This window comes from uncultured Roseibium sp., assembly GCF_947494555.1.
Lineage (GTDB): Bacteria > Pseudomonadota > Alphaproteobacteria > Rhizobiales > Stappiaceae > Roseibium.
The window spans coordinates 1-115,343 of record NZ_CANLVF010000002.1; the positions used below are offsets into that span (position 1 = coordinate 1).

Here is a 115,343-nt window from a genome sequence, read left to right on the forward strand (position 1 = left end):
GTCGATCCACTGGCGGTGCCGGATGTGTATTGAGAATTGATCCTGATGCTGTCGGAACCGACCTGGACAATCAGGTCTCGGGCGTCGGAGGGATCGCGAAAGAGCCGGACATCATTGGGACCAATCCCTGCGCCGAAGCGGATGATGCCACCATTTGCACCGGATGACTCGTTTATGGTGTCGTTGCCGAAACCGGGATCGAACATATAAACATCGAGGCCGGATCCGCCGTTGAGCGTATCATCCCCTGCAAGGCCCGTAATCGTTTCGTCGCCGGAAGTGCCGTTGAGTGTTTCGGATGAATTCGTTCCAATAATATTCATTGAAAAACCTGTAATTAATGTCGCAATCAAGAATAATTACTTTGGTTTTTGTATTTTTGAGCAATATTTCAGAACGCGAATTGAACTCTGACTTAGGGCCAGGGATGACCGAAAAGTGCCTCAGAGCTGACGTTAACAAGCTGTTAAGTTTTGGGTAACCTGACAATGTTGAGAGGGTGCAATCGGAACAGAAGATCGAGCCAATCTTTGCCAGAGACGAAGCGCAGATTAAACGGCGGCACCGTTCAATCGACCAAATCGGCGCTTTGTGACTATGGACAAGTGGGTAAAACCGCGAGGCTCGGACGCGCGAGAAGCAGTGACGCTGCGGCACGAGCCGTTAGCGTGTCGGTATCGTCCAACTGTTCCATGGCAAGCCAGGTGGAAGGCAAGCATTCCAGTGAAACCGACTTGACTGGTCCGGCAGCGAGCCAACTCAGGTAGGCACGCGCTGTTGCCAAAGGTGTCGAAACATTTCCAAGAATTGACAATCCGTCCAGTCGCACTTGCGAAAGCACCTCAACGGCGAACTCAGGATTCTCTGAAACGGCAGACGCGGCAAGAAGATGGCTTACAACACTTGTGTTGGCATTTATCGCCATCTGACCGATTTGCCTGTCTTCTCCCTGATGGTCCGCATAATCGAAACCCGTTAGCACCGTCCGCGAGACAACAAGGTCCCTGACCTCATCCACGGACACTTTTGGGTTCAGAGGAGGCAATTCCTGGGCGATACCAACCCATGTGAAGGGGTCGGCACGGCCAAGCCACTCAACAAATGATTGTTTCGCGACCAACTGCCACGCGCGTTCGGGGGAAACGCCGGCAAAATACCTCAGTCCCTCCGCTGCCCTGCCGCTCGCAGGGTTTTGCATAAGCGTCTCCGCCGCTTGTTCGAACAGATCGTCCCGGTAGGTTTCTTCAGCTGCCAGATCCAGAAACCGGCCAGCTTCGGCGGGTACTTTTTCAACAACACCGGCGAGTAGCTTTTGGCGTTCTGTCGCCGGAAGTTCCAAGGCGCTTTCAGAGAGGTAGTCAAGGTTTTCTGCGGTCACCTGTCCTGATGCTACTTCGTCAAGATATGCGAGCAGCCTGTCGGTATCACGAAGCCGGACGAGCACTTCAATCGCTGAACGATCGCCCTCGTCCAGCTTCCTGCGCGCAAACGATCTCGTAGTTTCAGGCCCGATATTCGCCGCCCAGTAGATCAGCTGCGCCTTTAAGGCTTCGTTTTCCGGCAGCGATCTCAAGACATTGTTTGATACGACGTCCATTGCAAGACCAGGCGAAGCAGCGAGTGCGGCGAGGACGATTTGCCTCTTCGCCCACGCCACCTCCCAATTCGGATCAATGAGCGGTGGCGGCGGAAAATCAAGCGTTGAGACGATCCAGTCTTCCGGCTGACCGCGCAATGCGGCGCCAAGCGGTTGCAAGTCCGGATTTTCTAAGGGTGTCGACATGCCCGCTGAGCCGAGCACAGCTGCTAATGGACCCGTTGGTACCTGCAGGGCTTTCCGGTCAACGATCCTTGCAATCGCCGCACGGTCGTCATCGGTCGCAAGTGTTGCATCCAACGCGAGAATTTCGAGATAAGCACTTTCCACCCCATCGGCTAGCGAGAAGCCTATGCTTTGCGACTGTGGCATATCGATCAGATTTCTGTCCGCTTCGGTCTGCTCGAACAATCGACGCGCCATCGCCAACCGCTGATCTTTGGGAGCGTAGCGCCGGATGTGCTCCATCAAAGCCTTTCGATGTGCAAAGCCGAAAGTTGTGCGTCCGGAAAGATGCTCTTCCAATTCCGCATTGACCGCATCGTATCCACCCCTTGTGTCCAAACGCGATAATGCATCAATCACCACGGGTGGCAGGTCTTGGCCGGAATGTCGGAGCAGCAGATCCGTCAATCCTTCTCGTTCGGATCCAGAAAGACGCGCAACTTCCAGATTGGGCAACAGTAACTCCAAGGATGCCAGATGAATTTGCGGATCGTTGATGCGCTCGACCAAAAAAGCCGTCACATCTCTCTCAAGGTTGTCCCCGACCAGGGATACATCGGACAACAATGCTGCGCCTGGATCTGGAAACCTGCCGCGCGAAGCCAAGTCGTGCATCAACAGCAAAGCACTCGGCTGCTCGCGTGCCTGCACGGCTTCAATGATCTTGTAAACGATGTGTGATTGTATTTCAGGCGTTATGGTACTTTCGAGCCACGCCCTCAGGTCATCCAGACCGGCAAGAGAGACAAATGCGCTAATTTCGGGTTGATCAGACGTATCCAGATTTTGTGCTGCAAATTCCGACATAGTGCCTAGGACGTCCATTCGGTCCGCCATCACAGCCAAGGCTGTGCGTATCGCCCGGTTTGGCCAATCGGCGAGCGAGGGGTCATTTGACACGATCTTCTTTGCGATCTGGTGAACGCGTTCGAGTTGAAAGGGGGACATCAGTTTGTCTTGCCATGTTTCCGGTGCCGTACCCGTTCCGGACAAGGCTTCGATCATCCGAAGCGCGGCTATGTCTGACACAAGATTTTCCGCGCGGTCCGGATAATGCTCCCAAATCTTGAGCCTTTGCGCTTCGCGCCACAAAACTATTGCGTGCGTGGATTTGTTTTCGAGCAGGCTTTGATCAATTTCCTCGTTAATCAGTTTGGCGATATGGGCGCGCATCGTTGTAAGAGAATGCGGAAGCAACACGGCTTCCGTTTGCCAGCGCTCCAAAATCGAAAGGGCCTCGAGAGAGTTGGGGGATCTTTCAATCGCGCCTTCAATTTCCTTGCTGATCTTGTGTTGAACGGACGTGCCGCTGAACACCATCAGCGGTTGGCGTTGATTCCAAATCGAGTTTGCACGTTCCAGGTTATCTGCAGTGAGTGCTGCATTTACATTATGCCGTGCAACGAGATCGAACGCGCCGATTGATAGTAACGCGAACAGGAAAACAGCGGCCGCAGTGTTCCTGACCGGGCGCCAGATCCTTCGAAATACCGCGCGCCATTTGTACCATGATACGGCGAGGTCTAGCAGGTTCTGTTCCAGCCGCTCGGCAAACTCATCGGTTGCCAGTGTTGCATGCAAAAGACCGCGTTTTCCGGTCTCGTCTTTGAATTTCAGAACTTGCGGATCTGGCTCAGACCCATCAGTGATGAAATAAAACAGGATTTCGGCCGGCATTCCGAGCCTGTTGCGTCGCTTGAGGCTTTCTTCGAATTCCTCAACAGTACCGCTGCCATAACGCGGCGTCGGTGTGCCAAGCCGGTTTTTCATCATGCCGACATAGACGCCGTAGCCTCCATAGCCGCCTGTTTTGATGAGCGTGTTAATGCGTTTTTGAAAGTCTCCCTCTTCAGCCATGCCCGGCGGAAGATCTTCCCAAAGCAATGGCTTGAAGCGCAGTCGTTGCGAAACGAGTTCGGGCCGCGCGTTCAGGCTCTCGATCACGCGACGAGCAGTATCGCGTTCAACCAAGCAATCGCCCGGCGAAGAGATGAACACGGCTATTTCGCGGAATTTCAGAACCATGCCTGCGGGTCAAGCTCTTAGAATACTGAGTCTTGTTCAAATTTCATGTCGATTTCCAATAAACGTGCTTCACCATTAGCCAGGCCCCGATCTTATTTGTCTGCAAATTGGCGTGCGCGCAGTATAAGTACGTGATGAATTGACCTTCTGACACGCATTCAGGAATACATCGCGAGCAAAGGTCACTGTTTCCGATTTAGCGAACTATTTTTGCTCTCGTTCCCTTAATGCCCGGCGCATGGTTTCAATCCACAGTCCTTCGTTTGCCGCGTAGACGCCGTCCTTGCCATTCAGTTTTTGAATTATCCGTCCGCCGGCATGATGAATGCCGATGATGCGCCAATTCTGGTCGAAGATCGGGCTGCCCGAACTCCCCGGCTCCGTAGGCGTACGGTAGTGGATACGACAGGGCGCTATGCTGTTTTCAGCGCTGGCCGCTTCGAGTTCATAATCGAGCAGTTCATTGTCCTGGAACGAGAAGCTGATTTCACGGCCGCTCGGGTGTCCGATAATGTAGACTCGTTTCTTTTTTTCGTCCGTTAAGGCCGGCAACTCTTCATAGAGGCTTCGCGGCTCTAAGTCGTCAGGTATGGAGGGCGACAGGCGAAGTACGGCGACATCATGTTCCTTGGGCGAGGATTGCCAAACGATCTCCTTGACGCTGAAATCGATGTCGTCGTCTGCCCCTTTTGAATACAGTTCGAACTCTACCGTCGCTTCAGCCTTTGTGGCTGCGTTGTGATAAACCGGTTCGCTCACAACATGTGAATTGGTAACCAGAAGGATTTCGTCACCGAAAGCTTCGTCCAGGTCACGACCTCTGACGGCAAATCCTGTCCCATGCGGTTGGCCGTCTTTGAAAATGATTGCAACGGATTTTGCGGCGGTCAGACCTTTCTGCAGCCAGCGGTGGGTCATCGCGCCAATGTCACCCAGGATGGCCTCGTGTCGCGCCTTGGGAATGTCTGCCAAACTCTGCAGTGTGCCCGGAGACACCGAAAAACCAGCTCCCGGTTCCAACCCGAGTTTTCCGATTATGAGCGCAAGGATGTTCTTGCCCCAATCCTCTTTGTCGGCACGCCAAAGCTGCTGCAATTGTCTTGCTGAGCCGGCAAGTGCAAATGCAGACTCTTCACGCTTCGCATAAGCCCCATACCAATTGAGCGCCTCGTCTTGATCCCCGACACCGAGCAAAGCCTCGCCAATGGTTGCATAGTCCCAATTCTCCTGTGCATAGCAGGGTCGGCTGGTAAGAATTTCGACGATATCTTTGGCGGCGGTATCAGCTTCATCGTGCTGTTGATCCGATAAAGCCTGGAACGCTCTCCCATCACACCTGTCCCAGTTGGCAACGGCAACCATGTTGATGCCCTGGTAGGTGAACGTTTCGTTGTCTGCAATCCACGCTTCGCGATAGTGCCGAAAGGCCTCCTGCACGGCGTTTTTTGCAAGATCGGGGCGCGTTCCACGCGATTGTATGGCAAGGTCCTTCCATGCGCGGCCCAATGCTCCTCTCAACTCGCCTCGATCTCCTTCGTCGAGATTTGGTTCCAGCACAGCCTTCTCAAGCAAATGTATGGCCGGAAAGACTTCACCCAGTTCGATCATTCCCTGGGCAAGGAAATGAAGAACGCCAACGTCAACACATCCATCAACGAGACACGCGTTCGCGACACGCCGCATCTGATCGAAGCGCCTGTGTGATCTGAGCGATTTCAGCACTTTACGAGCCTGTTCGGGTTCGATGGCTCCCGCTTCACTCGGAAGGTGCGCGATCAAGTTGGCACAGGCTTCATTCAACTCGTTCAGATCGTCTGCTTCCGCAGCCTCGGTGACTTTGGTAATCAACTCGTCCAGCATGGATTTTGCGTCCCGTGCGCAGCCTTTTTCAGAACAGCGAAATCAGATCGCTCTGCAAGTCGATGGCTAGGAGGTCATGAGCCATGTTGCGCGCAAACGTCTTGCCGCCGAAATGCAGTCCACACGGTACGATCTCTGCACCAAGAGTACAAACGACTGAACCCGAGCTTCCGCCCATGGACGTTGCATCATGACTGAAGGCCCAGTTCCGGATGTCTCCGTCAAGATTGCCTGGGCGCCTAAGGATCTCACCCGGGCTAAGATATTTCGTGCTGAAATCCTGCTGGTAGAGTTCTCTGATCCGCCGCCAGTAATTAATGGCCGCATTTTGCTGCTGCGGCGCGGCGGAGTGGCCTGGTTTTGCCGGATATCCGACGATGATGATGTTTTCGAGCGACGGATCTGAAGTTGATCTCCTCTCTTGGTGATAGGAGGCAGGATGCGAGCCTTGGCCGTTGTCTGTCTCGATTTCCAGAATCGCCATGTCAAGTTTCGAAAGGTCAACAAACCTGCCGATGCGCTCGCTACCGGCCGAAATCACGCTTTTGATCTTGTATCTCGTATTTTCGCTCGAGGCATCCGGATCAAAGTTAATCGAGGCATCGCCGACAAGCCGCATCTCGTATTTTCCCGGCCCAACCGGATATTGTTCTGCCAGCGCATCCAGAACATGCCGGTTCGTCATTACCTGTCCTTTGCCGATTACAAAGCCGGTGCCAATGTGCTGCCAGCCATTTGACATCAGGATATCAATCCGGCCGACCGAGTCCGACAACCGGCGAATGTCATCGATTGATGGGATCAGATCTTCTGCCCATTGACCTATTGCAGGGTTATCAATGTCAAACGGGACGTCGCCGTTTCTAATTCGCAATGCCGGCCGGCCAACCATTTCAACAAGGGCTTCGTAATAGACCTCGTGTTGAGGGTCGGATGCTGACTCCAATCCTCCACCGGTTCTCATCGCCTCATTCACCGAGCGATCGATGCCCACAAGAAACTCGTTCCTCAAAGAGGTGTCGACGGCGTGTGAAGCCGCATTCTCGTTGTAGCTGAGGACAGCTTCCACCTTATCCAGGATCGTGTTCGAGTTTCCAACTGACTCCAATACCGCCCCGCTGCGCAGCACGCGTTGTCCCATGCGATCCGAAGCTTCGCTTGGCGGTGTGGCTGGGCCGGTAACGGTGGGTGTTTGCAAGGACGCATGTTTTGAAGTTTGGTCAAGCAATTTCGCCAGGCCAGTTGACGGTCTTGGCTCGTCCAAATTTTCAAGCAGAGCCGTTGATGCGTTTTGACGAATCAGATGATCGCTAGCAAGATATGTTGCTTCCGCTTCGAACCGACCTAAGGCAAGGCCGCTAAAGACACGGTTGCTTGGGGGGCTTGAACGAACGGGCTTAACGGCCGGGATCTCATTGAGCGGAGTGGATAGCAACTTCAGAGCATCAACAAGACCTTCACCCATTTCCGCCTTGTTCCAATTGCCGTCGGACCAGGCGGTGGCTTTTAGCGCGGATCGAAACAATTCCTGAACATTCGTGCTCCGTTTTCGTGCCTCCGCTATCACTTCCGATGCACCGAACCTTTCGATCCACAATGCAGCGCATCCGGCCGTCAGGGCCACTGCAAATGAAGTGCCCTGTCCTTCGCGATTGATATCATTTGTGTCGTTTAAGTCTGGTTTTCGCCTTGCGACCGTTACATTTTCACCCGGCGCAGCAACATCCACCTTTTCGCCGTGGCACGACCCCCTCCACCGCTTCTTGTGCTCATCGACTGCTGCAATCGCGATCACGTTTTCGTCCCAAGCCGGATAAACGACGAAACCGACGCAGTTGCCAGCCGCCGCGAGGACAATCATGTCCGCTTTCACAGCGCGCCTTATCGCACGTCTGAGCGCGATACCCTGGTATGGCCCGCCAAGACTCATCGTGACGATCTGGCAACCTTTCTTGCGCGCATGGTCAATGGCCTTGGCGACATTCCCGCCGGACCCGATGACAACGCCGTTGATGCAACGTATCGGAACGAGTGTCGCTCCGGTTGCGGTGCCCGTTACCTGGCCGCTTTTGCGACTTATGACGAGGCTTGAAGTGCTGGTGCCATGACCTGGTGACGACATGCTGGGGAGAAGCGGATCTGTCGGGTCTTCATTCCCGTCGACAAAGTTGTAACCAAGCGATTTGTCGATACCAGTTTCCAACTCGAAGTGCTTTGCAACACCGGTATCGGGCTGAGCGACAAGGACACCTTCACCAGTTACTGAAAACGTCTCGCTTGCCTTGTCAGCATTGATAAGTTTACGCGCCCAATCGTGGTCGCTCGGAGCCTTTGCCTTTGACCTGCATGCGGCAGAAACGATATCTCCGACCGCCTCAGGCTGATCCGACACGGTTTCAATCTCAACCCATGCCGGACCTACTTCAGGAGCAGCGGAATTCAAGTCGAGCGCAGAAACCAGTTCGTCAGCAACTTTAAACAGGAAGCTAGGCGACTGCCTCCTTTCGACACCAGAAAATTGCAGAATGAGCAAATCGGGGTCGGTTTCGGCAGAGAATGCAAAAAGATCGAAGCCATCACCACCAAGAAGTTGTTCGAGGCGCTGGCGTTCTGCCTCGACATCCACCGGACTATCGTATTCGAGCGTAAAGCGCAGAAACTCCTCTGGGAGTGTTTCGCTATTGGTGCGGGTGCCGGCACGTGCTGCGGCCTTGAGAAAATCCATCATGACAACACTCTTTGAAATTAAATAGCAATAAGTGAAGAGTACAACCTATACGGAACAATTGCTACGAGTATTTGAAGATCGTGGTTTTGCACTACTTCGAAATGCCAATATGGTGATCGACAGCAAAATCATCTTCGCCCGGGTTCAAAGTCTCTAACGACACTCACGCCAGTGGTCCCTTGCGAAGAAAAGTTTAATGGCTCCTGCCTAGCAGCAACGGCCGTGTAAGCGCTTGCCTGTTGGTAGTTCTTGATGCGGTAAAATACAGCCTTGACGTTTTGCCCGATTCTTCCGCTACGTAATTGAATCAAGGTTCAATTGCAGTTGGATGAGACGACCGACATGACCATCAGCATCCCGGTGTCTTACGGTGATTTTTTCGATCGGCTGACGATCCTGGAGATCAAGGGAGAGCGGATCACGGATCCGGACAAACTCGAGATCGTGAACGAAGCACTGGCCGAGTTCCGGGCGATCGCCTTCGTATCCGTTCCAAGGCTTGCGGAAATTTCAGATCAAATTGCCGAACTCAAGGGCATCAACAACACACTTTGGGACCATGAAAATCGCATCCGGGAGCTTGAACAAAACGGCAACCTTGGTGCCGAGTTTGTCGAGACAGCACGTTCGATCTGCAAACAGAAAGACCGCCGGGCCGAGATCAAGTGCGAAATAGACAAGGTCCTCGGATCAGATGTTACCGAGGTCAAGGACTACCAGGCTTCTTGACAGACCTTTGGCGTTCAGGTTCGGAAAGGCGAGCATAGTCCCTTCGCCTCATCCGAACCCTGGTGGAGCCTTCACTTGCGAATTCGTTTTTGAGCAATTGCTGCCGAACGCGCCGCGTGAAGTGATCGATTTTTCCTCAGCGCTGCCTCTTTTTTGATCAAGCAACTTTGTCGCCAGCAAGTTGCGCTGCAGCTCTGGTGGCTTCCGCAAAATTATCAAGGCCATGTTTTCATTAACTTTTTATGCGAGATTTGCCACTTGGCATTCGACTTGCTTAATACTTTTCTGTGCAGCGCGCCTAGGGATCCGGGTTTTCTTAAACGCAGGACCGAGAGGCGCAAGCCGGATGAGAAATGGCCTTGGTCAGCATAGTCCGGTGACACGGCGGGACAAAAACCCGGGAGACAACTGCACGAGGTTTCGCGCGCGCGAACCTGCTCCCGGCCGTGCGCAAGAAACTCATGACGCAAGCTCAACCGGTTCCTTCCACCGGGCTTAAGACAGGAGACGCGCACTGATGTTGAAATCGATTGCCAAAGCTTCCCTACTTGCCGCAGCGCTCACGCTGCCTCTTTCCGTTTCATCGCTCCAGGCGGAGGAAAAGAAAGACTTCAAGGTCTGTTGGTCGATCTATGTAGGCTGGATGCCATGGGGTTATCTGCAAGACAGCGGCATCATGAAAAAATGGGCCGACAAATACGAGATCGACGTGGAAATCGTCCAGATCAACGATTATGTCGAATCCATCAACCAATACACGGCAGGCGAATATGACGGCTGCTCCATGACCAACATGGATGCCCTGTCGATCCCTGCCGGCGGCGGTATCGATACGACTGCGCTGATTGTCGGTGATTATTCCAACGGCAACGACGGTATTATCCTGAAGGACAAGACCGAGCTTGCCGACATAAAAGGGCAATCCGTCAATCTGGTCGAACTCTCCGTTTCTCACTACCTCTTGGCACGTGCACTCGACACGGTTGGTCTTGCTGAAAAAGATCTCACCGTCATCAATACCTCGGATGCCGACATGATCGCAGCTTATGCGACCGATGATGTCACTTCGGTCGTGACCTGGAACCCGCTTCTTTCGGAAATCGAATCTCAACCGAATGCAACCAAGGTGTTCGACAGCGCAGGAATTCCAGGTGAAATCATCGACGTCATGATGGTCAACACCGAGACGCTGGCGGATAACCCGAATTTCGGCAAGGCGCTCGTCGGCGCCTGGTATGAACTGATGTCCGTCATGTCGAGCGATACGGATGCCGGCATTGCAGCCCGCACCGCAATGGCGGAGGCCTCGGGCACCGATCTTGCCGGTTACGATGCCCAGCTGGCCACCACAAAGATGTTCTACACGCCTGCGGAGGCTGTCGAATTTTCCAAGGCTGCCGAGTTGCCGGCCACGATGAAATTCGTTGCAGAGTTTCTCTACGACAAGGGCATTCTGGGCGAAGGTGCTCCGAGCCCCGAGTTCGTGGGCGTGTCCTTTCCGGACGGATCGATCTATGGCGACACGAACAATGTGAAGCTGCGATTTGATCCAAGCTACATGCAAATGGCGGCCGACGGCGCACTCTGAGTATTGCCCGAACGCGCTGATCCGGCCGGCTTTCGGCCGGATCACCTCCCCGGACCCTGCAAGGACCCGCCATGCGTATCATCAACCGGAAACCCTCCCGGGTAACCGCTCTAGCCCTTGGCGCCTTGCCCTTCGTGGCAACGGTGATCGTCTATTCTGTTGCGAGCCACTACAGACGGCTGGAAAATCCTGCGGACAAGCTGTTGCCTTCGCTGGAAAGCATGGGGGCAGCATTCTGGCGCATGGCGGCGATCCCGGACAGGCGGTCGGGAGATCTTCTTTTGTGGGTGGATACCTTTGACAGTCTGTGGCGCCTTGGAACCGGAATGGCCGTCTCGACAGTACTGGCGCTGTCGTTTGGCATTGCCGTCGGGTTCATTCCTCACGCCAGGAGCGCGCTTGCACCGTATCTGGCAACGTTTTCCCTGATTCCACCGATTACGATCCTGCCAATTCTTTTCATTACATTCGGTCTTGGAGAGCTTGCCAAGATAGCACTTATCGTTATCGGAACGGCGCCTGTAATGATCCGCTCCACGGCGCAGGCGGTTCTGGATATTCCAAGGGAGATGATCATCAAGGCGGAAACGCTAGGTGCAACCGTCTGGCAAATGGTTACGCGGCTGGTGCTGCCACAAGTTCTGCCAAAATTGATCACTGCGCTCAGGCTTGGCCTCGTTCCTGCGTGGATTTTCCTAATTTCCGCCGAGGCTATCGCATCCACCACCGGACTGGGATACCGCATTTTCCTTGTGAGGCGCTATCTCGCCATGGACGTGATCCTTCCCTACGTTCTTTGGATCACTCTGCTTGCCTTTCTCCTCGACAGGCTGCTTTTGCTGCTGTCGCGCCGAGCCTTTCGCTGGCATCATGCTGGAGGCGATGCGCTATGAGCAGCCAGGCGGATCACAAGCTCTGCGTCCGGGGCGTTTCCAAATACTACGACGGTGTACCAGTGCTTGAACGTGTCGATCTCGATGTCGACAAGGGAGCGTTCTGCACGATTGTCGGTGCTTCCGGCTGTGGCAAATCCACTTTCCTGCGCATGCTGCTCTCGCAGGAACATCCCACACGTGGCGAGATACTCCTCGATGGGGCTGCGCTTCCGGAGGAACCGACACCGGACCGGGGCATTGTCTTTCAGAAATACTCCGTGTTCACCCATCTGACCGTCGCGGAAAACCTGATTCTGGCCAAGGAATTTGAAGCTGCGCCCTATACCGGGAAACTATTCGGTGGCGAGAAGCGGACCGCGCTTGGTGAAATCGACGAGGTGCTTGATCGCATCGGATTGGCGGCGGCGGCAGACAAATACCCATCGCAGCTTTCAGGCGGAATGCAACAACGACTCGCAATCGCGCAGGCTCTGGTCAAGAAGCCCAGTATTCTTCTCCTGGACGAACCGTTCGGAGCGCTCGACCCAGGTATCCGGCTCGACATGCACGAATTGCTGCTTGGGCTTTGGCGCGACTTTCACATGACAATCTTCATGGTCACGCACGACATTCATGAAGCTTTCAAGCTCGGAACACGATTGCTGGTCTTCGACAAGATCCGGCACGATCCTCAAGCGCCTGAGGCCTATGGGGCAACAATCACATACGACCTGCCACTCAAAGCGCCCGATACGGGTGACGCCACACCGGCACCCGACGAGATTGCCGGTGTAATCCGGATCGCGGGCAATTCGACAACAGACAAACCCAAAGACACCAACCATCCATGAGGAACGCCCATGCGTATTCTTGATCATTCCGGTCCAGCCACCCGGCACCGTGCCGCCGGAACACTTTCCCGCTCACCGGCAGAACGCCGCCATCACCCTGATTTCGACAAACTGCAGCTGCGTGGATGGAAGTCTGCGGAAAAGGAAGGCACCTTGCCGACAGCGGCCTGGGAAAAGGAAAAGGCCTGGGCCCTGCGCATGGGGCTGACCGGTTCGGACAGTCTGACGGACAAGTCCATTCCAACATTTGCACGCGGGGAATTGCCCCACTACGCCGGCATCAATACGTTCCTGAAAGCCCCTTACATCGAGGACGTTACCCAGGTCGGAGCCTATGACGCGGCGGTCATCGGAATACCGTTCGATGGCGGAACCACTTATCGGCCGGGAACCCGCTTCGGACCCCAGGGCGTGCGCAAGATCTCCGCGCTGTATACCCCATACAATTACGAGATGGGTGTTGATCTGCGCGAACAGATGACGCTTTGCGACGTTGGCGACATCTTTACCATCCCCGCCAATATCGAAAAGACGTTCGACCAGATCACCCGGGCGGTGTCCCACGTTGCCTCCTCAGGCGCCTTGCCGATCATGATCGGTGGCGATCATTCCATCGGCTTTCCTTGCGTTCGTGGCATCGCGGAGTGCACGTCAAAGCGTATCGGCATCGTCCATTTCGATCGCCACATCGACATCCAGGAGAAAGACCTGGACGAGCGCATGCACACAACGCCTTGGTTCCACGCAACAGACCTGGTCAATGTTCCTGCCGTCAATCTGGTCCAGATCGGCATCGGCGGTTGGCAGGTGCCACGCGAGGGTGTCGAGGTCGCGCGTGAGCGCAACACCAACATCTTCACGATGCGCGACGTGGAGGAACTCGGTCTTGCAGAAACCGCCGCGCGGGCTCTGGAGCTGGCCTGGAAAGATGCGGACGCCGTCTATATCTCGTTCGACATCGACAGTGTCGATTGCGGTTTCGTTCCGGGAACCGGTTGGCCGGAACCGGGTGGCTTCCTGCCCCGTGAAGCATTGGAACTCGTGTCTCTGGTCGCGAAGGAAGGCATCTGCGGGCTTGAAGTCGTCGAAGTGTCGCCTCCTTACGACTGTTCCGACATCACCGCCCTCCTCGCCACGCGCGTGATCGTCGACGTTCTTGGAACGCTGGTGTCCCACGGCAAGATGGGATCCCACAAGTCGATCATCGACAAACCGGTTACCATCCCGGCCGGTCCGGAGGTGGCATGACAACCATGAAACATCATCATCATCACCACGACCACCACCACCATGATCATGACCACCCCCATCCGCATGATCACAACCATTCAAGCCCCGATCATCTGCATTCGCACGTTCATGGAGCATCTTCGGCGGAAAAAGCGGATGAATTGCAGGCGCTTGCAACGAGCTTCATCGATGGGTTCAGGGCAGCTGAAGACAAGACCAGCTATCTCAGGCTTGCCGGAGTACCGTTCCACCGGCCAGGCTCCGACACTCTGATCCAGCATCTCGTCGATGCGAAGATCGTTTCCAACTGGCAGATCGGAACAGCATCGCCCGCATTTGCATCGCGCGAACTTGTCTACATGCCGTTTCCCGGCCAGATGGTGACTGGACGTGAAACAATGACCTTCACCTATGTCTCGCTTACCGAGCGCACAGACATTGACCTGATGACAGTTTTAACTGACCGATTGGATACAGGAGATATAGCCAAATGAAGCACCTTAGCCTCGCTTTAGCCACATTAGCACTGTCGACACCTGCCTTTGCGCATCCTGGCGATCACCATGAGGTCACCGGCGTAACGGAGACTGTTGGTCATTTTCTCGGAACGCCGTTTCACCTGGCACTTTTGCTTGGTGCGACCGTAGTCGGATTTTTGTGCTTGAGAGCTGTGAAAAGCGCGCGGAACAAAAACTCGCAGTAGATTTCTCTCGTATCGACCGGGCGGATGGCGATTGTGTCCGCCCGGCTTTCCCGGTTGAGCCATTGGCAGAGCGCTGCTTTGCGCTCCAGACTTTTTTGGTATGGGGCTCACCAGCGCCCGTAGACTTTTTGTTTTTCCAGCCGCTCTGACTGACGACGAGCCGGTGGTCCTGTCTCCTTGCGCTGCCTTTGAACTTGTGTATTTGATTTGATCTGGCACGCAGGGTTTTCGGCCCGTGCTCAATTCGTTCCAAAAGCGGGCTGCTGGTCGGACGGACAGTGTTTTCCAGGTCTGTCGCATCAACTGCCTGAAATTTATACTGAAAGCAGGTGATGCCATGGCATTGGTTCAGGTTATCCGGAACGGTTTGTCGGCCACCAGTCTTGTGGTTGCCGTAAGCTGCTTCGGAGCCGCGCTGACACCTTCGCTCATGCCGCGCGATCCGCTGGTCCAGGCTGCGCTTGCTGCCGTTGCCGCAAGCCTGGGCTACGAGATTGCAATGCTTGTACGCGGCCTCTGGCGCTACATGGAGGTCCCGGACATCAAAGGACGCCTCCTCTGGATCTGGTGGGCCATTGCACTAGCCGTGAGCACCGGCATTCTCGTCTACTCTTTGTCGAAGGCCGCTTCCTGGCAAAACGCCACACGAGCGGCAGTGGGGCTGCCCCCGCTCGATACGGCTGCGCCTTTCTACATTTTCGCGGTTGGCGGGCTCATGTTCCTCGTCCTTTGGTTCGTCTTCAGGGTTTTGGGCGTCGTGCGCCGGTTTGTGGCAAGGTTATTGGACCGGGTTGTGCCGCAAAAGGTTGGCGTGGTGCTGTCCGTGGCGCTTGTCGGCTGGGTCTTCTGGGCTCTTGTTGACGGAACACTGGTGCGTTCTGCCTTCCGTGCGGCTGATGCTTCCTTCGAGGCTGCCGACGTTTTGATCGAGCCCAATATCGCTCAGCCGCAGGATCCGATGAAAACCGGCAGCGCGTCCTCGTTAGTCAAATGGTACGAAATGGGCCGCTGGGGCCGCCATTTTGTTGCTTCAGCACCAACGGTCGAAGAGATTTCCGCGTTTCAGAGCGGGGCCGTGATGGAACCGGTTCGCGTCTATGTTGGCAGGCGGTCGGCGGACACCGCAGAAGAAAGGGCGCAAATTGCGCTTGAAGAACTAATCCGGGTCGGCGGCTTCGAACGCTCCGTTCTGATCGTTATGGTGCCGGTTGGAACGGGTTGGATGGATCCTGGTGCCCACGACACGCTCGACTTCATGCTTTCCGGGGACGTGGCAACCGTGTCGGTGCAATACTCCTACCTGACCAGCGTGCTTGCGCTGCTTGCGCACCCAGACTACGGCGTCGCTCAATCCCGCGAGCTCTTTGAAAAGATTTATGACTACTGGACAGAGTTGCCCAAGGACAGCAGACCTGAATTCTATGTCCACGGTCTCAGCCAGGGGGCCTTCAACTCCCAGGCAACGCTGCCTCTGTTCGACCTGCTCGGGGATCCGATCAACGGTGCCATGTGGGCAGGTTCGCCGTTCTTCTCAAGATATTGGTCGGAGGTTCGCGACCAGCGAAATCCCGGCAGTCCTGCCTGGCGGCCGACATTCGGGAATGGCTCGTTGGTGCGCGTAATGGATCAATACGGGGGCCTTCAAGGGGATTTCACGCCCTGGGGTCCGCTCCGGTCTGTCTTTCTCAACTACGGCAGCGATCCGATCGTCAATTTCACCTTTGACAGCTCCGTGCGTCCGCCGGCCTGGCTCAATCAGCCGCGTGCACCGGACGTCTCTGAAGAGCTTTCGTGGTTTCCGGTAGTGACCATGCTGCAATTGGCGCTCGATTCCATGTTCGCGCTCGATGTCCCCCGGTTCGGACACTACTATGTTGCGCCTGACTACATAGATGCCTGGGCCGCCGTTGTGGAGCCGGAAGGTTGGTCCAAGGAGCGTGCAGACGAACTGAAGGACATATTCTCGCGCAGGGGCCCTGCATTCTGACGTCAAGGGCTTTCCAACAACGTTGCCATTTCTGCCTTGAATACATCCTTGGCCTGGTCAGCGGCATTCAGAATGTCTTCTATCTTGAAGAAATCCATCGCCTTGAATTTTCCGATAGGCGGTTCGATGAGCAGGTCCGGCCGGGAACATTCCAGCTTTGCTGCAACAAGCGAATGCAGCGTTATGGAGAATGATCCCACCCAGGTGTCCATTCCACTGGGTAATCCACTTTTGTGGGAATAATCACTTCCCGTGACGTCTATTCCGACCGTCCGAACACGCGGGTCAACAAAAATATCGAATGGTGTCGGATTGACGAAGCCGCCGTCGATCAAAACCCGCCCGTTGATTTCAACCGGCGTCAGAAGCATCGGGAGCGCGGATGACGCGGCAATCGCCGGCAAAAGCGGCCCCTCTTCCAGCACCACCTGCGACTGCGAATAGAAATCTGTTGCCACAACTTTCAAAGGAATGCGCAAATCGTGGAAACTCTCCGAAAGGTCTGGTGGCAGCACGGTTTCAAAGAGCACAATCGGATCAATGATAGCAGGACGAACAATGTTGAGAAGCGACGACCATGTCTTGCCGTCCTTCAAGAAAAGTTTCTGAAAGAGCTGCGTTTTCCGAGTGAACAATTCCACAGCGAAAGACCGGATATCCTTGCCACTCATTCCGCTGGCATAAAGTCCGCCCAGGATCGAACCCATGGACGTCCCGGCAATCTCGACAGGAGCAATGCCAAGCTCATCGAGCGCTTCCAGGATCGGTATATGGGCAAACGCCTTGGCGGCGCCGCCGCCAAGCGCGAGCGCAAAACCATCTTTTGCAACAGTGCGGCGTTCTCCCTTAGAACTGTCAGTCGAGGCATGAGCCGTCTGCATAATCTGAAGCGTTCCTCCGGCTGCAATAGCGCCAAGCATCAGGTCTCGTCTTTCAATCATCAGTCGTCTTCCGGTAGGAGATCTAGACATCTTGTTTGGCTGGCCTCGCACATGCAAGCGCTGCTGAAGCCTTGGTCTCCGGTCAATGACCTGAAATACTCATTCTCCCGGTGTGGGAGCGGCCTGTTTGCGTCCAGAGATAGTGAGCCTTTAAAAACCTATTTGGGGCCGTCTGCTTCGCACACAATCCGGAAACTTGGACAACCAGGGTATTTCAATTGAAAATTGTCGCTGTTGAGACATTGCGTCTTCTTGAGCATCCCAATCTTCTTTGGGTGCGCATTCACACGTCCGAGGGCATCACCGGGCTCGGAGAAACCTATTTCGGGGCCGGGCCGAGCGAAGCAGATATTCACGACCGGATAGCGCCAATCCTTCTGGGGCAGGATGCGCGCCGCGTCGAGTGGCTCAACATGAAAATGCAGCCCTATGTCGGTTTCACGGGAACTGGCGCAGAGGTGCGTGCCCTCGCTGCCGTCGACGTCGCACTCTGGGAACTTGCGGCAAAAAGCGCAGACATACCGCTCTGCGATTTGCTCGGTGGGAGAACACGGAATGCTATTCAGGTCTACAACACCTGCGCTGGCCCGAACTACGTATCGAAAACGTCCGCAGTCCGTCCGGACAATTTCGGTACGGACGGCTCAGAAAGAGCGGTCGACCGGTATGACGATCTCAATGCCTTTTTGAACCACCCCGAAGATCTCGCGTCTTCCCTGATGGAAATGGGTATCTTCTCGATGAAGATCTGGCCGCTCGACCTGGCCTCCGGAGCCGCCGACGGTGTCGACATATCGCCTGCCGATCTAAAGAAGGGACTGGAACCATTCGAAAGGATCCGGAAGGCGCATGGCGACAAGATGCGCCTTAAAGCTGAATTGCACGGGTTGTGGAGCCTGAACGCGGCAAAGAAGATCGCAAGTGCGCTCGAACCGCTTGAGATGGACTGGATTGAAGATCCGGTCTGGATGGACAGGACACATGAGATCGCTGAACTTGCGCGCTCGACGTCTGCACCGCTCGCCGGAGGCGAAACACTCGCCAGTCTGGGCCAGTTCAAAGCGCTGATCGACGAAGGCAACATTTCAACGCCGATCGTGGACGTCACCTGGGCAGGCGGTGTTACCGCGGCCCGGAAGATCGCGGCACTTGCAGAAGCGAGCGCGCGGCCGATTGCTTTTCATGATTGTTCGGGGCCCGTAACCCTCGCAGCCTCCACACATCTGGCGCTCAGCCTGCGCAATGTCCGCGAACAGGAAATCGCACGTGGCTTTTACTACAACTGGTATCAGGACTTCGTCGATCAGCTCCCGCCCATCGAAAACGGCATGATAAGCGTGCCTGATAGGGCTGGTCTCGGAATGGATCTCTTGCCGGATCTCTTTAAGCGCGGAGACGCGATACACAAAGTCAGCAAGCTGACCTAACCGCGAAAATTGCCGCACCGATCTCCGGCGCGGCAATCATATACAGACTGTTCCAGGGAGTCCGGACCGGAAGACTTATCCCGGTCCGGCTTAATTTGTGACTTATTCCGGCAGCTTGTCGTCGATACCCTGGACGTACCAGTTCATGCCGAGAATTGCGCCGTCGTCGAGACGGACACCATCTTCAGCTGCAACGGTTCCATCCTGTTTGGTGATCGGGCCGGTAAAGGGTTCCCAGCCATCCTTGATCTTGGCCTCGGTCGCTTTTGCCATTTCAACCACGTCCGCCGGCAGGTTCGTGTACGGTGCCATGACGACGTGGCCCTCGGCCAGCCCCTCCCAGGAACTGTGGGAATTCCAGTTGCCGTCGAGGGCTTCCTGCACGCGATGGATGTAGTATGGCGCCCAGTCGTCAATGATGGCCGTATACTGAGCATCCTTGGCAAAGTTGATCATGTCGGACGCCTGGCCGAAGCCGTGAACACCGCGTTCCTGTGCAACCTGAAGCGGCGCCGTCGAATCTGTGTGCTGCGTGATGATGTCAGCACCCTGGTCGATCAGGGCCTTGGCGGCATCGGCTTCCTTGCCCGGATCGAACCAGGTGTTGACCCAAACGACCTTGACCTTGAAATCCGGATTCACGCTCTGGGCACCGAGCAGGAACGCATTGATGCCAGAGACCACTTCGGGGATCGGGAAGGATGCGATGTAGCCTGCAGTTCCGGTCTTGGACTGCTTTGCAGCAATCTGGCCGATGATGTAGCGGCCCTGGTGGAACTTGGAATTGTAGGTGGCGACGTTATCGGCGGTCTTATAGCCCGTTGCATGCTCGAATTTCACGTCCGGAAATTTCTTCGCCACCTTGATGGTCGGGTTCATGTAGCCGAAGGACGTCGTGAAAATGATGTTGCAGCCTTCCCTTGCAAAGCGCTCAATGGCGCGTTCGGCATCGGGGCCTTCAGCAACGCTTTCCAGATAAGCTGTCTCGACCTTGTCGCCGAATTTTTCTTCGACGGCCAGACGGCCCTGATCGTGCTGGTAGGTCCAGCCGAAGTCTCCAACGGGACCGACATAGACAAAGCAGGCCTTGAGGTCGGCTGCCTGCGCTGCAGAGCCGAGTGCGGCGAACGCCACGGCTGCAACGGTGGTTTTCAAAAGAGATTTCATTTGGTCATTCCCCTCTTATTTAATCTCTCTGTTTTGCGATCTCGTATTTGGCCCGCGTCTTGATCGCATTCAAACACGCGCCGGGTTCCCTGCCGCCGACTACCGGTCCGGGACAAATGGTTTTCCAAGACATGCCGGTGTATTGACCAGCGTCAGTCTTCGGTTGGCGGAAATCAGAACAAGCACCATGATCGTCGCGATATAAGGCAAGCTTGAAAGAAGCTGGGACGGGATATCGAATTCCAGGGCCTGCGCATGCAGGTTCAGAACGCTCACGGCGCCGAACAGGTAGGCTCCGATGACAACGCGAAGCGGCAGCCAGGACGCGAAAACCACGAGCGCGAGCGCGATCCAGCCACGGCCCGCCGTCATGTTTTCCACCCATTGCGGTGTGTAGGCAAGCGACAGGTAAGCGCCCGCGAGCCCGGCGCAGGCGCCGCCGAACAGGATGGCCAGGAAACGGACTTTCACAACCGAGTATCCAAGCGCGTGTGCGGAGCCGTGATTGTCACCAACGGCCCGGAGCACGAGGCCAACCCGGGTTCTGAAGAGGCCATAAGCGACAAAAGCAACAAGCGCAAAACTCACGTAGACCAGTGCATCCTGCTGGAAGAAAACGGGCCCGAAAAACGGTATCTCCGACAGAACGGGAATATAGAGCTGTGGAAGGTCAAGGCCAGGAACGCCGATGAATGCCTCCCCGATCATGCCTGACAGACCGATGCCGAGAATTGTCAGTGCAAGACCGGTTGCGACCTGATTGGCGACGAGGAAGAGAACAAGGACGCCAAAAAGCGCCGACATCGCCATGCCTGCGGCAATTGCAGCGATGACGCCGAGCGAACCCGAACCAGTCTGATTGGCGACGGCGAAGCCGATAACAGCTCCCATGATCATCATGCCCTCGACGCCAAGGTTCAATACCCCGGACCGCTCGACGACAAGCTCACCGACGGCCGCAATAAGCAGAGGGGTGGCCGCTGTGATGACGGTCAGCAAGACAGCTTCAAACATGGGAAGCCTCCCCATCTGCAATGCGCCGGGACGTGAAGCGGATCCGATAAAGGATCAGCGTGTCGCAAGCAAGCACGAAGAACAAAAGCAAACCCTGAATGACACTTGCGATTTCGTTTGATACGCCCATGGCGGATTGCACACCTTCGCCGCCAATATAGGAAAGTGCCAGAACGAAACCGGCAATGATGATGCCGATCGGGTTAAGGCGTCCCAGAAAGGCAACGATAATGGCCGTAAATCCATAGCCCGGTGAAATGGAAGGCAGAAGCTGGTTCAATGCGCCCGAGACCTCCATGGTGCCAGCCAGACCCGCAAGCGCACCGGCCAGGGCAAAAGAAAACAGCGTCAGCCTCTTGGCGGAAAATCCAGCGAAACTTCCGGCGCGTGGGCTTTCCCCCATCACCCTGATCTCAAAACCCTTCAGCGTCTTTGCCAGGACTATTGCCAGTATCACCGCGACTACGATGGTAATTGGCGCTGACAGGCTCATCGCCCCGCCAAAGACTTCCGGCAGTGTTGCAGCATCGGAGAAAATGCGTGATTCAGGAAAATTGTAGCCGTCAGGGTCACGCCAGGGTCCGCGCACCAGATAGTCCAGAAGGAGGCCTGCGACATAAACCAGCATGAGGCTGGTGAGAATTTCATTGGTGTTGAAGCGTGTTTTCAAAAGCGCTGGAATAAGGGCCCAGAGCGCGCCGCCTATGGCACCGAACAAGAGCATGAGCGGTAAAGTGGCGACGTTCTCGAAATCCGGATAAAGGATCGGCAAAGCGCAACCGAACAGCGCGCCGACGACAAACTGACCTTCTGCTCCAATGTTCCAGTTGTTGGACAAATAGCAAATGGCGAGACCGCACCCGATCAGGATCAACGGCGTCGCCTTGTCGATCGTTGCTTCAAGGGACCATTGTTGAGTCAACGGTTCGATAAAAAATTTATATAATCCAACGAATGGGTTGTGGCCGGTTATTGAGAAAAGGATTGCGGCGGACAGTGCAGTCAGGGCAACGGCGATCACGGGTGACAGCAGCGCCATTGTCTGACTGTGTTCTTTTCTTTTGACGAGTTCAATGCGCATCAGGCAACCTCCCCTTGCGCTTCCGCGCCACCGGCCATCAGGAGACCGACCCGCTCGCGTGTCATCGCTGCCGCAGGTTCCGGGTCTGACAGATAGCCACGCGAAATCACGGCAATCCGGTCTGCAATTTCAAAGATCTCGTCGAGGTCCTGGCTGATCACCAGAACAGCCGAACCGGATCTTGCAAGATCTATAAGCGCTTGCCGGATCAGCGCAGCCGCGCCTGCATCGACACCCCAGGTCGGTTGGTTGACGATCAGGACGCCCGGTTTCCGGTCGAGCTCACGGCCTACAACGAACTTCTGGAGATTTCCGCCCGAAAGCGACCTTGCTTCGGGATCGTCGTGAGACATGCGGACATCGAAGGCCTGTTTGATGCGCTTCTCAAGGGCACCTGCCTCGACGTTCGAAACAAATCCGCCACCCACCAGCCTGTCGCCGGTGCCATGGCGCGTCAGAACGATATTATCGGACAGTTTCATGCCCGGTACAGCGCCGTGCCCAAGCCGTTCCTCGGGTACAAAGGCGGCATTTTGCTTGCGCCGCCATGTTATGTTCTTCGATCCGCAGGGTTTTCCGTCGAGTTGTACCATCTGTGGTGCCACACGCATCTCGCCTGAGATCGCATCGAAAAGCTCTCCCTGCCCGTTTCCGGCAACACCCGCGATGGCGACCACTTCACCGGCCTTCAATTCCAGCGAAATGTCATTCAACGCCGTGGCAAACGGCGTTGCTGCGCCGGCGGAAAGTCCCTGGAGCGCGAGCCGGGTTTCTCCTATGTCAGGCTTTGTATCTCCGGCGCTCACTGATGCGACATCCGCACCGACCATCATGCTGGCTAGAGACGCCGCCGTTTCAAGCGTTGGATCGCATTCGCGCACCACCTCTCCGTGCCGCAGGATGGTCGCGTGATGACAGATCCGTTTCACTTCTTCGAGCCGGTGGCTGATGTAAAGAACGGCACAGCCTTCTGCTGCGAGACGCTGAAGCGTCAGAAACAGCTGATCGGCTTCCTGTGGCGTGAGAACCGATGTCGGTTCGTCCATGATGATCAATTGCGGTTCCTGGAGCAGGCACCGCACGATCTCGATGCGTTGACGGATACCGACTGGCAGATCGGCGACGATATCGTCCGGGTTCAAGGGCAGGCCGTAGTCGCGCGAAACCGTTTCGATCCGCTTCGCAAGGTCTGACATCTTGCCGGGATTTGGCAGGGCGAGCGCTATGTTCTCAACCACATTGAGCGCCTCGAACAGGGAAAAGTGCTGGAACACCATTCCAATGCCAAGTTCCCTTGCCGACGCGGGATTTCCGATTGTCACCTTTTGGTTCTGCCAGAATATCTCCCCGGCATCCGGCTCCAGGGAGCCGTAAAACATTTTTACGAGGGTGGACTTTCCAGCGCCGTTTTCTCCCAAAAGCGCATGAATTTCACCCTTGTTGATAACAAGGTCGACATTGTCATTGGCCAGGATATCGCCAAACCGTTTGGTCAACCCCTTTGCGTTCAGCAAGGTCTCCTTTTCGGATCTGTCCTGCCTTTGCACGGTTTCGTCTACCTCTGGAAGAGTTGTCTCTGCCACGCTGTCCCCCAAGCGAATGCCGCCTTATTGACCATGTGTTATCTTTTGTGCAAGCCCCGCATCTGCAGACGACCGTTGAAGAAGGGCTTCGTCATGCGCCAGCATTTCCACCGCGATACCTGCCGCGATGGCCGCCGGATGCTTTGATTTGACTGCTGAAGCCCCAATCGGGCAGATCATGTGCGCCAACAATGCGTTGTCTATTCCTCTTGCTTTCAAACGCCTCAAAAACCGTGCCCTCTTGGTTTTCGAGCCAATCACCCCGCAATAACCGAAGCTTTGATTCAGCAAGGCGCGTGCCATGATTTCTTCATCGAGCGCGTGCGAGTGCGTAATAACAACGACAAATGCCCCATCCGGCGCTTCATCCAGCATCGCAGCTGGTTTGTCGACACAGACTTTCGTGACATTCAAAGGTACCGGTCCGGGGAACTGATCAGGCCTGCTGTCTACCCACGTGATTTCAAACGGCAACGGTGCGAGTGCGAGCACGAGGGCTTTTCCCACATGCCCTGCGCCGAAGAGCATGAGATGCCGCTTTTCGTTGCCAAAGCGCTCGCAAAGAGTTGCTGTCCCAGCTTTCTCTTCCGAAATGGCGAAGGGGCTGTCAGGCACAGTTTCCAGGAGACGTCGTGGACCCAAGGACCCGCCCGAAATTTCCGCACATGTGCCAAACGAGGACTGGTTCGCCTCGGCCTCAGCAAGCTTCATCGCCGTTTCCAGCGAATTCCGGGTGAGGACCTCCATGGAGACCGATGCGCGACCGCCACAACACTGTCCGAGATCGGGACCGAGAGAAACAGTATGAAGAACGAAACTTTCTCGCTCTTTGCGCACCGCCTCCACGGCCATTCGGATTGCTTCAAACTCGAGCGTACCGCCTCCGATTGTGCCGTAAAACGCTCCGTCCTGGCGGACGACCATACGCGCACCGGCTTCGCGCGGTGTCGAGCCGTCGACGCGTGTAACCGTGACGAGGGCACAGGAGCCGCCTGTCTTCAAACAGTTGGTGATGTGACCCCAGACCTTCATGCGTGCACCTTTCTCCGGCGCATGTCCTGCACTGCCTTCATGATCGCCTCGGGCGTTGCCGGTGCATCAAGGTTCGGAACTTCTCCCGGCGCGATGCTTGCTACTGCATCGGTAATCGCGCAAAAGACCGAGTTTGCCAGCATGACGGGCGGTTCTCCCACAGCCTTCGAGCGATAGATGGTGTCTTGAGGATTGCCTTTGCTTTCATACAGCCGGACTGTGAAATCGGCCGGGATATCGGACGCGGTCGGGATCTTGTAGGTCGAGGGCGCATGAGTGCGCAGCCGTCCCTCGTCGTCCCAGACCAGCTCCTCGGTCGTCAACCAGCCCATACCCTGGACGAAACCGCCTTCGATCTGTCCAAGATCGATTGCCGGATTGAGAGAGTGTCCAACGTCGTGGAGAATGTCGACGCGGTCGACCAGCATCTCGCCGGTCATGGTGTCGATCGTGACTTCGGAACACGCGCCTCCGAAGGCGAAATAATAGAACGGCCGCCCCGACACGGTTTCGCGATCCCAGGTGATCCCGGGCGTGGCGAAATATCCTGCGTGCGACATCTGTATGCGGCCGGCATAGGCCTGCTTGGCGATTTCAGATAACGGGTAGTTCTTCTCGCCAATCAGAACCTTGTTGTCACCAAAGTGAATGACGTCAGCACCGCATTGGTGCTGCTCGCACAGGAAGGTAACAATACGCGACTTGATTTCCTGTGCCGCGCGTTTGGCAGCCATGGCGTTGAGGTCGGTTCCGGAAGACGCAGCCGTCGGACCGGTGTTTGGGACCTTCGACGTGTTCGTCGCGGTGATGATGACCTTGTCCATCGTGACGCCGAATTCTTCGGCAACGACCTGGGCGACCTTCTGATAGAGCCCCTGCCCCATTTCCGTTCCGCCATGGTTCAGATGAACCGACCCGTCGGTATAAAGATGGACCAAGGCGCCTGCCTGGTTCAGATGCTTCAATGTAAAGGAAATGCCGAACTTGACCGGCGTCAGTGCAAGGCCCTTCTTCAGGACCGCATTGGCATCGTTGAAAGCCGTTATCTCCTCGCGGCGCGTCCAGTAATCGCTCTCCCGCTCCAGTTTTGAGATGAGGTCATGCATGACCTCGTATTCTTCGACGGGCATGCCATAGGGCGTCATGTTCCGCTCGCCGTCGTAGAAATTCAGCTTGCGAATATCCAGGGGATCCTTGCCGAGACGAATGGCGATCGCATCGATCATCCGCTCTGCGGCCAACATGCCTTGCGGTCCGCCGAACCCCCGAAAGGCAGTATTCGAGCAAGTGTCTGTCCGCAAACGGCGTGAGCGGATCGACGCATCGGGATAAAAATAACTGGAATCGGCGTGAAACATTGTGCGGTCGTTCACACCCAGGGACAGGTCTGCCGAATAACCGCATCGCGCGAGGAACTCCATATCGACGGCGCGAATGCGGCCGGATACGTCATGGCCGACTTTCCAGTTGACCTTAAAATCATGACGCTTGCCCGTCATGATCATGTCGTCGTCCCGATCGAGGCGCAGCTTGCAGCACCGGCCCGTTTTCTGGGATGCGATCGCTGCAAGAGCCGCCCACTGGTTGGCCTGAGATTCCTTACCTCCGAAACCTCCGCCCATCCGGCGAACTTCCGCGGTGATCAAAGCATCGCTGACACCGAGCACTTTTGCGACCGTGTGCTGCACTTCGGTCGGGTGCTGTGTTGAGGAATAGACCAGCATCCCGCCGTCTTCCTGCGGCAGGGCCATGGCGACCTGCCCTTCGAGGTAGAAATGCTCCTGCCCGCCAATGAACATGGACCCGGACAAGACAGTCTCGGAGGCCTGGAGACCCGTTTCCGGGGAACCTCTCCTGAACTGGTAATCGGGCAGCACCGTTGTGTCGGCGGCCACCGCGTCATCGGGCGTCAGGATTGGCGTAATCGGCGCAATGTCCAATTTCGCCTTGAGCGCGGCCTTGCGGGCAATGTCCCGGGTTTCGGCAACAACCGCAAACACGACCTGTCCGAAAAAGAGAATTTCTTCTTCGGCCAGTACCGGGTCATCGCCAAAGGCGGAGGAACAATCGTTTATTCCTCTGATATCCGTGGCGGTAAGGACGGTGACAACTCCCGGTGTTGCCCGAACATCCGTGAGGTCAATGGACGAGAGCCGTCCACGCACAGCATGTCTTGCCCAACCGGGCGCGATGTGGAGCGTGCCAATCGGTTCCACAATATCGTCTATGTAAGTTGCTGCCCCGGAAACGTGTTTTTCCGCGCTGTCATGCGGCAGCGCCTTGCGAACGTGCTTCAGTGGTGCCGTGACTTTGTCCCGGTCAAGCGGCTCAGTCATTGTCCGCCCCCCGCCTTGCCGAAATCCTGATGTCGCCCGGTGCAGTTCCGCTGATTTCCATCAATGCCTTTGCGAGCAAGGCCCGTGCCGTCTCCATCCTGTAGTCAGCGCTGGCACGCATATCCGTGAGAGGTTCAAAGTCACTGAGAAGCGCCTGCATGGACGCGCCCCAGCTGGAAGGATCCTCAAGAAGGGCACCGGTGAGTGCACGCTCGGCATTGGGTGCGCGGGTCGGTGTTCCTGCCATGCCGCCAAAAGCGATCCGGGAGGCGACAATGGTGCCGTCTTCGATCGTGAACCGGAACGCGCCCATGACAGAAGAAATGTCCTGATCGAACCGCTTGGAGATCTTGTAGCATCGAAACGCCTGGTTACTCGACAACCGGGGCACAAAGAGGCCTGTCACGAATTCGCCTTCGTTCCTGTCCTGCCTGCCGTATTCGATGAAAAAGTCCTCCAGAGCAAGCGCCCGGGAGCCTTCAAGGGATTGCAGCTCGAGCGTCGCTCCAAGGGCGATCAAGGCCGGCGGCGTATCGCCGATTGGCGAGCCGTTTGCAATATTGCCGCCAACAGTACCTGAGGCGCGTACCTGCTTGGAACCGATCCTTTTCCAGAGTTCGCCGAGATCTTCGGAAATGCCGGTGACCGCTTTTTCAGTCGCAGCATAGGTTGCGATTGCCCCGATGAGGACGCCAGACGGACTGTCCTCTACCCTGTCCAGACCCTCAATGCGTCCGAGCCAGATCATTTTCGGCAGTTCGCGCAGGTGTTTTGTTATCCAAAGACCCACATCCGTGCCACCGGCGATGAGCGTTGCATCGGGATGCTGACCGTAAAGAGCAGCCAACCCGTCCAGTGTGGATGGTGCTGAAAAGAAGCTCGTCGCATCTCCGATGAATATGTCCCGGCTGTCAGCCAACATCTGAAGCGTTTCGCGCGTATCGTTTGCTCTCCAGGAAAAGGCATCATCCGTGGCCTCAAAGCAGACCTCGAGCGCGGCGTCCACGATCGGCCGATAGCCCGTACAACGGCAGAGATTTCCGGCAAGCCACTCCGTGACGTTCTTGTGCGTCTTGTCAGCGTCGGCTGCATGGTAGAGCGTAAAGAGCGTCATGATGAAACCCGGTGTGCAAAATCCGCATTGCGACCCGTGGAGGTCCACCATGGCTTTTTGAACAGGATGAAGCCGCTCGTCCTGCACAAGATCCTCAACCGTGACAATCTCCGCTCCGTCGATCATGCCAAGAAGCAGGATGCAGCTATTGACCGGCTGATAAACCAGTTGTCCGTTAACAAGGCGCCCCAGCGCTATCGTGCAGGCACCACAGTCGCCTTCACCGCATCCTTCCTTTGTTCCGGTTTCACGCCTGCGAAGGCGCAGATAGTCCAGCAGGGTTTCGGTGGGGCCGACATTTTCTAGTTCAATAATTTCGCCGCCCTTGAGGAAACGAATGGTGTCCCGCATCGTTCAGCTTCCCCTGTAAGTCGAGTAGCCGAATGGCGAAAGCAAAAGCGGGACGTGATAGTGTCCGTCCGGCTCCGCGATACCGAAGCGAATTGGAATTACATCCAGAAACAACGGCTTCGGCAGATCCTGTCCGGTCTTCTTCAAGTAGTCGCCGGCGTGAAACAGCAGTTCGAACTCCCCGGTTTCGAAGCGTTCTCCCTCCAGGATCGGACCATCGACACGTCCATCGGCATTGGTGACGTGAGACGAGACAAGCACTGGTGTGTCACCCTTTCGCCAGAGATCGATCTTCAATCCCATGGCGGGCTTGCCCAAGGCTGTGTCCAAAACGTGCGTTGTCAAACGCCCCATTGACTTTCTCCCTCTTGCGGCAAACCTCCGCAAAACTGTCACAAAATGTGCCTTAAAAAAGCGAGGAACCAAAGCGCTCATTTGAGACCTTTATGATGCCGAATTGGCATCAATCGTCTGCAGTTGGTCCTTCAAGGCGAGCACTGCGTGATCAAAAAACATTCCTGGCGCAAGTGCAAGCGCGCGCAAGGATGACGTTATCACACACAAACGGTCCGCTTGAAGCGGCGCATCGGTCAGCGGTTTGAATACGAGACCGCCGGAGGAAAGATCATCCTCGCACCCGATCAGCGTCTGGAACCCGATCACATCTTCTTCGCGTGCGAGAGCGCGCATCAACCGCAACGAATTGGCTTCCACATAGGTTCTTGATGCTCCCGGAATTCTGCTTCGGACAAGATCCAGACGTGTGCGCAGGGAAAGCCCCTCGGCGGGCAAAGCGACCGGATATTTCAGACAGTCCTGAAGGCTGAGGTTCTTTTCGCCTGCAAGCGGGTGTCCTGGTGTCATCAGCGCGCCGATAACCAGTTCATGCTGAAAAGCGACGGTGAGAGCAGAGTTTTCCGGTGGATCAAATGTGAAACCGACATCGGCTTCTGCGGCTTCAACCTTTCTTGCGGCTTCCTGCGACGATGACACGGAAACATTCACATGAATGCCGGGATACTGTTTGCGGAAACTTGTGATAACGGCCGGCAGCAGTTTTTCAGACACGCTTTCAACGCTTGCGATCGAGACCGATCCGCGCCGCAATCCCCGCAAGGCATCGAGCTCTGCAACGGTTCCCTCGAAGTCTGAAAATGTGCGGCGGACATGTGCGAGGAGCAACTCCCCGGCCTGTGACAGCCTGATACGGCGCCCGACACGGTCGAAAAGCTGTAGCCCGAGGGACTCTTCCAGCCACAGAATCTGGCGGTTGACAGCTGACGAGGCGACATTCAGTTCCCGCGAAGCGGCGCGGATGGAGCCGGCTTCCGCCGCTGCCAGGAAGTAACGCATCGCAGGACTGTAGAGATTGCGCGACAGGTCTTGTGCCCTGCCGGAAAGAATACCCATTCCAACGCCTATGGGATCAAAACGGTTGTGCCTGTGGTTTTTCTGCCTTCAAGATCCTCGTGCGCCTGGATCGCATCTGCCAGCCGGTATTCCTGGTTCACCTTCACCTTGACGATCCCTTTTTCGACGACGTCAAACAGCTCCGCTGCAGTGCGTTCAAGAGCGTCACGGGTCGCGATATACGTAAACAGTGTCGGCCGGGTTGCGAACAGCGAACCCTTTTGCGCGAGCAGTCCCAGATTGAAGTCACTGATCACCCCAGAAGACTGGCCGAAGCTGACCCACAAGCCGCGTGGTTTCAGACAGTCAAGCGATCCGGGATAAGTGTCCTTGCCGACGGAGTCATATACAACGTCGCATCCCCTGCCGTCGGTGATCTCCTTGACGCGATCTACGAAGTTCTCTGTCCGGTAGTTGATCATGTGCTGGAAGCCGTGAGCCTTTGCCAGCTCGATTTTGTCCTGCGAACCTGCAGTGCCGATGACAGTCGCGCCCAGATGGGCAGCCCACTGACCTGCGATAAGGCCGACGCCGCCGGCCGCCGCGTGAAACAGCAGGGTCGTGTCCGGCCCGACGGAATAGGTTTGCCGCAGCAGGTACTGGGCAGTCATGCCCTTGAGCATCATGCCGGCGGCGGTCTTGTCGTCGATTCCATCTGGCAACGCAACAAGACTGTCGGCCGAAATAATCCGCTCCTGTGCGTATGCGCCAATCGAACCGACATAGGCGACACGATCGCCCGGCCCGACATGTGTCACGCCATCACCGACGGACAGAACAATTCCAGCGCCTTCGTTTCCGGGTGAAAACGGTGTTCCGGCGGGCGCAGGATAAAGGCCCGATCGAAAATACGTATCGATGAAATTCAAACCGATCGCAGTGTGCCGTATCCGCGCCTCGCCCGGCCCAGGTTCGCCGACCTCGACATGTTCCCAACGCATGACGGCGGGTCCGCCCGTTTCATGTACGCGGATTGCCTGAACCATCTGAACCTCCAAGAGGCCTTGTGCCTCGTTTTTTCATTCGCCTGCAGGAACACTAATGATTTCAACGGGCGCGGAAAAGCTGTTTTGGAGGTCAGTCGACCCGGTCGATGAGTTGCTGGATGGCGGAGACGGAAAACAGATAAATGCTCGACGCCGTAAAGAGCAGGCCGGTGATCCCTTCAAGCTCCATGCCATTGATGATGGCGTAGCCGGCCAGTCCCATCCAGAGCAGCGTAACCGGGAGGGTTACGACGCGCCAGCGGCGGACGCGGACAGGGTGAACGAAACGGATAGGCGCAAACGTCAAGGCACAGCACAGGACAACAATTGCGATGGTGAAGGCTTGAGAGGGCGACAGGACCATGAGACCGAACACGACCATGTTCCATCCCGCCGGAAATCCCTTGAAGGAGCCGTCGGGTGTTTTCATGCCGTTGTCGGCAAAATAAAGAGCACCCGTGAAGACCACCAGACCACCGCAAATCCAATTCCAGGGCTGTGACAGCATCACGCTCCAGGACAGGGCAAATGCGGGAAGGAACACGTATGTTGCGTAGTCGATGACATAATCGAGCGAGGCACCAGACCAGCGCGGCAGGCGTTCGGCAATATTGAAGCGGCGTGCAAGCGGACCGTCGATGCCGTCGATAAAAAACGCCAGGCCCAGCCAGGCAAACATTTCAGCCCATTTGCCTTGAGCGCCGGCAAGAAGGGCAACAAGAGCAATCGGTGCACCGGACGCCGTCAGGACATGAATCAGAAATAGAGCGGGTTCAGGCGCTTCCTTGCCCGGGGTAATGTCCGTCACGGGGTATCCTCACAAAAGAGCAACACGGCGCACATCGCATTTGCGGCCTGTTTCAGGCGCCAACGCCTTCCCCAACTGACCACCATCTGCCGTGTCCGGGGAGTAATATTGCAATCGTATGACAGTGTGAACCGAAAAAACAGTCCTTGGCGTATTTCTGTCAGAAATCAGCGCTGCGTTTCAGACGTAAATGGCAATTGTCAGAAAAACGGCCCAGGCAATGAGAAAGATACCTATCGCAGGCGGAGCGATCCGGCTTGGGAACGCTTTTTCCAGCGCCATCACACACCCAAGAAGCGCGATCCATAGAATGTTCATCAGCCCGACCGCGAACATGACAGTCATCACGGCCCAGCAACAGCCCAAACATGCCCACCCCTGAACGATTCCCTCGCGATATCCGGCCAGAAGCCCCTGATGTTCACCGGAAGAAAACACCCAGCGTGGATACCAGCATCGCTCAAGACACGCTTTCTTGGCCGGTGTGAACTGGTAAATACCAGCTGCGAACAAGACGGATGTCGTCAAAGCCATGCTGGCCGGGGCCATCATATCATTCAGGCTTCCGGCTTTGGACAACATCCAATGAGCAAACGTGGCGACAACGGCGTAGCCCAGCCAGACGGTCAGGTACCCGAATACGGATGCGACACCTGCCAGCGCTACACTCTGCCGAACGTGTCCCAGTCGAACAAGACTGTCCTGATAGGCTCTGAACATCGGGAGCGCACCCGGCAACATCATTGCTGTCGACATCATGGCCCACATTGCGAAGATCTTTGCAATGTCGAGACTGTTCAAGGCTGGCGTCGGCATGCCGAAGGTTGCTCCTGCCGGGAGGCAAATCACGGCAAGTGCTGCCCGGGCGTCGTCCGACAGACCATTGAACAGATTGAACTGATTGAAGATCTGCATTCCGGGCCCGGCTGTCGCCATGTCCATCGATGGCACCATGGCTGCAACCATTGCGCCCAGATAGATCCATCCGGAAACACTCAACGCAAGCACGACAGTCAGAATAACAGGCCAGCTTGATTGACCGGCCGGTTTGCCGAATTTTTGCTCTTCTTCAGTGTTTTGCGTTGTGGCAGCTGACATTGATTGATGATTGCCGTGTCTGTGTCCGATCACCGTATTTGTATAGCGGAATTGAGCCGGACGGATTTGATCTTGCTCATGTCTGACGCACAATCAGGATCATACAGGTTCAGAATCAATTGTGCCTGCGTGGTTTCGTCTCGTTGAAGAATCCCTTCAGAAAGACATGTTTTAGTCAGGTCGCGAGCAGATCGGGTCAACACAATGTCAAAATCAAAAAAACCGGACATCCAGGATATCGTTGTTGTGGGAGGCGGTCCTTCGGGGCGCATTGCGGCATTGAAACTCGCTCAACTGGGGTTCAGCGTTACCCTGGTAGCGCCCGTTACCGGCCAGTCTGACGGGCGCACGACGGCGCTTTGGCAAAAATCGATTTCACTCCTGGAGGAAATTGGTGTCTGGGATGAGATTGCCGAGGACAGTGCCCGACTGAAAAAGATGCGGATGATCGACGACACTCGCCGGCTCTTCCGAGCGCCGGAAGTCGTGTTTGATTCAAACGAACTCGGATTGGAAGAATTTGGATTCAATATCTTAAACAGTTATCTTAATCAAAAGCTCGAAGAAAAGTGCGATGCTGAAACTGGTTTAACCTGCGTGAACGACAGCGCAAGTTCGGTGTCCTTTTCCGAGGATCACGTGGAAGTGGTTCCGGCATCCGGCACTCCCGTCAGGGCTCTATTGGCAGTTGCGGCTGACGGGCGCCGGTCTCTACTTCGCCAGGCCGCCGGTATCGAGGTTAAATCCTGGTCCTATCCGCAGGTAGCGGTCGTCCTGAATGTTGAGCACAGGCTTCCTCATTCGGATATTTCGACGGAGTTTCACACGCCCACCGGACCCTTCACGATAGTGCCCCTGCCCGGTAGAAAGAGCTCAATTGTCTGTGTCGAGACGGAAGACGGTGCGCAGCAGCTTCTTTCCATGGCATCGGATGAGCTTGCGCAAGAGCTTGAAAAGCGCTCTCATTCCATTCTTGGAACGTTCGAGATTGCATCCGACGTGCAGCATTTTCCTCTGTCCGGTTTGAATGCCCGCAGTCTCATCGGTCAAAGACTGGCTCTCATCGGTGAGACCGCGCACGTGTTCCCACCCATCGGTGCACAGGGGCTCAACCTGTCACTTCGTGATATCGATGATCTGGCAAGTGCGCTAAGGGCTGCCCGTGCTCGTGGTAGCGATATAGGTGGCCCGGCCGTTTTGCAGTCCTATGAAGATCGGCGGAAAAGCGATATCGCCTCGCGAACAAACGCGGTTGACGCGCTTAACAGGTCTCTGCTCACCTCGTTTTTACCTGCGCAGTTTGCACGTAGCGCCGGCATGTATCTGGCAGGCCGTATCGGTCCTCTCAGAAGACTGTTGATGCGCGAAGGCATGGCACCGCGCCTTGGGCTTCGACTTCCCTAGCGGTCATAGGAAATCTCCATTGCCGCGTTCTGGCTATCTGGAACGGTGGTAAGTGAACGCCATCGTGATCATTTGCCGGATTTCATCTTCCGGCAACGGATCTTCCGACTTGAAATGAACGCTTCTGTTACCGCCGAAACTGACGTCGGGAAAGAGCGCGCGCCAATGCGACACCAGAGATGTCTGACAGTGGACGAAAAGGACCACATCCCCCTCGCCCGACGTGTCGCGGTCAATCCGAACGGTCGTTCCGGTTTTCGGTTTCACGGTCAGGAAGCTCGGCTGACCCCATTTCAGTGTCTCTTCCACCTCGCCGATAGCGTCGTTGTGCTCAGCGACCTCCAGAATGAGGCGGCGTAGCTGCAGCAACCGGTCTTTGACCGGTTCGGGATGCTGGCTGATCGCCTCCAGAGTTGGTGTGTTTTCAGTCATTTTTGATACGTGGGCCACGCGCATAAACCTATCCGGTTGGCAATATGCCAGAGGTGATTGCCCAGATGAATGCCGTCACCGTGATTATCGAAACCGCTGTTCCAACAAGCACGAAACTCGATGCCCGCTGCACGTAGGTTCCGTATTGCTGCGCAATGACAAAGACGTTGGTCGCAGGCGGCAGGCAGGACATCAGAACGGCCGTTGCCACCCAGCTCGGGTCAAAGCCTCCGAGCCAAGACAAAAGCAGAAAGATCAGGATCGGGTGCAGCAGCAATTTCACCGACAGCACCAGCGGCAATTCGATTGGTATGCGGCCGATTGGACGGATCGCGATCGACACGCCCATCGCAAAGAGAGCGCAAGGCGCTGCGGCGTTGCTTAAGTAAAGCAGGAGAGTGTTAATTGCCTGCGGTGGCCGGAACTCGAACGCGGCCGCCGAGACACCGGCGATCGTTGCGAGGATGAAAGGGTGCGTGAAGATCTTGATGACGATCTGCTTGAGCGTTCCCAGGATCGTTTCGTTTTCCGTTCCGGCCAGGGCCATCAGCAGTGGCGCGAGAATGAACATGAGCGCGTTGTCGAAGGTCAGGATCAGTGCGGTCGGCACAGTCGCCTGTTCTCCCAGAACGGCAAGCGTCAGGCCAGGGCCCATATAGCCGACATTGGAGTATGCGCCGGCGATCCCCAAAATCGTCGATTCACCAATGCTGCCACGTGTCGCGACCACGCCGATGCAAAAAGAGATCGCGAATACGATGTAAGTCGTGAACGTTGTTGCGGCGATATAGGAGAAATTTGCCAGTTGCTCGAACGGTGTTTCCGAAAGGAGCCGGAAAAAAAGGGCCGGAAGCGCAAGATAGATGACGAAGAAATTCATCCAGGCAAGGCCCGCTTCGGGGATGTTTTTAATTTTCCCGGCACCGTAGCCCAGAAGAATGAGCCCGAAGAACGGCAGGGCCAGAGTGATTACGTCCAGCATTCAGATTCCGGGATTTAATGCGACAATCGGCATTGAAGCGTACTTTCAAAGAGGCTTGCATCTCGCTTTGAGCTTGGATATGGACGCCTCACAAGCGGATCGTAGTTTATCCCGCATTCCAATCAGGTCTGGACCGGCACCGCAAGGGTACAATTGGGTCGAGATGACCTGAAGTCGCCCGTTGTGTCTATCGGGCAAGCAAAAGCGAGAGTAATCGCAGCCAAATGTCTCGAAAGAAAAGACAAAGGAAACATCCTAAACGGTACGCGTTTCAAAACCGCATCGAGGGCATCGCTCTCAATCTCGCTATTTTTCTGTTTCGTCTCATCCCTGTTGATGCCGCATCCTTTTTGATGGGTAAAGGCTGGCGCCTGTTCGCGCCGCTCAATCCGCGCCACAAGCGTGCGTTGCGCCATCTTCAAGAGGCGTTCCCTTCGATGAGCGATGACGAACGGGAACAGATCGTTCGCGGCATGTGGGAAAATCTTGGCCGGGTTGCGGCGGAGACATTTCATATCGACCGGTTGCTGAAGCAGGACCACCGGTTTGAGGCCGTCGCGGATGATACAACAACGCAAGTGCTTGCCGGTGACCAGGCTTGCATTCTCGTGTCTTTCCACAGCGGTAACTGGGAATTATGTGTTCAGCCCGTCGTGAGCCGCGGCATAGACGTAACCGGTGTCTACCAGGCTCTGAGAAATCCGGAAGCCGACCAGGCGTTGAGGTCACTTCGACAAGATCTCTACCGAGGCGGCCTTTTGTCGAAAGGGCCCGAAACGGCACGAAAGATACTTGGAACTCTCAAGAGCGGCGGCGTGATCGCCATGATGGGGGATCTCCGGGAAGCGAGAGGCATTCAGGTGCCGTTTTTCGGCCAGATGGCCTACGCAAACACTGTCCCGGCGTCGCTGGCGCGGTCGTGCAACGTACCAATCGTTCTTGGGCGTGTTGTCCGGAAAAATGGTGTCACCTTTCACGTTGACGGCCGTGCGATCACAGTTCCCAAAACCGATGACCGGCAAGAGGATATCAGGTTCGCAACTGCGCAGATGCATGAGATCTTTGAAGGCTGGATCAGCGAGCACCCGGAGCAATGGATGTGGATCCACAAGAAGTGGGCGCCTCCCGGTAAAAGCCTGATCAAGCGACAAGAGGTGCGCGCGATCGGCGCTAAGTCGCTGAAAAACTGATCGCGTCTTCGGTTATCTTACCCTTTCGGGGGATTGTTGCAGCGCAGCACCGGCGCTATAGCTATTTTCCGATCAGGAGGAGGACCGCGGTTTCATGAAAACCCCAAGCGCATTTTACAAGCCGCTCGCAATTGGAGCGCCAGAGCCATTCCGGGACATCCCGGTCTCGCTTGAGCGCATGATACACTTTGTGCCGCCTCACGTAGAAAAGCTGCGTGCAAAGGTTCCGGACCTCGTTGAGAAGGTCGACGTGGTTCTCGGCAATCTGGAAGACGCCATTCCTGCAGATGCCAAATCCGATGCGCGCAACGGATTTATCCAGATGGCGCAGGACAACGACTTCGGTTCCACCGGTCTCTGGACACGGGTCAATTGCCTCAACAGCCCCTGGTTTCTCGATGATATCGTTGAGATTGTCGGGGAAGTCGGCGAGAAACTGGATGTTGTCATGCTGCCCAAGGTCGAAGGCGCATGGGATATTCACTATCTTGACCAGCTTCTTGCGCAGCTTGAAGCAAAGCACGGTTTGTCCAAACCGATCCTGATCCATGCCATTTTGGAAACTGCAGAGGGCGTCAAGAACGTAGAACAGATCGCAGCAGCGAGCCCCCGGATGCATGGCATGAGCCTTGGCCCCGCGGATCTGGCGGCTTCAAGAGGGATGAAGACGACCCGCGTCGGCGGAGGTCATCCAGACTATGCCGTTCTGTCCGATGCTGATGACAGCGGAGCGCGTGCGGCCTACCAGCAGGATCTCTGGCACTATACGGTTGGAAAAATGGTTGATGCGTGCCTTTCCTATGGCATCAAGCCGTTTTATGGCCCCTTCGGAGACTTCTCCGATCCTGCGGCATGTGAGAGCCAGTTCCGTAACGCATTCCTGATGGGGTGCCTCGGCGCCTGGTCGCTGCACCCAACTCAGATCGGGATAGCCAAAAAAGTCTTTTCGCCCGACGCCGGCGAAGTGGAATTTGCGCGCAAGATCCTTGAAGCCATGCCGGACGGTACCGGTGCAGTCATGATCGATGGCAAGATGCAGGATGACGCTACCTGGAAACAGGCCAAGGTCATTTTTGACCTGGCCAAGCTGGTCGCAAGCAAAGATGCGGATATGGCCGCAATTTATGGTTTTTAGAAATTCGCAAGGCCTCTTGTATAGTGTTTAATATTACAGCGCTTGCAAGCAGGCTGCCGACACGGTATCCCGGCATTGCATGCAGTAGGCGGACGAGTAACCATGCGAACGGCAAAATTTAGAATAGGTCAGGTCGTCCGGCACCGGATTTACCCCTTCCGGGGCGTGATTTTCGATGTCGACCCGACATTCAGCAACACGGAAGAGTGGTGGAACGCCATCCCTGAGGATGTGCGGCCTGTCCGTGACCAGCCTTTTTATCACCTCCTCGCCGAAAACGAGGAAACGGAATATGTTGCCTACGTGAGCGAGCAGAACCTAGAGCCGGATATGACTGGTGAACCTGTTCGTCATCCTCAGGTCGAAGAAATTTTCGAGGAACAGACGGACGGCTCCTATCTTCCGCGCAGTGTGGAAATACACTGACCTGGCGTATCAGGAACGCAGCTAAGAACAAACAAAAAGGCCGGAGCGTTTACTCCGGCCTTTTTGTTGTCCGCGTCATGGACGGAACACCTGTCGTTATTGGCTGGCCTTTTGAGCGTCAATCAGTTTCTGACGCGCTTCATCGGCCCTCTTCTGCAGTTCGCTCTGCAGCTCTTCCTGGCGCTTCTGCAGTTCGGAAATGTCCATAGGCTCGCCGTCATAGACCTTCGTGAACCCGATAAGGGTCATCTTGAAGACGATTTCCTTGGCCTGCTGGTTATACGGAGCCACCCGCATTTCGCCGCCCTGCTTCATCGCATTGATGAACGTATCGTCGATAGCCAGTTCAGCGTAACACGCGTTTGGCGCGCAGATGCTGTATTTCGCCTGAACCGGCTTGCTGTCATCGATCTGGATCCGCAGGCCTGGCTGGATCAGGACGCCGGTCGGGACGGCCACGAGCAACTTCTTGCGTGCTTCGCCCTCGGTTTCCTGTATCGCGATGTTACTCAGAAACTGGCCGGTATTGGTGCGCAGTTCAATCGAGATGAAGCAGATTTCTTTCTGCGTATTCGGATTGGTATTGCACGCTTTCGTCCATGGGCTTTTTTCTTCCTGGGCGAATGCGGGAGCAGCTGCGAAAGAAGACATGGCCAGGAACGCTGCCGTTGCGCAGCCAAACAATCCTCTTTTCAAAACACTCGTCATCGAAACGTCCTCAATCGTGCGATATGCGAATTCTTCGCGTTGTTCTGGGGCATTCCGGAAGCATCCGCAAGGCCCGTTTGAACATTAGATCCGTGAAATGCATGGTAAGACACCGAATTAGGGCAAGAGGGTGGCCGATTTGCAACGCAATCCTTCGGTTTGATTCAAATCTGTATATCTTTGTCTTTGTGTCTTGTTCGTGGCGCGCGCAAAGGAACCATGTGCTACCCTTATTGGCGAGAATCAAGGGAATCTCCGATGGTTGTTATGCGTCTCTTACAGATTGTGATGTCTGCTTTGGGTCAAGCGGACGGTCGGCGTGCAGCGCTTGCAGTGCCTCTGATGGGTGTGATGGTCCTGGCCGCGCCAGTCTGGGCGGCGGATGAAGACGTTCCGTGGACCCATGCCATTTCCATGCATGGCTCGCCCGCACTCGGTCCGGATGAGCCTTTTCCTTACGCAAATGCAAATGCTCCCAAGGGGGGAACGATTACGCTGGGAGTTCAAGGCACTTTCGACAGCATGAACTCCTTTATCGTGCAGGGTGGATGGACTTCGGCCAGAGGCATGCGGGAACGCGAGTTTGGAAACAACATCCTCGAGAGTCTGATGGTTCGCTCATATGCGGAGCCGTTTTCACTCTACGGATTGATCGCGCAGCGAGTCCGCATGCCGGAAAATCGTGAATGGATCGAATTTGAACTCAATCCGGATGCCAAGTTTTCCGACGGGTCTCCGGTTACGGTCGACGACATCGTGTTCTCGTTGGACATCATTCGCGACAAAGGGCGGCCGCCTTACCGGAACTGGTATGCAGCGATAAAGGAAAAGGAAGTTACCGCGCCCAATCGTCTCAAACTGACCTTCGAGAATGGCGACAACCGGGAACTGCCTCTCCTGATCGCGTTGGCGCCGATCTTTTCCAAGAAACACACCGATGCCGAGAATTTTGACAAGTCATCGCTGACGCCACCGGTCGGGTCGGGTCCCTACACTTTCAAGACAGTTCAGCCGGGACGGCTTGTTGTCTACGAGAAGAACCCGGACTACTGGGCGAAAGATCTGCCGGTCAAAGCGGGCTTCGACAATTTCGATGAGATCCGGATCGAATATTTCCGTGATGAGACCACGCTGCAGGAGGCATTCCGTAAAGGGCTCGTCAAAGCTATGCAGTTTCGCGATCCCGCCCGTTGGGCGACGGGTTTCGACTTTCCAGCCGCAGAGAGCGGCAAAGTCGTCCAGTTGAGCATTCCGCGCGGTGTTCCTGCTCCCATGCAGGGCATTGCTTTCAATACAAGGCGCGAACAGTTTTCCGATGTCCGCGTGCGTAAAGCTCTGCGGATGCTGTTCGACTTCAACTGGGTGAACCGCAATCTCTATTACGACCTGTTCACTCGGACGGCAGGGTATTGGGACAACTCCGAACTTTCGTCTATCGGGCGTCCAGCGAGCGAGCGAGAAAAAGAACTTCTCGCCCCATTCCCCGATGCGGTCGATCCGGAGGTCATGGCTGGTACATGGCGGCCAGCGGACGCGGACGGATCCGGCAGGGATCGCAAAGTTCTGCGTGCAGCCCTGGCACAGCTAAAGGAAGCTGGCTACGCATTGAACGAGCGCAAGCTGGTAAACGAAGCAACGGGTCAACAGCTGGCGTTCGAGATCCTTGCAAAAAATGAAGACGAGGAAAAACTCGCACTGGCCTATATCCGAACGGTTGAGCTGCTCGGTATTGCGGTCAACGTGCGCAGTGTCGACCCGACACAATTTGAAGACCGCCGCACCAAGCGAGAGTTCGATATGGTGTTCAACACCTGGTACGCATCGCTTTCTCCAGGAGCGGAACAATATGGGCGCTGGAGCACAAAAGCTGCGGATTCCGAGGGCTCATTCAATTTTGTAGGTGCTAGGGAACCGGCGATCGATGCGCTAATTGACGCTATCGTCGGAGCGCGCAGCAGGGAAGAATTCGTCGACGCGGTAAGGGCTTTCGACAGGGTGCTGATTTCCGGAACCTATGCCGTTCCACTCTATCATGTATCAGACGATTGGGTTGCGCACTGGCAGGACGTGGTGCCTCCCGAACATCATTCTCTTTACGGGCATGAATTTGACACCTGGTGGTCGTCAGCCACGCAATGATCGGACCAATGGACGAAAGACAATATGAAAGCAACCCTTGAAAACCTTGCCAAGGAGTATCACGAAAGCGGAGCCTGGTCCGATGTGCCGCTGGATGAACTGTTCCGCAAGACAGCTGCGGAGCACCCTGACAGGCTGGCGCTAGTGGATGCGCCGGACCGTGCAGCGTGGACCGGCGGTGAACCGCGCAGTCTGACTTATGCGGAAGCCGATCGTGAAATCGACAGGCTGGCGGCGTTCTACTGCACGGTAGGCCTCTCCTCTGATCATGTGATCGGGGTGCAGGCGCCCAACACGGTCGATACCGTCATTGCCATTCTCGCAGCCTTGCGTGCCGATCTGATTGTTTCACCCCTGCCCCTTCATTGGCGGCAGAAGAATGTCGTCGAAGCGCTCAATTCCATAGGTGCAAAAGGCTTTATCGCTGCGGACCGGATCGAAACGAGAGATGTCGGCACGGCAGCCCGCGATGTTGCCGCTGACCTCTTTTCGCTTCGTTTTGTGTTCGGTCTGGGCAAGGAAGTACCGGACGGCCTTATCGAGCTTGCTCCCATGCTCGCAGAAATGGGCGAAGACTTGACGTTCACGCCCGCCGATCGCCCCGATCCGGCCGATCATACAGCGACGATCTGCTGGAGCCGGAGCGGTGAAGAAAACGTTCCGGTCAGCAGATGTCACAATCATTGGCTTGCGGCAGCGCAGATGATTGTGAACGAAGCACACATCAAAGAGGCCAGCACAATCCTGGTGCCTTATTCTCTCAGCGGTCTGACAGGATTGGGCGGCGGCCTGGTGCCCTTCCTTGCAACAGGCAGCACCTTGCACCTGCACCATCCGACATCGCTTGCCAATCTTGCGGCACATGCCAATGACGTGGAAGCCGACGTGGTCATGACGCCCGGCCCCCTGGCTCAGACGCTCGACAGAAAGCTGACGAACACAAAGACCACTGTGCTGGCCGCTTGGAATATTTCCGCTCCGCATCCGACGACCTTTGTCGCGCGGCGCCGTCTCGTCGACGTTCACGTCGCGGACGAGTTTGCATTGATTGCAAAGGCGCGAGGGCCGTCCGCGAAGATCAAGGCGACAGCCTTGGGAAAGCATAATGGGTCGAACGGGTGTGAAAGCGGGCCAGCCCTCCTGGAAATAGCAGTAACGGAAGAGGTAGAGGAACAGGTGCCGACATTGCTGGTCAAGGGGCCTATGGTACCCGAGATCGGCTGGCGCACGATCAATGGTGACCAACGGCGCGTTCGTTGGGAAGGCACGGGATTTTTAAATACCAATATCAAGGTTGATCTGGTTGACGGTGGAATAGCCGGGTTCGGCATTCCTGGTGCCTATGCGCTGGGGACCGGGAATCTGGAAACAATCGACGTAATCTACGCGAGCTACCCCGGGATAAAGGAAGCCGCAGCGTTTGTCGTCGAAGATCACCTACTTGGCGCAAGAATGTACGCGGCCCTTGTCCCGAAATCGTCGAACGTGCCGGACGCCGCATCATTCTTTGCCTATCTCGACGCTGAAGGTGTCGACCTTGCAAAAATTCCGCATCGCGTCCTCATTCTGCAGTCACTGCCACGCAATGCGGACGGTACGATCTTCCGGGAAAAACTGACACTGCGGACACAACGCCTGCCGGCTGCGGTCGCTTAGTGGCCATCTCTTCCAAATGGCTTCAACACGTGGTGTCCAAAGGCGCAACCCGGCAAGCATCTGCTGGTTGATCAGTAACAGAAAATCAGGGCATCATGTCCTTGATGGATAAGTTTAAGTGGCTCAAGGTGGGGACTGGGCATGGACTATGAAACGTCGCTCTCGTGGCGTGGACCTTACTGGTATGCCGGACGTCGGCCCAAACGGAACAGCAACGGCGACGCCCCTGAGGATCTGGACGTTTCGCTGTTAAGTATGTTTCAGCGTGAAGCGACGCCACCCACTGCCCTGCCCGCTTCCATTGTCGTTGATATCGCGCATCTTGAAGACGGCACAAAACAACCCTTCTTCGACTGGCTTCTGCCTCATATCAGAAACTTGCCTTGCGACGTCCCCTTTTATGTTCTGACAGATGGTGATGACGAATTGCCGGAAGGCCTTCAGGCGACCGCGATTATCGACCGGGTCGTTCCGGACGACGTTCTTCTCATGCTCATCTGCATCCATCAACGTGCGCTCATGCGCTCGGAAGAAGCGCAACTTCGCCGAAAGGTTTTCGGGCGTATTCCCGGGTTTGGGACGGCGCCCCATCATACGGGAAGCAGTAGCCTGATGGTTGTCGGCCTCAGTGGCCGATTTCTTGAATGGCAGGATGCAAGTGACCCGAAAGTTGAAGTTGTCGGTGCATTTGACGGCAAAATGGCCGTGGAATTCATGTCGATGCGAGCCTTCGATGCTGTTGTGATCGACGCCGCGTTTGAAGATGCGGTCGATTACATACGCCAGATAAGACGCGATGCGCGTTTTGCTGGCCTCCCTGTTCTCGCCGTCTGTGACGATGAAGAAGATACCGCGCTGCTTTTTCGAAATGGTGCTTCCGATGTCATTGTGGGCGAAAACAGGAAGGAGACCCTGACGCGCCGCATGGTGTCGTCGATCCGTTTCGGAAAAAGGCGCCGGCTGGCAGATCGTATTCTCGCTGAGAGCCAGATGTGGTTGCGTCAGCAAATTGCCGATGGCGGCCTGGCAAGCGAATATTATTCAAGCTATCTGAAGACGTGCAGCGACGCGCTTGCGGTTCGAGGACTGGATCTGTGGGAGATGCGGCTTCAGCCGGAGCATTTCGGCATTCACGCATCCACTCCGGAGGAACTGGAGGAGATTTACACAACCCTTTTGTCCATTGCGGATGCAACAAGTCGTGACGAGGATCTTGTCTGCCTGGTCAAGGGGCTTGGACCGGTTGCCGTTTTGAAAAACGAGGCCGGAACAGTACGATTGCAGAAACGAATCAACTCGATCCTGACCCATACTGTGCGTTAGTCTGAGCTTTGCGATTGGTTTAGGGTGCGGACCCATAAATGAAGCTGATTTGGCGGCAGAAATGGCGAATTCTCGCGAGGAAACGTGCGAAGAGCGGGCTTTGTGCCCGGTCAAGCACTTTGACGCTGCGAGGTGAAGCCATTTTGCCGTCCTTCGGATTTGGCCGTTTTGGCCACCTGCCGCGTCGCGAAAGGCTTGAAAATGAACCACATTTTCTGCGCTTTCGCTCTTTTCATCTGGCCAAAACGATTCAAACCAAATCAACTTCATTTATGGGTCCGTACCCTAAGGGTTGGTATACGGGCCCAAATCCCTATTTTTCAACGATAACGCAAAAAACGGGTCAATCATGAACACAGCTGCTCCGATCACTGTCGACGTCGTCTCCGACGTCATGTGCCCCTGGTGTTACATTGGCAAAAGGAGGCTGGAAGCGGCTTTAGAAAGCGTGCCTCAGTTGAACGTGGATGTGCGATGGCATCCGTTTCAGCTGGACGCCACCCTGCCGAAGGAAGGCAAGGACCGGCAGCTTTATCTCAGCGACAAGTTCGGTGGCAAAGCGAATGCCGATGCCTTTTACAGCCGCATCAAGGATGCCGGCATGGAAGAAGGTATCGATTTTGCTTTCCAGGATATCAAGCTGTCGCCAAACACGCTTGATTGCCATCGGCTTGTCCTTTGGTCGCGGTCCGACAATGTCCAGAACGACGTCGTGGAACGGTTGTTCAAGGCGTACTTTCTGGATGGGGAAGATCTGACCAAGTCAGAAACACTTGTTCGAATTTCGGAAGAAGCCGGAATGCAGTCCGATCTTGTGGAGCAACTCCTGGAAACGGAGACCGATCTCGACAAGACGGAAGCGCAGGTAGCCAAGGCCCACGAGTCGGGCATTACGGGTGTTCCCTGTTTCATTATCGATGGGAGATTCGTTCTAGCGGGAGCCGAACGAGCGGAGACGATTGCCGCTGCTCTTCTCCATGCCGAAGAAACACGGAGCAATCCGGACGCGCCAGATCCCGAATGAGGTGTTGGGGCCGACATATCTCAAACGAAAAACCCCGCCATGACAGCGGGGTTTTGTTTGTCGTCAGTTTAGTCCGAACGGCTCAGCCTTTCAGAATGGAGCGTCCCGCATATACAGCCTGCGGACCGAGTTCCTCTTCAATGCGGATCAGCTGATTGTATTTTGCTAGCCGGTCTGAGCGCGCCAGCGAACCGGTTTTGATCTGCCCGCAATTGGTAGCAACTGCAAGATCGGAGATCGTTGAATCTTCCGTCTCACCGGAACGGTGCGACATGACGGCAGTATAAGCGGCCTTGTGCGCGGTCTCGACGGCGTCAAGTGTTTCCGACAGCGTTCCGATCTGGTTGACCTTGATCAGGATCGAGTTTGCAACGCCAAGATCGATGCCCTTGCGCAGACGCTCGGAGTTGGTGACGAAGAGATCATCGCCGACAAGCTGACACGTGTTGCCGATAAGGTCGGTCGTCGCTTTCCAGCCATCCCAATCGTCTTCCGCAAGCCCGTCTTCAATGGAAATGATCGGGTAACGGGATGCCAGATCACCAAGATATTTCGCCATCTCTTCAGGTGCCAGCGACTTGCCCTCACCTTCGAGCACGTATTTGCCGTCCTTGAAAAACTCCGTCGAGGCGGCATCGAGCGCAAGGTAGACGTCTTCACCGGGCTTGTATCCGGCTGTTTCGATCGCCTTCATGACGAAACCGATGGCTGCATCGGTCGATTCCAGATTTGGCGCAAAGCCGCCTTCGTCGCCAACATTTGTGTTATGGCCGGCTGCATTCAACGCCTTTTTGAGCGTGTGAAAGATCTCGGTACCCATCCGGACTGCTTCGCTGAGGCTGTCCGCACCGACCGGCATGATCATGAATTCCTGGAAATCGATCGGATTGTCGGCGTGTGCGCCGCCGTTGATGATGTTCATCATCGGGACAGGGAGCGTTCTGGCAGATGTGCCACCGACATACCGGTAGAGCGGCAAGCCGGACGCCTGGGCAGCTGCGCGCGCGACGGCCAGCGAAACGCCCAGGATTGCATTGGCGCCGAGGCGAGCCTTGTTTGCGGTGCCGTCCAGGTCGATCATCGCCTGGTCAATCTGGAGCTGGTCTTCCGCGTCAAGACCGCCGACCGTTTCGAAAATCTCGCCATTAACGGCTTCCACGGCCTTCAGGACACCCTTGCCCATGTAGCGGTCGCCGCCGTCGCGCAGCTCAACGGCTTCGTGTGCACCTGTGGAAGCGCCCGATGGAACCGCCGCGCGCCCGAAGGATCCGTCTTCGAGGAATACATCGACTTCAACTGTCGGATTTCCGCGGCTGTCGAAAATTTGACGTCCGACGATATCGATAATGGCGGTCATGGAAAGAACTCCCTTGTCGCATGGACCTGAACTGGCATGTTCGCCGATAGGATTACCGGCATTTGTGGTGCCGCAGCAACGGCTATGTGTCTGGATTGAAAGGTCCAGATGAAAGCCGCGTGTCGACACGGCCTTTAAATTCTTAGTCGGGCTTCGACTTGACGACGTCGTCAATCATCTTGAGTTGCCTGAGCAGCGCCTCAAGTTCGTGCATCGGCACCATATTAGGGCCGTCAGACGGCGCCTTGTCCGGATCCGGATGGGTTTCGATGAAGAGGCCGGCAATACCAACGGCCACCGCAGCGCGCGCAAGCACCGGCACCATCGTTCTGTCTCCGCCGGTTGAAGCTCCCTGCCCGCCCGGCTGCTGAACCGAATGAGTGGCGTCGAATACCACCGGTGCGCCGGTCTCAGCCATGATCGGCAGGGCGCGCATGTCGCTGACAAGCGTGTTGTAGCCGAAGCTTGCGCCTCGCTCGGTCAGGAGAACATTCGGGTTTCCGGATCCTGTCACCTTTGCAAGCACGTTCTTCATGTCCCAGGGCGCCAGAAACTGTCCTTTTTTGACATTCACTGTCTTGCCTGTCTTCGCCGCGGCAACCAACAGATCGGTTTGCCTGCACAGAAAGGCCGGGATCTGAAGAATATCGACAACTTCGCCCACAGGAGCGCACTGATCGGGAGCATGTACGTCGGTGACCACCGGCAGGCCGTAGGTCTCCTTGACTTCCGCAAAGATGGGCAACGCGTCCTTCATGCCGACACCGCGCCCGCCTGCCAGAGATGTCCTGTTGGCCTTGTCGAACGAAGACTTGTAGACGATGGCGATGCCGACACGGTCGCAGATTTCCTTGATGGCGGCCGCACATTCAAGGGCGTGGTTCCGGCTTTCCATCGCACAGGGGCCGGCGATGAGGCTAATAGCCGCATCGTTCCCAAACTTCACGGATCCAACGGCAACTTCGCGGTTCGCTTCGGTCATCCTTCACCTTGTCCCAACGAGCGCCTTCGGCCGACGTTACTTTTCGACGGATATCGCTCTGCAGCAAAATTCGCGTGTTCCATAGCGTTCTTTTGGCCAAGCTGCAACTGTCTGGTTTCTGCGGATTGCCGGAAAAATTAAATCGATTTAAAGATCGAGATGCACACAATTTGGCGTCAGTGCACATCATTTACATCTTTGTGTGTTTTGCTGCCCGCGCTATACGGCTCGGGGGGCTCTCGTGAATTTTAACCAGGAAGCAAATCCTCGAAGCTAGTATCCAGCATATACCCGCTCAGAACCCTGAGTTTATTGTCCGTTTTGACCAATCATGAGCAGATGGATAAGAACTCGTCTGTTAATTAGAGTTGGAAGGCCTGAAATGAACAAGCCCATTCGGAAAGCCGTTTTACCTGTCGCCGGTCTCGGCACCAGATTTCTACCGGCAACGAAAGCGGTCCCCAAAGAAATGCTGACGATCGTGGATCGTCCGATCATCCAATATGTCGTCGATGAGGCCCGCGCGGCCGGAATCGAGCATATTGTTTTTGTCACGGGCCGGAACAAGCATGTCATCGAAGACCACTTCGACATTGCATACGAGCTTGAGGACACATTGAAGGCGCGCAACAAGACCGCGGCTCTCGAGCTACTTGAAAATCATCGCCCGCAGCCAGGTTCGACCAGCTTTACGCGTCAGCAGGCCCCTCTTGGCCTCGGCCACGCGATCTGGTGTTCGCGGGACATAATCGGTGACGAACCATTTGCCATTCTGCTGCCGGACGTCATTATCAAGTCAAAGGTTAGCTGCCTCAGGCAAATGGTTGATCTTTATGAAGAAACCGGCGGTAACATTATTGCTGTCGAAGAAGTTCCTGAAGATCAGACACACCAATACGGCATTGTGGAACTGGCCGAAACAATCAATGCGAAGTCGAGCCGGATTTCAAATATGGTTGAAAAACCAGCCCCCGGCACCGCGCCGTCCAACCTCATGATTACGGGCCGTTACATTATCCAACCTGAGATTTTTGAACTTTTGTCAAATCAGAGCAAAGGGGCCGGAGGTGAAATCCAGCTGACCGACAGCATGATTTCGCTCATGTCGAACCAAAACTTCGCCTCGCTGAAATTCGAAGGCCGGAGCTACGACTGCGGGAGCAAATCGGGCTTCCTCACCGCAAACATTGCCTTTGGAATGGATGATCCGAAGTTGGCACAGGACCTTGTGCCGTTCATGCAGGACATGATCCGGCAGCCCTTGGCCGCAGAATAGCGCTTAATTGCTTGCCCGCTAAAAGACGTTTTCGGACCGGATCAGGTTTTGATCCGGTCTTTTTTTTCAATGCTTCAAATGTGTAAGCTGAATTTCTCGTTCAACGACAACAAGCGCATTTCGATTGGGTGGCAGTTTGAAGAAGAATTTTCTTATTGTTGGCGGCTCATCAGGGATCGGATTGCAACTCGCCAAGCATTACATAAGCGAAGGCCACAAGGTGTGTGTAACGGGTCGAGTGCGGCCCGACTTGCCGGATGCCGACTTTCAATATTTCGACGTTACCAGCGACAGTCGCTCGCTCGCGCCAGATGCCGACCGGATCGTATCCTGTTTTGAAACTGTCCATACTTTGATTTACGCCGCAGGGTTTTTGCAAAGAGGCCGCATCGAAACGCTCGACGACGATGATCTCGGAAGTATGGTCAATGTCGGCTTGTTAGCGCCTATGATGTTGATTCAGAGGTTAAAATGTCGCTCGGACTGGCCACTTAAAGTAATGCTGGTCACCTCAAGTTCGCAGTACACACCGAAGGAGCTTGAGCCGGCCTATTGTGCGACCAAGTCAGGGCTTGGAATGCTTGGAGCCTCACTCGTAAGGGACAAAAGCCTTGGCAAGGTGCTGGTTGTTGCTCCAGACGATGTTGATACAGAATTCTGGCGAGGTTCCAACGTCGCTAAAGAGGAAATGCTCGACCCGGTGTGGGTGTCGGAGCAGATTGTCGACCTTTCAGGCGGTGCGTTTAAATACAAATGCGCCAGGATACTGAACGATCCGCCTCGTGTAGAAGTGCTTGAATGCCTGAACAACGAAATGGCGAGGATTTAACCACCGCGTTGGCAATGCGCAACGGGTGCTGCGAAACCTCTCGGATCCAAGCAGAATTCGGACGTTTTGGCAGCAGGGCCATATGCGCGCGCAAAGTCACCCGTGGATATTCAGGTTACCTAACGATCTAGTCCAGAGGATTTGCCGTACACTTTTGGAGTTTCGAAGAGAGAGGCACCGATCATGGCAAAGTTTCGTTCGTGGAAATCTATCGTTGGCGCGGCGCTGGTATCATCTTTCACGCTGGGGCCTGCGTTTGCTGAGGAAGGACTCGATGGTCAGGCGTTTCAAAGCATCATCAAGAACCAGATGAGTGCGTTTGCTGCGGGCAACGCCGAGGCCGCTTATTCGTTCGCAACGAATTCTCTTCAACAAAGGTTCCAGTCACCGGAACTGTTCATGGAAATGGTTCGGCAGGGATATCAGCCGGTCTACGATCCAAAGAGCGTAACCTTCGGACAATCCAAGATGACCCAACTCGGCCCCACGCAAGAGGTCTACGTCATCGGGCCGAAAGGGCGCAACTGGCTTGCGCTTTACAGTTTCGAACAACAGGAAGACGGCAGCTGGCGCATATCGGGTTGCTACCTGACCAAATCAGACGGGTTTGCGGCCTGAACTGACTTGGGTGATCAGAGTGCGGGTATATCCCCGCGCGCCCAGTTTTCCTTCGTTTCAGCGTAAAAGTCCTCGAAACAGCCCTGGTCGATGGCGTCCCGCATTCCTTGCATGAGCTGCTGGTAGTAGGCGATGTTGTTCCAGGTCAGCAGCATGCCCGCCAAGCCTTCGCCCGTGCGCACCAGATGATGAAGATAGGCGCGACAATAGGTATTTGCAGCCGGACACGGGTTCTCGGCATCCAGCGGTCGCGGGTCTTCCTGGTGGCGGGCGTTTTTCAGATTTACTTTCCCGAATTTCGTATACGCCAGACCGTGTCGTCCGGCGCGCGTCGGCATGACACAATCGAACTGATCGATACCCCGCTTGACACTTTCCAGGAGATCGTCAGGTGTCCCCACGCCCATCAGGTAGCGCGGTTTGTCGACCGGCATGACGGGGGTGGTGATATCAAGCATCTGCAGCATAACATCCTGAGGTTCACCGACGGCCAGACCGCCAACAGAGAAGCCTTCGAACGGCAGCTTGGCGAGCTCTTCGGCGGACCGGATCCTGAGGTCCGGTTGATCGCCTCCTTGAACAATCCCGTAGAGCCCCTGCCCTTTTTTCGGTCCGTCCATGTCTTCAAATTGTTTTCTTGAACGCGTGGCCCATCTCAGCGACAGCTCCATTGCACGTTGTACCTCTTCCTTCGGGCTTGGCAGTTTGATGCACTCGTCCAGTTGCATCTGAATATCGGACCCGAGCAGTCCCTGGATTTCGACGGACCGTTCCGGCGTCAGATGGTATTTCTGACCATCGATATGGCTCTGAAATCGAACGCCTTCCTCATCAAGCTTGCGCAATTGCGCAAGCGACATGACCTGAAAGCCGCCGCTGTCGGTCAGGATAGTGTGGGGCCAATTCATGAATTTATGCAGACCGCCGAGCCGCTGTACGCGTTCTGCAGTCGGTCTGAGCATCAGGTGATAGGTGTTGCCGAGCACAACATCTGCACCTGTCTCGCGCACCTGACCCGGATACATGGCCTTCACAGTCGCTTGCGTGCCAACCGGCATAAAGGCGGGCGTACGCACAACCCCGTGTGGGGTCGTGATTTCGCCCCGACGGGCCTGTCCGTCGGTCTTAGTCAGCCGGAAACTGAACTTTTGATGCGTTTCGGTCATGGCGCTTCTTGTCGTGTTGAACCGGTGGGAAACAGCAAGGACGAATCCCCGTAGCTGTAGAACCGATATTCATTTTTTATGGCGTGCTCGTATGCTGCGCGCATCGTTTCAAGGCCCGAGAATGCGGATACGAGCATGAACAGGGTCGACTTTGGAAGATGGAAGTTCGTCATCAGCGCATCGACTGCCCTGAATGTGTAGCCCGGCGTAATGAAAATCGAGGTTTCACCGGAAAATGCCCTTATGGCGCCGCTCGACTGAGTGGAGCTCTCCAGGATGCGCAATGAGGTCGTGCCGACGCTCACCACCTTGTTTCCTCGCGCCTTGACGGAAAGGAGTGCCGCCGCAGTCTTTTCGGGGACCTCGCCCCATTCGGCATGCATCTTGTGGTCGTCGGTATCGTCAGCCTTGACCGGCAGGAAGGTTCCGGCTCCCACGTGCAGCGTCACCCGATGCGTTTCTATTCCTCTATCGGTGAGTGCCTGGAGCAATTGCGGGGTGAAATGCAATCCAGCGGTCGGGGCGGCAACGGCACCATCCCTGTCTGCGAATATCGTCTGGTAATCGAGCCTGTCCTGCGCATCTTCCGCCCGTTTCTGGGCGATGTAGGGCGGTAATGGGACATGGCCGACCGACGCGATCGCCGTATCGAGTTCGGGACCGGATTTATCAAAGACCAGTAGAACTTCACCACCTTCGGTCTTTTCCGCAACACGAGCCGTCAAATGGAACTGGTTGCCTTCAAAAACAACCAGATCGGCAGTCTTCAGCTTTTTGGCCGGCCGCGCAAACGCGCGCCATCGATCATGACCGGTTCGCATGTGAAGAGTTACGCTGAAACCTGCCCGGACGTCTTCCCGCAACCGGTAACCTTCCAGCTGTGCCGGAATGACTTTGGTGTCGTTGAAAACCAGAGCATCCCCCGGCTGGAGAAGCTCCGGCAGATCACGAACACCCTTGTCCTGGAAACCCGGTGTGTCATGTGGCCGAACGACGAGCATTCGAGCCGTGTCACGCGGCCGAGCCGGGCGCAAGGCAATGCGTTCGTTCGGCAGTTGGAAATCAAACTCGTCGACGCGCATGGCGCTTAAATCAATCCGTTAGGTGTCTGGAAGTTGGGACGCAGACCGTACTGCGATCACGCCCTTTTGCATTGTGCGGCTCTTAAAGACCGCTTGAAGAGCGGTCAACAGCTGTTGTGCGCGAGCCAAACAAAAGCAGCGCGGCACATGTGTCCGCGCTGCAAAAAACTCGTCAATTTGGGAGGTTATGCAGCGTCTGCCGCAACTTTCAATGAAACGATATTGTCCGGATCCACAACAGGCTCGCCGCGCTTGATCTTGTCGACATTGTCCATGCCTTCAACCACTTCGCCCCAGACAGTGTACTGTCCGTCCAGCCAGGGTGCATCGGTGAAGCAGATGAAAAACTGGCTGTCACCCGAGTTCGGGTCCATGGCCCGCGCCATTGAACAGGTTCCCCGAATGTGTTTGTGGTCGCTGAATTCCGCCTTCAGTTTTTGACCTGAGCCGCCGGTGCCGGTTCCCTGCGGGCAACCGGTCTGAGCCATGAAACCGTCAATGACACGATGGAATACAATGCCGTCATAAAATCCTTCTCGTACCAGTTCCTTGATCCGGGTGACGTGGCCGGGTGCGAGGTCCGGCTTCATTTCGATCACGATCGATCCCTGGCTTGTTTCCATGAGAAGAGTGTTCTCGGCATCTTTGATTTCGGCCATGTCAGACTCCTTGGGTCCTTATATCGGGGCTTGTGTTTCTTAAGTTACTGCGCGTCTTTTGCGACACGCATCTTGACGATTTTGTCCGGATTGGCAGGTGGCTCACCGGGCGTGATATTGTCGATAAATTGCATGCCGTCAATCACTTCGCCAAAGACCGTGTATTGGCCGTTCAGCCAGTCGCCATCTGCGAACATGATGAAAAATTGCGAATTGGCGCTGTTCGGGTCAGACGAGCGGGCCATACCGAGTGTGCCGCGCCGGAAAGGCTCCTTCGAGAATTCCTCACCCAAATCGGGTTCGTTGGAACCGCCGCGGCCCGTTCCAGTTGGGTCGCCGGTTTGTGCCATGAAACCGTCGATTACCCTGTGAAATATGATCCCGTCGTAAAACCCTTCGCTGGCGAGCTTCTTGATCCGTTCAACGTGGTTAGGCGCAAGATCGGGACGCAGCTGAATAACCACACGGCCATCCTTGAGGTCGAGATAGAGCGTGTTGTCGGGATCATTGCCCTGAGCGCCAGCGATGGCGGGAAGGAAGACCAACGACGCCATAATGGCGAACACTGTAAATAGTCGTGACACTGGTGACTCCTAAAGTTCAGGTCAGAAAAGGTAAATTTTCAACTGTCCGGCCGCGCGCGGCTCCGTAGCGGCTCTGCAACGGGGGCCGGAACAAATGCGGAGATTTCTCCGCCCATCTTCGCGATTTGCCTCACCAAGGTGGCGGTGATGTGGCGCACATTTGGGGATGCCGGCAGGAACACCGTTCGAATGTCGGGCTCAAGCGTTGAATTCATTCCCGCCATCTGCATCTCGTAATCCAGATCGGTTCCATCCCTCAAACCGCGCAAAAGATACGCGGCCCCTTGTCCGCGCGCGGTGTCGATTACCAGGTTCGAAAAGGAAATCACTTCGATCCTCTCCGCTTCGTCGGCACTAAATTCCGCCCGTGCCGAAGCGTGTATGAGCTGAACCCGCTCTTCAAACGAAAACAGAGGAGATTTGCCGGGATGTATGCCAATGGCGACCACGACTTTGTCCGCAAGAGCAAGTGCCTGATGCAAAATGTCGATATGGCCGTTTGTAACGGGATCAAACGAGCCCGGGTATAGCGCAATACGAGTCATGGCCATTTCCATACTCCGCCTGCAGGCACCTCACAAGGAAAACACGGAGCAAATCGGCATTTTTGCAAACACCCGACAATGTGTGACTGCCATCACATAAGTCTTTTCATCAATAGGCCAAGGTGAGTTCATCAGAAACAAGGCGTGAGCAGGAGCCAGAATCATGAGGAGCTACGTTACTTCAAGTCCAACAGCCGGCGAGACGCCGACGCAACCGTTTGCGTTTCAGGCAAAGGCCTCGGACAAAATGGTCCATATCAAGATGACCGCGGTATTCGTCCTTGCATTGCTGACGATGATTGCTGCCGGCATGATGAGCATGCATCCGAGCAACGCTTCGCAGGCAGAAGATCTGACCAGCCTGGCCACGCAGGGTTTGAGCGCCACGAAATCCGACCGGGTCTCTACGTCGTCCAAGGTCGCCGACAAGTGCGATTCCCAGGCATGGGGCGCCTGGAGCGAAGACTGTGCAGCATCCCTGACCGGTGCCAACAAGGTTCGCAACGTTTCCTTCGTTACGATTGAACAGAAGACACCGAGCGTCAACGAAACCATTCTTGCAAGGTTCCCGACCAACTAATCGACCCTAACCTCCAATTTACCTCCCCCCGTAACGGCAAACAGCGGCACAGGTTCCACCCTGGCCGCTGTTGTCGTTTTAAGCTCTGTCAAATTGGCCGGGTCAGCTTTCCGGTGCTTCGCCGGAACCGGTGTCGTCCTCGCTCTGACCAGATGAATCACCTGGGCCTTCGGAGCCTTCAGTGCCGGTGATGTCTTCGCCTTCCTCAGTGAACTCTTCATCATCCACTTCAGAGATGCCTTCAACCGCAACAACCTTTTCCTCCGCCGCGGTCTTGAAAACAATGACACCTTGCGTTGCCCGACCGGCAATGCGGATGCCGTCGACAGGACACCGGATCAGTTGCCCGCCATCCGTGACAAGCATGATCTGGTGACTGTCCTCAACCGGGAAAGATGCAATCAGACCGCCATTGCGCTGATTGACGGCCATTGCCGTTATGCCCTTTCCGCCGCGGCCGGTGACGCGGTACTCGAACGAAGACGTGCGTTTTCCATACCCGTTCTCCGACACGGTCAGAATGATCTGCTCAGCAGCACTCATCTGGGCGTATCGCTCCTGAGGCAGATCGCCTGCAACGACGCCGTCCTCGTCGGCACCGCCGCCGTTTTCGTCGGCTTCTCCGCGCATGGCACGGGAAAGCTTGAGATAGGCCGCGCGTTCCTCGGCCTCAACATCGATATGATGCAGGATCTGCATGGAGATCACGCGGTCATCGTCAGAAAGCCGGATACCGCGCACCCCGACAGAGTTTCGCCCTGCAAAGACGCGGACATCTGTTGCCGGGAAGCGGATACACTGTCCGGAATTGGTCGTCAGCATCACGTCGTTATGTTCCGAGCAGGTATCGACGCCGACAATACCGTCTCCGTCCTCCAGCTTCATCGCAATCTTGCCGTTCCGGTTGATGTTGACGAAATCGGAGAGCTTGTTCCGGCGCACGGTGCCGCGAATCGTCGCGAACATGACGTCGAGATTTGCCCAGCTGTCTTCATCCTCAGGCAGCGGCAGGATCGATGTGATCTGTTCGCCCTGTTCCAGAGGCAACATGTTGACAAGTGCCTTGCCGCGGGATGTCGGTCCGCCCAGAGGCAGGCGCCAGACTTTCATCTTGTAGCAAATGCCGCGGGAGGAGAAAAAGAGCACCGGTGTATGCGTGTTGGCGACAAACAGGCGCGTGACGAAATCCTCGTCCTTCGTCGCCATGCCCGCGCGGCCCTTGCCACCGCGCCGCTGTGCCCTGTAGGTGGCCAGCGGAACGCGCTTGATGTATCCGCTATGGGAGACGGTCACAACCATGTCTTCGCGCTGGATCAGGTCCTCGTCGTCAAAATCCGCGCCGCCTTCAATGATTTCGGTGCGGCGCGGCGTTGCAAATTCTTCCTTGATCTCCAGCATCTCGTTGCGGACGATTTCCTGGATCCGGGCCCGTGAGCGAAGAATGTCGAGAAACTCGGAAATCTCCGCTCCGATCTTCTTCAGTTCGTCGTCGATCTCGTCACGTCCGAGAGCGGTCAGGCGCTGCAGACGCAGATCCAGGATGGCGCGAGCCTGCTCTTCGGAGAGCTTGTAGGTGCCGTCTTCCTGAACCTGGTGACGCGGATCATCGATCAGACGTATCAGGGGCTCCACGTCATGCGCCGGCCAGTCGCGTTCCATCAGTTGCGCCCTGGCAGTTGCCGGGTCCGGCGCGGTACGGATCAGATGGATCACTTCATCGATGTTGGCAACCGCGATCCCTAGCCCGACGAGAATGTGGGCCCGATCGCGCGCCTTTTTCAGAAGATAGCGGGTCCTGCGCTGGACAACTTCCTCCCGGAAGGCAACGAAGGCGCGCAACATATCCGAGAGGTTCAGTTGCTCCGGCTTGCCACCGTTGAGGGCGACCATGTTCGCACCGAACGAAGTCTGCAGCTGGCTGAAACGGTACAACTGGTTCAGGACGACATCGGGGACAGCATCTCGCTTTAACTCGATGACAACCCGCATTCCGGACCTGTCGCTCTCGTCCCGGATGTCGGAAATGCCTTCCACCCGCTTGTCGCGGACAAGTTCGGCTATCTTCTCGATCATGGTCGATTTGTTGACCTGATACGGGATCTCGGTAACGATCAGCGCGTTGCGATCCTTGCGCACTTCTTCGATGTCGACCTTCGCCCGCATCGCAATCGAGCCGCGGCCGGTTTCGTAAGCGTTGCGAATCCCGGAACGTCCGAGAATGATGCCGCCGGTCGGGAAGTCGGGTCCGGGCACAATATCCATCAGCTCTGCGAGCGTCATGGCAGGGTTTTCCATGACGGCGATCGCTGCGTCGATCACTTCGCCCAGATTGTGCGGAGGAATATTGGTCGCCATTCCGACAGCAATGCCGCCGGCGCCATTGACGAGCAGATTTGGAAACTTAGCCGGCAGAACGACCGGTTCGGTCTCCGAGTTGTCGTAGTTTTCCTGGAAATCGACCGTGTCTTTGTCGATATCATCGAGCAGCTTGTGGGCGACCTTCTCCAGGCGGCACTCGGTATAACGCATAGCCGCGGCGGGGTCGCCGTCAACGGAACCGAAATTCCCCTGGCCATCAATCAATGGCAGGCGCAGGGAGAAATTCTGCGCCATGCGCACGAGGGCTTCATAAATCGCGCTATCACCGTGAGGGTGATATTTACCGATGACATCGCCGACGACACGCGCTGACTTGCGGTACGGTTTGTTCCACTCATAACCGTTTTCGTGCATTGAATATAGAATGCGCCGGTGAACAGGTTTGAGGCCATCGCGGACGTCCGGAAGCGCGCGTGAAACGATCACGCTCATGGCGTAATCGAGGTAACTTCGCTTCATTTCATCGACAATGGAGACCGGTTTGATGTCGGACGGCAAGCCATCCGAAGGGGTGCTGTTGTCCTGGTCAGCCAAGGAAGAACTCATTTCATTGTTATTGCTGGTTCTTTTATATCCGATTCAAGAGGCGCGGCCAAATTTGGAAGGGTTTTCCGTCTAAGTAAAACCTGTTCAATTACAGTGACTTATTCAAAGTATTCACAGGGTTCAAAAATCATTTCCAGAAAGCGGCTCGAAGTCATCTCCAAACCCCTGTAACAAAGCCGAATCCGAGCCTCACAGATCGCGGCGGACACACCAAATGCTGGACTTTTTCATCAATGCGTTTGCAACGCTTTTCGTCACCATTGACCCTGTTGGCCTTGCGCCGATGTTCCTGGCGGTCACCGCCGGAATGAGCCAGTCTGACAGGCGAAGGGTGGCCGTTCGAGCAACGCTGACAGCGGCGGGAATTCTTCTTATCTTCTATGCGTCGGGACAGACTGTCCTGAATGTTCTGGGAATTTCCGTCTCGGCGTTCCGCGTCGCAGGCGGAATTTTGCTGTTTTTGATAGCCATCGAAATGGTCTTCGGAAAACGACAGGAGCGCAAGGCGGAAACAGCGGAAAAGGCCGTTGAATCCCCGGGGCATCATGGCACGGTGAACGAAGTGGCAATCTTCCCGTTGGCTATTCCGCTGATTTCGGGACCGGCCACCATTTCAGCCATTATTCTCTTGTCGAGCCAGGCTCCGGACACGGTTGCCTACGCGGGTCTTGGCGGTGTGATCGCCGTTATCCTTCTGAGTTGCCTGGGAGCGTTTCTTGTGGCGGACAAGCTGGAAAGACTTCTCGGCGAAACTGCGCAGCTTGTAATCACCCGCTTGCTCGGCGTTCTTCTGGCCGCGCTATCGGTGCAGTTTGTCGCTGACGGTGTGCTTTCCTTTGTGCAGAGCTAGCGCTGCAGTTTGAGCTTGAACTCTTGTTGCGAGACACCGTGAACGCTGTCTCGTGCCCTGATGATCACTTCATCCAGCCCGTCCGGAACGGACACGCCTGAAAGAGACCGGGTGAAGGGTTGCTCTTCCACGTGAGGGTGTAGAAGCACCCTTTCGCCAAGAAGCTTGCCGTCAGGCGTATAAACCTGCCAAAGGTCGGCATAGTGGTCCCAACCGGTGTCGCCATGCTTGAGCGTTACAGAAAACGACCAGGTATCGCCGGATTGGCGCGCGGTTGCCTCGACAATTTCAACATCACCAGCGACTGCATAAGTGCCAAATCCCTGTGTCGCCAGCGCGACACAAGCGATGAAGGACATCTTCATTAACTTCATAATCTGAACTCCGATCAACTCGAACCCACTTGTCGCAGATGGCAATCGTTTGCGCAAAGTAACGTGTGCGTCATTAGCGCAGAAGCCTTTCAAGCCAGGTCTCAAAAGCAGCTTGCTTGCAAGCTTTCCCGGATTTCTTCATGCTCGTATCTGGAGGAAAAAATGCCGGTCAACGAAGACGCAGTGAGAGAAAAGCTGATAGCGCTCAAGCAGGAGTTGGAGTCCTATAGCGAAATCTCCGAAGACGCTCGTGCAACGGTCACGCTTGACCAGCAATCCGTCGGACGGCTTTCACGAATGGATGCGTTGCAGGGTCAGGCCATGGCACAGGCGTCAGAGCGGCAGCGGCGTGCGGATATTCAAAAGATCGGCGCGGCGCTCAAACGGCTTGACGAGGGTGAATACGGTTTCTGTGTCGAATGTGGAGAAGATATTGCAGCAAAGCGTCTGGAAGTCGATCCCGCTGCGGCGTTCTGTATTCGCTGTGCCCGCTAACGCGTTGATGACACATGATGGCTCAGTGAGCGCAGAAAGCCGTTCACCTCAGCAGTTATCTCTTCGATCGGAAAATTCCGAAGCCGCGCCTCGGTCCAGTTTCCTGCTGGATCCACTATTCCTTGCAGCTGCGCAAGGGCAAGGGTTTCGTTCTTTGAAAGCGTCATTTTGCTGGCTGTTTCCAGCAGGAGGAGAAGATCATGAATGCGGCGCATGACCGACAGGGCAGCGCCCATGGGCTCCTTGAGACTGGGGTTTTCGCGCCAGCTTGCACCGTGAAAAACTTCCTGGGTCACTCTTTGCCCGGCGCCGCGGCAATCATAAGCGATGCACCCCTTGAAGCCGAGGTCTTCACGGTCTGTAAAAATGCGGCACCTGTCATCGTCGTCAAGGTTCGGACAAACCTCACAAGCTCCTTTATCGATCGCAAAAGATTCGGAACGGTCAAAGGCAAAGACGACGCAACAAAGTGCTGCGCATGAAGAGCAATCCGGTGTCAGTAAGTCCTGGTCAGGCACTGGAACTCCTTTTGCCACACCTGCCAATTCGCAAACCAAACGAAAAACGACGACGCCGCGTCACGAGTTCATAAGGTTTCTTTTCTTCAGTGACCTTTTGAGTTTCCAGAGCTTTTTGCTCTTGCGCTCCTTCAAGCCCTGCGGCTCGGAGAGTTCAGCCATCAGCGAACTGCGCTTTTCAAGCCGCGCCAACCCGGTCCATCCGCGATAAATCGTCAGGTCAAGCTGTTTCATGTTCGCCTCGAACACGTCGTTCACGAAACGAAGTATTCTTCGATTTTCCAGCTCCACGTAGAAACTATCCAATTCGCCGCCCTCGCAATAGGGGGCGCTGTCGATGTCATCGAAGAAGATAACGCCGCCTTCCCTGACATAGGGGAAGAAACCGTAAAGTTCCTTTTTCACATGTTCGGTGGTGTGAAGTGAATCGATGAAGAGCATATCAATGCCCTTGCCGAGTACCGGCGCGTCACCGATGATCTTTTTCACGTCCGTGGAATCGGACCTGATAAACTGCCATTTCGGCGAAGCCGCCACCTTGGAACAGTCATCAATATCAACTGAAACAAGGACACCCTGGTCACCTTGGTGCAATGCATTCAGAAAGAGTTTCGTTGACTTTCCCGATTGCACTCCGAGCTCAAGGATTGTCGGGTTCTTCAGGCCAACGGCATGCGAGTGCATCGTCAGATAGTGCTTGGCATTGAAATGCAAGCCTTCACTGGAGTTGAGTGTGTTCCTGACGCTTTCCAGGATTTCGTCGTACATTTGAAAACCTTCATTCCGAGAGCGCGGGCTCATCCGCCTCTCAGTTATGATGCCGTAGGCCATACATCTTTTCGAGGCATGGCACTTCCGCGGAGCATTGTCCAATTGTCGAACAGTCTCAGCTCTCTCGAGACGTTCGGCGGTTGCAGTTTTCTTTCTATTTAGCGCCAGACAGAATTTCCCGCGAAATTTCTTGAGCAACCGCTTCTGCGCCGAGCTTGCTCATGTGATCATCATCTCTGTAGTAGAGAAGCCCATCCTCGTTAAACGGGTCGCAAACATTGTCGTCACAGACAAGGTTCATCGGGTCATATTGAAAAACATTTGGATTTGCGGCGACAATTCGTTCAACTGAATCCTTGTAAGGCGTCAATCGTTCTGTGACGATATCGACATCTAAGGCGCATTTGTCAGATTTGGTCGTGCCAAACCTGTCGAGACAGCCACGGATGTCAAATCCCATCTCTGGAAATTGGTGTACGAAAATCACTTTTTTGCCTGCCTTGACGATTTCATCGACTGTGTGCTGCAAGCCGAGTTCGAATGCTTCCTGATTGCTGTTCGACTGAAGCGAACCGTCGAGAAAGGTGTACGTCCAAGGTTTTAATAGATACTCTTTCTCAATCTCTCCAAATGGCTTTCCGGTAAATCTTCCCGCGTGTCTGCCTACAAGCAACACCCATTTCACATCATCCCTTTGAATGAGGTTTCTAATAGCAGGAGTAATAACGTCTTTGCAGCCGAACGAGATTTTTTTGAAAGTAATGCTGTCGGTGTTCAGGAACGGATTGCAACCAACCTTTCCGATTGCAATGACATTAGAATCCAGTTTGTTTTCGTCAAACAGATGCTTAAAGCCATGTGTCAAAGCCATCATGTGACTGTCGCCGACAAGAGCTACCGTTTCCGGATACTTTTTCTCAGATTCATAGCATGTCTCCAACGCATACGGGTGGTTGGCGCTGCACGCGCTCGTGGTCGGAAAGAAATAGGTGAGTTGCGAAAGGTTCCTGAGATTCGCCGTGATCGAGCGGAATGGCAATCCGTCGCGGCTGTATGTGTTGTAGCCGAAGAAGCCGACAACACACATCAATAGAATGAGTACGGTGACCTTGATCCTGCCGTAGCCGCCAACACGGATGGGACGTTCAACCAGCCTGTATGTGAGCCAGGCCAGCCCGACAGAAAGAACAACCGCGCCTAAGCGGATCATCAGACCGGGTGTTTGACCTTCGATGACCCTGGCGAAGGAGAGCAATGGCCAGTGCCACAGATAAAGCGGATAGCTGATCAAACCAAACCAGATGGCAACCTTGTTTGCGAGGATTTTCCGGTTAATCCAGGCTCCGGGTCCTGCAACGATAATGAATACGGCACCAAGTACTGGCACGACAGCCCAAAACCCCGGAAAACTCAGATCCTTTGATATCTTCCAGAACCCGAAGACCAAGAGAGCGCTACCAAGAAATGAAGTGGTGTTCGAAAGCGTCCGACCGTCAGGGACTGTTTCTTCCCTGTAGACAGCTTTGGCCAACCAACCGTCTATCCTGGGTTTGATTTCAGAGAACGTGGTCCACTTGTAGCGGGTCAGCCATGCCAAAACACTTCCGCTCATCAACTCCCAAAACCTGGTTTGTGGCGAATAGAACGCGGCGACTGGATCTTGTCCGATGGCATCGAGATTGAGCAAAAAGGAGACAAGCGCCAGAACCACGGCAAGCGTGAGCAGATTGAATCCCCGTTTCCAGGCAATCCACAAAAGCATCGGCCAAACTATGTAAAACTGCTCTTCGATGCCGAGGCTCCAAAGATGCAGGAGCGGTTTGGTTTCGGCCGCATTGTCGAAGTAGCCCGCTTCACTCCAGAAAACAAAATTAGAAACAAATCCAGCGCCGGCGGCAATGTGCTTCCCCAACTGCATGTACTCATCAGCAAGAAGGGTGAACCAGCCAAAGGCGAAGCAAGCCACCAAAACAAGCAGCAAGGCGGGGAAAATCCGCTTGATACGGCGGGAATAAAATTCAACGAAGCTGAAAGTTCCTCTGTCGAGATTTTCAAAAATGATCGTTGAAATGAGAAAACCCGAAATCACGAAGAATACATCAACACCGATAAACCCACCCGGCATCCAGGCAGGAAAGGCGTGAAACGCGACAACCGGAACCACAGCAAGCGCTCTCAGGCCGTCGATGTCGGCGCGGTACTTCGGATGCGACATGTGCGGTAACTGTGTTGTCATCAGCCTAACTTCAGCGCCGCAAGGTGAGTTCACGGCCCGTCTTTGAAAACAGAGTCGGGGGTGTGTCTGAGGTTGGGCGCTGTTTTTTCATTGAAGAGCGTTTGTGACAGTTGACCATATCAACGATCTAGTTTGATTCCTGAAGAGCCGGTTGGTCTTGAAAATCATCATCTGGAGCTATTACTCCCACTCGATCGTGCCGGGAGGTTTGGAGGTGATGTCGTAGGTCACCCTGTTAATGCCTTGCACTTCGTTGATGATCCGCGTCGCCGTTTCCCCGAGAAACTCGTGGCTGAAAGGAAAATAGTCCGCTGTCATGCCGTCGACCGAGTTCACAGCTCTCAGGGCGCAGGCATAGTCATAGGTCCGGTAGTCGCCCATGACGCCAACCGTGCGCACCGGCAGGATTGCAACGAATGCCTGCCAGATCTCGTCATAAAGGCCGTGCTTGCGGATCTGATCGATATAGACCGCATCCGCCTTGCGCAGGATATCCAGCTTGTCGCGCGTGATTTCCCCTGGGCAGCGGATTGCAAGACCGGGGCCAGGGAATGGATGGCGCCCGATGAAACTGTCGGGAAGACCAAGCTCCCTGCCAAGTGCCCTCACCTCGTCCTTGAAAAGCTCGCGCAAGGGCTCGACGAGCTTTAGGCCCATTTTTTCAGGCAAGCCACCAACGTTGTGGTGCGATTTGATGGTGACGGATGGTCCGCCGGAAAAACTGACGCTTTCAATGACATCCGGATAGAGCGTGCCCTGGGCCAGAAATTCCGCGCCCTCGATTGTGTTCGCATATTTCTGGAAAACGTCGATGAATAGTTTCCCGATCGTTTTACGCTTGGTTTCCGGATCTGAAACACCTTCCAATTCGTTCAGAAAGAGGTCAGCCTCGTCCGCGTGAATGAGTGGGATGTTATAGTTATCCCTGAACATGGAGACGACTTCATCGGCCTCGTTTTGCCGAAGCAAACCATGGTCGACAAAAACGCAGGTCAGCTGGTCTCCGATCGCCTCGTGGATGAGCACCGCTGCGACCGAGCTGTCAACGCCGCCGGACAGCCCGCAAATGACCTTCTTGTCGCCGACCTGTCCCCGGATCTTTGCGATGGCATCGTCCCGGTAAGCGCCCATTGTCCAATCGCCGGTAAACCCGGCCAAACGGACAAAGTTCTCATAGAGCTTCTTGCCGTTCGGTGTGTGGTGGACTTCGGGGTGAAATTGGACTGCAAAGAACTTCCGGCTGATGTCTGCCGTGATCGCGAAAGGGGCATTCGGCGATGTGCCATAGACCTCAAAGCCCGGCGCGATTTCGCTGACGTGATCGCCATGGCTCATCCACACCTGCTCTTTGTCTTTTTCAAACCATCCATCCAGCAATGATAGCTTTGTGTCTTTCGGTGTCACGAATGCGCGGCCGAACTCGGCGGTGCCATGCCCCCTTTCGACCTTGCCGCCAAGGCAGTGCATCATTACCTGCTGGCCGTAGCAGATCCCAAGAATTGGCACCTTGAGATCAAATATCGAGGCCGGCGGCATCGGGGCCCCGTCGGCGAATACAGAGGACGGGCCGCCTGATAAAATGACCGCTTTAGGCTTGAATTCCTCCAGGAAAGCGTCGGACACGTTCTGGAAGGGATGGATTTCGCAGTACACATTCAATTCGCGCAGGCGGCGGGCGATCAGCTGCGTTACTTGCGAACCAAAATCGATGATGAGGAGGCGGTCGTGATGGGTCATGGCCAGCTTCTACCCGGTCTTTTTTGTAAATAGAACCCGGATTCTGCGCTGAAACAGGTGGCTCACAGGATTTTCTGATCGTCGACTGCGTGCTTGTGTCAGACAGATTGCCCGGCAAATGCGATCTGAATTGGCAGACAAGCTGTGTACGGTCCAATTTCCGTTTTGACCCCCGCCGATGCGGTCCTTTAAGGTTGGTGGATTGATATCCGTACACAGCCCAGGATCTGGCAGCGGCCGGATCTCCAAAAAGTCGGAAAACATATGACTGCAACCGCACGTAAAGCGTTTGAAGAAGCGATTGCACTCGAACAGTCCGGCGAACTCGACAAAGCGCTGGTCTCATACCTGCGCGCCCAGGAAATGTCGCCACAAGATACCGAGATCGCCCACAGAACAGCTACCGCTCTGCTTCAGGCCGGGTACCTGGAAGAAGCACAATCTCAATTGCGGCGCGTCGTCTTTTCCGAGCCTGAAAACCTGAATGCTCGCGCCAGCCTTGGAAATTGCCAGCTTCTGTTGGGCGATCTGGAAAACGCTGCGCAGAATTTTCGAGAAGTTCTCGAACTGAAGCCGGAAAACCGGAATGCCCTTTACGGCTACGCCAGCGTTTGCCTGAAACAGGACAATGCAAGAGAAGCCGCTGAGGTCGTCAATCGGCTGGTCGCGATTCTGCCGGACTCGCCAGCGGTCCTTTCCCTGTTTGCGTCAATACAGGCCAGAAACGGAAACAGCGCGCCGGCAATAGCGGCTTACCGCAAGGTGCTGAAGGCTGAACCGAACTCACTTGATGCGCTTCTGGGCCTGTCGGAAGTTCTTCTGAGGCGCAACCGATTTGACGAGGTCATTGAACTGACCATCAGGGCGAACGAAATCGCGCCTGCAGAACCGCATGCCCTGGAGATCCTCTCTGATGCGCTGGTTGGAAAGAATGCATTACGGGATGCGTTCGAGGCCGCGGAAGCAGCGCTCAAGCTCCGTCCCGCCTCACTCACATGCCTGGTACGCCTGAGTATCCTCAGCCGAAAGCTTGACGATCATGTCGGTGCCCTGTCTTTTGCGCTCCGCGCTCACGACATCAATACACAGGCACAAGAGCCGCTAAATGCACTGGGAGCCGCGCTTGCCGCACTCAAATTCAGCGTACAAGCGCGCTCGGTTCTGACAGGACTGTCTTCTGGTCTTGGGCTTGATCCGGACGTCAGAAAGCTCGCTGAAGAGATCATTGCTTCTGCCGAAAAGCTAAATCAGCCCACAGGCAATCAAGAGGCGCGCACGCCGGCTCAGAGTGGAGCTCCCTCGGTCGGAAGTTCGTCGGGAACGAGGACTGGCTCTGCAAACAATTCGATCGACACGGACAATCCTGCCACCCGTCAAAGCGCACCTGCAGACCTTCCCAACGACGCTGAGACCACGACAGGTTCCGCAACCCAGGCAACAAATGTTCTCGGATTACAGCGTCGCGATCGCACGTGACGGATATGATCGACTGATCCCGAAAGGGTGCCTAGGAACGTCTTTCAAACATTGAGACAAAAAAACCGTCGGTGTTGGAAGAAGCCGGTGTCAGCATGATTTCACCGCGCTCCGAAACATATTTTGGTTCCTTGCGGCCTTCCAGGGCGCTTTTCCAGATGTCGATGACGGACAAGGCTTGAAAACCCTTGTTTTCACCCAGGAACCATTCAGCCTGTTGCTGGTTCTCGCGCGGCAGGACCGAACAAGTCGCATAGACAAGCCGTCCGCCTGGCTTCACATATTTGCTTGCGGCCCGAAGAACATTGCGCTGGTCCTCAATGCGGTCAGCCAGGGCTTTTTCGGCAAGGCGCCATTTCGAATCCGGTCTGCGCCGCCAGACACCGGTTCCCGTACAAGGGGCATCGATGAACACGAGGTCCATTTGCTCTTCAAGGTCGCTCAGTGTGGAGCTGGCGGGATCGCGCACCTGGATGTTGCGCACACCGGCTCGTTGCAGGCGCTCATGGATCGGTGCCAGCCTGAGCCGGTCCGCATCGTAAGCGTAAAGCTGTCCGGTGTTTTGCATGGCGGCTGCGAGGGCAAGCGTTTTTCCTCCTCCGCCTGCGCAAAAATCGAGGACTTGCTCGCCTGGTTTGGCCTGGGCCAGAAAGGCTGCTAGCTGACTGGCTTCATCCTGAAGTTCGAACCAGCCTTTGCGATACCCCTCCTCCGCTTGGATGTGAGGCATGCGGGCAAGTCCGGGCTTGGCTTCAATGCGAACACCCTGCGGCGACAGTCCGGTTGCGATGGCACCTGCATGAGCAAGTCGTTTCAGGATTTTATCCCGCTCGGATTTCAAGGTGTTTACACGCAAATCGACAGGGGCACGTTTGGCAAGTGCGATGCCTTCTGCCTCGGCCTCTTGACCGAATGCTTCCAGAAAATCCGGCCACAACCAGGCCGGCACATCCCCTTTTGCGGAGGCGGAAACGTCGGCTAATCCTGGAGAGGACAGTTTTTCCGTTTCGTCTGCAGAAAGGGCCTCCGGCGCATGCCTGTCCTGTTGCAGCACCTCATTCAGTGCTGCGACCCCTTTGTCCCAGGTAAGAACATACGTTGCCAGGACAATCGCCCGCGGCGCTTCGCTGTCCATATGCGCGGCCAGAGAAGCCTTGTTGCGCAGCGCGTCGAAAACCAGATTGCCGATAACCGTGCGGTCCCCGGATCCGGCAAATCGGTGCGAATTTCCCCAGTCTTTCAGAGCAATCTGTACCGGCCGGTGACGGCTTTCCATTTCTGTCAGGACTTCAATTGCAGCCGCCAGGCGTCCGCCGTCTTTCATATTGATCCTTCGATGTGATCAGCGCAAAACAGCCGGATCACGAAACAGGTTAAACGTTAGAAGGGTAATTCGGGCTTTCACGTGTGATCGTGACGTCATGCGCATGGCTTTCGCGCAGGCCGGCACCTGATATCTGGACAAACCGGGCCTTTTCCTGAAAGTCCTGAATGTTTCTGCCGCCGACATACCCCATCGCTGCGCGCAAACCGCCTGCAAGCTGATGCAGCACGCTGCTCAGTGCGCCCTTGTAGGGAACCTGCCCTTCGATGCCTTCCGGGACGAGTTTCAGACTGTCACGCACTTCAGCCTGGAAGTAACGGTCTGCCGACCCGCGTGCCATTGCACCAACGGAGCCCATGCCGCGATAGGACTTATAGGACCGTCCCTGATGAAGATAAACTTCGCCCGGGCTTTCTTCGGTTCCGGCAAGCAGCGAGCCCACCATCACGGATGCCGCGCCAGCGGCAATTGCCTTGGCAAGGTCCCCTGAATATTTGATGCCGCCGTCTGCGACGACCGGAACACCCTGCTTTTCGGCCTCATTGACCGATTCCATGATTGCGGTCAGCTGCGGAACACCGACCCCGGCAACGATCCGGGTGGTGCAAATTGACCCCGGCCCGATACCGACCTTAACGGCATCCGCACCTGCATCGATGAGTGCCTTGGTGGCTTCTGAAGTGGCGACATTGCCTGCCAGCACCTGAACGGAGTTAGACAGTTTCTTCACGCTGGCGACCATGTCCAGGACCTTTTGCGAATGGCCGTGCGCTGTATCGACGACGACCATATCCACGCCTGCATCGACAAGCCGTTCCGCTCTTGCAAACCCCTCGTCGCCGACGCTGGTTGCGGCGGCGACGCGCAACCTGCCCTGGGCGTCTTTCGACGCGTTCGGATTGAGCTGGGCCTTTTCCATATCCTTGACGGTGATCAGACCGATGCAGTACTGGTCCTTGTCGACAACGAGAAGCTTTTCGATCCGGTTTTGATGAAGAAGGCGCTTGGCATCCTCCTGGCTGACATTGTCGCTGACAGTGACCAGGTTGTTGCTGGTCATCAGTTCCTGGATCTTCTGCTGCGGGTCCGAGGCGAAACGAACGTCCCGGTTCGTCAGAATGCCGACAAGCTTGCCGGTGATCTGACCGCCCGTGCCGCCATTGTCGACGACGGGCACACCGGAAATACCGAATTGCTTCATCAGGTCCAATGCGTCCTGAAGCGTCGCATCCGGACCAATGACGAGCGGATTGACGACCATTCCGGATTCAAATTTCTTGACCATCCGGACTTCTTCGGCCTGCCTGTCAAGTGTCAGGTTGCGGTGGACGACGCCGATGCCGCCGGCCTGAGCCATTGCAATCGCCAGCCGCCCTTCGGTGACCGTATCCATCGCAGAGGAAAGGATCGGAATATTGAGTTCCAGTTCCCGTGTGACCTTGGTCTTCAGGTCCACATCGCCTGGCATCACTTCCGAATGACCGGGAATCAGGAGCACATCGTCGAATGTCAGAGCTTGCTGCCCGGTCGACGGGACAAAGAAAGACGCCATGGCCAATTCCCCTTTAAAATAACAAAAGACGCAGGCTCGAATTCGAAGTCTGCGTGTGACGAGTCGCTTCGGCTTTGCCGGAGAAGTTGGCGCGGGTCAATAACACGCAGGTGACAGAATGCAAAGGGAAATTAGAGCAACAATTTGTTTCTTGCGATGTCATCGCCTCAGGTGCCGGACGACCGCATCACGCAGATAATTGTATTGACTGGCATTTGTGTCGCCAAAAGCCTCTTCCCGGTTAGACGGAATGTCGTCATAGACGATCTGCGCATCGAACTGGCTGTCGGTGAAGTCGTAGCGAAGGCCGTCGAGCCGGTTATAGAAATGCCAAAGGTCTCCGTATCTGGTTTTGAGCACTTCCGCGCCCAAAACGTCGTTGGCCACCAGTGCCGTCACGCCGCATTGTCCGGCCGCCGGTGTGTTCTTTGTCCAGAGAGAACTCGATTCAAGGCTCCAGGAATTGAGCAATGCCGTCTCGAACTCAGAGATTGTGGTCATACCCATCTCTCCTCATCAGCATTTCGTTTCAAGCAATTCGATCAGCTGTCCGGATTAAGGTCGCTTCCGCGAAACCCCTTGGCGATCACATAAAGCTCCGGACTTTCCTTGCGGCTTGCGGGCGGTTTCAGGTGTGCCACGGATTTGAATTCACGCTTCAGATCCCGAAGGAGTTCATTCTCGGTTCCGCCCCTGAAAACCTTGGCCAGAAAGGACCCGCCAGGAACAAGATTGCGCCGGGCAAAGTCAATGGCGATTTCAAACAGATGCGTTGTGCGAAGATGGTCGGTCTGCTTATGACCCGTTGTCGGGGCGGCCATGTCCGACAGAACGACATCGGGTCTGTTCCCTCCGAGAGCTTCCATCAGTGCTGCCGGCGCATCGTCATCTAGAAAGTCCTTCTTCAGGAAAATCGCGCCGCGAACATGGTCCATCTCCAGATAGTCAATGCCGACGACCTTCGGAGCTTCGATGCTCGACTGAACCCGCTCGACGGCCACCTGGCACCATCCGCCCGGGGCACATCCCAGATCGACGACCCGGTACCCCGGCTTGAGCAGCTTGTGCTTGTCATCAATCTCGATCAGTTTGTAGGCGGCGCGGGACCTGTAACCATCCGCCTTAGCGCGCCGGACATAGGGATCGTTCAACTGGCGCTCGAGCCACCGGGTCGACGATTCCCGTCTTCCGGCAGCCGTCTTGACCTTGACGTGAAGCCCCCGGTCACCGGATCCCTTCTTAGATCGGCTCATGCTCTGTTCCTCTGGCGTCTTCTGTCCTGCCGTCTGCCTTGCCTTTTGTTTGCCCAGACACCGTCAGCCGCCATCAATTCGGTCAAAATACCCTCGCGCAATCCACGGTCCGCCACACGCAGCCGGGAACAGGTCCAGCGGCGGCGGATTGCCTCCAAAATCGCGCAGCCCGCCAGAACGAGATCCGCGCGGTCGGCCCCAATGCAAGGATTGTCCACGCGCGCCTCATAAGGCATGTCCCGCAGCTGATCAATCATCTTCGCCACGTCATGATCGTCAAGCCAGGTTCCATCTACCTTCCGTCGGTCGTAACGCCGCAGACCGAGATGAACGCCTGCGAGCGTGGTGACCGTGCCGGATGTTCCAAGCATGTGGACGCGCCCCGACGTGATGGCTTCGGACAGGGTATCCGAAAGGCCGAAGGACGAAAGATGCTCCGCCGCGTCCTCAACCATCGCCTCGAAGATATCTGGTGTCACGTGCACGCCGCCATGACGTTCGGCAAGATTGACCACACCGACCGGCAAAGAAATCCAGGACCTTATAAACCGGGTCAGGGCGTAACCGCGAGCCCCGCAGCGATTGCGCAGATCAAGCCAGACGATTTCGGAAGACCCTCCGCCAATATCGAACAGAATCACGCCGTCAGCTTCATGATCAACCAGCGACGCACACCCAGCTACGGCAAGGCGCGCTTCTGTCTCCCTGTCGACGATCTCCAGCGCCAGTCCCGTTTCTGCCCTGACCCTATCTATAAATTCGGAGCCATTCTCTGCTGCCCTGCAGGCCTCGGTCGCGATCAGGCGGGACCTCAATACGCCGCGATCTGCAAGCTTCTTGTGACAGTTGGCCAGCGCGTCAATGGCGCGGTCCATGGCCGCTGAACTTAGGTTCTTGTTGGAGCCAACGCCCTCACCCAGCCTGACGATGCGCGAATAGGCGTCGACGACCCGAAAGCCTCGGTCCTCCGGGCGGGCGATCAACAGACGGCAGTTGTTCGTTCCAAGATCCAGAGCCGCATAGAGCGGCGAATTGTGGTGACCGTTCTTAAAGCGCCTGCCACTCGGCACACGTCTTTTGAGATCTTTTTCAAGCCCAGGTCCCGTTTGCGGCAGCCGAATATCGGCATCTTCCTTCGCCCGACGCTCGCCGTCATGCCGGCCTACCGGTTCGGTCGATTGTTGTACATGCGTCCCGTCCCGGTGTGCGGCATCGTTTTCTGTTGAGTTTGCAGTCCCGTTCTTAGCGTTCTTTGAGGCCTGCCAGCGGCGGCGCCCTCTCCGATTGGCGGCTTTTTTCCCTTTGATGCTTGTGAAGGGCTCCGGGTTCGATGCAGCGCCGGATTGATCCCCAGACATGGTGGCAGCGTGGTTCGCCGCAGCCGAACGGCCACGCCGCCTTTTTTTGCGCCTTTTTGCTGCGCTCGGGGAATCGCCAGTCGCTGCAGCAGGTTGTGCCTGCGTGCTGGCTGAAAAATTGACGTGTCCGCTTGCGTCTCGGGCCGGGATTTCTCCCGTTTGTTCTGACGGAGATACGCCACGGGGTCCATGCCCCGTCGTGCCGCCTTTTGAACCCTGTCCGGGACGCCGTTTCCGGCGCCGTCGGCTCTTTCCCCTGAACTCAGTTCGAGTCCCGCTCTCTTCGGACGCGTCAGCGGCACGGCGCCCGGCTTCGGGCGGTTCCTGACCTGACTCAGTCACGTTTTTACCTTTCAGGCCTGGATGCGCCTGCCCACTTGGCGGTGCACTCTCTGGCCATATCTGTCGTTGGTAAAACTGTAACAGGTTGACCGCCGCTGGAAAAGCTTTTGCTCTCAGAAACTTGCAACGCCTTCAAACGGGCTTCAGGAGTGAAATTTCACAAAAAAGTCAAATACGGCACTTGAAATTCCGGTTATGTTGGGGGTATATGCCGCTCACCAAACGGCGAGCCAAGTTGTTATTCACGACTCTTTCCGCGCGCTCTGATAAAAGAGCCGAGTTGGGGAATAGGTTAACGGTAGACCCACGGACTCTGACTCCGTTAGTCCTGGTTCGAATCCAGGTTCCCCAGCCAGTTTTCTAAATCCCAAGATTTTTCTAGAAACAAACCGTCGCTTCGGGTCTCCGGTCAGTGGAGTATTTCTATGATTGCCATTTCTTAATTTGTTTTTCGGCGTGCGGATCTCATCTCTGGTTTATCGGAATACACGTTCCAAACAACCGCTTTGAGTGGAGGTGAGAGAAGATGATAGCAAGAACAGGCGTGCTTTCTGCAGCAGTTCTGATTTTCGCCTTTGCGACCGCGCCCGCACATGGCAAGCCAGTGTCCTTACTCCCGGAAAACTCGGTTGACGCTCACAGCATGATCATGGAACCACCGGCCCTCGGAACACCGCGCTTTCATGAGGAAATGTCGACGGTGCTCTGGCTTCAGGAAACCAGAACACCGGAACAGATCGAGTTTGTTGAAACAACGCTCAATCTGGAGCGGTTCGCTCCTGTTGTCGGCGAGGCCATTTTCGAAGTGGATGGCCCTGCCCTGAAAGCCCTGATTGACACTGCAATCGATGAAGTCCGCTCGGACTATGATGCGGTCAAGGGTGTTTACGACTACCCCCGTCCCTTCGAAATCAGCGCTGCGGTTGATCCGGTCGGTGACGCGCGTCCCGTTGCGTCCTATCCGAGCGGTCATGCCATTCGGGCCATCGTCTACGCCAGGCTTTTGTCCGAGGTTTTTCCGGAAAAATCAGATGACTTGATGGATCTTGCGAACCGTATCGGTCATGGGCGTGTTGTCGCCGGCGTTCACTATCCCATGGACGTTTCCCAAGGGCAGAAACTTGGAAACGCTTATGCCGATGCAATAGTTGCAGGACCCGCTTTCCAGACGTCGATTGCCGATATCCGCTCACCTGAAGTGTTATGAACCCGAGCCGGTGTGCTTGTCCAACGCGCATCGGGGTGTGCAACCCGTCCATTTGTCTTTGCGGGTTTCGCCATTAAAGCGCGGGCAAACGCTTCACACAGGCCACAACCCGTTTCATGAATTGACAGGACATGTGTGGTTTTGCCGGAGAGCTTCAGTTTGCGCTAGCAGCCAATTGCGAAACTCCCGGACTTTGGTTGAACGCCTCCGCTTGTGTTGGGTGATGAGCCAATAACTCTTCCCGTCCTCCGCCAGAAGGTCAAAAGGCTGTAAAAGCGCGCCTGTTTCCAATTCACGCTCGAAAAAGGCCGGCGTCAGCAAGGCAACGCCGTGCCCTTCGATGGCTGCTCGTGCCTCGGCCATTTGTGTTCCGAAATGCCGGGAAGGCTCAGAACCGAAGCAAGACGTCTCGATACCGGCTGCTGCCAGCCAAAAATGCCACCGCGGGTCTCCTGGCGACACTGCGGGAAACTTCAGAAGGTCTTCGTATCTGGACACACCACCCACACTGACCAAAAGGCGCGGCGACACCATCGGGGCGAAAACCGCCGGAAACAGCCTGCAGCAGTCCTTGTCACCGAAATTGCCGGCACCAAGGCGAATGGCCATGTCGCAATCGACGGAATCCGGCTCGACACTGTTTTCACTGATCTCCAACCGCACGCTTATTTTTGGGTTTTGCTCCTGAAAGGACCACAGCGCGCCAGATAGAAAGTGGGTCGCGAAAGTCGGGACTGCGTTGATCGTAAGGGTCGTTTGTGTCGTTCCAATCGCATCCGCATAGGCTTCACATATCGTGTCCATTGCGGGAACAATCTGGTTCGCAAAGTCTTTCCCGACGTTCGTAAGTGATACGCCCCGCGCATGCCGTTCAAACAGCGGGGCGCCGACCCGGTCTTCGAGAACCTTGATTTGGTAACTCACCGCCGCCTGTGTCATCGACAGCTCTCCAGATGCTGAGGAAAAGTTTCCGTGTCGTGCGGCCGCATCAAATACGCGTATGGCAGACATAGGAGGAACGTCTCTTGTGAGCATGGTTCTGTCTCGAAAGGATAACCTGATCTGTTGGTGAATACGCTGACTGAGAGCCGTTGTTCCCAGCGGGCATATTGGCGACTTTCCTATCCGTCTCGCCCTGGTTCGTTTGGGTCAGAAGAGAACAGCGCGACCTTGTTACCGTCAGGGTCGCGCAGGTAGGCGACAAAGAAATTCGGTCCGTAGGACTCGCGAAAACCCGGCGCGCCTTCGTCTGCACCTCCAGCGGTAACCGCGGCGGCGTGCAGATCACGAACCTGTTTCTGACTGCCGGCCTGAAACGCGATCATTGTCCCGTTGCCGGCCGTTGCCGGCTGACCATTGACGGGTGACTTGACGTAGAACTCTGGCAATGCTGGAGATTGAACAGGTTGCGCGTAACTCAGTTCCCCGTTTATCACCTCCAGTTCATAGCCGAGGTCCAGCAGAAAAGAAGAGTAGAAACACTCAGCGCGGGTCATGTCGTTCACGCCGACAGTGACATAGGCAATCATGAAAGTTGGTCCTTCCAGAAAACGTGGTGCCGATGGCGAACGCCAATGATGGATTTCGATATCTCTTGCATCGTATTTTGCATTCAAGTGTTTGATGATCTTCCCGAGTTTAGATGATAAGTTCCGTTATTGCGAACCAACAAAAAACACCAAACAATACACAGAGTATCATTTTGGATATTGACTGGAAGGTTCTCCCCTCGCTCACGTCGCTACGTGCCTTCGAACTGACAGCGCGCAGCGGGAGCTTCGCGTCGGCGGCGCGCGAACTCAACGTCACGCATGCAGCCATCGCCCAACGTGTCCGGTCCCTGGAAACCCATCTGGGAGCACAACTGGCTCGACGATCGGGGCGGACAGTCGTCCTGACCGAGGCGGGGAAAAAACTGGCGCAGTGCCTGAACGACGGCTTCGGAACGATTGCCGCCGGCATCAGGGAGTTGCAGGCAGAGCAAACCCAAGCACCTCTTCAGGTCGAGGCCACAGTGCATTTCTCGCAAGCGGTAATTCTTCCCAAGCTCCACGAGTTCTGGGAAGACTGTCCTGACGTTCAGGTGTCAGTCATGCCGTCTCAGGATATCGAAGACATTGTTTCACTTGGGCTGGATCTGGCGATCCGCACTGCGCCGACCACGCCAAGCTGGCCCGGTCTGAAGGCCGAGCCCCTCGTTGAGAGCGAACTCATCGTCATTGGCGCACCTTCGATCGTGAAGGACGACATGGGGCCTCTCGACGAATTGCCCTGGATTTGGTCTACCGGCGTCAAACACGAAGAGGAAGGAATGAGGGCTTTTGGTCTCGATACCCGATCAATCAAGAACAATGACGTCGGCGTTCCATTTCTGCAATTCTCTTTGGTTCGGCAAGGCCTTGGCTTGGCTATCGCGCCAGAAATCCTTGTACGAGACGAGCTCAGGTCAGGACAACTTTACCAAGTTCCCGTCGCGTCGCCGCTGTCGGTAACCTACTATGCCGTGACACCGCTCGGAACCGTCCCGCCTCGCGTCAGGGCCTTCATCTCCTGGCTGCGAAAAGCCATGGAAAAGTAGAAACAGGACATTTCAACGTTCTCTTGGATCGACATTCCATCGCGTTTTGTACAGGGGAGAGACAGCCCCCGATGTGCGTATGTGGAGACAACTGGTGCAGAACATGCTTTCAAGGCACCTATTGCCCTCACCTGTTCTTCAGAAGTTCTGCGAGCATCAATCAACTTGCCTTGGCAGTTTGGCCCATCAGGACCGGGATCACCTGTTCCGGTGGTCCCATCATGGCGATCTGACCCGATTTGAAAACGACCACACGATCGGCCATCTTCATATGGCTCGGTCGTTGCGTGTTGATCATAACGGTCGCTGAACCGTGAAGTTCGCTGACCATGTCCATGAAGCGACGGTCACCTTCAAAATCAAGATGTGTCCCCGGATTGTCGAACAGATAGAGCGGAACGCGTTTGACCAGTGCACGCGCCAGAACAATCCGCTGCTTCATGTTATCGGGTATCTGCTTCAGGACTTCTCCGTTGAGGCGGGTTTCCAACCCCTCGAAGTTATCTTCCAGATACTGCAGCAAGCCGAGTTTATGCGCGGTTTCGAACAGTCGATCGTCGCTTGCCCCCGGCTCGGAAAGCAGAAGGTTCTGCTTGACGGTACCGTAAAAGAAGTCGAGATCGTCCGGCGCATACCCTATCTTCGACCGCCATTCACCGGCATCAAGCTGCCGGACGTCCAGACCGTCGAAGAGTATTGACCCGACCTGTGGCTGGAAAAGTCCGGTAATGGCCTGGAAGAGCGTTGATTTTCCTGAGCCGCTCGGGCCCGTCAATGCAATCATCTCACCCTGCTTGGCCGTCAGCTCAACCCCTTTCAAAGACGCTTCCGTCGCACCGGGGTATCGCAGAACAAGAGACGTGATTTTCAGATCTCCTTGAATGTCTCGGGTGATCTTGGGCAGATACCCGGGCTCACGTTCCAGCGGTACTTTCATGAGATTGTTGATCTGATCGAGAACCGTTCTGCTTTGCGCCAGCTGCGTTATGCTCAAGAACGCTTGGTTCATGGGGTTGAGAACACGCCAGGACAGCGCCATCGTCGCAATCAGAGCGCCCAGGCTCATGTCGTCAATCATGACCTGCAAAGCGCCGATGCCGAGAACAAATACACCGCATATTGTCATCAGCGTCTGAGAAACAGTCTGGAGCAGGTGCGTCAGGTTTCGCGCATGGACATTGAGCCTGTTGAACTCTGTCGACAAGGTTGAAAACCGTTCGAGCCAGGTGTCTTCAACCGACAGATCCCTGAGGGTTCTTTGATTGCGGAATGTTTCGATCATGAAACTGTTCAGCTTCGATTTCTGTTCGCCAACCGCTGCGACTTCGCGCTGTACCTTGGGAAGGACATAAAGGGCGATCAGCGCGTAGATCACAAGCAGAGCGAGCGGCGGAAAGGCGACGGGCCCGCCGATCAAAAAGATCGCGGTAATGAATATCAATGTGAATGGAATATCGACGATGGCGTTGAACAGGGAGCTTTGGAAAATATCCCGGACGCTGTCAAAATACCGCAAGCGCATGACCTGCGTGCCGATCGGCGCTTCCGACAGCATCGCATAGGGCAGATGCAGAATCCGTTCGAAGGTCTTGTTTCCCACGATCGCGTCGACGCGACCGCCGAGATAGGACTGAAGAACGTTTTTGGTTTTCCGCAGCGCAATTTCGCTGACAAGAATAATTGCGATTCCAACGGCCATCGTGATCAGAACATCGATGGATTTCGCGCCCATGGCCTTGTCATAGATTGCCATGATAAAGAGCGGCGGGCCGAGCGCGAGGACATTCAAGATGAAGCCGATTGCCAGTATCGATACGATGCTGGACCGAAACTGTTTCGACGCCATGGAGGACCAGCTTCGACTGCTCTTGACCTGGCTGGTTTCCTCGGCTTCCTCTTTGACGAGATAGACGTCGGCCCGTGCGATGTCTTTTTCAGACAAGGTCTCCGCCTGAGCCGTTTTGCCGGAATAGGCGCGAAATCCGCCGCTCGGGGTTTTACTCGCCAGCACCTGGATGTCGTCGTCGGTGACGCGCAGACACGGCAGGTGCGCTTCTGTCAGCTCGACCGGACTGCCGCGAAAAGGAGCAGAGGACACGTTGATACGATTGAGGACCGTGCGAAGATCCTGAATTGTTTCTATTCTGTCGAAGTGAGGAAGCGCCTCAAAAAGCAGACGATCATTGCCTTGCCAGTTCATTTCGCGCAACAGGGGAACGAGACATTTTTCCGCCGGTGTCGTGCCTTCGCCCAGTTTACTGAACGCCGTTTCGTCCCCGCGCTCACTGGTCAACTCTTCCGACAGCGCGTTCCACTGCCGGTGTACGGGGTTCGTTCCCGAATTCAGATCTTCCAGGTCAAATAGCGCACGGGTCACGCTGACAGGCCTACTGTTGCCGAAGGGGTGTGGTCAGCGTTACCGAGTTCGAGAAGCTTTCCGTCGCCGAGTTGAAATTGTCGATCCGCGACTGCGAGCATCGATGGGCGGTGGCTCACGATTATGACGGTGAGATATCCCTTAAGCCGTTCAAGGGCCGCCACCAGCCCTTTCTCAGCCTGCTGATCCAATTGGGCATTCGCTTCATCAAGGATGAGAATGTTCGGCTCACCGGCAAGCGCCCTGGCGATGCAAATACGTTGAATTGTCGAGGCAGGCACCTTTCCGCCCAGGTCGGCACCAAGCTGTGTGTCGTATCCCTTGGGAAGCAGGTGAATTTCCTTCTCCAGCCCGATAAGTTTTGCCGCCATGCGGGCATGATTAATGTCGGAAACCGCACCAAACATGGTTATGTTTTCCAGAATTGTCCCATTGAAAACTGCGGACTTGCTGTCGACATAGGCGATCGTCTTGCGCAACGCATGTTTGTGGGGACCTGAAAAATCGTAACCGCCAATGAGGATCTTGCCCTCATCCGGCGACACTTCGCCGGCCAGCAACTTCATGAGGGTTGTCATACCGCTGCCATCGGTACCACGAAACCCGATAAATTCGCCGGCATTTACATTCAGGTTCATGTTCGTAAAGACTTGCCGCCGCCCATTTTGGAGATGCATTTCGACACCACGGAATTGAATGGATCCGTCGGCTTTCACGTCGGGCGCGTCGCTCATCTCCACTTCGGGAAGATCGAAAAGCACTTCCACCTGGCTATAGTCGTGTTTCAAGCGCTGCATGTCGGTGAGATGGTTTATTGCGCGCAGGAAGGGCTGGACAAATTGACCCGCGAGCAATGTGCTTGCCGCAACACCTCCGATGCTGAAGCCGTCATTGATCACCATCACGGCACCGCAGAGCACTACAGCGGCAGTGGTCATTGTCGCAAAAAGGCCTGACGCATCCCTCGCCTGCCCGGCAAGCCGCATGTATCTGGCGCTCAGCCGAGCTGTTTCTTTTTGCAGGCGTTCGAACCGGCGCATGATCAGCGATTCCATCGCCTGAGACTTCACCGTTTTCGCGCCGGAGAGCACCTCCAGAATAAAGTCGGATTTTCGATCGTCCTGTGTGGCCCGGTCGACCACGACCGTCTGCAGAGCCCTGTTTCGACTGAGCGCAAAGAGAACGAAGACGCCAAGCAAAATGACCGGGACGAGAGCCAGCGGGCCAGCGATGAACACCAGCACGGCAAGAAAGATCCCGCCAGCGGGAAGATCGATGGCCAGCAACCGGCTTTGATCGCCGTAATGGTCCGCGATCGACTGAAGAGATCTCAGCCGATGGACCTGAACAGAAACCGGTGTCCGTGCAAAGTCCTGCGGTTTCGTGTCCAGTATGCGGCGAAACAGTTCCTTGTGGGCCTGGTGATTGAAACTCGCTCCAAGCCGCCCCACAATTGCCGCGCGCGCCACTTTGATCACGCCATCTGCGACAAGAACGCAGACCACTCCGAGCATGAGCACAAGCAGCGTATCGGTTGATGCATTCGGCAAGACCCGGTCGTAGACCTGCAAAATGGCAAGCGGCATCGCCAAACCGAGCATATTTGCAAAGATTGATGCGATCACGACATCTCGTGGTAATCGCGGGGACGATATCCACTTGCTGCTCGGCGAATGCCGTATTCGCATCCGAGGCAGGAAAAAAGATGAAAATGCTGATTTCAACATAAGTTAGCCAGAGTCGTGTGCATGCTTTAACAAAGTGTGTCGCTCCGGTTTAAAAACAGTTTACCCTAAGCGGCATTTCTCAAAATTATTGCTGCAATACCAATAGTTTTTGTTCAAAATTTTTCGCTTTATTAAGGACGCCGTCGTTCAGTGGCATGATCAAAAATTGTGCGGACAGGCGAGCGGATGGCAAGCGACTCGGAAAATCGGGATCAACAGACCAACACGCGGTCGACTGAAGAAAACACCGAGACAAGATCGACCCTTAGTTCAGATAGCCATCTTCATTCGGGACTGCTCGATTCAAATGACCAGCATCTCGACAAGGTCCATGACTACCACCTGCATCAGGACAAAGGTGTTTCCAGCGAGCAGGTGAATGCCAATCTCCATTTGGGCAGCCACAAGGCGGAGCCGATCAAGACCGACGAAGAGCAGTCAGCCAAACATTTGCTCGAACTCGAGAAAGAAGCATCCGCAGCTTCTGAACTTTCGACATTGCCCGATACCCCTTTAGGCGAAGATGCCGCGCAGACCACCGCTAACCTTTCTGGATTTGCCTTAACTCCGGGTGTTGAACAGCAACACGGTTCCAATGGCTCAGCATCGCAATCTCCCATCCTTGCCGAGCAGGCTTCTGGTGTCGCCACCGAGTTTGAACAACCGGAAGAGGACAGCACTCAGCAGACAGGGACTGGTTCTGCAATAAGCAGTTCAGCGTCCTCGCCGTCCGCGGAGCAGGTTTCGGTCCAAGAAGGAACGCCTGCTGAAGCGCAAGCCTCTGAATTATCATCCATTGTCGATACAGATGCAGGTCAAAATACCGTTGATGAAGATGCAGTCGTCGGAACGGCCACGGGTATTTCCGCGAGAGCGGGTGTCTCTGAAGGGTCCAGTGTTACCTACAGCCTGCTTGATGATGCCAACGGCCTGTTTTCAATTGATCCCGCGACGGGCATCGTCAGCGTTGCAGGGCAATTGGATGCGGAAACGGCGACACAGCATGACATCGTGGTACTCGCAACTTCATCCGACGGGCAAACGCAAACGGAAACCTTCACAATCGAGATTGGAGACGTTGACGAAGGCGACGTTGCAGCGATTACAGATGTAAATGCGGCGTCAGATGCAATCGCGGAAAACGCTGCCGCCGGATCAAGTGTCGGCATAACGGCAAAGGCCACCGACGAGGATGCTACTGCTAGCGTTTCTTATTCGGTCGATGATCCCAGGTTCGATATCGACGGCAACGGGATTGTGACAGTTGCAGCAGGTGCGACATTCGACGCCGAGACCGAAGCTACTGTGAGCCTGACGGTAATCGCGACTTCGAGTGACGGGTCGCAATCTACTCAGGTCTTCAATCTATCCGTTTCGGACATCGACGAATTTGCGGTTACGGATCTCTCAGATACGAATTCGGCGGCAAACGCGATCGCCGAAAACGCAGCAGCTGGCGACAATGTCGGAATATCGGCCTTTGCTGAAGATTCGGATCTCACAGACACTGTTACGTATTCCATCGATGACGATCGTTTTGACGTGGCTTCCGATGGCACGATCCAGGTTGCTGCCGATGCCGACTTTGACGCGGAAACCGAAAGCTCTATCGATGTCATCGTTACAGCTCTATCCACGGATGGCTCAACGTCGCAGGAAACCTTCACAATCACCGTTTCCGATGCAAACGAATATGTTGTGAGCGCGGTATCTGATGCAGATTCTGCGGCCAATCAAATATCCGAAGATGCAACGGCCGGAACTGCAGTCGGGGTCACCGCCTCGGCGGCGGACGCAGATGTTTCGGACAGCGTAACTTACTCTGTCGATGACAACCGCTTTGAGGTTGATGCAGACGGCATTGTCAGTGTCGCGAGCGGTGCGACCTTCGACGCGGAGACCGAGCAATCAATTGACGTCGAGGTGACGGCCCACTCTACGGATGGCTCAACCAGCACGCAGACATTCACGATAAACGTTTCGGACGTCAACGAAACTGCCGTGAGTGCGGTGTCTGATGAGGATGCTGCGGCCAATCAGATATCCGAAGACGCAACGGCTGGAACTGCAGTCGGGGTCACCGCCTCGGCGGCAGACGCAGATGTTTCGGACAGCGTAACCTACTCTGCCGATGACAACCGCTTTGAGGTTGATGCAGACGGCATTGTCACTGTTGCGAGCGGTGCGACCTTCGATGCGGAAACCGAGCAGTCAATTGACGTCGAGGTGACAGCACAGTCAACGGATGGCTCCATCAGCACTCAGACTTTTACGATCAACGTTTCGGACGTCAACGAAACTGCCGTGAGCGCGGTATCCGATACGGATTCTACGGCAAATCAGATATCCGAAGACGCAACGGCCGGAACTGCGGTCGGGATCACTGCTTCAGCAGCGGACGCGGACGTTTCCGATAGTGTCACCTACACCGTCGATGACAACCGCTTTGAAGTAGATGCGGACGGCATTGTCACTGTTGCGAGCGGTGCGGTTTTTGATACGGAAACCGAACAGTCGATCGACGTCGAAGTGACGGCACAGTCGACAGACGGCTCCACAAGTGCACAGACATTCACGGTGCAGGTAGGAAACGTCAACGACAATGCGCCAACCGGCATTCAGGTCACCGGTCAGACCGGTAATCTGATCCAGAACGGAAGCTTCGAGTCCTTCGATGTTACGACCGGAGATTATTCCCACGAATTGTCCGACCCTTCAGGGGCCTGGATGTCCAATGGTCCTATGGAAATCTGGGATCACCACAATAGTGTTACCGCAACGGATGGCGACCAGCATCTTGAGCTCGATTCCAACAGCGGCGTAAATTCCATTTCCCAATCCGTGGAAACCAGCGCCGGACAGGTCTACGAGCTCACGCTAGATGCCGTTGCACGCACCAACTCTGCCACGAGCACTGTTGAAATCTATTGGAACGGAGAACTTGTCTCCAGTTTCGACCCGGATGCAGGAAGCTGGTCCAGTTTTGACTTCCAGGTCGTTGGCACAGGCGGCACAGATACGCTTGAATTCCGGGAAACCGCAGAAGACGACGACCAGTATGGCGCTCTGATCGACAATGTTTCCCTGACTGAAGTGCCGCTGACAATTGCCGAAGGCGTGACGGGCGCGGTTGTCGGAACCGTGACCACCAGCGACGCTGACCTAAGCGACACGCATGCATATTCGGTCTCTGACAATCGATTTGAAGTCGTGGACAATGGCAGCAGCGGCATGGTGCTCAAACTCAAGGATACCGAAAGCCTTGATCGCGAGACTGAGCAAAGCGTCACTGTTACGGTCACCACTACGGACAGCGGCGGTCTCACACATTCTGAGGATGTCACGATTTCCATCGCCGACGTTTCGGAGTTCTCAGTGTCTGCGGTCGCAGACAGTGACGCCAACAGCAACACCGTTTCCGAAGCCGCTACTACCGGCGACACCGTCGGGGTCACAGCATCGGCGAGCGATGGAGACGCGACAGACACGGTTTCGTATTCCGTCGACGACAACCGGTTTGACATCGCAGACGATGGCGTTCTGACAGTTGCCAGCGGTGCAAGTTTCGACGCAGAGACGGAGAGCTCGGTCAATGTGACCGTGACGGTGCTCTCCTCAGACGGATCCACATCTCAGGAAACCTTTACGATCGGCGTTGCCGACGTCAATGAATACTCCGTTTCCAGTGTCGTGGACGCAAACGCTGGAACGAACACAATTGCGGAGGACGCAGCCGAGGGAACCAGTGTCGGCATAACCGCCTCCGCATCCGACGGAGACCTGACCGACACTGTATCCTACACGGTCGACAACGCCCGATTTGATGTTGCCTCAGACGGAACGGTCACCGTTGCGTCCGGTGCTGAATTCGATTTTGAAAGCGAGCCGACGGTTTCGATTACCGTCACCGCGACCTCAACCGATGGATCCGTCACGCAGGAAACGTTTGACATAGACGTCACCGACGTCGCTGAAACCTTCGAACTGGCTGCCGGGCAAACTGTCTTTGTGGACGAAGGAGTTGCCGAGCCGACGATAATCGGCACCGACAACGCGGAAACAATTACGGCGCACGACGACGGAAGTGCCATCTATAGCGGCGGCGGAGCCGACACCCTTCACGGCGGCGCCGGAGATGATCATCTCATTTATGGAACCGGTGCCGATACCGTTACCGGCGGCGACGGCGACGATTTCATTGACGATGAAGTCGGAACGCGTATCAGCACGGAAGACAATCATCTCGACGGCGGCGCCGGAAACGACACGATCTATGGCGGCGGCGGAGACGACACGCTTGTCGGTGGTGACGGGAACGACGTCCTTTCAGGCGAAGAAGACGACGACACGCTTCAGGGTGGCGGCGGCAACGACCAGTTGTCCGGCGGTACTGGCAACGACACCGCAATCTACTCCGGAAACAGAGACGACTACACGATTGTGGAGAACCTGGACGGGTCCTTCACGATCACCGATACGCGCTCCGGCTCTCCAGACGGAACGGACACGGTCAGCGATGTGGAAACCTTCCAATTTGCCGATGGCGATGTTCTGGCCGGGGATCTGATACCCGAGGCCATCGGCGCGGTCTCGGACGCTGATGCGAGCGCAAACGAGGTTTCTGAAAATGCGGTTTCCGGTGACAGTGTTGGTGTCGCGGCCAATGCACTTGATGGCAATGTCTCCGACACCATTTCCTACACTGTCGACGATGCTCGTTTCAATGTGGCTGCAGACGGCACGGTTACGGTCGCAGACAATGCTGTATTCAACTACGAAACCGAGTCCTCCGTCACGATCACGGTGACCGCGACGTCGTCCGACGGGACAAGTTCGCAGGAAACCTTCTCGATCGATGTGGCGGATGTCGCCGAGACCATGCAACTCACTGACGACGGTGTCACAATGACCGACACCGGGGTTGCAGAGACGGCAATCTCCGGCGGAACCGGTGACGATACGATCACGGCCCATGAAGATGGCGGCGTCATTGATGGCGGAGATGGTGTCGATACTGTCATGGGCGGGGCTGGAGACGACACACTCGACGGTGGCGCAGGTGTTGACAATGACACACTCCAGGGCGGCGAAGGCAGCGACACCTATCTTCTGCGCGGCGATGGGCGTGCCGACATCATTTCGGACACCGGAACAGCCGGCGTTGACCGGATCGTCCTGTCCGCCAATACCGGAACTGAATTCGAACTGGAAGATACGTTCAATGCCGCAACGCAGGGCATAGAAGAAATTGACGGTAGCGCGGTGTCGGGCGAGACCCTGCGCGCGCAGCGCAGCGATGCGCAAATCGATTGGGATTTCACGGGAGTCACCCTGAATAGCGTCGATCAGATCGAGGGCCGTGACCGGGACGACTCAATAACCGGCTCGTCGGGCGACGATAATATCCTCGGTGGCGGTGGCGACGATACGCTTGCCGGTAGCGAAGGTGACGACACGATCGATGGCGGTTCAGGAACCGACACCGTTCGTTATTCCGGAAACCGCGCCGATTACACCGTGAGCGAAAATGCTGGCACAATCACGATTGTCGATATGCGCACCGGTTCACCTGATGGCACCGACACGCTGACGAATGTCGAGACCTTCGAGTTTGCCGACGGGACCTATTCGGCGGGAGATCTCGTTGACCTGGCTCCGACAGATATCTCCTTTGACGCCAACGAAAGCCTTTCGGTCACGCAATCGGGCGGTGGCGATGCCGTTGTCACGGGCGAAATCGTTTCAGACGGATCCGGCAACCTGTCTGTCGACCACTGGTCGCTAAGCCACGACGGTGGCGAACTGATTATCGACGTTCTCGCCGGCGGATACGAAAGTGGCAGCCTTGACAGCCAAATCTACCTGTACAGGGACAATGGCGGCGGCGATTTCACTCTCGTGGCGGGCAATGACGATGGATCAGCCGGAAGCGATGGCAGCACGCAGTCTTATGATTCCTACCTTTCCCTGACCGGACTGGATGCCGGTGACTACGTTGTTGTCATTGGTGGCTGGCCGCTGAGCGGCAGTGAAGCCTTGAGCACGGCATCGGACTATCCGGGCTCGGGGTCAAACACCGGCCCTTACCAGATAACGATCACCGGTGATGCTTCGGTGTCAGGTCTTGCTCAGAACCCTGTCGGCGGGGGCGATTGGGGTGACCCTGGCAACAATGGGGTGGTCATCTCCGACGGCGCCGTTATGTCGACTATCGCAGCCGGGACCGTCGTCGCCGGTATCGAAACCGTGGCAGACGCCAATACGGGCGACACCTTCCATTTCAGTTTTTCGGATGCAGGCAACGGCGCGCTGGAAATCGATACAAACAGCGGCGACATATCCCTCGCCGCTCAACACGACGCCACAGCATCGCTCAGCGACACTGTCACGGTAGAAGTGACCGATTCAGCCAACAAGACCTATCAGGAAACAGTTGGCATCGAACTCGGTACGACGGGCGACGACACGATCACCGGCACCATGGCTAATGATGTTGTGTTCGGTTTTGGTGGAAACGACACGATCGACGGCGGTGATGGCACCGATATGGTCGTGCTTTCCGGCAATCAGGCTGACTACAACATTTACGACAATGGCGATGGCAGTCAGACCGTCATCGACATGCGTTCCGGATCGCCCGACGGCACGAACACGGTTTCCAATGTCGAGGCCTACAGTTTTGCCGACGGAAGCGTTCAGGTGGCCGATCTGACTTACAGCACCGAGCTGCTGCTCTCTGACGCGAACGGGTCGAGCAACACGATCCACGAGGCAGCGGATTCCGGGACTGAGGTCGGAATTTCCGTTTCCGCGATCAACCCGGGTGGCGGCACGCTTACTTATGCACTTGATGACGACAGGTTCACCATTGACGCGGACGGCATTGTTTCAATCGCAGAGCATGCCTTTTTCGACAGCCAGGTTGAAAGTTCAATCGACCTGACGGTTACAGCCACCTCGTCAGACGGCTCCCAGGCTACTGAAACCTTCTCGGTCTCCGTCAGCAACCACTACGACTACAACATGACCGGCGGCCTTGCGGACGGCAGCTTTACTGGGTCCTCGGCTCAGTCCTACTCGGTTGATGGTATCGGTGGAAACGATGTCATCGAGACCGGAGAGTTCAACGACCGCGTCGATGGCGGATCTGTGGCCGGCAACGACCAGATCACCGGAAATGGTGGACGGGACCTGTTGTTCGGTGAAGGTGGACAGGACACGATCTACGGCGGTTCCGGCGATGACATCATCGTTGGCGGCGCTGGCGACGATACACTTCATGGCGACGATGGTTCAGACCTGTTCATGCACGGACTTGGAGACGGCAACGACACCATCTATGGCGGCACCGGCAGCGCTTGGACCGATGTGATAGATCTTGGAGGCGGTCCGGGGGTAACCGCGGCGGGAGAATACGGCACCGATTGGACCGTTACCATCACAAACGGCAGTGTGCAGAATACGGATACCGAAAACGGCCGCCTTGAACTTTCGGAAGACGCTGAGGGAACGATTGATTTCTCAGACGGAACGAAAGTGGATTTCGCTCAGATCGAAGAGATCCGCTGGTAATCGCTCCAGTATTGGAGAGATTACCACGAATTCCTCACAGACTTTATCGACCTAGGGCAATTCTCGTGATCGCTGGATCACGTGAAATGCCCCAAGTCATTGTTCTGGCGCGTACCCTTGTCGTGCAGGCGATTCGATCTTCGCGGGATACGCTCTAGGTCCAATGGCCGGACCGCTTGGCAGCAAGCAGAACAATTGCCTTGTAACAAAGAAAAAACGGCTCGGAAGATGGCGCGGAGACCGATGTCCTCAAAGGAGCGGTCAAGGTCGTATTGAAAACTGAGAGGTCTGTTCGGCCGGACTATCGCTCGCTAAGCGGATCGCCAATCGCCCGCGTCACCGGTTTCAGCAGATATTGCATGACCGATTTGGATCCGGTGACAATCTTGGCATCGACGACCATTCCTGGAGAAATTGTTTCGGCCTGTGCTCCAGCTCCGATCATGTTGGAGGACAAGGGTATCGTCGCCTTGAAGTAATAGTGTCCGTATTCGTCCCGGAAGCTGGACGCCGAAACAACTGACACCTCACCTGTCAGCGTGCCCTGGATGTTGGGGTCGAATGTCGTGACCGCAATTTCGGCTTTGTCGCCAACCTCAACATGTCCGATATCGCGGGGGGATACGCGCACTTCCGCGACCAGATCGCTGTTGCTCGGAACAATCTCTGCAACGACGTCGCCGGGCGCAAGAACACTGCCCGGCCCCTTGAGGTTGAGGGCCTTGATATGACCGCTCGCCGGGGCTCTGACATAAAGCCGGTCAAAACGGTCCCGCTGTTTTTCAGCTTCGAATGCGAGCTCGTTCCTCTCTTGAACAACTCTGCTCCGTTCCTCGGCAAGTTCTTCTTCCGATGCAGCGGCTGAACGCGCAAGTCCTGCTTTGGCTTCCGCCAGCTGCGCTTGTGCGCGCCCCTTCCGGCCGACCAGCTCGCTTAGCTCGCTTTGTGCGAGTTGGAGTGCGGATTTTGCATCCAGAAAGCGCCGCTTCGACGTGTAGCCCTGGTCGAACAGAGATTCCTGGATCGAGAATTTTTCCTGTTCGATTTCGACCTGCGTTTTCTGGAAGGCAATCCGTTCGACCACCGTAGATAGCTCGGCTTCCTTCTCGTTGATGCGTGCCTTAAGCGCCTGCTGTTCCTGTTCGAGAGCTTTTTGCTGCGCTTCCAGCGCTGCCTTTTGTGCTTCGCTGAATTCAAAGTTGTCCGTTAGCCTCAATGCTCCGCCCAAGGTGTCCAGGGGATAAACAGTCAGCCGCTGCTCTTCGCGGGCCAGAAACTGAAGACGGGTTCTGACACGTTCAAGGTCGCTGGAGGTTGCCGTTTCCTGAAGTCGGACGAGCGGTGTTCCTTGCTCAACCAGTTGTCCTTCCTGAACCAGGACTTCGGCGACAATTCCACCTTCAAGATGCCCGACTGTCTGCACTTTTCCGGCAGGTACGATCTCGCCGGAGGCTTTGGCGACTTCCCTCACCTGTCCGATAACGGACCAGCCCAGGAAGGCCGCTGCACCAATAGACAGCACCTGAAGGATGCGCCGATACGCAACGGGCGGCGGCCCCTCCTCAAGCTCGAGGGGCATGTCCAGAGAGTAATCTTCTTTGATGGCTTTGCGGCGAAACATATCAGCTTTACGCAACTCGGAACGATAGGTCCCCGACAGTGCGTGATTAAAGTAAATATCTACTGAATCAATCGGTTAAAAGGCGTGGTCGTCGGCGCTCAGGCAGCCGGTTCGGCGCAGCGTTGTTCTTTCCAAAGTCCGGACGTTCTTGCGTAATCCCAGCCGAACGCGTCTTTTGTTGCTCCCTGTCTGTTAAGCAGATCTAGCCGCTCCAGAGCTTCATCCAGACTCGGTTCGTGCCCGATGGGAACCGGCCACATGACAAAGTGCATTTTGTCCATGACCTCAAACCATTCGGCCCGGCGAGCGTAAATTCGCTTATGAACAGTCTGAAACACAAACTGCTCAAGTGACACAACGTCTCTCCAGACCGAAAGATTTGGAATAATCATCGGATCGTTCAAAACAAGGGGTGTCTGATTTTGACTGACATCCGCCTTCAGCCGCCAGATATACCCTTCGCTGCGCTCGGCCGCTGCATTGACGCGATTGAGGTTGTTGACGAAATCGGCGATCCGCGGATCATTGATGTCATGCTTCAGTCTGGCGATGTTCAATTCCGCAATGTGTTGATCAGACATTGAGACCTGCGCAGTTTTGTTAAGAGACGCGAGTTCGCGACTTTCCTTTTGATCCTATTCGCGAGTGACCTCCAGTGTCACGCATCAGATTTCCGTTCGCAAATCAAAGCTGCTTCTCACATCCGCCCTAGGCAACCGGGGAGCATTTCATGTGCATAGAGTTGACGTTCTTACCAAGGCCATTCAGGTCATCCGCAAAAACCAAAAACGCCGGACATCCGCCCGGCGCTTTCGTTTCTCTGATTGTTTTGCTCAGCCCGCGTTTCTGGCTTTCGCCCGAGCGGCCTCGGTTTTTTCGATTGCCTTCAAGAGATAGCGGTCACGGTCATAGATATCCGAATAGAACTCAACGCCGTTGCCATCCTGCTCCGGCCATGCCGTAAAATATGCCACATAAACCGGAATATCGCCGGTGACCTTTTCCTGCTCATTTTGGCCGGCCGCGATTCGAGACGTCACGTAGTCCTTGGACTTTCCGAGCACTGCTGCCGCCATGCCCTTCGGGTCGTGCAGCCGGATGCATCCGTGGCTATAGGCTCGAACGTCCTTGTTGAACAGGTTCTTTGCGGGCGTGTCGTGCATGTAGATGTGGTGCCGGTTCGGAAAAAGAATCTTAACTTCACCAAGTGCATTGGACCGGCCCGGGTATTGCCGGACGTTGATAGACTGCTGTCTTGCCGCGACCGCATACCAGTTCACCGATGCAGACGAAACCTTGCGCCCGCCAGGTGTTGTGACCTCATAGCCGGCTCGGTCGAGATAAGACGGGTCCCGCGCGAGTTTTGGAACCATTTCGTTGACGATAATCGAATAGGGAACGCCCCAATACGGATTGTATTCAACGATTTCAATCTTGTCATAGAAGAAATTGGTCTGGTTGGATTTCTTGCCGACAACAACGCGCATGGACAGCGGATCTTCGCCCGGCGCCGTATATGTTGCCGTGAAAGCCGCCTGATTGATGAACACCTTGCGGGTGCCGAGATTTTCCGGGATCCACCTGCTCCGCTCCATCGCAAGTTCAACCTTGGCAATCTTGGCGGCATTTGTCTCGCCGACGAGCGCCTTGATCGTGTTCTTGCCGATTATTCCGTCAGGCGTGAGGCCCGCTTCCTTTTGAAAAGCCTTCACAAGCGCAACAAGTTCGGGTCCATAGACCTCAGCGCCTTCATATGCTGCGAGCGTCTCGTTGTGTGTCTGTTTCAATTCATCCGAGCCGTTCATTGTAATGGCGGCAACGATGTGTTTCAGCTCCGGGCTCGACTTTCCCGCTTTCAGGAAGGTGCCTGGGGCGATGACGATCTGCTCGGAGCTATCGTCTTCCTCTTTCAGCCGTTCCAACTCCACAGTCAGTTTACGGAAGTGTTCGTTTTGCGGCTGGTGACCCCGAAGTTCGTCCGAAACGCTTGATGTGGACGAAAGCACTTCCAGTGCGGCAACAAGGTCAACCTCGTGCCGGGGGAGATCGTGATATTGCGAAATCCTGTTGGGATCGATTCGCCCGCGTGTCGCATCGAGAACATATGTCAGGGCGGCAGCACTCATTTCCATCTCAAAACGCATCATTGCTGCAATGCGTTCGGCTTCATCAAGACCTGAGACAGCGGGGAGCGGAACGAAGTAATCCGATGGAACGAGACCGAATTTGTCACTTGATGCCAATGATTTGCGAAGCTGCGCCGCTTTGAGCGTGACACCATTGCCCTCGACCCAGACAAAATCCGGATGCTCGCGGTAGTAGGCGATGAGAGCTTCGCCGACTTCAGGCAGAACCCTCAAGTCCAGATCCTTCAGTGCCGGACGGCCCTTGTCGAATGCGGTCAGCACGGCCGGAGAAGCAGGTACCAAATCGGTTTCAACGGCCGCGGTGTTCTCGCTCTCTCCGTCCGTGGTCGTTGGCTGGATTTCAGCCGTCTTCTTTTCCGAGAGCGGCGACAGCGAAACTTTTTTCAAAGCATCAGGCGAGTAGTTCAGGTAACGCGGTGCAGCGACTTTTACGGAAACAGCCTTCTTGCGCAGCTGTTCCTGGCGTTTGCGTTCTTGTTGCCTGCGATGATTTTCCGGATTGAACAGGCGCTGGAAGAGGCCTTGCGCCTCAGCTGTTGCCGGAGCTGCCATACTGAAACCGGACGCTAGCACCGTTGCCATAAGGCACGCCTTCAATGACGCGACAGACACGGCGCGAATTCCGATTGTGCGTCCATATTTGCGACGGGTTGGTTCCATATCGTTTATCATTTGGCTCGCCTGCATTGCCTAGATCCATAAATTCATAAACCGGCCCGCATTCCTGTTGTGAAACGCGAGGCCGCACGGCCTATATCGCCGCCATTAATTTTCTGCCCGAAAGTTCCCCCTCCCGCGCAGCGCCTCCTCGCGAAACCTTCAGGGTCTATTCGGCAGCAATCAGCCGAATACCCTCACGGATTGCAAGCAGCAAACTGGTTAATACTATAACAGGCTTCATCAGATGGTTAAGGGCAAGCTTCATACACACCTTTTGAAATCAAATCAGTGTGACGATTTTGCCTCTCCGAACGCTCCACCTGTTCCTTGGTTTCCGATTTTGTAAACCGATCAAGTGACTTAGAGCACTGGAAATGACATCCGCGTGATACGCATCACGGTGCGATGCTCACAAAATCAATAGGTATCTTCTCACGACGACCTGGATCATTCGGAGCGAAGATATGCCGTTTCAACTAAACATAGGGGACCATGTGTCACCTCACGCCGGGTTCACGAACTTCAACTTGGCTCAATACCGCCAATTGAAATGGTCCCGGGAAAAACTCTTTGAAATTGTGAGAAACAATCCGGACTGCGATTCTTATTTCCGGTCGCTGCCGAAAGGCAGGTCTCTTACGGACCTGATCAACGACGACAGCATCTGGGTCAATTTCGGCTCTTCGATCGAAGCGCCACGCTATGGCAAGACTTGTATTGCAAACAGTGAAATCGGCATCTCAGAACGCGCCTTCATTTTGGGGCGCTGGACCGTGCTTGCGACACTCATACACGAACTTGCATATTTGAATGGCGCTTCGCTCCACGGCGGCGACACGTGTGCGGAAGAAGCTGTTTATTATTGCGGTCTTGTAACTTCAGAAAACTACGACGGCCTCGCGGAGGAGCCGAACTTGCCTTTTTTCGGTAACTCGGCAACTGGGTTTGCCTCTGTTTCCCAGAGCCCTCATTTCAGCTGAGGGCTCCACCAAAACAAAAGACTAGAACGGTATCTCGTCGTCCATCGGTCCGGAACCACCGCCAGGCCCTCCAAAGCCGCCTCCTGAGGACGATCCGCCTGAGCCGCCTCCGTATCCGCTGCCACCGCCGCCGCCACCGCCAAAGCCGCCGCCACCCTGGGAGTCATTGCCATAGTCCGGCAACCCGCCGGATTGCCCGCCTTCGCCCCGGCCATCGAGCATGGTCAGGTTCGAATTGAAGCCCTGCAACACGACCTCGGTTGAATACCGGTCCTGACCCGACTGGTCCTGCCATTTCCTGGTCTGGAGTTGGCCTTCCAGATAGATCTTCGAGCCTTTGCGCAGATACTGTTCGGCAACTTTGCAGAGACCTTCGTTGAAAATCACCACCCGGTGCCATTCGGTCTTTTCCCGGCGCTCACCAGAGTTTCGGTCACGCCAGGACTCCGACGTGGCAATCCTTAGATTGGCAATCGGTCTGCCGTCTTGCGTCCGGCGGATTTCCGGATCGGCACCAAGATTACCGACCAAAATGACTTTGTTGACGCTTCCCGCCATCCTGCACTCCTGTTCTTTCTTTTGGCTTTACCGGATCCATATATCCTTCTGGCACATTCTCTGTCGAACCCGGTCTACCTGCCATGCAGTTAGAAAGCAGAACCGTAGCGACACTCCAACCGCTTCGCCCATGTTTTCAGACCACCGCACCCATTTTCCACAAGGCAAAACATAAGATAAGCGGCCAAGGGAGCGGAAATGTGCCACTGAAGATGCGGACCTGTGTCTCGCTACCCTGTAAATGTACTTGTTTTGTTCTTATCACTTCTGTAATAAAGATTCAATCGAGCAGGCAAAATCGGCGCGCGTTTTTCAATTGGTTCAATCGCCTCTCTGGATGTTGCGCACATAGCTGCTATATCGGGACATGATGACCAGGTTGAGTTTCTTCTGACCTGGTTGCGGGCAACCTGCATCGGGTCAGGACTCGTTGCGATTTATGGCGGGAATTTTCAGAATGTCGAAGTCCGACAGCACTCGGAGGGATGAAAGCTGGAAAAACGACCCAACACGGGTCATCAGCGTCCGTGGTGCGCGTGAGCATAACCTTAAAGGTGTGGATCTAGACCTGCCACGCGACCGGCTGATCGTCATGACGGGACTGTCCGGATCCGGCAAGTCTTCGCTCGCCTTTGACACCATCTATGCCGAGGGACAGCGGCGCTATGTCGAAAGCCTGTCTGCCTATGCGCGCCAGTTTCTGGAAATGATGCAAAAGCCGGACGTCGACCAGATCGACGGTCTTTCTCCGGCTATTTCCATTGAGCAGAAGACCACGTCGCGCAATCCGCGTTCAACAGTGGGAACTGTCACCGAAATCTACGACTATATGCGGCTTTTGTTCGCTCGGGTCGGTATTCCCTACTCTCCTGCCACCGGATTGCCCATCGAAAGCCAGACGGTCAGTCAGATGGTCGACCGTGTCATGGAGCTGGAGGAAGGATCGCGGCTCTATCTGCTCGCCCCCATGGTGCGCGGCCGCAAGGGCGAATACCGCAAGGAACTGGCAGAGCTCATGAAAAAGGGCTTCCAGCGCGTCAAGATCGACGGAACGTTTCACGAGATTGCAGAAGCCCCTGCTCTCGACAAGAAATACAAGCACGACATCGATGTTGTCGTGGACCGTCTTGTCGTGCGCGATGATATCGCGGGCCGGCTTGCGGATTCCCTTGAGACTGCACTGAAACTCGCTGACGGAATCGCTGTCGCCGAATATGCGGACAAGACAGACGAAAAAGGAGATCCACAGCGGCAGATCTTCTCGGAAAAGTTCGCCTGCCCTGTTTCCGGGTTCACCATTCCGGAGATCGAACCGAGGTTGTTTTCCTTCAACAACCCATTCGGTGCGTGTCCAACCTGTGACGGCCTTGGAACAACGCTGGCTTTCGAGGAAGATCTGGTTGTTCCAGATCACTCCCTGTCGTTGCGCGAAGGGGCCGTGCTGCCCTGGGCCAAGACCGGATCAACGTCACCTTACTATGCGCAAACGCTTGAAGCGCTCTGCAGTCATTTCAAGGTGACGATGTCGACACCCTGGAAAGACCTGCCGGATGAAGTTCAGGATGCGATCCTTCACGGGACCGGAAAAACAGCGGTTGAATTTGTTTATGACGATGGCGTGCGCAGCTACCGGACGGAAAAGACGTTTGAAGGCGTGATCGGGAATATCGAGCGCCGCTGGCGCGAGACGGAATCCTCCTGGGTCCGGGAAGAGCTTGCACGGTTCCAGTCGGACCACGCCTGCCCTGCCTGTAGCGGATTTCGGCTGAAACCCGAGGCTCTCGCGGTCAAGATCGCAGGCAAGCACATTGGAGAGATTACTGAATATTCGATCCGCGAAGCCCGTGACTGGTTCGATACGCTGCCGGAAAAGCTGAATGACAAACAATCGGAAATTGCCGGACGGATCTTGAAGGAAATCAGGGAACGCCTGAAATTCCTGAACGATGTGGGTCTGGAATACCTGACGCTTTCCAGATCCTCCGGCACCCTTTCCGGCGGTGAGAGCCAACGCATCCGGCTTGCATCACAGATCGGGTCCGGTCTCACGGGTGTTCTTTATGTTCTCGACGAACCGTCGATCGGTCTCCATCAACGCGACAATGCCCGATTGCTGGAGACGCTGAAACATCTCAGAAACCTTGGAAACACGGTTATCGTCGTGGAACACGACGAGGATGCGGTCCTGACGGCCGACTATGTCGTGGATGTCGGTCCTGGCGCGGGCGTGCACGGCGGACAGGTTGTGGCCCGAGGAACCCCCTCTGAGATCATGGCCAATCCCAAGTCGCTGACAGGTGAATATCTATCCGGCAAGCGAATGATCGAGCGGCCCGACGGTCGCCGAAAGATCAGCAAGAAACGGAAAATTTCTGTTCGCGGCGCACGCGGCAACAATCTGAAGGACGTCGATGTCGACATCCCTCTCAGCACATTTACGTGCGTGACCGGCGTGTCTGGCGGTGGAAAATCCACCTTTCTCATAGACACACTTTATAAGTCTGCAGCGCGCCGGCTGAACGGAGCCCGGGACAACCCCGCCCCGCATGACCGCATCGAGGGGCTGGAAGTTCTGGACAAGGTGATTGACATCGACCAGTCACCTATCGGGCGTACACCGCGCTCTAACCCGGCCACCTATACCGGTGCTTTCACGCCGATCCGGGAGTGGTTTGCCGGAATGCCCGAGGCAAAGGCGCGGGGCTATCAGCCAGGACGGTTCTCTTTCAATGTGAAAGGGGGACGCTGTGAGGCCTGTCAGGGAGACGGTGTCATCAAGATCGAGATGCACTTCCTGCCCGATGTTTACGTGACCTGCGATGTTTGCAAGGGAAAGCGCTACAACAGGGAAACCCTGGAAGTGGAGTTCAAGGGCAAGTCGATTGCGGACGTTCTCGACATGACCGTTGAAGAGGCCGCCGAGTTCTTTTCAGCCGTGCCGGCTGTACGCGACAAGATGAAGACCCTTGCCCGCGTCGGACTGGGCTACATAAAGGTCGGCCAGCAGGCAACGACACTCTCAGGCGGTGAAGCACAACGCGTGAAACTCGCCAAGGAATTGTCGAAAAGGTCCACGGGGAGAACGCTTTATATTCTCGACGAGCCGACCACGGGACTTCATTTCCACGATGTCGCCAAGTTGCTCGATGTCCTTCATGAACTGGTGGATCAGGGAAACACGGTTCTGGTGATTGAGCACAATCTGGAAGTGATCAAGACTGCGGACTGGATAATTGATCTTGGCCCGGAAGGCGGCGATGGCGGCGGCACGGTGGTGGCAACCGGTCGTCCGGAAGAAGTCGCTGAGGTGGACGCAAGTTACACCGGTCAGTTTTTGCGCGAACTGCTGCAGCGGCGTCCGCAAAGAGCGCATGACGCGGCGGAATAGCGCAGCTTCAAGACCCTTGAAATTGTGTGCATCGCACATATCTTGCTATCGTGCTACTTTTGTTGGTTTTTCGAAGTCCGGCACAAGGACGCAAACCTGATATTTTTGCATTGCACAAATTGCATGTCTGTCATGCACATGTGGCACTTCTTTTATTTCAGTTGGTGAATTATATATGAGTTCAACAACGGGACAGAGCCCGTCAGGCCCTGTCGGATAAGGAAAAAGAAGATGTTTGACACTGTGCGCAAGAAGTACAGCAACTGGGTTAGCTACCGTCGTGCGGTTGACGAATTGTCCCGTCTGTCGGCTAGAGAGCTACAGGATCTCGGCATAAGCCGAAGCGACATCAGTTTTGTCGCACGCCGTGGAACAAACGGCTGATAATTTGAGATCGCGTCCGTAGGCATCCTCCTCCCAGCCGAAAGACGTGTGACACGCAGGGCATCCTCCTCCCAGCCCTGCCAGTCGAAACGACGCCCGCCAGTACCTCCTCCCACTGGCGGGCGTTCGTTTGTTCAGCTTTTGAAGCCTCAATTCACTCCGCACAATCACAATTATTGAATTCTTCGCAAGTGCGAAGATGCCCTCCTTGTTTTGCGAGCTCGGTATATGCGAGTTGCGCATTCCTTCGCGTTAACTATCTGTTGTGTTGCAGTTTTTGCATAACAGCATCGCGTTAAACCCACTACCTCGCAGTGCACAATATTTCTATATAGCGTTTGTAAGAGACGAACGGGCCAGACGCCGATCCGCGGTGCCATGGCCAAGAGATAGCGAAAGGCCTAAATCATGATCGACACAGTCGTCAAAAAATTCAACACCTGGAAACGCTTCCGTCAGACCTATGACGAGCTGTCCAACCTGTCCAACCGCGAACTCGACGATCTCGGCATCTCCCGTGCCGACATCAGCCGCTACGCGCGTCAGGCTGTAAAATAATCAAGAATTGCTGCCAGGAGACATCCTCCTCCCAGTCTTCAGGCTGCATACGATCTGCGGGTCAATTCGCAGATTAAACAAAAAAACGCTCGCCGGATCCTCCTCCCATCGGCGGGCGTTTTTTCATTCGTTAGTGTCATTTGCCTGAAACCGCTGCTGCAATGCATTGAAGCACTGATATTTGTCGGAGCGCTTCTGCGTTTTTCGTGTTCCATGACGACTGGCTGTAAATTCGAAATTTCTCTCATAAAAAGCCACAATAGTGTCAATCAACCTGTTCAGCTCGGCCAGGCAGACTTGGCCATTTCGGAATAATTAAATGTTCAGCCGGCAACGTTGCTCCGTGTTGCATTCAACGAGCTGCAGCGAAAGAATTTGAAAACGTTGCGGTCAGGGGTCAATCGCTGTAATCAGAACGAAAAGTTGGTTTCCGGACAGTTCGACACAAGTGACATAACCAGTCGACCGGTATTGATCCCAAGGACAAAAGATGTCTCCCATCCACGTAATCGGTGGCGGCCTGGCCGGTTCGGAAGCAGCCTGGCAGATCGCGCAAGCGGGCCTGGACGTCGTTATCCATGAAATGCGTCCCGTTCGCAGGACCGATGCGCATCAAACGGACGGCTTGGCCGAACTCGTTTGTTCGAACTCCTTCCGTTCCGACGATTCAGAGCAGAATGCGGTCGGATTGATCCATCACGAACTGAGGCAGCTTGGGTCCCTGATCATGTCGTCCGCCGACGCGCATCAAGTCCCCGCCGGAAGTGCGCTAGCCGTGGACCGTGATGGTTTTTCGCAAGCTGTTACCAATGCACTCGAAGAGCATCCACGCATCGCGATCGCACGCGAGGAAATCGCCGGCTTGCCCCCCGCAGACTGGAATAGCGTGATTGTTGCGACAGGCCCGCTGACCTCTCCGGCGCTGTCAAAAGCTGTCCTGGAAAAGTCGGGCGAGGACTCCCTCGCCTTCTTTGATGCGATCGCACCGATCGTTCACTTCGACTCTGTCGACCTTTCGAAAGCCTGGTTCCAGTCCAGATACGACAAGGTCGGTCCGGGCGGCACGGGAAAAGATTATTTGAACTGTCCGATGGACAGGGACCAGTACGAAGCCTTCATTGACGCGTTACTTGCCGGTGAATCCGCAGATTTCAAGGAGTGGGAAGCGAACACGCCCTATTTTGACGGTTGTCTTCCAATCGAGGTCATGGCGTCAAGGGGCCGCGAAACGCTCCGCCACGGGCCCATGAAACCAATGGGTTTGACCAATGCGCACAATCCGGACGTGAAGGCTTATGCGGTGGTTCAACTGCGTCAGGACAATGCACTTGGCACGCTCTACAACATGGTCGGCTTTCAAACGAAGCTGAAATACGGCGTTCAGGCCGACGTCTTCCGGATGATACCCGGGCTCGAAAACGCACAGTTCGCACGCCTCGGCGGTCTGCACCGTAATACGTTCTTGAACTCGCCGAAGGTGCTGGACGGGTCGCTGAAACTAAAGGCCGATCCCCGCATACGTTTTGCCGGACAGATCACTGGCTGCGAGGGATACGTGGAATCTGCAAGCGTCGGGTGCCTTGCTGGCCTCTTTACGGTCATGGAAGCGCGTGGGTCCGCGGTCGAAGCACCGCCAGAGACGACGGCCATGGGTGCTCTGCTGGGCCACATTACGGAAGGCCACATCTCCAGAGAAGACGGAGGTGGCAAGCCGCGGTCCTTCCAGCCCATGAATGTCAATTTTGGCCTGTTTCCGCCCGTCGAAGCTCCAACCAAAGGGGACGACGGCAAGCGCTTGAAAGGCAAGGAAAAGGCAAAAGCAAAGAAACGCGCAATGACCGATCGGGCGAAAGCCGACTTTTCGGACTGGCTCGCCCGTATCGGCCTGAACAGGCTTGCCGCCGAATAAACTGATCACTGCAGGGAACTGACTGGCATCAGATCCGCTTGAGGGGTTCCGCTGACGCCCGCCAAAGCAACCATTGCCGTTTGAGCTGGGAAATTTCTGCTGACCCCTGCAACGGATCAAAGTCGTTCCGTTCCATCTTTTTCAAGAACGGTTCGACAAGCACAAGCGGCAGCAGGGCATTGCTGCATTTTTCAGGAACGGTGGCGGCAGCCTCGCGAACGCGGTTCAAGTGATGGCGGACATGTTCACGCATTTCAGCAAGGGCGGCCTTCAGAGGCTGCGTCGTCTCTCCGCGGAAAACGGTCTCGACATCAACGCCGTGCCTGTCGATCAGATCTTTTGGGAGAAACATTTGCCGGCGTGAGGCGTGCCATGGCAGCGCGCGCATCAGCCCTGTCATTCCATAGGCAACACCGGCATGTCCGGCGGCAGTCGCCGTTCCGGGATCATCGCCATTGTTCAGGATCAGACAAGCCAGCTGCATAAGACCGGACACGGTCTCCCCTGTATATCCTTCAAGGTCGTTGAGGTTGGGCATCGGGTCGTCATAGAGATCGAACACCCTTGCCTCGGTCATGGCGATGAGGCCGTTCCTGGGCAGATTGTATCTCGCGATCGTTTGAAGAAGCGCGTTTGCGACCGGATTTGACGCCACCGCGCCGTGTTCCGTTCCTTCCAGAAGGTCTCGCCACCACTGCAGGCGCATTTCACCCGGCAAGGGCTCTGAGACAATCTCACGCACACGCGAAATTTCTGCGCCAAACGCATAAACGGCCATCAGGTCAGCCCTATGCTGTTCAGGCGCCAGCAAGGCACTTAGATATCGGTCCTTGTCGTAAAGGCGCACAATATCGGCGGCATGATCGAAATCAGTAGTCATAGTCGCCCATATGGCACAGGATCGAAACTAGTCCACCGCCAGCAAAGCCGCCGCAACGGCCCGGTCTTCCGATAGAAGAACATTGAACGTGCGCACTGCTGCGCCGGTCGACATCGGGTCTGTAAGAATTCCGGCTTCCCGGAACAGGTCTTTCATCGCGGGTCGAAGCGGCAAAAGATCCCGCCCGGTTCCCACAAGCAGAACCTCAATATCCGACCGTTCCTCAAAAACACGCTGAAATGCGTCTTCATTGAAGTCCGCAGCATCACTGATATTCCATCCGTAAATGCCGCTCGGGACACATAGTATGGACCCATGGTGGGACATTTTCGCGAACCGGAAGCCGCCATTGCCATAAGCATCAAGCGGCGCCCGGCCCGGAAAATGGGCATTCCGGATTTCCATCAGGTTTGGTCCTCAGACGGTTGCCTTTTCCTTGGCTTCCTTTTTGCCGTCCTCGTCATTGCGAGACAAGGCGTCCGGGCGCAGGTTCAACAGAATGAGGAAAGGCGCAGCCAGGAAAATCGAGGAATAGGTGCCGATCACGATGCCGAAAATCATGGCCAGCGTGAAGGACTGAATGACCTCGCCTCCGAAAACGTAGAGCGCAATCAACGCAAGAAGGGTCGTGACAGAGGTCATCGTCGTCCGCGACAGCGTCTCGTTGATAGACTGATCCAGAATGTCCGTCAGCGGACGTTTCTTGTACTTGCGCAGATTCTCACGGATACGGTCATAGACAACCACGGTATCGTTGAGCGAGTAACCGATTATTGTCAGAACCGCCGCGATACTGGACAGCGAGAAGTCCAGCTGGAGCAGCACGAACAGTCCTATCGTGACAACAACGTCGTTGGCTGTCGTCAGGATCGCACCGACGGCAAAGTGCCATTCGAAACGGAACCAGATATAGATCATGATCGCCAAGAGCGCCGCCGCGACGGCGATCGCGCCGGCTTGCGCCAGCTCCCCGGAAACGCGGGGGCCGACGACCTCGACACGCCGGAAATCGACATTGTCATCAGCGAAAATCGTGCGGACACGTTCGACGACCGACTGCTGGGCGAGTTCACCGCCCGGCTGCTCCTCAACACGGATCAGGATGTCGTCAGAGGCACCAAATTCCTGAACCTGGACATCCCCCAAATTGAGCGTGGAAAGCTCAGAGCGAATGGCGCCGATATCTGCAGGACCATCGGTCTTGATCTCGATGAGTGTCCCGCCCTTGAAGTCAATACCGTAGTTCATGCCGACGGTGAAAAAACCAGCAAGCGAAGCGATTACAAGAACCACGGACAACGGAAAGCTGAACTTCCGAAGCCACATGAACTTGATATGCGTGTTGTCCGGAACAAGTCTTAGCAACATTTTCTTTTTTCTCCCGGATCAGATCGGCAGCACAGACGGGCGGCGACGGCGTATCCACAACGCCACCAAGAGCCGGCTGAACGTGAAGGCCGAGAACACGGTTGTGAAAATTCCGATCGCGAGCGTAACGGCAAAGCCCCGCACCGGTCCCGATCCGAGCTGGAACAAGATCACGGCGGCGATCAATGTGGTGATGTTGGCATCAAGGATCGTCCCGAGTGCCCTGCTGTAACCCGCGTCGATAGCGGATATCACCGACCTGCCAGCTCGAGATTCTTCCCGTATTCGCTCGAAGATGAGAACGTTGGCATCCACTGCCATCCCGATCGTCAGTACGATACCGGCGATACCGGGAAGTGTCAGCGTTGCCTGCAATATCGTTAGAGCGCCAAAAATCAGGAAGATATTGGTCATCAGCGCCAAATCGGCAATCACACCAAAGCGGCCATAGGCAAGGATCATGAACACGATGACAGCTGCACCGGCGATGATCGACGCAAGTTTACCGGCTTCGATTGAATCGGCCCCAAGACCTGGTCCAATGGACCTTTCTTCAATGACGGTCAATTGTGCGGGCAGTGCACCCGCGCGTAGTAGGATCGCAAGGTCTTGGGCAGCCTCAATCGTGAAGTCACCGGAGATCTGTCCGGAGCCGCCAACAATCGGTTCGCGGATCACCGGTGCGGAAATGACCTCACCGTCAAGAACAATCGCGAAGGGAAAATTCACGTTTTCCGTCGTGACCCTGGCAAATTCTCGTGCTCCGGACTGGTTGAAACGGAATGTCACGACCGGTTCATTTGAATATTGGCCAAAGGCGACCTGAGCATCGACAAGGTCTTCGCCGCCCAACAAGGGATTGGTTTCCAGTAGGTACGGAATCGGTGGATCGTCCACGGACATGAAGACAGAAGTACCTGCCGGCGGTCGGCTTTGCAGAGCCTGTTCGCCAGTCATGTTCCGATCGACAAGGTGAAAGCTCAGCAGCGCGGTTTCACCGATCAGATCCTTAAGGCGTTCCGGATCCCCTTCTCCTGGGGCTTCAACAAGAATGCGATCTTGACCCTGCCGCTGAATATTCGGCTCTGTCGTACCAAGTTCATCGACACGTTTTCGGATAACCTCAATCGATTGTTGAACAATCGACTGAAGTCTGTTGTCGAGACCTTCTTCAGAATAAGCGAAACGAACCAATCCGTTATCGTCGACGGACAAATCAAATTCGTCAACGGGCTGGCCACTGAAGAGATTGGAGACAAGCGGATTTACCAGTGGTGCCAGTCGCTCTCTTGCCTCGTCAAGCCGCGTCAAATCTCGAATTCGTACTTGAAGCGAGTCATTCGACGCAGCCAGGCCCGTGTACCCGATTCTCGGGTTTTGACGGAGCGTATCGCGAACGTCACTTTCTAGCGCCTCGAACCGTTTCTTGATGTAATCTTCCTGGTCTACTTCATAAAGAAGATATGCGCCGCCTTGCAGGTCGAGACCCAGAACCATCTGGTTTTTCGGCAGGAAATCGGGCCAGGCCTTAAGTTGTTGGGCGGAAAAGAAATTCGGCAGCGTTGTGATGAAGCCAGCAGCAACCACAATCATGATCAGCACGATTTTCCAGCGGGCAAAATGGAGCATGATAGAGCCTTAAAAGCAGCCAAGCCGGTAAAGAACCGGCGTGGCAATTAGATCGATGCGATGCAGGCGCGTCTTACGAATTTTCCTTGGCTGGCTCGGTCTTGGATCTGACTTCCTGTACCATTGAGCGAACCACGCGCACCTTTACGCCTTCCGACAGTTCCACTTGCAATTCGCCATCGTCTACCACCTTCGACACTTTGCCGATAAGTCCCCCGGTGGTCACAATGGTGTCACCACGGCGCAGATTTGCCACCATTTCCTGATGCTTTTTCATCCGCTGGCGCTGTGGCCGGATGATCAGGAAATACATGATCGCAAAGATCGCCACGAACGGCAGGATCTGGATCAGAAAACTCGGACCTACGGCTCCGGCTGATTGCGCATACGCTGGGGTGATCAACATTCATCTCTCCTAAGGGGCGTTTTTGTATGTGCTGTACCTTGTCAGCACCTTCAAACGCTCTGAATTCTGGTGGCGCGGACTATAACGGTGGCGCGCCTCATTTCAAGCTTTGCAAGCCGATTCCGGCGTACCGGTATGGGAATAATTGGCGTTTTCGCCTTACCTGCCTCATGCTACTGCTCGCGCAACATGTTTCAGGGCCACAGATGGGCCTTTTTGACTGGGGTTGCAAGAATTATGAGCGCGCAAATCGACCTTGCCTCATTGAACGCCAAACTCGATTCTCTGCTGGAGCTGATCGGGCGCGCCGTCCCGGCAGCTCCACGCCCGGCGGATTGGTCCAGTGCCGACGCGTTCGTGTGGATACCCGAACCCGGCGAACTCCAACCGGTTGAGAAGGTCAATCGCGTCGACATATCGTTGCTGTGTGCTGTCTCGCATGTACGCGATCTGCTTCTCGACAACACCAGACGGTTCGCAAACGGCCTGCCCGCAAACAACGCGCTATTGTGGGGCGCACGAGGCATGGGGAAATCATCTCTGGTCAAGGCGGCGCATGCGGCTGTCAATCAAGAAGCGGGATCAAGCAATCTGAAACTGGTTGAAATTCACCGCGAGGACATTGAAACGCTTCCAAAACTGATGTCTCAGATCCGGCAGGTCTCTCATCGCTTCATCATCTTTTGCGACGACCTGAGTTTCGACAACGACGATACGTCCTACAAATCCTTGAAAGCCGTTCTGGAAGGCGGCATTGAAGGCCGACCGGAAAACGTCATCTTCTACGCAACCTCAAACCGGCGCCACCTGCTCCCGCGCGATATGATCGAAAATGAACGCTCAACGGCAATCAATCCGGCAGAAGCGGTTGAGGAAAAGGTCTCTTTATCGGACCGCTTTGGCCTGTGGCTCGGTTTTCACAAATGCAGCCAGGATGACTATCTGGAGATGGTGCGCGGCTATGCAGACCATTTCGACCTTGAGATTGTGGAAGACGAGATGCGGGCTCAGGCACTTGAATGGGCCACAACGCGAGGCAGCCGATCCGGTCGCGTCGCGTTTCAATTCATACAGGACCTGGCAGGTCGCCAAGGCAAGACGCTTTCGTGACCAGGACGTCCTGAGACATTCAGACAATCCAAGCACACCTTAGCTATCGTCTTCAGTGAGCGGAACGGGCTGACCTGGCGGAAAAGGGAAGATCTTGCGTGTGTGCAACCGGCTCCAAGATCCAAGAACCGAATTTCAACCCGACTGCTACAGCGGAATGCGGCCGGGCGCATCGGCCCTCGCCGCCCATTCCACTTTGTTTAGCGCCGGGGCAGATGCTGGAGCGGATCCACCGGTTTGTTGCCCTTGCGAAGTTCGAAATGAACCTGCGGTTGGCTGACAGAACCTGTGGCACCGGCAAGGCCGACCACATCTCCACGACGTATCTTGTCGCCGCGCTTTACTTTCAGCTCGCTGTTGTGTGCGTAGGCGGAAACCCAGCCTTCGCTATGGCGCACGAGGACGAGATTGCCGTATCCCTTAAGTTCGTTACCTGAGTAGATCACCGTACCGGCATCAGCGGCTTTCACGGGAGTTCCCTCTGGAACGGCAAGGTTTACGCCTTCATTCTTGCTGCCGCCAGGTTTCGTCCCGAAGTCGGAAATAATCCGGCCGCGAACTGGCCAACGGAATTTGGCGGTGGTCGCCTTCTCTTCCTGAAGACTTGCAACGGACGGCGTCTTGATCGGTTCGGTCGGACGAGCCTCTTGCGTCAATGCAGGCGCTGGCAGCGATGCTTTTTGAACCGGCGAAGACTGTGTTGCGACAGCGGGTGTCACCTGAACGCTCGTCGTATCGGTCGAGATGGACGCCGTCGTGATCTCGGTCTCTGCCACTGCAGGTTTGCGCTTCGGCGACGCACTGACGCGAACGACACCCACCTCTTCAACAACCGACTCAGTCGTGCTGATCTGCGTAAATGTCGGTTGCTTGAAAGGCTTGCGCGCCGGGCGCGGCGCCGACCCGGAGGTTGTCGACACAGAACTCGTGACAATCGTCTCGTTCGCGCTAACGGTTGGCAGTTTCACCTTGCCGGTTTCGCCTGCGGTCGTGCTGCTAGAGCCATTGCGTTCAGCATAGACATAGGTGGGAATAATCACGCTCTGTCCGGTCTGAACGCTGTTGGCGTCGCTGATACCGTTCACAGAAGCGAGCGCCTGCACGGGAACACCGTAGCGCCTTGCGATCGAATTGAGGTTGTCACCCTGCCGCGCGGTCACTTTCGTGCCGCCTGCAGATGTCCAGCCTTTCCAGCTTTTACCCGGAGCGGCACTTACCGTTTCCGGCGCAGGCAATGTTGAAACCGGCGATGGCGCTTTCGCGGTCTGTGTCGGTGCGGGCAACGGTCTGGATTGTATGTCAGCACGCTGGCTGGATACTGAACCGGTCGTCACGGGCGCGGATCCGGCCGGCGGCAGGCCAGCGGCTGTTCCACCGGGCCCGTTAGCAATATCCTGGTAGGATGGCTGTGGAGCTCCATTCAAAATCTCACGCTGGTTCAGCGTGTTTCCCGTGTAATATGGAGGTTCTCCGAAGCGCTCAACTGCACTGGAACAACCTGCGAGGAAGACTGCGACCATGGATACCGTCGCTGCTTTACTCAGAAGATCCCCGCGGAGGGTGCGCATCCGCTTTTTCATCGCCTTACTCATACCGCTAACAATGGCTGCTATGGTTAAGAGTAGACGCCAGTAAGGTTTATAAAGGCTAAAGATGGTGCGCGATTACACGCAAAACGGCAGTTTTCTCAGTCTTTTCTATCCGGGCAAATGTTCACTTGGGCCCATTATAGTAAATTACGGCAGTATTTTCCGTTCAGGGATTCGCTTACAATACCGCGTGCGAGGCGTATTTTCGGCTTCAGAGTTTTAGTGCCAGTCCGGGTTGCAACATCACGGTTCTGATCGGCATAAGCGTTTCAGCCGTCATAACGCTTTCTGACTTCACAAACCGAATCAGGGACTGCGGTTGTTTGGGCTGACCCACTGGCGCCACGAGAACGCCGCCTGGTTTGAGCTGTTGCACCCAGTTGTCCGGAATGGCGGTTATCGCAGCCGTCACGATGATCCGATCAAAAGGCCCTTTCTGTTTGAGGCCATCAAATCCATCCGCCTGCCGAGCCTTCACGTTTTCAAGCTTCAGAGCCGCAAATCGCCGATTCGCAAGGTCAGCCAATGTTGCAAAACGGTCTATGGTTTCCACCTGGCCAGCCAGGTGCGCCATGACTGCCGACTGATATCCGGAACCCGTCCCGATTTCGAGTATGGATTGACCGTCTTTGATGTCCAGCGCCTGGACGGTAAACGCAACAATCGACGGCGAAGTAGCGGTTTGACCGCATTCTATCGGAAGGGTCGCGTCCTCATATGCCAAACTATGATGTCTTGCCGGGAGAAACAGACGCCTGGGCAATCGCTCTATTGCCGCAAGAACATTTCGCGCGCCGACGCCACGCCGCCTGAGCGCAAGCACAAGTGACGCCCGTGCTTCTGTTTCATCAGGAAGCGCTGTCGATTGCATTGTTCCGTTGTCGCCGGAAAGGAAGCCGGCCATACGTAACGCCCCTTTTCGGGTCTATTTCAACGCCCCTGTCAGATGACTGACCAGGTCGTGTGCTGTCAGATCTATGCGTAAAGGTGAAACGGACACATATCCATCTGAAATTGCTTGGAGATCGGAATTATCAAGAACCGATTTGCCGCGTTCGCGGAACTTTAGCCAGTAATATGGGTAACCGCGGCCGTCCACGCGTTCGTCGATAGACAATCCGCTTTGCTCATGATGTCCCTGCACAGTGACCTTGATACCTTTGACCTCGTCGGGTGCGCAGGCCGGGAAATTCACATTCAGAAGACTGTAGGGCGGCAGCTGAAAATTTATCAGTTTGGCAAAGAGTTCCGGTGCGTGCGTTTCCGCGATCGAAAAATTGGGCTCCGACTTTACGTCCCAGTCATAGGCCTGGGAAACGGCAATCGACCTTATTCCGAGGATTGCTCCTTCCATCGCGCCCGCCACTGTCCCGGAATATGTAACGTCTTCGGCAAGATTCTGTCCCCGATTGATTCCGGACAGAACCAGATCAGGGCGCTCTTTCAATATTTTGTGGACCCCCATGATAACGCAGTCGGTCGGCGTGCCTTTAACCGCGAAATGGCGATCGTCAAGAGCTCTCAAACGCAGTGGATCACTCAAGGTCAGCGAGTGTGCGACACCGCTTTGGTCGGTTTCCGGCGCGACCACCCAGACATCGTCCGAAAGCGTACGTGCGATACGTTCCAGAGCATCCAGGCCGGGCGAATGAATACCGTCATCATTGGTGATCAGGATGCGCATTCAGAACTCTCTTCCATCAGGACGGATAAATTTTCAACGCTACTCAGCGGCTCAACGGTCTCATCGGAAAAAGCGACGGAGCTTGTGCCCCGTCGCGCTGTGTTTAGGACGCGCTGCTACGCGCCTATCTTTTCAAGACCGCCCATGTAAGGACGCAGGGCCTCCGGAACCGTCACTGTGCCGTCGCCGTTCTGGTAGTTTTCCAAAACAGCAATCAGTGCGCGTCCGACGGCAATCCCCGAACCGTTCAGCGTATGAACATGAACAGGCTGCTTGCTATCCGACGGTCTGTAGCGGGCGTTCATGCGCCGTGCCTGAAAGTCGCCGCAAACCGAGCAAGAGGATATCTCGCGGTAGGTATCCTGACCTGGCAGCCAGACTTCGATGTCATACGTCTTGCGCGCGCCGAAACCCATATCGCCGGTGCACAGGGTCATGACGCGGTAATGCAGCCCGAGCAACTGCAGAACCATTTCCGCGCACCCGAGCATACGCTCCAGCTCATCAAGCGAATCTTCCGGCTTGGTTACAGAGACCAGTTCACACTTCTGGAACTGATGCTGTCTCAGCATCCCGCGCGTGTCGCGCCCGGCGGAACCGGCCTCTGAGCGGAAACAATAAGTCAACGCCGTGACGCGCAGCGGCAACGCTTCTTCGGAGACAATCTCGCCCGCGACCAAATTTGTGAGCGGCACTTCCGCTGTTGGAATCAGAAATTGATCCGTTGTCGTCTTGAAGAGATCTTCTTCAAATTTCGGCAACTGACCCGTCCCGTAGAGCGACGTATCATTCACAAGGAGTGGTGGCGAGACTTCCGTGTATCCGTTTTGCTGCGTGTGCAGATCAATCATGAATTGACCGAGAGCCCGTTCAAGACGCGCAATCTGACCTTTCAACACAACAAAGCGCGACCCGGAGAGTTTCGCTGCTGTCGAAAAGTCCATGTCACCCAACGCTTCACCCAGCTCGAAGTGCTCTTTCGGCATCTCGTTAAAGGTGAATACCGGTTTTTCGCCGTGGCTTCTCAACAGGACATTGTCGCCTTCGTCCGCGCCCTCCGGCACATCTTCGTGCGGAAGGTTCGGAATGACAGCCATTGCCGCTTCCAGGTTCGAATTGAGTCTGCGTTCTTCTTCTTCACCCGATTGAATGAAGGTCTTGATCTGCGCAACCTCGTTGATCAACTCCTGCGCACGCGCTTCGTCGCCGGAGCCCTTTGCCTTGCCGATTTCTTTCGACGCAGAATTCCGCCGCTCCTGGGCTTCCTGAAGCTTGGTGATATGGGAACGACGGGAATCATCCAACGCGATCAGTTTGGCGGCGGAGGCTTCATAGCCCCGTTTGGCCAGAGCACGATCAAAGGCGTCTGCGTTTTCCCGAATCCACTTGATATCAAACATCTTCACTTCCCGAACGACGGTCGTTTTCAACACATTCCGTCCGGGAGGAAGTCAAGACATGGAACAACCGATCAGGCCGTCGCGTCTTCCGCTTCGCGTTCAGCTTCCCGCTGCGCGCGTTGCCGCTCTATGAGCCTCACGGACAGAATGGAGACTTCGTAGAGAAGCAGGGTGGGAAGCGCAAGACCGATCTGTGATATCGGATCAGGCGGCGTGAGAATCGCCGCAGCAGCAAACGCCCCAACGATCGCATATTTGCGCTTTTTCTTAAGATCTTCGGAGCTTACAAGGCCCGCACGCCCCATGAGCGTGAGAACAACCGGCAGCTGGAACACAAGCCCGAACGCGAAGATCAGGACCATGATCAGGCCGAGATATTCACTGACCTTGGCCAGATGCTGAATGGCAACCTGGCCTTCACCCGGCAGCTGTTCCTGCGAGAGGAAGAAACCCATCGCCATCGGCATGACGAGGAAATAAACCAGGCAGGCACCGATCAGAAAGAGGATCGGCGTTGCGATCAAAAACGGCAGGAATGCCCCGCGCTCGTGTTTATAGAGCCCGGGCGCCACAAACATGTAGATCTGACTGGCAATGACCGGAAAGGCCAGAAACAGGGCTCCGAACAACGCGAGTTTTAGCTGCGTGAAAAACCACTCCTGCGGAGCGGTGAAGATCATCTCCACCGGGTGGTCTCCACCAACTGCCCGCAGATAAGGCACGGTCAGAATGTTGTAAATGTCCGTCGCAAAATAGAAGCAGATGATGAACATCACCAGGATCGCACCTATCGACCACATCAGCCGTTGGCGCAATTCAATCAAATGTTCGATCAAGGGCGCCTTGGAGGCGTCGATATCATCCTGGCTCATGCCTTTACGTCTTCCGTCACCGGTTTCTTGGCCGGACTGCTCGCGGTTTCCGCCTGGGCGACCGCTGGTGGCGCCTCGGCGCTGCTTCCGTCGGTCTCGGCCGGGTCTGGTTTTTCTGGTGCCTTTTCGGCACTCGCCGATGCCGGCTTCGTCGTCATTGGGCGCGACGCCTTCTGGGCGGCATCCTCTTCGATCGATTTCTTGAGGTCGCCCAACGGATTGAAGTTCGCTGCGTCTTCAACCTGCTTTTTCATGTCGGCAATATCGGCCTGTTGCTCGGCTTCACGCAAAGCATCGTTGAACGTCGACTGGAATTCGCGCGACATGCGCCGCATTTTTCCCAGTGTCTGTCCAAGTGTGCGCAGCATGCGCGGCAGGTCTTTTGGCCCTACAACAATGATTGCCACGCAGGCAATCACCATGAGTTCGGTCCAGCCGATATCGAACATGAGAACTATCGTCCCTTAAGGAGACGCGATGCAGATTAAGATCAGCTCGCCTTGGTCTGATCTTCAGCTTTCGCTGACGGAGCTGCCTCGCCGGCCTGATGATCGATGGTCTTCGGGGCGTCGGCAGTGTCGTCTTCGGCCATGCCTTTTTTGAAGCTCTTAATTCCCTTAGCAACATCGCCCATAAGTTCGGAAATCTTTCCACGTCCGAACAGCAGAACCACCACCACTGCGATGATCAAGATCTGCCAAATACTAATGCCCATACGCCAAACTCCTGATAAACGGCTTTAAAGCCCTGCCGCCCTTTTACAAAAACGGCTCTCACCCTGCAACATACACCTGAAGTTCATTTTGCGCTCTTAGACAGAATGATGACATTCAGGGCAGATTATTCACCTAGACTTGGGACTCCCGGCGCGAAAAAACAAGCACGTCTTTCGGATCAGTGTCCACTGCGACATCCATTCCTGCTTCCCAAGAGCTGCCTGCACGGACCCTGGCCTGCAACGGATGGTCGAGACCGTCCACAACAATGGACAGAAGATCAACCTCCCCGACGAATCGTTTTGACAAGATGCGCCCGGGAACACCGCACAAACCTGCATTCGCAAGGCATATTCCCTGGGGCCTGATGCAGACATCGACCTTCTCGCCTTCCGAACCGGTCTTCACCCCAAGCAAGCCGAGCGGTGTTTCGACACCTGTCGCGGTAACACGGCCCTCAATCTGGTTCAGTTCAGAGAAGAACCTGGCTGCAAACAGATCGACGGGATCGTTGTAAAGCTCCGCTGCAGTACCGTGCTGAACCACACGCCCTTTGCGCATGAGTGCGATCTTGTCACCCATCCGCATTGCTTCTTCAGGATCGTGGGTCACGATGATACAAGTTGCCCGCGTTTCCCGAATGACCGCAAGGGTCTGGTCTCTGACGCTATCGCGCAAGCGTTTGTCGAGCCCGGAAAACGGCTCGTCCATGAGCAGGATCCCGGGCCGCGGCACCAGCGCACGTGCTAGTGCCACCCTTTGTTGCTCACCGCCGGACAAGGCATGAGGATAGTCAGCCGCATAGTCGGCGAGCCCGACGCGGCCAAGCGCTGCAAACGCGGCGGCCTGTGCGTTTTTCTTGGAAAGCCCTGTCAGACCGAACATCACGTTGGACAGTATGGTCATATGCGGAAAAAGCGCATAATCCTGGAACATCAAACCGACGCCGCGCTTCTCGGGCGGAAGGAAGGATTCATCTCCGGCGATCTCGCGGCCATTTATGAGGACTTTGCCGAGGCTTTGTCTCTCGACACCGGCTGCAATCCGCATAAGGGTGGTCTTGCCACAGCCGGAATGTCCAAGCAGGCAGAGGATTTCTCCTGGCGCGATCGACAGACTGAGTTCTCGGACCGATGCGACACCGTCGTAGTCATGCGACACATTCTCAAAGACGAGCCCTGCCGCAATGGTCGCGCCAGCCGTTCCCGGCGCGCCCCAGCTTGGCTGGTGCCCGTTTCCCTTTGCAGATTGCGGCCTGTTTTCCTGTGGCATCAAGCTCCGGCGGTCTCTTCGGCATCGTCATCAAAGAACGACCCGTCTTCTAAAGGATCTTCGTCCTCGGTCAATGCCACTTCGTCGTTGGGGATTGGAACGACAAAGGTAGCCGGCACCGCGCTGTCAAGCAGACCGGCCCCTTTCAATTCTTCCAGACCGGGCAAATCCTTTACGTTTTCGAGACCAAAGTGGACCAGAAACTGTTCTGTGGTTCCATATGTTACAGGCCGACCGGGTGTCCGCCGGCGACCGCGCATGCGGATCCAGGTTGTTTCGAGCAATACGTCCAAGGTGCCTTTCGAGGTCGACACACCGCGTATCTCTTCTATTTCAGCGCGTGTAACTGGCTGGTGGTAGGCAATGATGGCAAGTGTTTCCAGGGCGGCGCGAGACAGTTTGCGCTGTTCCTCGACATTGCGATGCATCAGGTAAGCCAGATCTTCGGCCGTACGGAAACACCACTTTCCTGCCAGCTTGACCAGATTGACGCCGCGCGGAGCATAATGCCGCTCGAGGTCCTCCAGCAGTTGCAGAACATCTGTGCCATCAGGCACGCGGAGCGTCAGTTCCTCAAGCGACAACGGCTCCGGAGAGGCAAATAGCAGCGCTTCAACCATGCGCTGGCCCGCCAGATCTCCTCCGTTGGGCCTCTCGCCTGCCGCTCCGCCGTCGGCCTGGTTCGGCTCTACGTCCTCAGATGTCATGATCCTCGTCCTTCACGATGGATCGAATGTAAACCGGAGAAAACGCTTCGCCCTGGCGGATTTCAACCTGCCCTTCGCGCACCATTTCAAGGCTGGCAGAAAATGTGCTGGCAACGACGGTAGCCCAATCCTTGTTATCATAGAGATAGTCCCGCAAATAGGCGTTCAAGGGAGCCCATTCGCTCACGCGGCCAACCAGTTTGACAAGCAGTTCCCTCGCCTCTTGCAAGGACCAGACCTTTCGCTTCAGCACCCGAACCGATGTAACCGATTGACGCTGCCGCTGGGTCGCGTAAGCAGACAGCAGATCGTAGACCGATGCATCCCAGATGCTCTTTTGCTGTACGGACATGGTTTCAGGGTCGCCGCGATGGAAGACATCGCGCCCTTGCCGGCTCCTGTCCATCAGCTTTGCGGCGACATCCCGCATCGCCTCCAGCCGTCTCAGTCTGAAGGCAAGAGCAGCGGCAAGTTCTTCGCCGGTGGGCTCATCTTCGTCTTTCTGTTCGGGCAGCAGCAGTTTCGATTTCAAAAACGCAAGCCACGCCGCCATCACGAGATAATCAGCAGCAAGTTCGAGGCGCATCCGCCGGGCTTCCGCAACGAACTCCAGATATTGCTCGACAAGTTCGAGAATCGAAATTCGGGCGAGATCCACTTTCTGCGTACGGGCCAACCCGAGCAGCAAATCGAGCGGGCCTTCAAATCCTTCCACATCGACAACAAGTTGGGGATCGGACGTCGCGCGCTGCTCGACCGTTTCAACATTGCTGAGCAAATCAAAGGAGCCGTCGCCGGCAACCTGCCTATGAGTTTCCAGTTCCGCCATTCAAGCTCCGGTCAGGCACCCGTCAGCCGGTCAATGCCTGAAACTCTTCCAAACCGGCCTTTTTGTCGAAGCCGGCTTCCGGTTCCCTCCAGCCTTCGAGCGCGGCTGCACACCTGCGTTCAGCCTCTCCACCTAGGGTCGGAACCGCTTCGGCAACGGCTTTCATTTCGTCCATATCGCCATTGCAATGCAGGACGATGTCACAGCCTGCCTCCACAATCTTACGCGAACGTTCGACAAAATCCCCGCCGAGCGCGTTCATCGAGATGTCATCGCTCATCAGGCAGCCGTCAAACCCAATTTCAGAGCGAATAATCTCCCTGATAACCGGCGCACTTTGCGTCCCCGCCGTTTCCGGGTCTATCGCCTCATAAACAATATGGGCTGTCATCCCCAAAGACACCTGGGAAAGTGCCTTGAAGGGTTGGAAATCCACGCTTTTCAGCTCTGAAAGGTCAGCGGAGACACGTGGCAGCTCCAGATGGCTGTCAACTTGCGCCCTGCCATGCCCGGGAATGTGCTTGATGACCGGAAGAACACCGCCTGCAAGCGCACCTTCCACCATCGCCTGACCGAGGGCGGTTACGATTTTGGGGTCGCCGGACATGGCTCGATCACCAATCGCGTCCACGGTTTCCTTGAAATGCACGTCAAGACAAGGAAGACAATCGATCGTTATGCCGACATCGAAGAGGTCCAAGGCAATCAATTGTGCGCCAAGCCTTGCTGCACGCAATCCGCGTTCAGGGCTATCTCCGAACAGGTCGCCATAAAGCCTGGGCGCGGGATATTTCGGCCAGTGCGGAGGCTTCAGCCGCTGGACGCGGCCACCTTCCTGGTCCACCAGGACTGGCGCATTCTGTCTGCCGACAGCATGCCGGAAATCAGAAGTCAGCTTTTTCAGTTGCTCCGGACTTTCGACGTTGCGCGCAAAAAGGATCAATCCCCACGGATCAGCCTCCTTGAAAAAGGCAGTTTCATCCTGAGAAAGGTTCGGTCCGGCACAGCCGGAAACAAAGGCCTTGGTCATAGGTTCCGGATTACCCGGCAGCGCGAGACCCGTCAAGAAACGTGGCACATCCTCTTGCGTCCATCCCCTGAACTTGCAATTTAGGGAGTGGTGAACACGCAAGGGTGGAGCGCTCAGCGATGAAATGCGCT

The 115,343-nt window shown here is 55.6% G+C and carries 94 protein-coding genes, 1 tRNA gene and 1 pseudogene; 34 read left to right on the forward strand and 62 right to left on the reverse strand.

Annotated elements, in window-relative coordinates:
- The 4 genes and pseudogenes from Q0915_RS08620 to Q0915_RS08635 form a co-directional block, all read right to left on the reverse strand.
- Positions 1-323: pseudogene (locus tag Q0915_RS08620) on the reverse strand (hypothetical protein); the annotation flags it as partial.
- Between the two features lie 272 nt (positions 324-595).
- Complete coding sequence (locus Q0915_RS08625; RefSeq protein WP_299470404.1) at positions 596-3,793, reverse strand: hypothetical protein; 3,198 nt, start codon at positions 3,791-3,793, stop codon at positions 596-598.
- A 258-nt stretch (positions 3,794-4,051) separates the two neighbouring features.
- Entirely contained in the window at positions 4,052-5,707 is a 1,656-nt protein-coding gene (locus tag Q0915_RS08630) for a serine protease (RefSeq protein WP_299470406.1), read from the reverse strand.
- A 28-nt stretch (positions 5,708-5,735) separates the two neighbouring features.
- Entirely contained in the window at positions 5,736-8,435 is a 2,700-nt protein-coding gene (locus tag Q0915_RS08635) for a S8 family serine peptidase (protein ID WP_299470408.1), read from the reverse strand.
- A gap of 342 nt (positions 8,436-8,777) precedes the next feature.
- On the opposite strand from Q0915_RS08635, the gene Q0915_RS08640 reads away from it, so the two are divergent.
- The 7 genes from Q0915_RS08640 to Q0915_RS08670 all read left to right on the forward strand — a co-directional run bounded on the left by Q0915_RS08640 (position 8,778) and on the right by Q0915_RS08670 (position 16,398).
- Positions 8,778-9,164: a DUF6165 family protein gene (locus tag Q0915_RS08640; protein ID WP_299470410.1), complete on the forward strand. Its 387-nt coding sequence runs from the start codon at positions 8,778-8,780 to the stop codon at positions 9,162-9,164.
- A gap of 517 nt (positions 9,165-9,681) precedes the next feature.
- Positions 9,682-10,752 (forward strand): putative urea ABC transporter substrate-binding protein, encoded by a 1,071-nt coding sequence (locus Q0915_RS08645; RefSeq protein WP_299470412.1) that lies wholly within the window; start codon positions 9,682-9,684, stop codon positions 10,750-10,752.
- A gap of 71 nt (positions 10,753-10,823) precedes the next feature.
- A complete protein-coding gene (locus Q0915_RS08650; protein ID WP_299470414.1) occupies positions 10,824-11,645 on the forward strand; it encodes an ABC transporter permease subunit in 822 nt (273 codons plus the stop codon).
- Positions 11,642-12,478, forward strand: coding sequence for an ABC transporter ATP-binding protein (locus Q0915_RS08655; RefSeq protein ID WP_299470416.1), 837 nt, complete (start codon positions 11,642-11,644; stop codon positions 12,476-12,478). The genes Q0915_RS08650 and Q0915_RS08655 overlap by 4 nt, the downstream gene beginning before the upstream one ends.
- A gap of 9 nt (positions 12,479-12,487) precedes the next feature.
- Positions 12,488-13,726 carry an agmatinase family protein gene (locus Q0915_RS08660; RefSeq protein ID WP_299470418.1) on the forward strand — a complete coding sequence of 413 codons (1,239 nt, stop codon included), beginning with the start codon at positions 12,488-12,490 and terminating at the stop codon, positions 13,724-13,726.
- Positions 13,723-14,202, forward strand: coding sequence for a hypothetical protein (locus Q0915_RS08665; protein WP_299470420.1), 480 nt, complete (start codon positions 13,723-13,725; stop codon positions 14,200-14,202). The genes Q0915_RS08660 and Q0915_RS08665 overlap by 4 nt, the downstream gene beginning before the upstream one ends.
- 546 nt (positions 14,203-14,748) lie before the next feature.
- The gene (locus Q0915_RS08670) at positions 14,749-16,398 is read left to right on the forward strand and encodes an alpha/beta-hydrolase family protein (RefSeq protein WP_299470422.1); all 1,650 of its coding nucleotides are present in this window, start codon (positions 14,749-14,751) and stop codon (positions 16,396-16,398) included.
- A gap of 2 nt (positions 16,399-16,400) precedes the next feature.
- Here the strand turns inward: Q0915_RS08670 and Q0915_RS08675 are convergent, their stop codons facing one another.
- Positions 16,401-17,339 carry a patatin-like phospholipase family protein gene (locus Q0915_RS08675; protein WP_299470424.1) on the reverse strand — a complete coding sequence of 313 codons (939 nt, stop codon included), beginning with the start codon at positions 17,337-17,339 and terminating at the stop codon, positions 16,401-16,403.
- A gap of 218 nt (positions 17,340-17,557) precedes the next feature.
- Here Q0915_RS08675 and Q0915_RS08680 point away from each other — a divergent pair, with 218 nt between their 5' ends.
- Positions 17,558-18,766: a mandelate racemase/muconate lactonizing enzyme family protein gene (locus Q0915_RS08680; protein WP_299470426.1), complete on the forward strand. Its 1,209-nt coding sequence runs from the start codon at positions 17,558-17,560 to the stop codon at positions 18,764-18,766.
- 102 nt (positions 18,767-18,868) lie between these two features.
- On the opposite strand, the gene Q0915_RS08685 is transcribed toward Q0915_RS08680, so the two are convergent.
- From Q0915_RS08685 to Q0915_RS08740, 12 genes are all read right to left on the reverse strand, one after another.
- Entirely contained in the window at positions 18,869-19,933 is a 1,065-nt protein-coding gene (locus tag Q0915_RS08685) for a BMP family ABC transporter substrate-binding protein (protein ID WP_299470428.1), read from the reverse strand.
- Between the two features lie 99 nt (positions 19,934-20,032).
- Positions 20,033-20,947, reverse strand: coding sequence for an ABC transporter permease (locus Q0915_RS08690; RefSeq protein ID WP_299470430.1), 915 nt, complete (start codon positions 20,945-20,947; stop codon positions 20,033-20,035).
- On the reverse strand, positions 20,940-22,028 hold the full coding sequence (locus Q0915_RS08695; RefSeq protein WP_299470432.1) for an ABC transporter permease: 1,089 nt from the start codon (positions 22,026-22,028) through the stop codon (positions 20,940-20,942). The genes Q0915_RS08690 and Q0915_RS08695 overlap by 8 nt, the downstream gene beginning before the upstream one ends.
- On the reverse strand, positions 22,028-23,575 hold the full coding sequence (locus tag Q0915_RS08700; RefSeq protein WP_299472290.1) for an ABC transporter ATP-binding protein: 1,548 nt from the start codon (positions 23,573-23,575) through the stop codon (positions 22,028-22,030). The genes Q0915_RS08695 and Q0915_RS08700 overlap by 1 nt, the downstream gene beginning before the upstream one ends.
- A 60-nt stretch (positions 23,576-23,635) precedes the next feature.
- A complete protein-coding gene (gene xdhC, locus Q0915_RS08705) occupies positions 23,636-24,643 on the reverse strand; it encodes a xanthine dehydrogenase accessory protein XdhC (protein ID WP_299470434.1) in 1,008 nt (335 codons plus the stop codon).
- Complete coding sequence (gene xdhB, locus Q0915_RS08710; RefSeq protein ID WP_299470436.1) at positions 24,640-26,979, reverse strand: xanthine dehydrogenase molybdopterin binding subunit; 2,340 nt, start codon at positions 26,977-26,979, stop codon at positions 24,640-24,642. The genes xdhC and xdhB overlap by 4 nt, the downstream gene beginning before the upstream one ends.
- Positions 26,972-28,444, reverse strand: a complete 1,473-nt coding sequence (gene xdhA / locus Q0915_RS08715; RefSeq protein WP_299470438.1) for a xanthine dehydrogenase small subunit — start codon at positions 28,442-28,444, stop codon at positions 26,972-26,974. Before xdhA ends, xdhB begins: the two co-directional genes overlap by 8 nt.
- A gap of 3 nt (positions 28,445-28,447) precedes the next feature.
- Positions 28,448-28,798 (reverse strand): hydroxyisourate hydrolase, encoded by a 351-nt coding sequence (gene uraH, locus Q0915_RS08720; RefSeq protein WP_299470440.1) that lies wholly within the window; start codon positions 28,796-28,798, stop codon positions 28,448-28,450.
- A 90-nt stretch (positions 28,799-28,888) separates the two neighbouring features.
- A complete protein-coding gene (locus Q0915_RS08725) occupies positions 28,889-29,854 on the reverse strand; it encodes a LysR family transcriptional regulator (protein WP_299470442.1) in 966 nt (321 codons plus the stop codon).
- An 8-nt stretch (positions 29,855-29,862) separates the two neighbouring features.
- The gene (locus Q0915_RS08730; RefSeq protein ID WP_299470443.1) at positions 29,863-30,840 is read right to left on the reverse strand and encodes a quinone oxidoreductase; all 978 of its coding nucleotides are present in this window, start codon (positions 30,838-30,840) and stop codon (positions 29,863-29,865) included.
- A gap of 91 nt (positions 30,841-30,931) precedes the next feature.
- Positions 30,932-31,648, reverse strand: coding sequence for a CDP-alcohol phosphatidyltransferase family protein (locus Q0915_RS08735; RefSeq protein WP_299470445.1), 717 nt, complete (start codon positions 31,646-31,648; stop codon positions 30,932-30,934).
- Positions 31,649-31,828: 180 nt separating this feature from the next.
- Positions 31,829-32,746, reverse strand: a complete 918-nt coding sequence (locus Q0915_RS08740) for a DUF2182 domain-containing protein (RefSeq protein WP_299470447.1) — start codon at positions 32,744-32,746, stop codon at positions 31,829-31,831.
- Between the two features lie 204 nt (positions 32,747-32,950).
- Here Q0915_RS08740 and Q0915_RS08745 point away from each other — a divergent pair, with 204 nt between their 5' ends.
- Positions 32,951-34,150: a UbiH/UbiF family hydroxylase gene (locus Q0915_RS08745; protein ID WP_299470449.1), complete on the forward strand. Its 1,200-nt coding sequence runs from the start codon at positions 32,951-32,953 to the stop codon at positions 34,148-34,150.
- Positions 34,151-34,183: 33 nt separating this feature from the next.
- Here the strand turns inward: Q0915_RS08745 and Q0915_RS08750 are convergent, their stop codons facing one another.
- Both Q0915_RS08750 and Q0915_RS08755 read right to left on the reverse strand, forming a co-directional pair.
- Entirely contained in the window at positions 34,184-34,582 is a 399-nt protein-coding gene (locus Q0915_RS08750) for a DUF1801 domain-containing protein (RefSeq protein WP_299470451.1), read from the reverse strand.
- 28 nt (positions 34,583-34,610) lie between these two features.
- Entirely contained in the window at positions 34,611-35,564 is a 954-nt protein-coding gene (locus Q0915_RS08755; protein ID WP_299470453.1) for an AEC family transporter, read from the reverse strand.
- A gap of 224 nt (positions 35,565-35,788) precedes the next feature.
- Between Q0915_RS08755 and Q0915_RS08760 the strand changes: the two genes are divergently transcribed.
- From Q0915_RS08760 to hspQ, 3 genes are all read left to right on the forward strand, one after another.
- The gene (locus Q0915_RS08760) at positions 35,789-36,754 is read left to right on the forward strand and encodes a lysophospholipid acyltransferase family protein (RefSeq protein WP_299470455.1); all 966 of its coding nucleotides are present in this window, start codon (positions 35,789-35,791) and stop codon (positions 36,752-36,754) included.
- A gap of 94 nt (positions 36,755-36,848) precedes the next feature.
- A complete protein-coding gene (locus Q0915_RS08765; RefSeq protein WP_299470457.1) occupies positions 36,849-37,889 on the forward strand; it encodes a CoA ester lyase in 1,041 nt (346 codons plus the stop codon).
- Positions 37,890-37,991: 102 nt separating this feature from the next.
- Positions 37,992-38,315 carry a heat shock protein HspQ gene (gene hspQ, locus Q0915_RS08770; RefSeq protein WP_029065428.1) on the forward strand — a complete coding sequence of 108 codons (324 nt, stop codon included), beginning with the start codon at positions 37,992-37,994 and terminating at the stop codon, positions 38,313-38,315.
- 96 nt (positions 38,316-38,411) lie between these two features.
- On the opposite strand, the gene Q0915_RS08775 is transcribed toward hspQ, so the two are convergent.
- Positions 38,412-39,023 (reverse strand): invasion associated locus B family protein, encoded by a 612-nt coding sequence (locus Q0915_RS08775; RefSeq protein WP_299470463.1) that lies wholly within the window; start codon positions 39,021-39,023, stop codon positions 38,412-38,414.
- 258 nt (positions 39,024-39,281) lie between these two features.
- Here Q0915_RS08775 and Q0915_RS08780 point away from each other — a divergent pair, with 258 nt between their 5' ends.
- From Q0915_RS08780 to Q0915_RS08800, 5 genes are all read left to right on the forward strand, one after another.
- Entirely contained in the window at positions 39,282-41,162 is a 1,881-nt protein-coding gene (locus Q0915_RS08780) for an extracellular solute-binding protein (protein WP_366525271.1), read from the forward strand.
- A gap of 24 nt (positions 41,163-41,186) precedes the next feature.
- The gene (locus tag Q0915_RS08785) at positions 41,187-42,818 is read left to right on the forward strand and encodes a class I adenylate-forming enzyme family protein (RefSeq protein ID WP_299470464.1); all 1,632 of its coding nucleotides are present in this window, start codon (positions 41,187-41,189) and stop codon (positions 42,816-42,818) included.
- A 141-nt stretch (positions 42,819-42,959) separates the two neighbouring features.
- A complete protein-coding gene (locus tag Q0915_RS08790) occupies positions 42,960-44,141 on the forward strand; it encodes a hypothetical protein (protein ID WP_299470466.1) in 1,182 nt (393 codons plus the stop codon).
- 38 nt (positions 44,142-44,179) lie between these two features.
- Positions 44,180-44,494 carry a hypothetical protein gene (locus Q0915_RS08795; RefSeq protein ID WP_299470468.1) on the forward strand — a complete coding sequence of 105 codons (315 nt, stop codon included), beginning with the start codon at positions 44,180-44,182 and terminating at the stop codon, positions 44,492-44,494.
- Positions 44,491-45,165, forward strand: a complete 675-nt coding sequence (locus tag Q0915_RS08800) for a DsbA family oxidoreductase (RefSeq protein WP_299470470.1) — start codon at positions 44,491-44,493, stop codon at positions 45,163-45,165. Before Q0915_RS08795 ends, Q0915_RS08800 begins: the two co-directional genes overlap by 4 nt.
- Positions 45,166-45,247: 82 nt before the next feature.
- Here Q0915_RS08800 and eno read toward each other — a convergent pair whose 3' ends face one another.
- Positions 45,248-46,522, reverse strand: coding sequence for a phosphopyruvate hydratase (eno, locus tag Q0915_RS08805; protein WP_299470472.1), 1,275 nt, complete (start codon positions 46,520-46,522; stop codon positions 45,248-45,250).
- Between the two features lie 142 nt (positions 46,523-46,664).
- Entirely contained in the window at positions 46,665-47,504 is an 840-nt protein-coding gene (gene kdsA, locus Q0915_RS08810) for a 3-deoxy-8-phosphooctulonate synthase (RefSeq protein ID WP_299470474.1), read from the reverse strand.
- A 382-nt stretch (positions 47,505-47,886) separates the two neighbouring features.
- On the opposite strand from kdsA, the gene galU reads away from it, so the two are divergent.
- The 3 genes from galU (at position 47,887) to Q0915_RS08825 (ending at position 50,227) form a co-directional block, all read left to right on the forward strand.
- The gene (gene galU / locus Q0915_RS08815; protein ID WP_299470476.1) at positions 47,887-48,780 is read left to right on the forward strand and encodes a UTP--glucose-1-phosphate uridylyltransferase GalU; all 894 of its coding nucleotides are present in this window, start codon (positions 47,887-47,889) and stop codon (positions 48,778-48,780) included.
- Positions 48,781-48,916: 136 nt separating this feature from the next.
- Complete coding sequence (locus Q0915_RS08820) at positions 48,917-49,609, forward strand: SDR family oxidoreductase (protein WP_299470478.1); 693 nt, start codon at positions 48,917-48,919, stop codon at positions 49,607-49,609.
- Positions 49,610-49,792: 183 nt separating this feature from the next.
- Positions 49,793-50,227, forward strand: a complete 435-nt coding sequence (locus tag Q0915_RS08825; RefSeq protein ID WP_299470480.1) for a DUF4864 domain-containing protein — start codon at positions 49,793-49,795, stop codon at positions 50,225-50,227.
- 14 nt (positions 50,228-50,241) lie between these two features.
- Here the strand turns inward: Q0915_RS08825 and tgt are convergent, their stop codons facing one another.
- The 5 genes from tgt to coaD form a co-directional block, all read right to left on the reverse strand.
- Entirely contained in the window at positions 50,242-51,393 is a 1,152-nt protein-coding gene (gene tgt, locus Q0915_RS08830) for a tRNA guanosine(34) transglycosylase Tgt (protein ID WP_299470482.1), read from the reverse strand.
- Positions 51,390-52,475, reverse strand: coding sequence for a tRNA preQ1(34) S-adenosylmethionine ribosyltransferase-isomerase QueA (queA, locus tag Q0915_RS08835; protein WP_299470484.1), 1,086 nt, complete (start codon positions 52,473-52,475; stop codon positions 51,390-51,392). Before queA ends, tgt begins: the two co-directional genes overlap by 4 nt.
- 185 nt (positions 52,476-52,660) lie before the next feature.
- Positions 52,661-53,134 (reverse strand): peptidylprolyl isomerase, encoded by a 474-nt coding sequence (locus Q0915_RS08840; RefSeq protein WP_299470486.1) that lies wholly within the window; start codon positions 53,132-53,134, stop codon positions 52,661-52,663.
- A gap of 44 nt (positions 53,135-53,178) precedes the next feature.
- On the reverse strand, positions 53,179-53,688 hold the full coding sequence (locus Q0915_RS08845) for a peptidylprolyl isomerase (protein ID WP_299472292.1): 510 nt from the start codon (positions 53,686-53,688) through the stop codon (positions 53,179-53,181).
- Between the two features lie 68 nt (positions 53,689-53,756).
- Positions 53,757-54,263, reverse strand: a complete 507-nt coding sequence (coaD, locus tag Q0915_RS08850; RefSeq protein ID WP_299472293.1) for a pantetheine-phosphate adenylyltransferase — start codon at positions 54,261-54,263, stop codon at positions 53,757-53,759.
- 163 nt (positions 54,264-54,426) lie between these two features.
- Between coaD and Q0915_RS08855 the strand changes: the two genes are divergently transcribed.
- A complete protein-coding gene (locus Q0915_RS08855) occupies positions 54,427-54,843 on the forward strand; it encodes a phosphopantetheine adenylyltransferase (protein WP_299470488.1) in 417 nt (138 codons plus the stop codon).
- A gap of 102 nt (positions 54,844-54,945) precedes the next feature.
- Here the strand turns inward: Q0915_RS08855 and gyrA are convergent, their stop codons facing one another.
- Positions 54,946-57,768, reverse strand: a complete 2,823-nt coding sequence (gene gyrA / locus Q0915_RS08860; RefSeq protein WP_299470490.1) for a DNA gyrase subunit A — start codon at positions 57,766-57,768, stop codon at positions 54,946-54,948.
- Between the two features lie 214 nt (positions 57,769-57,982).
- Between gyrA and Q0915_RS08865 the strand changes: the two genes are divergently transcribed.
- Positions 57,983-58,618 carry a MarC family protein gene (locus Q0915_RS08865; RefSeq protein ID WP_299470492.1) on the forward strand — a complete coding sequence of 212 codons (636 nt, stop codon included), beginning with the start codon at positions 57,983-57,985 and terminating at the stop codon, positions 58,616-58,618.
- Here Q0915_RS08865 and Q0915_RS08870 read toward each other — a convergent pair.
- Positions 58,615-58,992, reverse strand: coding sequence for a hypothetical protein (locus tag Q0915_RS08870; protein ID WP_366525273.1), 378 nt, complete (start codon positions 58,990-58,992; stop codon positions 58,615-58,617). The genes Q0915_RS08865 and Q0915_RS08870 overlap by 4 nt on opposite strands.
- Before the next feature lie 162 nt (positions 58,993-59,154).
- On the opposite strand from Q0915_RS08870, the gene Q0915_RS08875 reads away from it, so the two are divergent.
- Positions 59,155-59,487: a TraR/DksA C4-type zinc finger protein gene (locus tag Q0915_RS08875; protein WP_299470494.1), complete on the forward strand. Its 333-nt coding sequence runs from the start codon at positions 59,155-59,157 to the stop codon at positions 59,485-59,487.
- Here Q0915_RS08875 and Q0915_RS08880 read toward each other — a convergent pair.
- The 4 genes from Q0915_RS08880 to guaA all read right to left on the reverse strand — a co-directional run bounded on the left by Q0915_RS08880 (position 59,484) and on the right by guaA (position 64,749).
- Complete coding sequence (locus Q0915_RS08880; protein WP_299470496.1) at positions 59,484-59,783, reverse strand: hypothetical protein; 300 nt, start codon at positions 59,781-59,783, stop codon at positions 59,484-59,486. The genes Q0915_RS08875 and Q0915_RS08880 overlap by 4 nt on opposite strands.
- Before the next feature lie 282 nt (positions 59,784-60,065).
- Positions 60,066-60,773, reverse strand: coding sequence for a class I SAM-dependent methyltransferase (locus tag Q0915_RS08885; RefSeq protein ID WP_299470498.1), 708 nt, complete (start codon positions 60,771-60,773; stop codon positions 60,066-60,068).
- Between the two features lie 157 nt (positions 60,774-60,930).
- Entirely contained in the window at positions 60,931-63,012 is a 2,082-nt protein-coding gene (locus tag Q0915_RS08890) for an acyltransferase family protein (RefSeq protein WP_366525274.1), read from the reverse strand.
- Positions 63,013-63,192: 180 nt separating this feature from the next.
- Positions 63,193-64,749, reverse strand: coding sequence for a glutamine-hydrolyzing GMP synthase (gene guaA, locus Q0915_RS08895; RefSeq protein ID WP_299470500.1), 1,557 nt, complete (start codon positions 64,747-64,749; stop codon positions 63,193-63,195).
- Positions 64,750-65,013: 264 nt separating this feature from the next.
- On the opposite strand from guaA, the gene Q0915_RS08900 reads away from it, so the two are divergent.
- Positions 65,014-66,225 (forward strand): tetratricopeptide repeat protein, encoded by a 1,212-nt coding sequence (locus Q0915_RS08900; protein ID WP_299470503.1) that lies wholly within the window; start codon positions 65,014-65,016, stop codon positions 66,223-66,225.
- Between the two features lie 31 nt (positions 66,226-66,256).
- On the opposite strand, the gene Q0915_RS08905 is transcribed toward Q0915_RS08900, so the two are convergent.
- The 5 genes from Q0915_RS08905 to Q0915_RS08925 form a co-directional block, all read right to left on the reverse strand.
- The gene (locus tag Q0915_RS08905) at positions 66,257-67,549 is read right to left on the reverse strand and encodes an RsmB/NOP family class I SAM-dependent RNA methyltransferase (protein WP_299470505.1); all 1,293 of its coding nucleotides are present in this window, start codon (positions 67,547-67,549) and stop codon (positions 66,257-66,259) included.
- Between the two features lie 49 nt (positions 67,550-67,598).
- Complete coding sequence (guaB, locus tag Q0915_RS08910; protein WP_299470507.1) at positions 67,599-69,101, reverse strand: IMP dehydrogenase; 1,503 nt, start codon at positions 69,099-69,101, stop codon at positions 67,599-67,601.
- 159 nt (positions 69,102-69,260) lie between these two features.
- Positions 69,261-69,602: a hypothetical protein gene (locus Q0915_RS08915; protein WP_299470509.1), complete on the reverse strand. Its 342-nt coding sequence runs from the start codon at positions 69,600-69,602 to the stop codon at positions 69,261-69,263.
- Positions 69,603-69,643: 41 nt separating this feature from the next.
- The gene (locus tag Q0915_RS08920; RefSeq protein WP_299470511.1) at positions 69,644-70,354 is read right to left on the reverse strand and encodes an RlmE family RNA methyltransferase; all 711 of its coding nucleotides are present in this window, start codon (positions 70,352-70,354) and stop codon (positions 69,644-69,646) included.
- Positions 70,351-71,712, reverse strand: a complete 1,362-nt coding sequence (locus tag Q0915_RS08925) for a Ppx/GppA phosphatase family protein (RefSeq protein WP_299470512.1) — start codon at positions 71,710-71,712, stop codon at positions 70,351-70,353. The genes Q0915_RS08920 and Q0915_RS08925 overlap by 4 nt, the downstream gene beginning before the upstream one ends.
- 623 nt (positions 71,713-72,335) lie before the next feature.
- Here Q0915_RS08925 and Q0915_RS08930 point away from each other — a divergent pair.
- Positions 72,336-72,409, forward strand: a tRNA-Gln gene (locus Q0915_RS08930).
- 171 nt (positions 72,410-72,580) lie between these two features.
- The gene (locus Q0915_RS08935) at positions 72,581-73,261 is read left to right on the forward strand and encodes a phosphatase PAP2 family protein (RefSeq protein ID WP_299470514.1); all 681 of its coding nucleotides are present in this window, start codon (positions 72,581-72,583) and stop codon (positions 73,259-73,261) included.
- A gap of 114 nt (positions 73,262-73,375) precedes the next feature.
- Here the strand turns inward: Q0915_RS08935 and Q0915_RS08940 are convergent, their stop codons facing one another.
- A complete protein-coding gene (locus Q0915_RS08940) occupies positions 73,376-74,296 on the reverse strand; it encodes a LysR substrate-binding domain-containing protein (RefSeq protein ID WP_366525275.1) in 921 nt (306 codons plus the stop codon).
- 86 nt (positions 74,297-74,382) lie between these two features.
- A complete protein-coding gene (locus Q0915_RS08945) occupies positions 74,383-74,790 on the reverse strand; it encodes a VOC family protein (RefSeq protein WP_299470518.1) in 408 nt (135 codons plus the stop codon).
- Positions 74,791-74,963: 173 nt separating this feature from the next.
- Here Q0915_RS08945 and Q0915_RS08950 point away from each other — a divergent pair, with 173 nt between their 5' ends.
- Positions 74,964-75,839, forward strand: a complete 876-nt coding sequence (locus Q0915_RS08950; RefSeq protein WP_299470520.1) for a LysR substrate-binding domain-containing protein — start codon at positions 74,964-74,966, stop codon at positions 75,837-75,839.
- Positions 75,840-75,999: 160 nt separating this feature from the next.
- On the opposite strand, the gene Q0915_RS08955 is transcribed toward Q0915_RS08950, so the two are convergent.
- A complete protein-coding gene (locus Q0915_RS08955) occupies positions 76,000-78,216 on the reverse strand; it encodes an ATP-binding cassette domain-containing protein (protein ID WP_299470522.1) in 2,217 nt (738 codons plus the stop codon).
- Positions 78,213-79,841 (reverse strand): ABC transporter transmembrane domain-containing protein, encoded by a 1,629-nt coding sequence (locus tag Q0915_RS08960; protein WP_299470524.1) that lies wholly within the window; start codon positions 79,839-79,841, stop codon positions 78,213-78,215. Before Q0915_RS08960 ends, Q0915_RS08955 begins: the two co-directional genes overlap by 4 nt.
- A gap of 288 nt (positions 79,842-80,129) precedes the next feature.
- Between Q0915_RS08960 and Q0915_RS08965 the strand changes: the two genes are divergently transcribed.
- Positions 80,130-87,515, forward strand: a complete 7,386-nt coding sequence (locus Q0915_RS08965) for a cadherin domain-containing protein (RefSeq protein ID WP_299470526.1) — start codon at positions 80,130-80,132, stop codon at positions 87,513-87,515.
- 301 nt (positions 87,516-87,816) lie between these two features.
- Here Q0915_RS08965 and Q0915_RS08970 read toward each other — a convergent pair whose 3' ends face one another.
- From Q0915_RS08970 to Q0915_RS08980, 3 genes are all read right to left on the reverse strand, one after another.
- Complete coding sequence (locus tag Q0915_RS08970) at positions 87,817-89,136, reverse strand: HlyD family type I secretion periplasmic adaptor subunit (protein WP_299544257.1); 1,320 nt, start codon at positions 89,134-89,136, stop codon at positions 87,817-87,819.
- 98 nt (positions 89,137-89,234) lie between these two features.
- On the reverse strand, positions 89,235-89,717 hold the full coding sequence (locus Q0915_RS08975; protein ID WP_299470530.1) for a DUF3291 domain-containing protein: 483 nt from the start codon (positions 89,715-89,717) through the stop codon (positions 89,235-89,237).
- Between the two features lie 252 nt (positions 89,718-89,969).
- Complete coding sequence (locus tag Q0915_RS08980; RefSeq protein ID WP_299470532.1) at positions 89,970-91,865, reverse strand: L,D-transpeptidase family protein; 1,896 nt, start codon at positions 91,863-91,865, stop codon at positions 89,970-89,972.
- A gap of 542 nt (positions 91,866-92,407) precedes the next feature.
- Here Q0915_RS08980 and Q0915_RS08985 point away from each other — a divergent pair.
- A complete protein-coding gene (locus tag Q0915_RS08985; RefSeq protein ID WP_299470534.1) occupies positions 92,408-92,923 on the forward strand; it encodes a hypothetical protein in 516 nt (171 codons plus the stop codon).
- A 21-nt stretch (positions 92,924-92,944) separates the two neighbouring features.
- On the opposite strand, the gene Q0915_RS08990 is transcribed toward Q0915_RS08985, so the two are convergent.
- Positions 92,945-93,481: a single-stranded DNA-binding protein gene (locus tag Q0915_RS08990; RefSeq protein WP_299470536.1), complete on the reverse strand. Its 537-nt coding sequence runs from the start codon at positions 93,479-93,481 to the stop codon at positions 92,945-92,947.
- A gap of 457 nt (positions 93,482-93,938) precedes the next feature.
- On the opposite strand from Q0915_RS08990, the gene uvrA reads away from it, so the two are divergent.
- The 4 genes from uvrA to trmFO all read left to right on the forward strand — a co-directional run bounded on the left by uvrA (position 93,939) and on the right by trmFO (position 99,720).
- Positions 93,939-96,869: an excinuclease ABC subunit UvrA gene (gene uvrA, locus Q0915_RS08995; RefSeq protein WP_299470538.1), complete on the forward strand. Its 2,931-nt coding sequence runs from the start codon at positions 93,939-93,941 to the stop codon at positions 96,867-96,869.
- Positions 96,870-97,100: 231 nt separating this feature from the next.
- On the forward strand, positions 97,101-97,253 hold the full coding sequence (locus Q0915_RS09000) for a DUF1127 domain-containing protein (RefSeq protein ID WP_299470540.1): 153 nt from the start codon (positions 97,101-97,103) through the stop codon (positions 97,251-97,253).
- A gap of 408 nt (positions 97,254-97,661) precedes the next feature.
- The gene (locus Q0915_RS09005; protein ID WP_299470542.1) at positions 97,662-97,811 is read left to right on the forward strand and encodes a DUF1127 domain-containing protein; all 150 of its coding nucleotides are present in this window, start codon (positions 97,662-97,664) and stop codon (positions 97,809-97,811) included.
- 490 nt (positions 97,812-98,301) lie between these two features.
- Complete coding sequence (gene trmFO / locus Q0915_RS09010) at positions 98,302-99,720, forward strand: methylenetetrahydrofolate--tRNA-(uracil(54)-C(5))-methyltransferase (FADH(2)-oxidizing) TrmFO (RefSeq protein WP_299470545.1); 1,419 nt, start codon at positions 98,302-98,304, stop codon at positions 99,718-99,720.
- Between the two features lie 28 nt (positions 99,721-99,748).
- On the opposite strand, the gene Q0915_RS09015 is transcribed toward trmFO, so the two are convergent.
- From Q0915_RS09015 to yajC, 5 genes are all read right to left on the reverse strand, one after another.
- On the reverse strand, positions 99,749-100,600 hold the full coding sequence (locus tag Q0915_RS09015; protein WP_299470547.1) for a phytoene/squalene synthase family protein: 852 nt from the start codon (positions 100,598-100,600) through the stop codon (positions 99,749-99,751).
- A 27-nt stretch (positions 100,601-100,627) separates the two neighbouring features.
- Positions 100,628-101,005: an Mth938-like domain-containing protein gene (locus tag Q0915_RS09020; RefSeq protein ID WP_299470549.1), complete on the reverse strand. Its 378-nt coding sequence runs from the start codon at positions 101,003-101,005 to the stop codon at positions 100,628-100,630.
- Positions 101,006-101,017: 12 nt separating this feature from the next.
- Positions 101,018-101,968, reverse strand: coding sequence for a protein translocase subunit SecF (gene secF / locus Q0915_RS09025; protein WP_299470551.1), 951 nt, complete (start codon positions 101,966-101,968; stop codon positions 101,018-101,020).
- A gap of 18 nt (positions 101,969-101,986) precedes the next feature.
- The gene (gene secD, locus Q0915_RS09030) at positions 101,987-103,597 is read right to left on the reverse strand and encodes a protein translocase subunit SecD (RefSeq protein WP_299470553.1); all 1,611 of its coding nucleotides are present in this window, start codon (positions 103,595-103,597) and stop codon (positions 101,987-101,989) included.
- Positions 103,598-103,670: 73 nt separating this feature from the next.
- Positions 103,671-104,003, reverse strand: a complete 333-nt coding sequence (gene yajC, locus Q0915_RS09035) for a preprotein translocase subunit YajC (protein WP_299470555.1) — start codon at positions 104,001-104,003, stop codon at positions 103,671-103,673.
- A gap of 237 nt (positions 104,004-104,240) precedes the next feature.
- On the opposite strand from yajC, the gene Q0915_RS09040 reads away from it, so the two are divergent.
- Entirely contained in the window at positions 104,241-105,113 is an 873-nt protein-coding gene (locus Q0915_RS09040) for an ATP-binding protein (RefSeq protein ID WP_299470557.1), read from the forward strand.
- 200 nt (positions 105,114-105,313) lie between these two features.
- On the opposite strand, the gene Q0915_RS09045 is transcribed toward Q0915_RS09040, so the two are convergent.
- The 11 genes from Q0915_RS09045 to nagZ all read right to left on the reverse strand — a co-directional run bounded on the left by Q0915_RS09045 (position 105,314) and on the right by nagZ (position 115,260).
- Positions 105,314-106,681: a peptidoglycan DD-metalloendopeptidase family protein gene (locus tag Q0915_RS09045; RefSeq protein ID WP_299470559.1), complete on the reverse strand. Its 1,368-nt coding sequence runs from the start codon at positions 106,679-106,681 to the stop codon at positions 105,314-105,316.
- Positions 106,682-106,913: 232 nt separating this feature from the next.
- Positions 106,914-107,606: a protein-L-isoaspartate(D-aspartate) O-methyltransferase gene (locus Q0915_RS09050; RefSeq protein ID WP_299470562.1), complete on the reverse strand. Its 693-nt coding sequence runs from the start codon at positions 107,604-107,606 to the stop codon at positions 106,914-106,916.
- A 21-nt stretch (positions 107,607-107,627) separates the two neighbouring features.
- Entirely contained in the window at positions 107,628-108,386 is a 759-nt protein-coding gene (surE, locus tag Q0915_RS09055) for a 5'/3'-nucleotidase SurE (RefSeq protein ID WP_299470564.1), read from the reverse strand.
- A 116-nt stretch (positions 108,387-108,502) separates the two neighbouring features.
- Complete coding sequence (gene serS / locus Q0915_RS09060; protein ID WP_299470566.1) at positions 108,503-109,786, reverse strand: serine--tRNA ligase; 1,284 nt, start codon at positions 109,784-109,786, stop codon at positions 108,503-108,505.
- 71 nt (positions 109,787-109,857) lie between these two features.
- Entirely contained in the window at positions 109,858-110,658 is an 801-nt protein-coding gene (tatC, locus tag Q0915_RS09065) for a twin-arginine translocase subunit TatC (protein WP_299470568.1), read from the reverse strand.
- On the reverse strand, positions 110,655-111,107 hold the full coding sequence (tatB, locus tag Q0915_RS09070; protein ID WP_299470570.1) for a Sec-independent protein translocase protein TatB: 453 nt from the start codon (positions 111,105-111,107) through the stop codon (positions 110,655-110,657). The genes tatC and tatB overlap by 4 nt, the downstream gene beginning before the upstream one ends.
- Positions 111,108-111,148: 41 nt before the next feature.
- Positions 111,149-111,373: a twin-arginine translocase TatA/TatE family subunit gene (locus tag Q0915_RS09075; RefSeq protein ID WP_299470572.1), complete on the reverse strand. Its 225-nt coding sequence runs from the start codon at positions 111,371-111,373 to the stop codon at positions 111,149-111,151.
- Between the two features lie 133 nt (positions 111,374-111,506).
- A complete protein-coding gene (locus Q0915_RS09080; RefSeq protein WP_299470574.1) occupies positions 111,507-112,646 on the reverse strand; it encodes an ABC transporter ATP-binding protein in 1,140 nt (379 codons plus the stop codon).
- Entirely contained in the window at positions 112,646-113,353 is a 708-nt protein-coding gene (gene scpB, locus Q0915_RS09085) for an SMC-Scp complex subunit ScpB (protein WP_299470576.1), read from the reverse strand. Before scpB ends, Q0915_RS09080 begins: the two co-directional genes overlap by 1 nt.
- A complete protein-coding gene (locus Q0915_RS09090) occupies positions 113,343-114,182 on the reverse strand; it encodes a ScpA family protein (RefSeq protein WP_299470577.1) in 840 nt (279 codons plus the stop codon). Before Q0915_RS09090 ends, scpB begins: the two co-directional genes overlap by 11 nt.
- 22 nt (positions 114,183-114,204) lie before the next feature.
- Positions 114,205-115,260, reverse strand: coding sequence for a beta-N-acetylhexosaminidase (gene nagZ, locus Q0915_RS09095; protein WP_299470578.1), 1,056 nt, complete (start codon positions 115,258-115,260; stop codon positions 114,205-114,207).
- Positions 115,261-115,343: the final 83 nt, after the last annotated feature.

Excerpts from the sequence above, each read along its gene's own strand:
- Q0915_RS08630 (WP_299470406.1), bottom strand. The coding sequence starts at position 5,707 with ATGCTGGACGAGTTGATTACCAAAGTCACCGAGGCTGCGGAAGCAGAC.
- Q0915_RS08635 (WP_299470408.1), bottom strand. The coding sequence starts at position 8,435 with ATGATGGATTTTCTCAAGGCCGCAGCACGTGCCGGCACCCGCACCAAT.
- Q0915_RS08640 (WP_299470410.1), top strand. The coding sequence starts at position 8,778 with ATGACCATCAGCATCCCGGTGTCTTACGGTGATTTTTTCGATCGGCTG.
- Q0915_RS08645 (WP_299470412.1), top strand. The coding sequence starts at position 9,682 with ATGTTGAAATCGATTGCCAAAGCTTCCCTACTTGCCGCAGCGCTCACG.
- Q0915_RS08650 (WP_299470414.1), top strand. The coding sequence starts at position 10,824 with ATGCGTATCATCAACCGGAAACCCTCCCGGGTAACCGCTCTAGCCCTT.
- Q0915_RS08655 (WP_299470416.1), top strand. The coding sequence starts at position 11,642 with ATGAGCAGCCAGGCGGATCACAAGCTCTGCGTCCGGGGCGTTTCCAAA.
- Q0915_RS08660 (WP_299470418.1), top strand. The coding sequence starts at position 12,488 with ATGCGTATTCTTGATCATTCCGGTCCAGCCACCCGGCACCGTGCCGCC.
- Q0915_RS08665 (WP_299470420.1), top strand. The coding sequence starts at position 13,723 with ATGACAACCATGAAACATCATCATCATCACCACGACCACCACCACCAT.
- Q0915_RS08670 (WP_299470422.1), top strand. The coding sequence starts at position 14,749 with ATGGCATTGGTTCAGGTTATCCGGAACGGTTTGTCGGCCACCAGTCTT.
- Q0915_RS08675 (WP_299470424.1), bottom strand. The coding sequence starts at position 17,339 with ATGATTGAAAGACGAGACCTGATGCTTGGCGCTATTGCAGCCGGAGGA.
- Q0915_RS08685 (WP_299470428.1), bottom strand. The coding sequence starts at position 19,933 with ATGAAATCTCTTTTGAAAACCACCGTTGCAGCCGTGGCGTTCGCCGCA.
- Q0915_RS08690 (WP_299470430.1), bottom strand. The coding sequence starts at position 20,947 with ATGTTTGAAGCTGTCTTGCTGACCGTCATCACAGCGGCCACCCCTCTG.
- Q0915_RS08695 (WP_299470432.1), bottom strand. The coding sequence starts at position 22,028 with ATGCGCATTGAACTCGTCAAAAGAAAAGAACACAGTCAGACAATGGCG.
- xdhC (WP_299470434.1), bottom strand. The coding sequence starts at position 24,643 with ATGAAGGTCTGGGGTCACATCACCAACTGTTTGAAGACAGGCGGCTCC.
- xdhB (WP_299470436.1), bottom strand. The coding sequence starts at position 26,979 with ATGACTGAGCCGCTTGACCGGGACAAAGTCACGGCACCACTGAAGCAC.
- xdhA (WP_299470438.1), bottom strand. The coding sequence starts at position 28,444 with ATGCGGGACACCATTCGTTTCCTCAAGGGCGGCGAAATTATTGAACTA.
- uraH (WP_299470440.1), bottom strand. The coding sequence starts at position 28,798 with ATGGGGCGTTTGACAACGCACGTTTTGGACACAGCCTTGGGCAAGCCC.
- Q0915_RS08725 (WP_299470442.1), bottom strand. The coding sequence starts at position 29,854 with ATGGGTATTCTTTCCGGCAGGGCACAAGACCTGTCGCGCAATCTCTAC.
- Q0915_RS08730 (WP_299470443.1), bottom strand. The coding sequence starts at position 30,840 with ATGGTTCAGGCAATCCGCGTACATGAAACGGGCGGACCCGCCGTCATG.
- Q0915_RS08740 (WP_299470447.1), bottom strand. The coding sequence starts at position 32,746 with ATGTCAGCTGCCACAACGCAAAACACTGAAGAAGAGCAAAAATTCGGC.
- Q0915_RS08745 (WP_299470449.1), top strand. The coding sequence starts at position 32,951 with ATGTCAAAATCAAAAAAACCGGACATCCAGGATATCGTTGTTGTGGGA.
- Q0915_RS08750 (WP_299470451.1), bottom strand. The coding sequence starts at position 34,582 with ATGACTGAAAACACACCAACTCTGGAGGCGATCAGCCAGCATCCCGAA.
- Q0915_RS08755 (WP_299470453.1), bottom strand. The coding sequence starts at position 35,564 with ATGCTGGACGTAATCACTCTGGCCCTGCCGTTCTTCGGGCTCATTCTT.
- Q0915_RS08760 (WP_299470455.1), top strand. The coding sequence starts at position 35,789 with ATGTCTCGAAAGAAAAGACAAAGGAAACATCCTAAACGGTACGCGTTT.
- Q0915_RS08765 (WP_299470457.1), top strand. The coding sequence starts at position 36,849 with ATGAAAACCCCAAGCGCATTTTACAAGCCGCTCGCAATTGGAGCGCCA.
- hspQ (WP_029065428.1), top strand. The coding sequence starts at position 37,992 with ATGCGAACGGCAAAATTTAGAATAGGTCAGGTCGTCCGGCACCGGATT.
- Q0915_RS08775 (WP_299470463.1), bottom strand. The coding sequence starts at position 39,023 with ATGACGAGTGTTTTGAAAAGAGGATTGTTTGGCTGCGCAACGGCAGCG.
- Q0915_RS08780 (WP_366525271.1), top strand. The coding sequence starts at position 39,282 with ATGGTTGTTATGCGTCTCTTACAGATTGTGATGTCTGCTTTGGGTCAA.
- Q0915_RS08785 (WP_299470464.1), top strand. The coding sequence starts at position 41,187 with ATGAAAGCAACCCTTGAAAACCTTGCCAAGGAGTATCACGAAAGCGGA.
- Q0915_RS08790 (WP_299470466.1), top strand. The coding sequence starts at position 42,960 with ATGGACTATGAAACGTCGCTCTCGTGGCGTGGACCTTACTGGTATGCC.
- Q0915_RS08795 (WP_299470468.1), top strand. The coding sequence starts at position 44,180 with ATGAAGCTGATTTGGCGGCAGAAATGGCGAATTCTCGCGAGGAAACGT.
- Q0915_RS08800 (WP_299470470.1), top strand. The coding sequence starts at position 44,491 with ATGAACACAGCTGCTCCGATCACTGTCGACGTCGTCTCCGACGTCATG.
- eno (WP_299470472.1), bottom strand. The coding sequence starts at position 46,522 with ATGACCGCCATTATCGATATCGTCGGACGTCAAATTTTCGACAGCCGC.
- kdsA (WP_299470474.1), bottom strand. The coding sequence starts at position 47,504 with ATGACCGAAGCGAACCGCGAAGTTGCCGTTGGATCCGTGAAGTTTGGG.
- galU (WP_299470476.1), top strand. The coding sequence starts at position 47,887 with ATGAACAAGCCCATTCGGAAAGCCGTTTTACCTGTCGCCGGTCTCGGC.
- Q0915_RS08825 (WP_299470480.1), top strand. The coding sequence starts at position 49,793 with ATGGCAAAGTTTCGTTCGTGGAAATCTATCGTTGGCGCGGCGCTGGTA.
- tgt (WP_299470482.1), bottom strand. The coding sequence starts at position 51,393 with ATGACCGAAACGCATCAAAAGTTCAGTTTCCGGCTGACTAAGACCGAC.
- queA (WP_299470484.1), bottom strand. The coding sequence starts at position 52,475 with ATGCGCGTCGACGAGTTTGATTTCCAACTGCCGAACGAACGCATTGCC.
- Q0915_RS08840 (WP_299470486.1), bottom strand. The coding sequence starts at position 53,134 with ATGGCCGAAATCAAAGATGCCGAGAACACTCTTCTCATGGAAACAAGC.
- Q0915_RS08845 (WP_299472292.1), bottom strand. The coding sequence starts at position 53,688 with ATGGCGTCGTTGGTCTTCCTTCCCGCCATCGCTGGCGCTCAGGGCAAT.
- coaD (WP_299472293.1), bottom strand. The coding sequence starts at position 54,263 with ATGACTCGTATTGCGCTATACCCGGGCTCGTTTGATCCCGTTACAAAC.
- Q0915_RS08855 (WP_299470488.1), top strand. The coding sequence starts at position 54,427 with ATGAGGAGCTACGTTACTTCAAGTCCAACAGCCGGCGAGACGCCGACG.
- gyrA (WP_299470490.1), bottom strand. The coding sequence starts at position 57,768 with ATGAGTTCTTCCTTGGCTGACCAGGACAACAGCACCCCTTCGGATGGC.
- Q0915_RS08865 (WP_299470492.1), top strand. The coding sequence starts at position 57,983 with ATGCTGGACTTTTTCATCAATGCGTTTGCAACGCTTTTCGTCACCATT.
- Q0915_RS08870 (WP_366525273.1), bottom strand. The coding sequence starts at position 58,992 with ATGAAGTTAATGAAGATGTCCTTCATCGCTTGTGTCGCGCTGGCGACA.
- Q0915_RS08875 (WP_299470494.1), top strand. The coding sequence starts at position 59,155 with ATGCCGGTCAACGAAGACGCAGTGAGAGAAAAGCTGATAGCGCTCAAG.
- Q0915_RS08885 (WP_299470498.1), bottom strand. The coding sequence starts at position 60,773 with ATGTACGACGAAATCCTGGAAAGCGTCAGGAACACACTCAACTCCAGT.
- Q0915_RS08890 (WP_366525274.1), bottom strand. The coding sequence starts at position 63,012 with ATGACAACACAGTTACCGCACATGTCGCATCCGAAGTACCGCGCCGAC.
- guaA (WP_299470500.1), bottom strand. The coding sequence starts at position 64,749 with ATGACCCATCACGACCGCCTCCTCATCATCGATTTTGGTTCGCAAGTA.
- Q0915_RS08900 (WP_299470503.1), top strand. The coding sequence starts at position 65,014 with ATGACTGCAACCGCACGTAAAGCGTTTGAAGAAGCGATTGCACTCGAA.
- Q0915_RS08905 (WP_299470505.1), bottom strand. The coding sequence starts at position 67,549 with ATGAAAGACGGCGGACGCCTGGCGGCTGCAATTGAAGTCCTGACAGAA.
- guaB (WP_299470507.1), bottom strand. The coding sequence starts at position 69,101 with ATGGCGTCTTTCTTTGTCCCGTCGACCGGGCAGCAAGCTCTGACATTC.
- Q0915_RS08915 (WP_299470509.1), bottom strand. The coding sequence starts at position 69,602 with ATGACCACAATCTCTGAGTTCGAGACGGCATTGCTCAATTCCTGGAGC.
- Q0915_RS08920 (WP_299470511.1), bottom strand. The coding sequence starts at position 70,354 with ATGAGCCGATCTAAGAAGGGATCCGGTGACCGGGGGCTTCACGTCAAG.
- Q0915_RS08925 (WP_299470512.1), bottom strand. The coding sequence starts at position 71,712 with ATGTCTGGGGATCAATCCGGCGCTGCATCGAACCCGGAGCCCTTCACA.
- Q0915_RS08935 (WP_299470514.1), top strand. The coding sequence starts at position 72,581 with ATGATAGCAAGAACAGGCGTGCTTTCTGCAGCAGTTCTGATTTTCGCC.
- Q0915_RS08940 (WP_366525275.1), bottom strand. The coding sequence starts at position 74,296 with ATGCTCACAAGAGACGTTCCTCCTATGTCTGCCATACGCGTATTTGAT.
- Q0915_RS08945 (WP_299470518.1), bottom strand. The coding sequence starts at position 74,790 with ATGATTGCCTATGTCACTGTCGGCGTGAACGACATGACCCGCGCTGAG.
- Q0915_RS08965 (WP_299470526.1), top strand. The coding sequence starts at position 80,130 with ATGGCAAGCGACTCGGAAAATCGGGATCAACAGACCAACACGCGGTCG.
- Q0915_RS08970 (WP_299544257.1), bottom strand. The coding sequence starts at position 89,136 with ATGTTTCGCCGCAAAGCCATCAAAGAAGATTACTCTCTGGACATGCCC.
- Q0915_RS08975 (WP_299470530.1), bottom strand. The coding sequence starts at position 89,717 with ATGTCTGATCAACACATTGCGGAATTGAACATCGCCAGACTGAAGCAT.
- Q0915_RS08980 (WP_299470532.1), bottom strand. The coding sequence starts at position 91,865 with ATGGCAACGGTGCTAGCGTCCGGTTTCAGTATGGCAGCTCCGGCAACA.
- Q0915_RS08985 (WP_299470534.1), top strand. The coding sequence starts at position 92,408 with ATGCCGTTTCAACTAAACATAGGGGACCATGTGTCACCTCACGCCGGG.
- Q0915_RS08990 (WP_299470536.1), bottom strand. The coding sequence starts at position 93,481 with ATGGCGGGAAGCGTCAACAAAGTCATTTTGGTCGGTAATCTTGGTGCC.
- uvrA (WP_299470538.1), top strand. The coding sequence starts at position 93,939 with ATGTCGAAGTCCGACAGCACTCGGAGGGATGAAAGCTGGAAAAACGAC.
- Q0915_RS09000 (WP_299470540.1), top strand. The coding sequence starts at position 97,101 with ATGTTTGACACTGTGCGCAAGAAGTACAGCAACTGGGTTAGCTACCGT.
- Q0915_RS09005 (WP_299470542.1), top strand. The coding sequence starts at position 97,662 with ATGATCGACACAGTCGTCAAAAAATTCAACACCTGGAAACGCTTCCGT.
- trmFO (WP_299470545.1), top strand. The coding sequence starts at position 98,302 with ATGTCTCCCATCCACGTAATCGGTGGCGGCCTGGCCGGTTCGGAAGCA.
- Q0915_RS09015 (WP_299470547.1), bottom strand. The coding sequence starts at position 100,600 with ATGACTACTGATTTCGATCATGCCGCCGATATTGTGCGCCTTTACGAC.
- Q0915_RS09020 (WP_299470549.1), bottom strand. The coding sequence starts at position 101,005 with ATGGAAATCCGGAATGCCCATTTTCCGGGCCGGGCGCCGCTTGATGCT.
- secF (WP_299470551.1), bottom strand. The coding sequence starts at position 101,968 with ATGTTGCTAAGACTTGTTCCGGACAACACGCATATCAAGTTCATGTGG.
- secD (WP_299470553.1), bottom strand. The coding sequence starts at position 103,597 with ATGCTCCATTTTGCCCGCTGGAAAATCGTGCTGATCATGATTGTGGTT.
- yajC (WP_299470555.1), bottom strand. The coding sequence starts at position 104,003 with ATGTTGATCACCCCAGCGTATGCGCAATCAGCCGGAGCCGTAGGTCCG.
- Q0915_RS09040 (WP_299470557.1), top strand. The coding sequence starts at position 104,241 with ATGAGCGCGCAAATCGACCTTGCCTCATTGAACGCCAAACTCGATTCT.
- Q0915_RS09045 (WP_299470559.1), bottom strand. The coding sequence starts at position 106,681 with ATGCGCACCCTCCGCGGGGATCTTCTGAGTAAAGCAGCGACGGTATCC.
- Q0915_RS09050 (WP_299470562.1), bottom strand. The coding sequence starts at position 107,606 with ATGGCCGGCTTCCTTTCCGGCGACAACGGAACAATGCAATCGACAGCG.
- surE (WP_299470564.1), bottom strand. The coding sequence starts at position 108,386 with ATGCGCATCCTGATCACCAATGATGACGGTATTCATTCGCCCGGCCTG.
- serS (WP_299470566.1), bottom strand. The coding sequence starts at position 109,786 with ATGTTTGATATCAAGTGGATTCGGGAAAACGCAGACGCCTTTGATCGT.
- tatC (WP_299470568.1), bottom strand. The coding sequence starts at position 110,658 with ATGAGCCAGGATGATATCGACGCCTCCAAGGCGCCCTTGATCGAACAT.
- tatB (WP_299470570.1), bottom strand. The coding sequence starts at position 111,107 with ATGTTCGATATCGGCTGGACCGAACTCATGGTGATTGCCTGCGTGGCA.
- Q0915_RS09075 (WP_299470572.1), bottom strand. The coding sequence starts at position 111,373 with ATGGGCATTAGTATTTGGCAGATCTTGATCATCGCAGTGGTGGTGGTT.
- Q0915_RS09080 (WP_299470574.1), bottom strand. The coding sequence starts at position 112,646 with ATGCCACAGGAAAACAGGCCGCAATCTGCAAAGGGAAACGGGCACCAG.
- scpB (WP_299470576.1), bottom strand. The coding sequence starts at position 113,353 with ATGACATCTGAGGACGTAGAGCCGAACCAGGCCGACGGCGGAGCGGCA.
- Q0915_RS09090 (WP_299470577.1), bottom strand. The coding sequence starts at position 114,182 with ATGGCGGAACTGGAAACTCATAGGCAGGTTGCCGGCGACGGCTCCTTT.